Consider the following 112,526-nt stretch of genomic DNA (forward strand, 5'->3'; position numbering starts at 1 on the left):
GAAAGCGTGTGTGCGTCTTGCCCGGACGCGATCCTGATGGACATCAGCATGGACGACATGGATGGCTGGCACACCGCCAGACAGGTGCGAGAAGCCGGCTTTGTCGATGTGCCCATCGTCATCGTGTCGGCCAATGTGTTCGAGAACCGGCCGGAGAACCTCGCCGCGTCGCGGTGCCAGGCCTTCGTGGGCAAGCCGGTGATCGAGTCGGAGTTGCTCGACACGCTCAGCGAGTTGCTGCACATCGAGTGGGTGACCGAACTGTCGGCTTTGCCCGTGCCACTGGGTTCCTTCAACCGTCAGGTGTGGTCGGCCACGGGGGCATCCAGTCCGTCGACGATGCCGGTCGATTTGCCTGAAGAAGCGGTTGACGAACTGTGTCGGCTGGCGGCGATCGGGCATGCCAAAGGCCTGCGACAGGCCTTGCTGAAATGGGCCGGCAGCCATCCCGAGCCGGCCATGTTCTGGGCGCAACTGGGTGCCCTGGCCGAACAATTTGAATTCGATGTGCTGCAGTCGCGCTTGCGGCCGCAACCCTTCAAGGATGAACATGATGAACAACAACCTGCCTGAGTCGTCCCAAGGGACGGTGCTGGTGGTCGATGACGCCCTCGATACCTTGCGCATGCTGTGCGATGCGCTGGCCGATGAGGGCTATGTGGTGCTGGTCGCACGCGATGGCGAAGAGGCCTTGAAGCGACTGGAGCGCACGCAACCCGATGCCATCTTGCTGGACGCCGTGATGCCGGGCCTGAGCGGCTTCGAGACCTGTCGGCGCATCAAGGCACAGGTTGCCTCGTCCAGCATCCCGGTGATCTTCATGACCGGGCTGTCGGAGACCTCGGACATCGTGGCCGGGTTCGAGGCGGGGGGGGTCGACTATGTGGTCAAGCCGGTTCGCATTGAAGAGGTGCTGGCTCGGCTGGCAACGCATGTGCGCAATGCCCGAGTCACGCGGCTGGCCAGCAGGGCGGTCGATGTCGGTGGCATGGGGGTGCTGCTGCTCGATGCCTCTCAGCACATCGCATGGCGCTCGCCGCAGGCCGAGCGCTGGCTGCGGGCCTGTTATCCCGATCTCGACGGTGGTGCACCATCGACCTGGCTGCATGACCTGGCAGGCGATGCCTCAGGGCAGGAGTTGCGTGTGGCCGGGCACCCTGGTCTGGTGGCACGCAGCCTGGGCGCCACGGGGCCCAACGAGATCATGGTGCTGCTTTATCAGAAGGCCGAGGTGGGCGCACCGACTGACGCACCGCTGGCAACCGAATCCCAACCCAGTGCGGCGCTCAGCCGGCTGGAGGTGGCTTCCCTGACGCCGCGGGAAACCGAGGTGCTGTCCTGGCTGGCCAAGGGCAAGACCAATCGGGATATCGCCGACATCCTGGGCATGAGTCCGCGCACGGTCAACAAGCACCTCGAACACATCTTCGAGAAGCTCGGCGTGGAGACCCGTACTGCCGCTGCGGCCTTGGCTTCGCGCGCCATTGCGGCATGACAAGCCGCGTGCATTTCTCGCAAACCCTGTGAGCGGCTGCATACACGTCTACCGATGAATGGAGTAACCTCCAAAGGTGTCCGGATTTCTGCCAACCGGTTACCTTGGGGGTATGCACATGCGCTCATTGCGTCCGGCAGAGCAACACGCTGGCTGGGTTCCGTATCGTCGCTTCAGTGAACTGATCTTCGTGTCGGTGGCGGGGCACTACACCTTTGCCCTGTTCTACGGTGTGGTGCTGGGCCAGTGGCCCATCGCCCTGGCCCTGGGTGGTCCGGCCACCTTGGTGCTGGCGCTGTTTCCACTGGTCAAATCCCAGTTCAAGCCCTGGCTGGTCATGCTGACCAGTCATCTGGTGCTGCTGCTCAATTTCGGTGGGCTGGTGCTGTCTGTTTGCTGGATGGGCCTGGCGCCGCAGTCCACCGTGTGGTGGCTGGTCTGGTGGCCGATGTTCGTTGCGCACTTGCTGGGCGTGCGAGATGGGCTGGCCTGGATTGTCCTGTCGGTGGGGGCGGCGTTCTTCCTGTGGGGCAACCACCAGCACCAGTGGGTCGCGCCCATCATGGCGCCGGATGACAACCCGATTTTCCTGATGCAACTGGGCTTCTTGCTGATTGGTGCCGGTTTTGGCGTGGTGGTGCGGCGTGCCTACGATGTCTATGAGGACAGCATTGCTGTCCATCGGCAGACCATCGACCGGCAGACCCAGGCACTGGAGGAGCGGGCACGGTCTCTGGAAGACATGCTGGGGGCTGTGCAGCAAGCCAACCTTGAGCGCACACGCCTGTTCGCCCAGATCAGCCATGAAGTACGGACACCGCTCAATGGTCTGCTGGGTTTTGCGCAGTTGCTGGGCCTGTCGACGCTGGACGAGGGGCAGAAGCAGCACGTCACGCAGATCAGGCACTGCGGCGACACCATGCTGCAGATCGTCAATGATGTGCTGGATTTTTCGCGGCTCGAAACCCAGATCAGCGCCTTGCATACCGAAGCGTTCGATGCCGGCGCGCTGTGCAACGAGGTGGTGGACATGCTGTCACCGGTGGCTGATCAATGCCAGGTTCAGGTTCGCAAGGATGTGCCTGCTCAGCCCTTGATGGTGGTGGGCGATGTGCTGCGCATCAAGCAGGTCCTGCTTAACTTGCTGGGCAATGCCATCAAGTTTTCCCCTGGTGGGGCGGTACGGATCCACTGCAGTCTGCGCTCGGGCGAATCGGGCATGCCCTTCCTCTATGTCGAGCTGCAGGATTCGGGGATCGGCATTCCGGCTGAGTCGTTGCCGATGCTGTTTCAACCTTTCAGCAAGGCCAGTGACCAGACAATTCGCCAGTACGGAGGCTCGGGATTGGGTCTGGCCATCTGCAAGCGCCTCATTGACATGATGCAGGGGCGTATCGGTGTGGAGAGCACGCCGGGGCAGGGCAGCCGTTTCTGGTTCGAGGTGCCGCAGCCATTGCTGCCGGTGGATCAGCCGCCCCAAACCACCTGAGGTGCACCACGGCGGTGGCAGACCTTGCCATCACGGCCCACATCCAACTGGCCTTCAACCATCCAGCGCACCGCCTGCGGGTAGATGCGGTGTTCCTGCGTCAGCACGCGCGCCGACAGGCTGTCTTCGGTGTCGGTGGGGAGCACTGGCACGGCGGCCTGCGCGACGATGGGGCCGTGGTCCAGCTCTGGTGTCACGAAGTGCACGGTGGCACCCGCCAGCTTGCAGCCAGCGTCAATGGCCTGCTGGTGTGTGTGCAGGCCCGGGAAGGCTGGCAGCAGCGAGGGGTGGATGTTGAGCATGCGGCCATCGAAGTGGCGCACAAACCCCTCGGTGAGGATGCGCATGAAGCCGGCCAGCACCACCACGTCCGGGGTAAAACTGTCGATCACCCGGGCGAGTTCGGCATCAAAGGCTTCGCGGCTGTCAAAGGCCTTGTGGTCGACCACCGCGGTGGCAATGCCGTGGCTGGCTGCAAATTGCAGGCCGCCGGCAGAGGCCTTGTTGCTGATCACGGCCGCAATGCGCGCGGGCCAGCCTTCCTGCTGACAGGCGTTGACGATGGCTTCCATATTGGAGCCGCGACCGGAGATCAGAATGACGATGTTCTTCATGCAGGCGAGAGTGTAGTGGTAGCCGGCCAGAGAGATCGCCCAGGCGGCTGCATGGCGGGCCCCCGGCACCTACAATTGCCCCCTTCACGCTGTTTTTTCCGTTTTTTGCGCTTTCCACAAGCGAGCTCCTCATGACCCAACGTGTTCTCACCGGCATCACCACCACCGGCACACCCCACCTTGGCAACTACGTCGGTGCCATTCGGCCCGCCATCGCGGCCAGCCGTGAACCAGGGGTCGAGAGCTTCTTCTTTCTGGCCGACTACCACGCGCTCATCAAGTGCGATGACCCCGCACGCATTGCCCGTTCGCGCCTCGAAATCGCGGCCACCTGGCTGGCTGCCGGCCTGGACACCAACCGTGTCACCTTCTATCGCCAGAGCGACATCCCGGAAATCACCGAGCTCAACTGGCTGCTGACCTGCGTGACGGCCAAGGGCCAGATGAACCGTGCTCATGCCTACAAGGCCTCGGTGGACGCCAATGTCGCCAAGGAAGAGGACCCTGATGCTGGCATCACCATGGGGCTGTACTGCTACCCCATCCTGATGGCGGCCGACATCCTGATGTTCAATGCGCACCGCGTGCCGGTGGGGCGTGACCAGGTTCAGCACATCGAGATGGCCCGCGACGTGGCCATGCGCTTCAACCACCTCTATGGTCAGGGCAAGGAGCTGTTTGTGCTGCCTGAGGTCGAGATCGAGGAAAGCGTGGCGACGTTGCCCGGCCTGGATGGCCGCAAGATGTCCAAGAGCTACGACAACACGGTGCCCCTGTTTGAAGGTGGCAGCAAGGCGCTGAAAGAGGCGATTGCGCGCATCGTGACCGATTCGAAGTTGCCGGGTGAGCCGAAAGACCCGGACAGCGCCCATTTGGTGACCATCCACGATGCCTTTGCCGATGCGGCGACCCGTGACGCCTTCCGTGCGGATCTACGTGGCGGGCTGGGCTGGGGTGAGGCCAAGCAGCGCGTGGTGCAGCTCATCGAGGCCCATGTGGGGCCCATGCGCGAGCGCTATGCCGACTTGATTGCCCACCCGGAGCGCATCGAAGAGGTGTTGCAGGCTGGGGCAGCCAAGGCGCGTGCCACGGCCACGCCCTTCCTGTCCGAGCTGCGTCAGGCCGTGGGTTTGCGTCAAATGGTGGCGGTGGCCCAGGCACAACCGGGCAAGGCAGCCGTGCGGTCTGATGTGCCGGTGTTCAAGCAATACCGCGAGGCCGATGGCCAGTTCTACTTCAAGCTGACCTCCGCGGGTGGCGACCTGCTGCTGCAAAGCCAGGCGTTCGCCGAAGGCCGGGAGGCCGGCAGCTGGGTCAAGCGTTTCAAGACCGAAGGCGCTCAGGCCTTGGCTGGGGCACCTGTCAGCCTGGCCGATGGTGTGGATGCAGCCACGGTGGAAGCCGCGCTGGCTGCCCTGGTGGCAGCCCAGGAGTGAGTGCCGACATGGCGGGGATCCACATCACCGACATCGAGTCGGCCATCAACTGGTGGCGCGAGCGCAGTGTAGGTGTCGAACAGGGTCTGCCGCCTGAACTGGATGCGCTGGCGCGCGTGTATGCCCTGATGGTGTACTACCGCGAAACCCTGTGCGACGAGGACTCCATGCCTGCTGCGGCACATCAGGCGTGGCTGACCTGGTATGCGACCACGCCAGACACCCCCTGCATCGCGATCTGCTCAACCAGTCAGGGCGACGACATCTGCAAGGGCTGTGGCCGCAGCTTTGACGAGGTGCAACTCTGGCCCGAGATGTCGCCTGCGGAAAAGCGTGCCACCTGGCGACGCATCACGCTGGATGCCAGTTCGTGGCGATTCAACCGTTACGCCGAGCGGGCTGTGGAGGGGGCGTCCCCTTCCGACGGCGCCGCCGAACTCACTTCACCACCGGCGGAATCGGTTTCAGCGGCCCGGTGAATTTCTCGGTGGCGGGCTTGCCTGCCAGTGGCGCGAAATCGATCCACTCTTCGGGCACCGCACAGTCAGGCAGGCTGTCGAGCAGGTGGCGGATCAGGGTGAGGCGCCCGGCGCGCTGGTCATTGAAGTCCACCAGGGTCCAGGGGGCGAATTTCGTGTGGGTGGCGGCCAGCATGGCGTCTCGGGCCTTGCCGTAGTCCTTGTATTTTTCACGCGCCATCAGGTCGACGGGCGACAGCTTCCAGCGCTTGAGCGGGTCGTCGCGTCGCTCGGCAAAGCGCTGCTCCTGCTCGGCCTGGTCCACGGTGAGCCAGTACTTGAACAGCAGCACGCCATCGTCCACCAGCAATTTTTCAAAGACGGGGGCCTGTTTCAGGAAGCGCTGGTATTCGTCTTCGCTGCAAAAGCCCATCACCTTCTCGACGCCGGCCCGGTTGTACCAACTGCGGTCGAACAGCGCCATGCGGCCCGCCGCAGGCAAGTGCGGCACGTAACGCTGGAAATACCACTGGCCGTGTTCGTCGTCAGAGGGCTTGGGCAGCGCCACCACCTGGTACTGGCGCGGGTTGAGGCTCTCGGTCAGGGCATTGATCACCCCGGTCTTGCCAGCCGTGTCACGGCCTTCGAAGAGAATCAGCAAGCGCTTGCCCGTGTGCTGCAGCCAGCGGGCCACCCGGTTGAGTTCCATCTGCATCGGAGCGAGCAATTCCTCGTAGTCTTTCTTGCTCAAACGCTTGTCGTTTTTCTTGCCATTCGACATGGGTGGTGTTTTTATGATTGATTCAGGCTTCAACCATATACCCGAAGGCGTGCGCTGCCTAGTCGGCTCGATAGAATTAGCGTATGAATGCGCCTACTGCCGACTCGACCCTGAACAAACCGACCAACTTCCTGCGCGGCATCATTGACCGCGACTTGGAGCAGGGCACCTATGCCAGCCGCCAATGGGCCGGCTCGCCGGGTGATGCTGCCCATCAGGAAACGGGGCAGCCCGACCCCGCCAAGATCCGTACCCGTTTCCCGCCCGAACCGAATGGCTACCTGCACGTGGGGCACGCCAAGAGCATCTGCCTGAATTTCGGGCTGGCCCGTGACTACGGTGGCGTTTGCCACATGCGTTTCGACGACACCAACCCTGAAAAGGAAGAGCAGGAGTACGTCGACTCCATTCTGGATGCCGTCAAGTGGCTGGGCTTCGGCTGGGAGTCGAACTTCAACGGCCAGGCGCAGACCCATCTGTATTACGCCAGCAACTATTTCGATTTCATGTACCGCGCTGCCGAGTACCTGATCGAAGCAGGCCTGGCCTATGTCGACGAGCAGACCCCGGAAGAGATGCGTGCCAACCGTGGTGACTTCACCACCCCCGGCAAGGACAGCCCCTTCCGCAGCCGCACGCCGGCCGAGAACCTGGCCCGTTTCCGTGAAATGCGTGATGGCCAGCATGCCGACGGCGCCATGGTCCTGCGCGCCAGGATCGACATGGCCAGCCCCAATATCAACATGCGGGACCCGGCCATCTACCGCATCAAGCGGGCCACCCACCACAACACGGGCGACAAGTGGTGCATCTACCCGATGTACACCTTCGCCCACCCGATCGAAGACGCACTGGAGCAGGTCACCCACTCCATCTGCACCCTCGAGTTCGAAGACCAGCGCCCGTTCTATGACTGGCTGCTGGAGCGTCTGGCCGAAGGCGGTCTGATCAATCAGCCGGTGCCGCGCCAGTACGAATTTGCGCGTCTGAACCTCACCTATGTGATCACGTCCAAGCGCAAGCTCAAGCAACTGGTTGACGAGAAGGTGGTGGAAGGCTGGGATGACCCACGCATGCCGACCATCGTGGGCCTGCGCCGTCGCGGCTACACCCCGCAAGCCATCCAGCTGTTCTGCGAGCGCATCGGCGTGAGCAAGGCCGACAGCTGGATCGACTACAGCACGCTGGACATCGCCTTGCGTGATGACCTGGAAAGCAAGGCCCATCGCGGCATGGTTGTGCTCGATCCGGTCAAGCTGACGCTGAGCAACTGGGACGAGGTCATGGGGGCCGGCCATCAGGAGCCGTGCAGCCTGCCCGCCTTGCCGCACCCGCCGGAAGGTGTCGAGTCGCCGGTTCGTCATTTCAAGCTGGGCAAGGAAGTCTGGATCGAACGCGAAGACTTCGAGGAAGTGCCGCCCAAGGGCTACAAGCGCCTCTTCCCTGGCAACAAGGTGCGCCTCAAGGGCGGCTATGTGATCGAGTGCACGGGCTGCGTCAAGGATGCCGATGGCAAGGTGGTCGAAGTGCTGGCCACCGTGGTGCCGGACACCAAGAGTGGCACACCCGGTGCCGATTCGGTGAAGGTCAAGGCGGCCATCACCTGGGTGGGCGTTGCCGATGGTGTGGCCGCCGAGGTGCGTCTGTACGACCGGCTGTTCTCCGATCCGCATCCTGATGCCGGTGGCAAGGACTTCAAGGCCAGCCTGAACCCGGACAGCAAGAAGGTCGTGACGGCTTACGTGGAGCCTTCGCTGGCCCAGGCGCAGCCTGATCAGAAGTTCCAGTTCGAGCGTTTTGGCTACTTCGTGGCCGACTGCAAGGACCATCAGGCCGGCAAACCCGTGTTCAACAAGATCACGGGCCTGAAGGACAGCTGGGCCAAGTAAGCCCCGCGTTTGAAACAGGCTGTAAAAGATGCTCTGGCGTCACAGTCGGCCTGCCTGAATTTGCGAGGATGACGGCATGAAAAACGTCATCCACACATTCGGGAGGGGGGCGCTGCTGGGCGCCCTGGTGTTCAAACTGTCTGCCGCGCTGGCCGCTGCGCCGTGGCCGGGCAATGTGCCAGGTGGTCAGGATCATCCGTTGATCCAGCGTTTCACGGGTTCGGTGCTGGTCGGCTATCAGGCCCAGTCGTGGGGCCAGGCGGGCGTGCCGCTGTCCGTGCAGGAGGTGCGTGACAGCGGGCCGCGTCGCCTCAAGGACCAGCAGTCGGTCGAGGGCAAGGTCACGCGTCTGGTCTATCTGTCACCTCAGGGCAAGGCGCCGCTGGAGGTGTTTCGCAATTACGAGCAGGCCCTGGCTGCCGCCGGTCTGAGCCGCCAGTTCAGCTGCGACAAGAATTGCAGCAACCTGTATTTCGCCTGGCGTGCGCAGGGTGACATGAAAGACCTGGCCACCGTTTTGAAGTGGGCGCCGGGTGGCATTCCCAGTGCCAGCAGTTCGTCCTCCTATAACCTGGTTGACCCGCTGAGCGCCGATGGCCGGATGCTGGTGGGGACCTTGCCGAATGCCGGGGGTTCCCCTGTGTCGGTGCTGGTCTATACCTCTACGGCGGTCAATGACGACACGCGCGCAGCCGCCACCTATATTCAGATTGTCGAGCCGAAGGCCATGCAGACCGGGCAGGTGACGGTCAACGCCAAGGCCCTGGGTGAAGGGCTGCAGGCCAAAGGGCGTATCGCGCTGTACGGGCTGTATTTCGATACGGGCAAGGCCGATGTGAAGCCCGAATCACGCGCGCAACTGGTGGAGATGGCCAACTTGCTCAAGGCCCAGCCTGGCCTCAAGGTGTACGTCGTCGGCCATACCGATAACCAGGGCCAGCCTGACAGCAACATGACCCTGTCTCTGCAGCGCGCACAGGCCGTGGTGTCCGAGCTGACATCGGGCTACAAGGTGGATGGCCGTCGCCTGCAGGCCCGTGGTGTGGGCAGCCTGGCGCCACTGGCAGCCAACACATCCGAAGAGGGGCGGGCACAAAACCGCCGCGTCGAGTTGGTGGTGCAGTGAACGTGGCGGGGGCGCTGGTCGGGCTCAGCCCAGTCGGTCGAGCCGCAGGCGATCGCGCTCATCGGTAAGGCGCCAACTGGCGGCCAGCGTGGCCCCGATGGCGCCCAGACCGGCACCACCCGCAATGAGCAACAGCACCAGGATCTGGTACTTGGCCGCCTCGATGGCCGGCATGCCAGCCAGGATCTGGCCGCTCATCATGCCCGGCAGGGTGATGATGCCGGCTGCCGACATCTGGTTGACGATCGGAATCATGCCGCTGCGCAGGGCCCTCAGCAGAGTTGGGCGCAGCGCCTCATGGCGTGTGGCCCCCAGTGTCAGCCGGGCTTCGATGGCAGAACGGTCTCTTTGCACGCTGTTTTGAAAGGTGTTGAGGCTCAGGCTCACGCCGTTCATCACCCCGCCCAGGATGATGCCCAGCAAGGGGATGAGCACCCGCGCATCCAGCCAGCTTGATGGGCGCAGGGCAATCAGGGCCAAGGTGGTGGCCAGCAGGGTGGCGGCCATGGTGGCGCCGGTGCTCAGCCCCATGCCCCACCACCCGGCCAGGCGATGGTCCTGCCGGGACAGGATCTCGTGGCTGGCTGCTGCAAACATCAGCAGCACCACACCGCCCACCAGCCAGCCCGACTGCAGGGTCAGCACGGTCTTGAGCAACAGGCCCACCAGCAGCAGTTGCACGACCGTGCGGCTTGCCGCGATCAGCAGTGTGCGTGCCAGGCCCAGTTGCAGCCACAGTGACAGCCCGGCGTTGAGCACAACCAGGGAGGCCACCAGCACCAGATCCCCCGCGCGCAGCGTAGCTTCGTTCATGTACTCAGCTCCTGCAGGCAGCCGTCCTGCATCCTGAAGCGCCGATGCGCCAGCCGCATGGCCTGCTCGGGGCTGTGGGTGACCATCAGGATGGACATGCCTTGGGCGAGTTGTTCCTGCAACAGGGCTTCGACCTTCAGGACGCTGTCAGGGTCAAGCCCGGAGGTGGGCTCGTCCAGCAACAGCACCCGCACGCCGGGCCGCAGCGCACGCAGCAGCGCCATGCGCTGACGTTCACCGGTCGACAGACGGGCGACTGGCCAGTCGGCAGCGGCGGCAGCCAGCCCGACTCGCGGCAACAGCGTGGCGAGGTCTTGCTCTGGCAGGAAGTGGGGGCGCACCATGTCATCCCACCAGCCTGACTCGGCTGGTACGTAGGTGACTTGCTTGCGCCATTGCGGGGCGGGCATGGAGGCGCACGATTGCCCATCCAGCAAGGCTTCACCTTCATGCGGGTCGAGGTCGGCCAGGGCGCGTAGCAACACGCTCTTGCCACAACCGGAGTGGCCGCTCAAGGCCACGCATTCGCCATCGTGCAGATCGAGGTCTATGGGGTGCAGGTGCAGGCGGTGCAGGCGGCGCAGGGTCAGCATGGGGTGGGCAGGACGAGACAGGCAGATCTTAGTGCCCGACCCGCTCAGAGATTGAGGTTGCCCAACCAACTGGCTGGGGGATGCCAGGTGGCCACCCACTCGGGGATCTTGTCAGCCGGCATCGGGCGGGCGATGCCGTAACCCTGGCCGAGTTCACAGCCCAGCCCCAGCAGGGCCAGTCCGTGCGCCTCGGTTTCGACCCCTTCGGCAATCACCTCGCGGCGGAAGGCCGCCGACAAACTCAGGATGCCCTTGAGGATGGCGAGGTCGTCAGGGTCGTCGCGCATGTCGCGCACGAAGCTTTGATCGATCTTGAGGATGCTGATGGGCAGGCGCTTCAGGTAAGTCAGTGATGAGTAGCCTGTGCCGAAATCATCCAGCGCAAAACGCACACCCATGCCCTGGCATGCCGCCATGACTTCCGTGGCATGCGAGAGGTCATCCAGCGCGCTGGTCTCCAGCACTTCCAACTCCAGCGAGCGTGGGCTCAGTTCGGGGTGGCGTGCCAGATGGGCACTCAGGCCATCCAGGAAATCGGCTTGCTGCAACTGGCGGGCGCTGAGGTTCACACTGACAGGCAGAACCAGCCCCTTGGCTTTCCAGCGGCTCATCTGGTCCAGGGCTTCGGCAATCACCCAGTCACCGAGTTCGATGGACAGGGCGTTGTCTTCGATGATGGGCAGGAACTGCCCCGGCGGCAACAGGCCATTTTCAGGGTGCTGCCAGCGAATCAGGGCCTCTGCACCGATGACCCTGCCGGTGCGCATGTTCACCTTGGGCTGGTAGTGCAGCACAAATTGCCGCTCCAGCAGGGCTTGTCGGATGTGCTCGATGCTGGCGTGGTGCCCGCGCAGATTGCGGTCCTGCTCGGGGTCGAACAGGTGGAATCGGTTCTTGCCCGCCAGCTTGGCCTGGTACATGGCCTGGTCAGCCTGGCGCAGCAACTGGTCGGCATCCACCTCTTCGCCCTGCGGGTAGAGGGTGAGCCCGACACTGGCCGACACCTGATGCGGGCGGCCTTCGATGTCGACCGGGGTGGCAGCAGCGGCCAGCAGGCGCGACAGGATGGGCAGGCAATGATCGATTTCATCGACGTCCAGCAGCACGGCCACGAACTCGTCGCCACCCAGTCGGGCCAGGGTGTCACCCTCGCGCAGCGCCGATTTCATGCGGTGAGACAGGGCTGACAGCAGTTGGTCGCCGGCCTCGTGGCCGTAGCTGTCATTGATGGCCTTGAAGCCGTCCAGATCCAGATAGGCGACCGCGAGTTTCTGGTGGCGACGCCGGGTCTGGCTCATGGCCTGATGCAGGCGGTCGGCCAGCAGCACCCGGTTGGGCAAGCCGGTCAGGGCGTCAAAGTGGGCAATGTGTTCAAGTCGGCGCTCGTGTTCCTTGATGGACGTGATGTCGGAGAACAGGCCGACATACTGCGTGACCTGCCCGAACTCGTCCTTGACCGCGCTGATCGTCAGCAGCTCAGCGTATTCCAGCCCATCCTTGCGGCGGTTCCAGATTTCGCCAGACCAGTAGCCTTGCTGATTCAAGGTGGCCCACAAGCCCTGGTAGAACGATGCATCCTGCCGGCCGGACTTGAGGATGCTGGGGCGTTTGCCGACCACCTCGTCTCGGGTGTAGCCGGTGATGCGGAAGAAGGCCTCGTTGACGTCGGTGATCAGGCCATGGTGGTCGGTGATCATGATGCCTTCACGGGCATGGCTGAACACATCGGCAGCCTGCCTCAGGCGGGCTTCGTCACGGGCATGTACCAGGGCGATGTTGGCGAGGCTGGTGCATTGATCGATGAGCTTGAGGTCTTCGGCGGTGGGGCGGTGAGGATGGTCGTGGTAGATGCCAAAGGTGCCCATCACCATGCCGGTGTTGTCGACGATGGCCTGCGACCAGCATGACCCCAGGTTGGCCTTGGCCGCGAGGTCGCGGAAGTTGGCCCAATAGGGGTGGTTCATGATGTCTTCGACGATCACCAGGTGACCGGTGGCGGCAGCTGTGCCGCAAGAGCCGATGCCTTCTGCAATCGTCAGGCCATTGATGGCCTCGTTGTAGAAGTCTGGCAGGCTGGGGGCCGCGCCTTTGATGAGGTGGCGGCCATCGGTGTCCACCAGCAGGATGCTGGCCCGGATGGTGGGGTCGATCGCTTCGACCCCGCGCACCAGCGACTCCAGAATCGCCTTGATGGGCTGGCCTTCGGCCAGTTGTTCCAGTGCCTGGCCTCTGAACTGCTCGAATTGTTCAACGCGCTTGCGCTGGGTGATGTCGGCATCGGTGCCGATCATGCGCAGGGGTTCGCCATTGCGCCCGCGTGCCACCACCATGCCTCGGCTGAGAATCCAGCGCAGGCTGCCGTCCGTGCGGTTCACGCGGTATTCATGGTGGTAGCTGGGCGTCTGCCCCTTGAGGCAAGACTGGACCATCAACTCCACCCCAGCCCGGTCCTCCGGATGCACGTGCTCCAGCCAGGAACGATATGTGTTGGGACGCTTGTCGTCGCGTGGGTAACCCAGGATTTCCTTGGTTCGAGCCGACCACGAGGCATCGCCACTCTGGATGTTCCAGTCCCAGACGCCATCTCCCGAGCCTTCAATGGCGAATTTCCAGCGGAACTCGCTTTCCTTCAAGGCCGTTTCACGCTGTCCCAATTGGTCGATCAGGTGGTTGAACGACTCGATCATCATGCCGATTTCATCTCGGCGCACAACGGGGATAGGCGGCGGCAAGGCCGCCGCGCGGGTGACCTGGCTGATGGTGGCCGTGGCTTCCTCAAGCGGTTCAAACAGCTGGCGCAGACGCCACCACATCACACCGCCGGCGATGAGTGTCAACACGATGGCGGCTAGGCGGGCACGCTGCTGCGCTGCCTTGACAGGCGCAAATGCCTCGGCCGTGGGCAAGGTGACCACGGCGTGCCAGCCGCTGGTGCCGGGGATCGCCCGGGCCGAGACCAGCAACTCGACACCGTGCGAGTTCACCAGCACATCGGAGCCTTCATAGCCCTTTTCAAATCGGTCGATCTTGGGGTTGGTGCCTCGAGGGGGCAGTAATTCGGTGACGCGTTTACGATCCGTGGCGGCGATGATCTGCCGGGTGGCGCCATCGGTGATGACGTAGCCGCCGGTCTGGCCGTAGTGCTTGTCTACGACCTTGCTCAGGAAGTTGGGCTGATCCAGCCGGGTGACGGCAGCCAGCACGGCGATCAGGCGGCCATTCGCTGCACGAATGGGCACGGCGATCGACATGATCGGGGCGTTCAGATCGGTACTGAAGCGCGTGGCCGTGACGATCGCAGTGCGAGACTCCAGAACCCGTGCCATGTCCAGCGCTGACAGCGCGGGCAGGGCCGGCTGCTGAGGGACCGAAGTGAAGGTGGAAAGCAGTGCGTTTCCGCTTGGGGACAGCAGTTGGTAGCCCGAGTTGAACAGTGCTTGCCAGGCCGGCTGGGCTTGCAGGAAGGCAGCGAGATCGGTCTCGGCCACCTCGCTGGCTTTGGCGGCCGTGCGGTCCAGCGCATCCTTGCGCTCGGCTACCTGCTGTTGAACCTGTTCCGTGATGAGGGTGGCCGCTGAAAACTGCTGCTGCCCCAACTGACGAGCCATGTCGTCATGGATGGTGTCCGACACAAAGACGGTGAGCGACCAGACACCAGTCAAGAAAATGACCAGTGTCAGCAGGGTGACCCTTGTTGAGAGCAGGGGCCACTGGAAGGGGGGTCGCTTCATGCGCAGGCGTGGTCCGGATCAGTACGGCAGGGTTGGCTGGTCAGGGGCACCCACCTCAATCGGCTGGTGGCACCTTGACGGTGGTCTTGCCGCCCGGCTTGCGAGGACGCCGGGTTCCCGTTCCAGTTTTCCGCTTTGTGGCAACGGTGCCATTCGGGTTTTCCTCGGTAGGTGCGGCTGCCATTGCGGAATTTGGCTCGTTCTGGGGCGCAGCCTTGCTGTCCGCTTCGAGGGCGGGGCTCGCCGACTCGGCGGTGTTGGCTGGTTCAGTGCGTGTGCCCTTGCCACGGCGGCGCGGTGCCGCCTTGCGGGCCGGGCGTTTGCCTGTTTCCTTGGAGGCAGGGGGCGTGGCGCCCGTTTCCGTGGTCTGGAGCACAGGGGGGGTGTCTGCCGTGTCGACCGCTGGGGCCGACAACACGGGTGTGTACACCGGCTCTGCTGCCATGGGCTCGATGGGTTCATGCGGTACGGCCACGACAGAGGTCATGGGCCCACTGCCACGTGTCACGAAAGCCCCCGATTTTTCATCACGACCAAAGTCGAGCAAACCGCGGCTCTGGGCATCTTCCAGCAGGTTGCCGAAGGTGCGGTAGCCGTAGTAGTTTTCGTTGAAACCTGGGTTGCGGCGTTTGATGGCTTCCTTCAGCACGGATGCCCAGATGCGGCCGCCTTCGTCGCGGTCGGTGACCAGCGCCTCGTAGGTTTCCACGGCCATCTCGACAGCCTTGGTACGACGCGTTTCCATTTCAGCCTTGCGACGCGCCTCTTCTTCGGGCGTGCGGCGGGGCTGGTTCTGGTCACCACGGTTGTCGCGACGCTGGCGCTGGCTTTCGCGCACCAGGTCGTCATAGAAGATGAATTCGTCGCAGTTGGCAATCAGCAGGTCCGAGGTCGACTGTTTCACGCCCACGCCAATCACATACTTGGCGTTTTCGCGCAGCTTCGAGACCAGCGGGGAGAAGTCGGAGTCACCCGAGATGATGACGAAGGTGTTGACGTGGCTCTTGGTGTAGCAAAGGTCCAGCGCATCCACCACCAGGCGGATGTCGGCAGAGTTCTTGCCAGACTGGCGCACATGCGGGATCTCGATCAGCTCGAAGTTGGCCTCGTGCATGGCCGACTTGAAGCCCTTGTAGCGTTCCCAGTCGCAATAGGCTTTCTTGACGACGATGCTGCCCTTGAGCAGCAGGCGCTCCAGAACGCGTTTGATGTCGAATTTGTCGTAGTTGGCATCACGCACGCCCAGTGCGACGTTTTCGAAGTCGCAAAACAGGGCCATGCTGATGTGGTCAGGGGAGGAAGCCAATCGGTGCTCCAGAACGGTTCAGTATCGGATCGTGCCATTGCACGGTCCATGTCAAGCGGTGGTGATCACCAGTCTTTTCGGGTTTGTTTGCCTTTTCGGGGGCCGTCTCGCTCGGCTTTGAGGGCACGGCGCTCAGCCTCCAGCACTTTGGCACGCGCCAGCCAGGCTGCAAATTCTTCCGGGGTCTCCAGGGTGATGCGGCCCAGCGCCGCACTGCGGAAGTCATTGATGATGATCTCGGCCGCCTTGGCCATGTTCACCCGGCCACCGCTCATCATGGCACCACGCTTGCGGCCGATGTCTTCAAGCAGCAACTCGTCATGACGTGTCGGGATGGCGTCCACATCGTCCAGGCGGTACCGGTCTGCCAGCAGGTGAGCATAGCTGCGCTTGAGGCTCTCGATCAGCTCCAGCGCCACCTCCTCGTCGTCATAGGCATTGCGCCCCACTGCGCCACTGGCTGCCAGGTGGTAGCCACCTTTTTCAACAATGATTTTGGGCCACAGCATGCCGGGCGTGTCGAAGAGGTAGAAATCGTCGGCCAGGTTGATGCGCTGCTCGATGCGGGTGACACCGGCCTCGTCGCCGGTCTTGGCCGCCTTGCGCCCGACCAGGGTGTTCATCAGGGTGGACTTGCCGACATTGGGAATGCCGCAGATCAGCACACGCAGAGGCTTGTCCATGCCGCCGCGGTTGGGGGCGAGGGCCCGGCAGGCCTGGATGAGGCGCTGTGCCGGTGCCTTCTCGCCGGCATCCAGTGCCAGGGCGCGGGTCGACGGCTGCGCGTTGTACCAGGCCAGCCAGGCATCGGTGCGGTTGGGGTCGGCCAGATCCTGCTTGTTGAGGATCTTCAGCCGGGCACGGTGACCGGTCAGCTGCGACAGCAAGGGGTTCGAGCTGGACCCGGGCAGCCGCGCATCGAGCATCTCGATGACGACGTCGGTGTCCTTGATGCGGTCGATGATGGCTTTTTTGGTCACATTCATGTGACCGGGGAACCATTGAATGGCCATCGAAGGGTGCTTTCTTATTGTCTAGATGATGTCTGGCATGAGGGCGTCGGTGGGCTGATGGGCCCAGACTGCCTGCGTCAGCCAGGCTTCCATGATGCGCGAATCGGTCACGGTGCGCAGCACCTGATAGGCCTCTTCTGCCTCAGGATAGGTGCGGCGCAGGTAATTCAGCCATTGTTTCATGCGTCCGGCCCTCGCGCGAGGCTCGATGTGCGTGATGATGAGACTCCAGAAATGCTGCATCAGCGGCAGCAGGTCCTGCCAGGTGGGCGTGCGCACCTGGGCGCCGCTGTCGGCCAGGATGGCCAGTGCCAGACCGGGGTCGGACACCATGCCGCGTCCCAGCATCAGGTCATCACAGCCCGACTGCTCACGGCAGCGCCGTGCGTCTTCCACCGTCCAGATCTCGCCGTTGGCGATCACCGGCAGTGACACCACCGCCTTGATGTCGGCGATGCGGTCCCAATAGGCCGGGGGGCGATAGCCATGGGCTTTGGTACGAGCGTGGACGACCAGTTCACAGGCGCCTGCAGCCTCGATGGCCTGGGCGCACGCTTCCGCGCGACGGTCGTCGTGCAGCCCCAGCCGCATCTTGGCGGACACGGGCACGTCAGTCGGAACCGCCTGGCGCACCGCCGAGACGATCTGGTAGATCAGTTCGGGCTCTTCGAGCAGGGCCGCACCACCACCGTGGCGGTTCACCACGCGAGCCGGGCAGCCGAAGTTCAGGTCGATGCCAGCGGGGCCCAGCGATGCCAGGCGAGCCGCGTTGTCGGCCAGGCAGACCGGGTCCGAGCCCATCAGCTGGGCGCGCACCGGCACGCCCGCGGAGGTGCGACCACCATGGGCGAGCTCAGGCACGATGCGGCGGAACGCCCGCTCAGGCAACAGGGTGCCGGTGACGCGGATGAATTCCGATACGCATCGATCAATGCCACCGACGCGGGTGAGCACGTCGCGCAGCGCGAAATCGAGGAGGCCCTCCATGGGGGCCAGCAGGATGGTCATGTCGAGGAATGCCGTTTGGCGGGCGCTAGTGTACGGATCTTCCCGGTTCTGTGCCGCAAAGCCGTTATCCTGCGCGCATGTTGATCGAAATGGGTTCTTCGATGCCGATGGGCCTGGCGGTGGCGCTGGGGTGTGGTCTGCTGATCGGTGTGGAGCGCGAGCGCCGCAAGGGCATGGGCCAGAACCGGGCGTTTGCCGGCATGCGGACCTTCACCCTCGCTGCACTGACCGGCGCACTGGCGCAGTTGTCGGGCTATGGGTGGCTGGTCGCCTTGGGCGGGCTGCTGGTGTTGTTGCTGGCGCTCTTGTCCTATTGGCGTGACAAGTCTGACGATCCGGGCGTCACCACCGAAATGGCCCTGTTCGTGACTTATGTCCTTGGGGTGGTGTCCACGGAACACCCGGGTGTGGCGAGTGCGATGGGGGTGGTCATCACCTTTTTGCTGGCGGCCCGGGCCTCGCTGCATCGGTTTTCCACCGAGTTGCTGACCGAAGAAGAGCTGCGCAGCGCCCTCGTGCTGGCGGGCGCCGTGCTGGTGGTGCTGCCTTTGATTCCCGACCAGCCCCTGCCGATGCTGTCACAGGTCAATCCACGTGATCTGTGGCGTCTCACGGTGACCCTGATGGCCTTGCAGATGCTGGGGCACGTGGGTTTGCGCGTGGTGGGCCCCAAGGCTGGGCTGGTCTTGTCCGGGCTGGTTTCAGGCTTCATATCGAGCACGGCCACCATCGCGGCCATGGGTGCCAAGGCGCGTGAAGAGCCTGGTATGCGCGAACCTTATGTGGCAGCAGCCCTGGCGTCCAATGTCGCAACGGTCTTGCTGATGGCGCTGGTGGCTGCCAGTGCGTCGGTGGCGCTGCTGTCGGCGCTGGTGTTGCCTCTGGGGGCTGCGGGCTTGACGGCCCTGGTGGCTGTTGGCGTGAGTTGGCGCAAGGGTGCGCAGGCAGGCGGGCCACTTCAACCATCTGGCAAGGTGTTCAAGCTGGGCCAGACCTTGATGTTTGCGGCGATGTTGACTGGCATTGCCGCCGCAGTCGGGTGGTTGACGCGGCTGGCGCCCGGAGCCGGGGCCCTGGCGGTGGCTTTGGCTGGTTTTGGCGATGCCCATGCTGCGGGTGGTGCCGTGTTCGCCCTGTTTGCCGCTGGCAAGCTGGGGAGCAGCCAGACGGCCTTGTGGATGTTGCTGGCCATGACCACCAACAGCATCAGCAAAGTGGCGGGCGCCATGGTGGCAGGGGGCTTTGCCTATGCCTGGCGGGTGGCGCTGGGGCTCCTGGCCATGATGGGGGCTGGCTGGCTGGCCTGGTTGGTTCAGCCCTGGTGAACGCGGGTGTGCGCTTTGCCAAAAAGTTACGCTCAATCTGTGGCGCTGTGTGCCGATAGAGACGTGCAGGCTACTCAGATTCACTGCCTCTGAATGTTGACCACCATGACGGCGATCCTTTCCGAACCTACCGCTTCTCCGGCGCGCACGACCGCCATCCAGCAGGAGATTGATCAGGCCCGACGCAGCGGTCCGCTGCAGCACATCGTCATCCCGCCTTGTCCCGAACTGCTGGCTCGCCTGCGTGAGGCGATGAACCAGGCAGAACCTGATCTCAACGAAGTCGCGCACATCGCCTCCAGCGACGTGGCCATGTCAGCGACCTTGTTGCGTGCTGCCAATGGGGCGCTCTACGCCAGCGGGCAACCGGCGCAGAGCATCGGCGCGGCCATGAACCGCCTGGGGCTGGAAGAAACCGCGTCGATCATGACGGGTTTCCTGGCGCAGAACGCCATCCGGGTCAACAGCCCCCATTTGCAACGTTTCTGGGAACGCTCCACCAAGCGTGCGGTGGCCATGACCTATATCGCCCGCCACTTGCCGGGCATGTCACCTGACCTGGCCTACACCTATGGTCTGTTTTGCCATGTGGGCCTGCCGGTCATGATGCAGAGTGTGCGGGGTTACGCTGGGACCCTGGTGGAGGCCCGGGCCCGCATCGACCGCTCGTTCATTGCCACGGAAAATGCCAACCACCGCACGGATCATGCCGTCGTGGGGGCATTGGTGGCGCGAGTCTGGAAGCTGGCGCCCGCCTTGATGGCCGCCATCCGGCTGCACCATGATCTCGATGCCCTGGGTGACAGCTTCACCGAGCCAGAAATCCACACGCTCGTGGCGGCAGGTCTGGTGGCAGAGCACCTGGCGTGCGTGCATGAAGGTCTGCCGCCAGACAGCGACTGGACCCGTTACGCAGGCAAGGCCCTCGATTGGCTGCACATCAGTGAAGCCGATGTGCAACTGTGGTCGGAAGAACTGATCGACGCATTCAATGCGTGCTGATGGCCCCCAGCGCTTCGTGCAGGGCCACGAAATCGAGCGTCAGCTTGTGGCGAGGGTCCAGGTGCACCATGGGCTTGGCCTGCTGGTGTGACTCCTTCACCTTCACGGATGCGCTGAGGTAGGGTTGCAGCACCGGCAAACCTTCGTCAATCAACTCCTGAACCAGCTTTTGCGGCAGGCTTGCACGCGGCTGGAACTGGTTGACCACGATGCCGGACACTTTCAGTTCCTCGTTGTGGTCGGCCTGGATTTCCTGCACGTTCTCGAGCAGGTTGTAGAGCGCCCGGCGCGAAAAGTCGTCGCAGTCAAACGGAATCAGACAGCCTTGTGCCGCGATCAGGGCCGAGCGCGTGTAGAAGTTCAGGGCCGGTGGCGTGTCGATGTAGATGCGGTCATATTGCTCTGACAACTCTTCCAGTGCGTCTCGCAGCTTGTAGATCTTGTAGCGCGACTCCAGCTTGCCGTGCAATTCGTCCAGATCAGGGTGCGAAGGCATCAGGTGGAGGTTCTCCCAGGGGGTGTCCACCACATATTCTTCAGCCCCTTTGGGACGCGCACTGAACTTCAAGGTCTGGTCGAAGAAGGCGGCCGCGCTCACCTCGGCATCGTCCTGGGTGCCGCCCAGCAGGTAGTGGGTGGAGTTGCCCTGAGGGTCGAGGTCGATGACCAGGGTGCGCAGCCCCTGCTGGGCGCTGATGGCGGCAAGGTTGCAGGTGATGGTGGATTTGCCCACGCCACCCTTCTGGTTGAACACAACGTAGCGCATGGTTGAACCGCTTTCGGGGTTTGTTCGACTGCAGCAAGCATACGTCGGTTGTGCGACAAGTCACACCGCAGGAATGGGTGGAGCGATGTCTTCGCGCATCACTGCGCGCCAGAAGTCCATGCGACGCAGTGGGCATTGTTTCTTTACAGACGACGAGCATCTACGATGCGAAAATACGTAACAAATTGCGTATCGCCGCGACCATTGCTCGGCACGCACAAAATAGGGGATGTGTCATGGATGGCACGGCAGAAACGGCGCCGCGAGCGCCTGGCTATGGCCAGATCAATACGCAAATCATGGACGATCCGGGCAAGACTGGGCCCGATGTCCGTGAGTTGGGCAGCAAGGTCTCTGACACCCTGCGCGAGTGGTTTGTGGTGTGCCGCCCGTCCGAGGCGCTGAAACTGCAACTGGAGCTGGGGCAACCGCCCTACATGCTCCTGCATGACCTGGGCTCTGGCCGCTCCAGAACCTTTCTGGCCTCGCTGTCCTTGCAGACCGGCTGGCCGCTGCAGCAATTGTGTGTGCGTCGCCAGGGGTTTGGTGACACGCTGGCCACCCTGTACTTCATCGACTGCCCGGCCACCCCGTCAACGGTCCGGATCTATGCATCCGAGGTCGAGGCCGATGCGCCAGAGCGCGTGGCGATCCGCCGCCAGCTTGCAGCGTTCGCTGCGGTCAATGTGTTGTATGCCGAGCATCAGGTGGCTCAAACCGCGGCTTTGGGCGTCAGTTGCCTGAAGGATGACCTGCTGGCTGCGCACCGGCCCGGCGGCATGCACTTGCTGATCCTGCCGCAAACGCGTGACCCCTCGCTGCGTCAGGATCTGGCTGCACTCGAGTCGTCTCCTGGCTTGAAGGTTGAGGTGTCACCGGCGACCAACTCGGTGCCGTCAACCTGGGCGCTGTTGTCCACCTACTGGAACCGCCATGCTCAGCAGGGGCTTGGGCAGTCCCGTCCAGTGATCCGCCAGATCCGCATCGGTGATGCGCAGGTGTCTACCCGTGGTGCGGCCACGCCGCAGTTGACCGAAGCAGCGCGTCCGTCTGCGGTGTCGCACCAGCCCTTGTCGATTGACGACTATGTGCGATTGGCTCAGACACAGACCGGTGCGACCGCCGTTTGCATTTTCAACCTGACAAACAAGGCGCTGGAGGCACAGACCACAGGCAGCCCTGGTGCCGAGATGGTCCAGCAAGGCTATGCGCTGCTGGCCGCCGTGGGGCGCCTGGGCGATGGGCTGAGCCTGGGCCGCGCGGTGCGCGAAACCTGCGTCATCCTGGGTGATGTGCAGGTGGTGATTCGCCCGGCGCGCATCCGCAATGGCTGTGTGCTGATGCTGATGATGCCGCGCACGGTCGAGCCAGCTGAATGGCGCAAGACGCTGGACCAGCTGGATCGCCAGGCGATTGCCCAGCGTACCTCGCGCAGGAACTGAGCGCCCGGCTCAGCGGCCCTTTTTGCGGGGGGCGAAGCCAGACCCTGCCGTCTTGCGCGCAGCCGGCTTGCCGCCGTGTTCCCGTGGTGGCAGCCCGGTGTGCTGGGTCAGCACGCGGCCCTTGGTGACCGGGGACGTCTTCACGCCAGACGTGGTCGAGTTCTTGCGTCGAGCCGATTGGTAAGCCCCATCGGTGACCGGCTGGTAAGACGGCACCAGATGGTGCTTGCCATTGCCGATCAGGTCGGCGCGCCCCATGTCCTTGAGAGCATCGCGCAGCAGGGGCCAGTTGTTGGGGTCGTGGTAGCGCAGGAAGGCCTTGTGCAAACGGCGACGGCGCTCACCGCGCACGATGTCGACCTTTTCGCCCTTGCCTTCGATCCGGCTGATGCCCTTGAGGGTGTTCAGGCCCGAGTGGTACATCGCCGTGGCCGTGGCCATGGGGCTGGGGTAGAAGGTTTGCACCTGATCTGCCCGGAAGCCATTGCGCTTGAGCCACAGCGCCAGGTTCATCATGTCTTCGTCGGAGGTGCCCGGGTGTGCCGCAATGAAGTAGGGGATCAGGTACTGCTTCTTGCCTGCTTCTTCGCTGAACTTCTCGAACAGGGCCTTGAAGCGGTCGTAGGTCCCGATACCGGGCTTCATCATCTTCGACAGCGGGCCTTGCTCGGTGTGCTCCGGGGCAATCTTCAGGTAGCCGCCCACGTGGTGGGTCACCAGTTCGCGGATGTACTCCGGCGAACGCACGGCCAGGTCATAGCGCAGGCCTGAACCGATCAGGATCTTCTTGACGCCTCGCAGCGCACGTGCACGCCGGTACATGTGGATCAGCGGCGTGTGGTCGGTATGCAGGTTCGAGCAGATGTCGGGGTAGACACAGCTGGGCTTGCGGCAGGCGGCCTCGATCTCGGGCGACTTGCAACCCAGACGGTACATGTTGGCCGTGGGGCCGCCCAGATCGGAGATCACACCCGTGAAGCCCTTGACCTTGTCGCGGATCTCTTCAATCTCGTGGATGACCGAGTCTTCCGAGCGGCTCTGGATGATGCGGCCTTCGTGTTCGGTGATCGAGCAGAAGGTGCAGCCACCGAAGCAGCCGCGCATGATGTTCACGCTGAAGCGGATCATCTCCCACGCCGGGATCTTGGTGGCGCCGTCATGGCTGCCTTGCTTGTCGGCGTAGCTGGGGTGCGGGCTGCGGGCGTAGGGCAGGTCGAAGACGTAGTCCATCTCCGCCATCGTCAGGGGGATGGGCGGCGGGTTGATCCAGACATCGCGGTGCGCATGCGCCTGCACCAGCGCCCGGGCGTTGCCGGGGTTGGTCTCCAGGTGCAGCACACGGTTGGCGTGGGCATAGAGCACCGGGTCGCTCTTGACCTGTTCGTATGCGGGCAGCCGGATGACGGTGCGCTCACGCGGCGGCAAGCTCATCTTGCCTCGCAGGGGCGTGGCTGCCAGCGGCTTGGCAAAGTGGATCGGCTTGACCTCGGCGCCGAGCGCGACGGCCTTGTCCTGCCCCTTGACGGGATCAAAGGCCCCGGACTCTTCCAGCGCACAACTTTCCCCCATGGCCGCAGCCTGCTGACCTGTGGTCAGGTAGGGGTTGATGTGCTGGTCGATGCGGCCTGGTTGGTCAACCTCGGTCGAGTCCAGCTCGAACCAGCCTTCAGCCGACGGGTCGTTGGAGCGCCGCATGAAGGCGGTGCCCCGGACATCCGTGATCTGCTCGATGGGCTCGCGCGCGGCCAGACGGTGGGCGACTTCCACAATGGCGCGCTCGGCGTTGCCATACAGCAGCAAGTCGGCCTTGGCATCGGCCAGGATGGAGCGGCGGACCTTGTCCTGCCAGTAGTCATAGTGCGCAATGCGGCGCAGCGAGGCTTCGATGCCGCCCATGATGAGGGGCACGTCCGGATAGGCTTCCTTGCAGCGCTGTGCATAGACCAGAGAGGCCCGGTCAGGGCGCTTGCCGCCTTCACCGCCAGGGGTGTAGGCATCGTCACTGCGAATTTTTCGATCAGCCGTGTAGCGGTTGATCATCGAGTCCATGTTGCCGGCAGCCACCCCGTAGAAGAGATTGGGCTTGCCCAGGGCCTTGAAGGGCTCGGCGCTTTGCCAGTCCGGCTGGGCGATGATGCCCACGCGGAAGCCCTGAGCCTCGAGCACCCGACCGATGACCGCCATGCCAAAGCTGGGGTGATCCACATAGGCGTCGCCCGTCACGATGATGATGTCGCAGCTGTCCCAGCCGAGCGAGTCCATCTCTGCCCGGCTCATGGGCAGGAAAGGCGCTGTCCCGAAGCGTTTCGCCCAGTAGGGGCGGTAGGCAGTCAGGGCTTTCGGGGCGCGATGGGGGGCGGGTGCAGTTTTGGTGACGGACATGGTGGGGGCGGGTCTAACCCCGTATTGTCGCTGGTGCGGGCCATTTCGCGTGGGGCAGAGCCCTTGGCTGGTGTGCGGGTTTTGGCAAGGCCGTGGGGCGCTTGAGCCCCTTGCTCGGGCATTGCGGCCGCTGCAGCACGCCAGGCTGGGGTGTTTTTATGATGAAGCCCATCTTGTTTGCGGGAGCCCCGACATGCAGCGCACCATGGTTCTGGTCCAGATTGCCGAGGAATGTGCCCATGACATCACCGTGCTGTTGGCGCCGCTGCAAAGCGAGGACGAGCTGTTCATGAGTCAGAACACGCTGGAGGCGATCATGGCGCGTTTGCGCATGCTCTCCTTCACGCTGGGGCAATTGGGCAGACCCTGGACCGATGTGGTTCGGGAAATCGACTGGGCCGCCTGGCAGCAGCTCCACGTTGCACTGTCGAGTTCATCGGAGCCGGATCACGACATGCTCTGGTTTGCCGTCAGCAGTCTGGTTCCGGCTACGACCACCTTGCTGCGTCGTGGTCGGCACAGGCATCCGGGTTTGTTCATGCTGTCCTGATCTGGCTCGGTGCTACAGTCGCCCGCGTTGGCTGTCGATACATGCGACAGGATATGACCGCTGGGCATGACGACTTCTTCCGAAACCCCTGTTGCCGTTGCGCTGAATGACAGGCTCCCATGGCCTTTGCTGGGGGCGCTGACGGCTTTGCTGGTGGTCTGCTCCTTGGTGCCTGACTGGCTGTTTGGTGCACACACGGGCAGTGTGTTTCCGCTCACGCTGCACACCGTGACCGAGTTTGTGGCCATCGTGGCTGCCTTCCTGGTTTTCTTCATTGCCTGGCATGCCTGGGTGCCTGGGCAGCCCGGCACCATCACCCTCATTGGCTGTGGTTTCCTGGCTGTCGGGCTGGTCGACTTCGGACACACCTTGTCCTACAAGGGCATGCCGGATTTCATCACACCGGCAGATCCGGAAAAGGCCATCCGCTTCTGGCTGGCTGCGCGCTACATCTCGGTGCTGACGCTCATGCTGGCAGCCTGGCGGCCCGTGTTGCCCTTGCGCTCCGAGCGAGCCCGCTGGGGCATGCTGGTGGTGGCCATCGTGCTGTCGGTGCTGACCTATGTGGTGCAGTTGTACTTTCCCCATGCCTGGCCTGCCTTGTTTGTCGAGGGCAAAGGGCTGACCCCCTTCAAGGTGGGGGCTGAAGCTGGGGTGGTGGCTCTGGCTGCGCTGGCGGCCTGGGGCTTTTATCGGTCAAGAGGCTCGCAGGAACTGTTCAGCGCCACGCAATTGTGTGCGGCGTCGCTCATCACGATCCTGTCTGAAATCTGCCTGATGCAGTACGCCAGCGTGCACGACGTCTACATGCTGCTGGGCCACGTCTACAAGATCATCGCCTACTTCTATATCTACAGGGCGGTTTTCGTGACCAGCGTGAGCACGCCCTACCAGCGTCTGCATCAGGAAATCCAGGAGCGCGTTCAGGCTGAGGCCCGCATCGAGTTTCTGGCCTATCACGATGCCCTGACCCAGCTTCCCAACCGGGACCTGACACGTGACCGCATGGTGCAGGCCATTGCCCATGCGCGTCGCTACAAACGCCTGACGGCATTGGTGTTCATTGATCTGGACAACTTCAAGTCGGTCAATGACACCCTGGGGCATGCGGCAGGGGATGTGCTGCTGAAGACCGTGGCCAACCGCCTGCGCGAGCAGGTGCGCGAGGTCGACACGGTGGGCCGACAAGGCGGTGACGAGTTCCTGTTGGTGCTCAAGGACGTCCATGACGCCGAAGGCGTCTCGGCTGTGGTGGGCAAGCTGGTGGAAGCCTTGCAGCAACCTATCCATGTCGAAGGGCATGAACTGGTGACCACCGCATCGATCGGGATCGCGATGTTCCCCCACGATGGCGAGGATTTCGACGCGCTGCTGCAGAAGGCGGACACTGCGATGTACCGGGCGAAGTCGGAAGGGCGCAACACCTACCGTTTCTTTGATGAGCGCATGAATGCGGAGGCCCTGGATCGCCTCCATATCCGCAATGGCTTGCGCAAGGCGCTCGACTGCGGGCAATTCGTGCTGCACTACCAGCCGCAGATCGACCTGCGCAGTGGGCGACTCCTGGGTGTCGAAGCCCTGGTGCGCTGGCAGCATCCGGAATGGGGCATGGTGGCACCGTCGCAGTTCATCCCGATCGCCGAGGAATGCGGCTTGATCGTGCCGCTCGGCCAATGGGTGGTGAAGGAGGCCTGTCTGCAGGCCGCCCGCTGGCACGCATCAGGCTGGAGCGACCTGACCATGGCCGTGAACCTGTCTGCCGTGCAGTTTCAGCGTGGCGATGTGGAAGAAACCATCCAGGCCGCGCTATCGGCCAGCGGCCTGCCGGCATGGGCGCTGGAGCTGGAGTTGACCGAGTCGGTGTTGATGTCGGACCCTGACGCGGTGCAGGGGCGCTTGCATGCGCTCACCGCCATGGGTGTGCAACTGGCGATTGACGACTTCGGGACGGGTTATTCCAGCCTGTCTTATCTGAAGCGGTTTGCCGTCAACAAGCTGAAGATCGACCAGAGCTTCGTGCGCGAACTCGCGCGCAACCAGGAAGACATGGCCATCGTGCGGGCCATCATCCAGATCGCGACCAGCCTGGGGCTGGAGACCATCGCGGAAGGGGTGGAGACCGAGCAGGCAGCCAGTCTGCTGCGTGAGTTGGGTTGCGAGCAGGCACAAGGCTACTGGATCGCTCGTCCGATGACAGCCGAAGCGTTCACGCCGTGGCGGCAGGCTTATAGCCCTGCAAATGAAACAGGCGCGGTCCCTGCGTGAGAGACCGCGCCTGCTGTAGAGAGCTCAGACCGAGGGATCAGGCCTTCTTGGCGTAGCCAGAGCACCAGCCCTTGCCCGACACCAGCTTGCCGCCCAGCAGCGGGCAGGCAGCGAAAGCATCACCGGCCTTGCCTTGGAAGAAGTTGCAGTTGCCGCAGTTGCTGCCAGCCTTGTAGGTGGGGAACTTCTTGGCGTCAACCTTGGTGGCGTCCAGCTTGTAGCCCAGACCCACGGCTGCGGGTTCGGTTTCCGTGGCCTTGTCGGCAGCGTGGGCAGCACGGCCCATCATGCTCAGCGCGGCAGCGGCGGGAACAACGGTCATCATGAATTGACGGCGAGAGGTCATGTGTATTTCTCCAGTTTCTGGCAAAGATACCCAGGGGGGTAGGCAGCGGTTATTGTCGTTACCAGCAGCGGTCTTGGCGATATCAAAAACGTCACAAATGCGGCGCTTTTGCGTTTCGTCAACAAATGGGGTGCGAGTGATTCTCGTTACGCTGCTTCACCCAGAAAACCACCGCTTTGGCGGGCCCACAGGCGGGCATACAAACCGCCTTTGGCCAGCAGGGTGGCGTGGTCGCCTTCTTCCACAATGCGTCCTTCATCGAGCACGATGAGGCGGTCCATCGCAGCGATGGTGGACAGGCGGTGGGCAATGGCCACCACCGTTTTGCCTTCCATCAACCTGTAAAGGCTGGCCTGGATGGCCGCTTCGACTTCCGAGTCAAGTGCGCTGGTCGCTTCGTCCAGCAGGAGGATGGGCGCGTCCTTGAGCATGACGCGGGCGATGGCAATGCGCTGGCGCTGGCCGCCTGACAGCTTCACGCCACGCTCGCCCACGTGGGCGTCATAGGCCGTGCGCCCCTTGGGGTCGGACAGGGTCTGGATGAATTCATCGGCTTCGGCCCGCTGTGCGGCTGCCAGCATGTCTGCATCGCTGGCGTCGGGGCGGCCATACAGGATGTTGTCCCGCACCGAGCGGTGCAGCAGCGAAGTGTCCTGCGTGACCATGCCGATCTGCTGGCGCAGGCTGTCCTGCGTCACACCGCTGATGTCCTGCCCATCGATGAAGACGCGGCCATGCTCGATGTCATGGAAGCGCAGCAGCAGGTTGACGATGGTCGATTTGCCGGCGCCGGAGCGTCCGACCAGGCCGATCTTCTCGCCGGCGCGGATGTGCAGGTTCAGGTGCTGGATGATCTCGCGGTCGCTGTCGTAGCCAAAGCTCACGTTGTCGAAGCGGATGTCGCCGCGGCGCACGGTCAGGGCGTGGGCATCGGGGCGGTCCTGCACCTTGGGCGGCCGCGCCAGGGTGTTGAGCCCATCCTGCACGGTGCCGATCTGCTCGAACAGGTTGGCCATTTCCCACATCATCCAGTGCGAGATGCCGTTGAGGCGCAAGGCCATGGCGGTGGCAGCGGCGACCGCGCCGATACCCACTTGCCCCTGGGTCCACAGCCACAGGCACAAGCCCGCCGTGGCGAGAATCAGCAGCATGCTCAGGGTGTGGTTGATGATCTCGAAGCCGCTGACCAGTCGCATCTGCCGGTGCACCGTCTGCATGAAGTCCTGCATGGCAGAGCGAGCGTAGCCGGCCTCGCGCTGGCCATGCGAAAAGAGCTTGACGGTGGCGATGTTCGTGTAGGCGTCCGTGATGCGCCCGGTCATCAGCGAGCGCGCATCCGCCTGCGCCTTCGCAGACCGACTCAGCCGCGGCACGAAATAGGCCACCGACAGGCCATAGAGCAGCAGCCAGCCCAGGAAGGGCAGCATCAACCAGAGGTCGAAGTGCCCGACCACGGCGGTCATGGTGACGAAATAGATGGTGGCAAACACCAGGATGTCTCCCACGATGAAGCAGGTGTCGCGCACCGCCAGGGCGGTCTGCATGACTTTGGTGGCCACACGGCCGGCGAACTCGTCCTGGAAAAAGGACATGCTTTGGCCGAGCATCAGCCTGTGGAACTGCCAGCGCAACTTCATCGGGAAGTTGCCCGCCAGGGCCTGGTGCTTGATGAAGGTCTGCAGCGCCACGGCCAGCGGGCTGGCCAGCAAGACGCCCGCCAACAGCAGCAACTTGCCACGCGAGGCGGTCCACAGGTCGGCAGGTGCAACGTGGCTGAGCCAGTCGACCACATTGCCCAGCATGCTGAACAACAGGGCTTCGAAGGCGCCAATGAGGGCCGTCAGCAGGGTCATGCCGAACAGATAGGGGCGCAAGCCTGCCGTGCCTGCCCAGACGAAGGGCAGGAAACCGGTGGGGGGAATCCGGGGGGACTGGTCCGGATAGGGGTTGACCAGACGCTCAAACCAGCTCAGCACAAAAGGGCTCCGCGAGACGACAAAGCGCCAAGGGTAACGCTTTCGGCGGGGCCTGGTGGTTGACAGGCTATTTGGCGCAAGCGGCAGGCTGCCCGGCAGGGGGCTGCGTTGCGGCGGCTGTGGGTGCCGCGGGCGGGGCGCTGGCACGGCCCGCTTCGGCGACATAGTTGAGCAGTTGCCGAGCTTGCTCGTTGCCAATCGTGGCCTCTGCCAGCAGGAAACCACCCACTTCCCCGATGCCCACGACCAGATCGGCCCCGGCGGCTTCGAGGTAGAGCCGCTGATTGGGGTCGAGCAATTCCGTGATGAGGCGGGCTCGCGGGTTGACCCGGCGCGCCAGCAGGCAGTTCACCGCTGTCAAGGCATCGGCATTCTGCTTTTCGGCGTAATTGGCGAGCACCACGATGGTGGCAGCCTGGTCCAGTGCGGCACGGTCGATGGCGTCCCCACGTGCCGGATACGGCGACCGGGTGAACAGCACGGTGGGGTCCTCTACCGGCTTGTGGTCCATGTCGGCCATGATGAGGATGGGCACATGCTGCATGTCCGCTTCACGACGCAAGGTCTGGATGATCTGCGGGCCTTTGAGGTTCCAGCCGATGATGACGATGTGTTGATGGAGTTTGTGCATTTTCAGCCCCATGTCTTCGCGAACCTTGCGTTCGATGAGCACCGCGGCAGCCAGTGCGCACAGCAGTGCCGTGAGCAGCTTGGACACGATCAGGGCGAAGCCCATGACCATGCGCCCGCCCAGTGTGACCGGCGCCACGGCCGAGTCCCCGGATGTCGTCATCGTGACGAGCAGGGCATAGACCGTGCCGGTGAAGGTGTGGATGCGTTGGCTGTGGCCGATCTCGAACAGATAGACCAGGGCGGCGCAGCCGACCCAGACCGCCAGGAAGATGAGCGTGAGCTCGACGATGAATCGATAGCGTGCCACCGCCATCAATCTCAGGAAGCGGGCCGTCCAGAGAGATCGAGGGTTGGCGATCATGGGGCCTCCTGTTGTGGTGCCTGAAGGGCGTTACTTCAGGCTGAGGATGTCCTCTGGACCGAACAGCGCCCCCCAACTCTGGTCTGGTGCCGCACCGATGATCAGGTGACCGCCGGTACGTGTGGTCTGGCACCGGTAGGGTCTGGCGAGGGCGTGGCCTTGCGTGTCACTGAGCACGACGACGTCGGGCGTATGGGGGTCACGGTGGCGCTGCACGACCATGGCTTGTTCGCCTGTGCACAGCTCAACCAGACAGCCGGGTGGATAGAGCCCCAGCTCGCGGATGATGGTGGCGCCGAAGTAGCCGGCGCTGCGCTGGCGGAAGATCTCGGCGGCAGCGCGGGGTGTGGGCATGCGGGCCCGTCCTGCGCGAGGGCTCATCTTGGCGCCGAACACATCGCAGGTCCGGATCGCGTCGGCCAGGGGGTGCACTTCGGTCAGGCCTTGCGGGTAGCCCTTGCCGTCTGGGCGCTCATGGTGTTGCGCCACCGCGATCAGCCATTCTTCGTCGGTCACCCCCAGGTCATGCAGCATCTTCCAGCTGCCCAGTGGGTGGGCATCAATGGCCACCTTTTGCTCAGGTGTCAACGGCCCGGCCTGCTGTGCGAGTTCAACCTGCAAGGCCGTGATGGAGATGTTCATGGTCAGGCCCGCCTTGATGGCGCTGATGTTGCGCGCATCCCCCCAGTCCTTGCGCAGGCCGATCAAGGCCAGCAGCATGCCCGTGTGCATGGCGTGCATGACCCCGTAGCGGTTCATCTTCTCCGGCGTGGTGTGCACCATGTGGAAGATCGCGACATCGGGGTCGCGGGCCGTCAGGCTGAGCAAGGTGGCCGCGCAGGTCGCGATGTCGGTGATGAAGGTGGGGCAGCGGTAGGGTTCCAGCAGCAAGGTCGCCAGATTGGCTTCCAGCGTCTGCCACTGTTGCCAGTGCTCGACGGCGGGTGGCGGCATCTCGCAAGGGCTTTCCGAGGGGGAGTCAAACGCGGGAGACAGTTGGAGCGCCTGCATGATGGATCGTCCTTGGCCGTGGCAACAGAGTCGACTTCACCTTACGCCGCGTCCGGAATTCGGTGTTCAGGGCTTCACCCAGGGTCCATCACACTGGTGTGAACGATCTCACGCAAGCCAGGGGGCTGAATTGCTGCACATCTGTGCACATAATCTGACCTTCGGCTGTTCCTGTTTTTTCAGCCCTGATTTCGCCACCAGACTTGCCATGTTCAAACGGATTCTTGATGTACTGAAGGCCACCGCTGTTTCCCTGTTGCTGGTGGTGACCACCACCATCGGCTTCTCATCGATGATGCCGTTCGCACTGTTGAAACTGGTGCTCCCATTCCGGATCGTACGCATGGTGTTCGACCCGATCATCGCCGGCATCGGGCATTGGTGGAACAGCTGCAATTTCTGGTGGATGGCTGCGGTCGGGCACACGCGCTGGGACGTACAGGGTGCCGATGGCTTCAAGAAACGCGGTTGGTATCTGGTGTCCTGCAATCACCAGAGCTGGGTTGACATCCTGGTTCTGCAGAAGGTGTTCAGCGGACGCATCCCCTTCCTGAAGTTCTTCATCAAGTACGAGCTGATTTTTGTGCCCCTGGTCGGCCTGGCCTGGTGGGCGCTGGATTTCCCGTTCATGAAGCGCAAGGGTGGTTCCAGTGCGCAAAAAGATCTGGAGACGGCCCGCCAGGCTTGCGAGAAGTTCCGGGTGATCCCGACGTCGGTGATCAGTTTTGCCGAAGGCACCCGCTTCACGCAGGCCAAGCATGACCAGCAGCGCTCGCCTTTCCGTCACCTGCTCAAGCCCAAGGCGGGCGGCATCGGCATGGCGCTGGCCACCATGGGCGACATGTTCGATGCGGTGGTCGACGTCACCGTGATCTACCCCAAGGGGGTGCCGACATTCACCGATCTGATGACCGGCCACATTCCCGAAATCGTGGTGCGGGTGCACGAGGTGAAGATTCCCGAGCATCTGCTGCCCAAGGATGGCTCGGCGGCCGAACGCGGCGCCGTGCAGGAGTGGTTGAATGAGCTGTGGGCCCGCAAGGACGTCGAGATCGACGCCCTCAACGCGGAGTTCAAGAAGCAGGCTTGATGTTCTGAAGGGGCTTGCGCAGGCGATCAAACTCGGCCGGGGCCACGTACTGCAGTAACTCTTTGCCCTTGTGGTCGATTGTGACGCTCAGGCCCTTGTCGGGGTACAGCCAGTACTCCAGATTGGTTTGTCCGCTCAGCTTCTGCGCCGGGGCACCGAAGCGGGCCTCGATGGTGGCCGCATCCAGATGTGCTGAAGGGATGAAGCCCACGGCAATGATGGGTGCCTGAAGGGCCATCACCTGGTCCGCAGTGCTCAGCACATACTTGCGTGTGGTGCTTTCCATGAATTCAGCTTTCACGGCGTGTTCGCGAAAGAGCTGGATCTGGGCATCGGTGGCGTGCGCGGTGAGGACCAGGCGACCTGTGATGAGTCCGATGGAGGCGCTTTCGACATAGGCTTCCAGGGTGCCCGTTTCACCCGGAGCCGCGATTACGGCCATTTGAAAGTCGGATGACCAGCGGTGCTGGGCATCCGCCAGGGTGCTGGGCTTCACCTCAGTGGCCCCAGATGCGGGGGCGGCAGCCATGGTTGCCAAGGTCAGGCCCAGCACCTGGCTGCTCCCACCGGGCAGGGCTTTCACTTCCCAGGGCATCTGCTGTGCGGGCTGCGCTGTGCCCGTGGTGAAAGCATCACGCCCCATCACGATGGCTGCAGAAATGACCAGTGCCCCGAGCACCATGGCGGCTATCAAGCCAGCTTTTTTCAATCCAGTCATGGGTGTCTTACATCGCTTGAAACTTCACAGGCAGGTGGCCCTGCGGGGGAGATTGTGGCATCCCCCTGCCACACCTCCTCCGTTCGGACCGCAGTCGTTTTACGCCCCGAAACATCCTTGTGTTGAACTTCCGGGCGAGGCCGGAGTCTCACTGCTTCACCTGGAGGGCAAGCGATGCGAGTGAAACGTTGCTGGATGACAGGGTGCATGGCCCTGGTGCTGCTGGTGGCTGGCCGCGGGGCCGATGCTACTGAGCGAGAAGAGGGCGCACGGGAACCTGATGACTGGGTGACCCTGTCGAGCCCACTCTCTGCCGAGGAAACCGTGCGTCGTTTGCGGCGTGCCGCAGAGCGGCGCGGGCTGGCGGTGGTGGCCGAGGTCAAACCTGCGGCCACCGACACCAAGGCCGCCGTGCTGGTTCTGGGCACGGAAGACGGGCACACGCCCATGCTTCAGGAGGTTCAGGCACCGTTGCCTGAGCTCCCACTTCAACTGGTGGTCGAGGCGGCTGAAGACGGTTCCAGTCGGGTCAGTTACCGACGTTCGCGGGCGTGGCTTCGTAACGAGGGGCTGCCTGAGGAGTGGCGCGCGCGTCTGGCGCGCCTGCCTCAGGTGGTCGCGACCTTGCGGTCAAGACAATCAGGCGTCAATGGCCTGAGTTGATCCAGCCTGCTTGCGCAGTTCGTATTTCTGGATCTTGCCCGTCGAGGTCTTGGGCAGTTCGCCGAAGACGATCGCGCGCGGAACCTTGAAGCCGGCCAGGTGCTCCTTGCAGTGGGCGACGATGTCTTCCACCGTGACGGATGCACCGGGGCGCAACTCGATGAAGGCGCAGGGCGTTTCGCCCCACTTGGGGTCGGGCTTGGCGACCACCGCAGCAGCCATCACGGCGGGGTGGCGGTAGAGTACGTCTTCCACCTCGATGGACGAGATGTTCTCGCCACCGGAAATGATGATGTCCTTGCTGCGGTCCTTGATCTTCACGTAGCCATCGGGGTACATGACGGCCAGGTCACCGGTGTGAAACCACCCGCCATGGAAGGCTTCTGCCGTGGCCTTGGGGTTCTTCAGGTAACCCTTCATGGTGGTGTTGCCGCGGAACATGATTTCGCCCATGGTTTCGCCATCACGCGGCACCGGCTTCATGGTCAGCGGGTCGAGCACATCCACATTGCGGGTCAGGTGGTAATTCACCCCCTGGCGGGCATTGAGTCGGGCGCGCTCACCCACGGGCAGGTCCTGCCACTCGTCGTGCTTGACGCACACCGTGGCGGGGCCGTACACCTCGGTCAGGCCGTACACATGGGTCAGGTCGATGCCCATCACTTCCATGCCTTCGATCATGGCGGCGGGTGGTGCAGCGCCTGCGACCAGGGCTTTCACGGTGTGGGTCAGGCCCTTCTTCATGTCGTCCGGTGCACTCAGCATGGCGTTGTGCACGATCGGAGCAGCGCAGTAGTGCGTGACGCCATGGTCGCGGATCGCTTCGAAGATGGCTTTCGGGTCAACACGGCGCAGACACACGTTGACAGCAGCGCGCGCGGCGACCGTCCAGGGGAAGCACCAGCCATTGCAGTGGAACATCGGCAATGTCCACAGGTAGACAGCGTGCTTGGCCATGTCCCACTCGAGGATGTTCGAGATGGCGTTCAGGGCTGCGCCGCGGTGGTGGTAGACCACGCCTTTGGGGTTGCCAGTGGTGCCCGAGGTGTAGTTCAGGCTGATTGCCTGCCACTCTTCGGCCGGGAAGGGCCACACAAAGTGGGCATTGCCCTGGGCGAGGAAGGCTTCATAGCTCATGCTGCCCACGGGTTGGCTCTTGCCGGTGTACAGGCTGTCTTCGGTGTCGATGATCAGCAGCGGGGCCTTGCTTTCGCGCAGGGCCAGTGCCTTGGCGATCACGCCGCTGAATTCGGGGTCAACAATCAGTGCCTTGGCCTCGCCGTGGTCCAGCATGAAGGCAATGGCTTCCGGGTCGAGGCGGGTATTGAGGGTGTTGAGCACCGCGCCCGTCATCGGGATGCCGAAGTGGGCCTCCACCATCGGGGGCGTGTTGGGCAGCATCACGGCCACGGTGTCGCCCAGGCCGATGCCGTGCTGGCTCAGCGCGCTGGCGAGCTGGCGGCAGCGCTTGTAGGTTTCAGCCCAGGTCTGGCGGAATTCGCCATGGATGATGGCCAGCCTGTCCGGGTAGACAGCGGCTGTGCGCTCGATGAAAGAGAGCGGGGTGAGGGGAGCAAAGTTGGCGTCGTTGCGCGGAAGGTCTTGTTCGTAGATGTTCGACATGCTTTGGGTCTCCGGACAGCCTTCCATTTTTCCCCTGGGGTTCGGGTTTTGCCTATTGGGCTAATCCCTAGGTTTTTCGGTCACAACTGAGATGCGTACGTTGTCGACCGTCACGACCTGCCCGGCGCGGATCTTGGCCGTCTTGCGTGACTCGGGTTGACCGTCGACCTGCACCATGCCTTCGCTGACCATGGTCTTGGCGCGTCCACCACTGTCGGCGAGGCCGGTGGCCTTGAGCAGGCTGTCGAGGGGGATGAACTCCCCGCGGAGTTCAAATTCGAGTTGTTTCATATTGAATGCAATCCAGATGACCTAGGGTAGATGCGGACGTCCAGGCCACCTGCTTGTTTGTAAGGTCAAGGCACAATCGCCCTATTGTGAGAATTTCTGTTTCCAGATGGCAGAATTCGCGCCCGCCCACCATTGTCCCGCCAGAGTGCGGGCCTTCCACGGACTTGACGGAGAACAGGCATGAACCGACCTTTGATGCAAGTGGTCGATCCCCAGATCGGGGAATCGGATCCCGCCGCGATTCGCCAGGTTTTTGACGCCCAGTTGGCCACGGCACTGAAGTGGCGTGAGTCGACCGCGGCAGAGCGCATTGAGCGCCTGAAGAAGCTGCGCGAAGCCATGCTGGCGCGTCGCGATGATTTCTACGCGGCCTTTGAAAAAGACTACCGCAAGCCCTCTGCCGAGGTGGATGCCACCGAGCTGATGCCCGTGCTCGACGAAATCCGTCATGCCATTGGCAACCTCAAGAAGTGGATGAAGCCGACCCGTGTGTGGCCCACCATGGGTACGGTGGGGACGCGCGCCTGGATCCAGTACCAGCCGCGCGGGCGCAGTCTCATCGTGGCACCTTGGAATTTCCCGCTCAACCTGTGTTTCGGCCCGATGGTGTCGGCGCTGGCGGCCGGCTGCACGGTCATCCTCAAGCCGTCCGAGATGACCCCTTCGGTGAGCACGGTGATGGCCGAGGTTATCGCCGATACCTTTGCACCGGACGAGGTCGCCTTGTTCGAGGGGGCCTTGAAGACGTCACAGGTGCTGCTCGACCTGCCGTTTGACCACATCTTCTTCACCGGTTCGCCTGCCGTCGGCAAGATCGTGATGACGGCGGCTGCCCGTCACCTGACCAGTGTGACCCTCGAGTTGGGCGGCAAGTCGCCGGTCATCGTGGACCAGACGGCCGATGTGCGTCTGGCAGCAGAGACCCTGATGTGGGGCAAGCTGGTCAACAGTGGCCAGATCTGTGTCGCGCCCGACCACGTGTATGTGCACCGTGCCGTCAAGGAGCAATTCGTGCAGGCATGCCGCGAGGTGGTGGCCGAACGCTACGGCCAGACCCCCGATGCGCAACGCGCCAGCCGTGACTTCACCCGCATCATCAACCAGCGCCATACCCAGCGCATTGCCGGCCTGTTGCAAGACGCCAAGGACCGTGGGGCCCGTGTGCTGATGGGCGGGGATGTCGATGCCGCGAGTTGCTATATCGCCCCGACCTTGATCGACCGGGTGCCTGCGGAAGCCAGCATCATGAGCGAGGAAATCTTCGGCCCGGTGCTGCCGGTGATCGAGTTCGACGACCTCACGACGGTGATCCGCAGCATCAATGCCGACCACAAGCCGCTGGCCCTCTACATCTGGAGCAGGGACTCGGCCAACACACAGCGCATCCTGACCGAAACAAGCTCGGGTGGCGTGGCCATCAACCACTGCCTGTTGCACTATGCGCACGGCAACCTGCCGTTTGGTGGGGTCAACAATTCCGGCATCGGCAATGCCCACGGCCACTTTGGTTTCAAGACCTTCTCGCACGAGCGTGGGGTGCTGAAGTCCGGCCCGGTGATGATGGCCCGCATGTTCTTCCCGCCCTACACGGAAGCGCGCAAGAAGATCATCCGCATGGTCGCAGACAGCCTGCGTCTGCCATCCTTGTTCTGAACCGGGGTGAGCCTGGCCGATAATCCGGTCTGGCTCGTCCGAAACCGGCCCGCCGCCTGCTACCCCGGTAGCCATGTGGCGGGCTTTTTGCATGTGCGTGCGACGTGGATATCTTCATTCAACAACTGATCAATGGTCTGGTGCTGGGCAGCATGTATGCCCTGGTGGCGCTGGGCTACACGATGGTCTACGGCATCATCAACCTCATCAACTTCGCGCACGGCGAGGTGCTCATGGTGGGGGCCCTGGTGAGCTGGAGCGTGGTCACCTCGCTGGAATCGACCGGCTGGCCTGGCTGGGTCATCTTGCTGATCGGCCTGCTGGCGGCCATCGTCGCCTGCATGGTGCTCAATTTCGTGATCGAGAAGCTCGCCTACCGGCCTTTGCGCAACGCGCCCCGGCTGGCACCGCTGATCACGGCCATGGGCATGTCGCTGCTGTTGCAGACGCTGGCCATGATCATCTGGAAGCCTGATTACAAGCCATTCCCTATTCTGTTGCCCGATGACCCGATCGAGTTCATGGGCGCCACCACCAATCTGGTGCAGATCCTGATCCTGGTGGTGTCGGCTGCCACGCTTTGTGGCTTGATGGCCCTCATCCATGGCACCCGGTTGGGCCGAGCCATGCGGGCCACGGCAGAAAACCCCAAGGTAGCCCAACTGATGGGGGTGCGCCCCGACCGTGTGATCTCTGCCACGTTTGTCATCGGTGCTGCGCTGGCAGCGCTGGCTGGCGTCATGTGGGCGGCCAATTACGGGTCGGTGCAGCACACCATGGGCTTCCTGCCCGGTCTGAAGGCCTTCACCGCCGCCGTGTTCGGGGGCATCGGCAACCTGCCCGGCGCCATGCTGGGCGGCATCCTGCTGGGGGTCATCGAAGCACTGGGGGCCGGCTACATTGGTGATCTGACCGGCGGGGTGCTGGGCAGCAACTACCAGGACATCTTTGCCTTTGCCGTGCTGATTCTGGTGCTGACCTTGCGTCCGCAAGGTCTGCTGGGCGAGCGCGTGGCAGACCGCGCCTGACCGGAGCCTCGACATGCTGATTCTCAACAAGAACAACAAATGGGGCGCCGCTACCGTTGTGCTGCCCCTGCTGCTGGTGCTGCCGCTGGTGCTGCAAAGCCAGGGCCAGGCCTGGGTGCGCATCCTCGATGTGTCGCTGATCTACATCCTGCTGGCACTGGGGCTCAACATCGTGGTGGGTTTCGCTGGCCTGCTGGACCTGGGCTATGTCGCCTTCTATGCGGTCGGTGCCTATCTGTTTGCCCTGCTGGCCTCGCCGCATCTCACCGACAACCTGCCGGCCGTGGCTGCGCTGTTTCCCAATGGCTTGCACTGGCCGGTGTGGGTGGCGATTCCGCTGGGGGCTGCGCTGGCCGGGGTGGTTGGTGTGCTGCTGGGTGCGCCCACGCTGAAACTGCGCGGTGACTACCTGGCCATCGTGACCCTGGGCTTTGGTGAAATCATCCGCGTGTTCATGAACAACCTGGATGCCCCGGTCAACATCACCAACGGCCCCAAGGGCATCGGCAGCATCGATCCCTTCCGTGTGTTCGGCATCAACCTGGGCGAGCGGCTGCACGTAGGGGGCATGACCATCGAGCCAGTGACCCTGCACTACTACCTGTTCCTGCTGATCGTCGCGCTGGCCATCGTGGTGTGTCTGCGCCTGCAGAACTCGCGTCTGGGGCGAGCCTGGATGGCCATCCGCGAAGACGAAATTGCTGCCAAAGCCATGGGGCTCAATACGCGCAACCTGAAGCTGCTGGCTTTCGGGCTGGGCGCCATGTTCGGCGGCGTGGGCGGGGTGCTGTTTGCCTCGTTCCAGGGCTTCGTGTCGCCAGAGTCGTTCTCCTTGCAGGAGTCGGTGATGATCGTCGCCATGGTCGTGCTCGGCGGGCTGGGCCACATCCCGGGCGTCATCCTGGGGGCGTTCCTGCTGGCAGCGCTGCCCGAGGTCTTGCGCTATGTGGCGAGCCCCTTGCAAGCCATGACAGATGGCCGGCTGGATGCGGCCATCCTGCGTCAGTTGCTCATCGCGCTGGCGATGATCGGCATCATGCTGGCGCGGCCTCGTGGCTTGTGGCCCTCGCCGCGCCATGAGGATCAGCTGGCTGCAGCCGCATCCGACAAGGAGGCCGCATGAGCACCGCTTTGCTGCAAGTGAGTGGGGTGTCCAAGCGCTTCGGCGGGGTGCAGGCGCTCTCTGACGTGGGGCTGACCATCCCTGAAGGCCAGATCCATGGGCTGATCGGCCCCAATGGCGCCGGCAAGACGACTTTCTTCAACATGATCACCGGCCTGGTGCCCTCCGACGGAGGCCGCTTCGAGCTGGATGGCCAGGCCTACAAGCCCACCGCGGTCCATGAGGTGGCCAAGGCGGGTATTGCGCGGACCTTCCAGAACATCCGCCTGTTTGCCGACATGTCGGTACTCGACAACGTGCGGGTTGGCCGGCATGTGCGCACCCGCGTGGGCTGGTGGCAGGCGGTGTTGCGCACCCCCGCCTTTGTGCGCGAAGAGCACCAGATCACCCGTGATGCCCGCGCGCTTCTGGCCTTTGTGGGGCTGGAGCACAAGGCTCAGCACCCGGCCCGTACCCTGAGCTATGGTGACCAGCGTCGGCTGGAAATTGCCCGCGCGCTGGCGACCGAGCCGCGACTGCTGGCGCTGGACGAGCCAGCCGCCGGCATGAATGCCACCGAGAAGCTGCAGTTGCGCGAATTGATCGAGCGCATCCGCGCCCAGGGGCGCGCCGTGCTGCTGATCGAGCACGACGTCAAGCTGGTGATGGGGCTGTGTGACCATGTGACCGTGCTGGATCAGGGCAGGCTGATTGCATCGGGCTCGCCTGCTCAGGTGCAGCGTGATCCGGCTGTGATCGCGGCTTATCTGGGTACGGCCCACCAGCCGACTGCAGCGTGAAGAGGACGAGATGAGCACCGTGGATGTTTCAGTGTCGATGTCGGTGAGCATCGAGGTGGACGAGCTGACCGAACCGCAGCTGTCCGTGCGCCAGTTGCATGTCGCCTATGGCGGCATCCAGGCGGTCAAGAATCTGAACCTGGACCTGTATGCCGGCGAGCTGGTCAGCCTCATTGGCGCCAACGGCGCTGGCAAGACCACCACCTTGAAGGCCATATGCGGCCTGTTGGCGCCACAGTCTGGCGAGGTCCGCTTCAATGGGCATCCCATTGCCGGACAAGGCCCGTGGGCCCTGGTTGAGCAGGGGCTGGTGATGGTGCCGGAAGGCCGCGGCATTTTCGCCCGCATGTCGATCGACGAGAACCTGCGCATGGGCTGCTACCTGCGCAAGGACAAGGATATCGAGTCCGACATCGACACCGTTTACCGGCGTTTCCCGCGTCTGAAGGAGCGGCATCGCCAGTTGGCGGGGACCTTGTCGGGCGGGGAGCAGCAACTGCTGGCCATGGGGCGAGCCCTGCTGGCCAAGCCCAGGCTGCTGCTGCTCGACGAGCCCACCATGGGTTTGGCGCCCATCATGGTCGACCAGATTTTCGAGGTGGTGCGTGAGGTCTCGTCGATGGGGGTGACGGTGCTGCTGGTTGAGCAGAATGCCCTCCGCGCACTGGAGATGGCCGACCGCGCCTATGTGCTTGATTCGGGTGAACTGGTGCTGTCCGGGCCCGCCAAGGAGCTGCTGGACAACCCACAGGTGCAGGCGGCCTACCTGGGCGCCTGACCTGAGGGCAGGGCGGCGTTCACAACGCCGCGATGATCTTCTCGGCCAGGGTCTTCAGATGGGCCGTGTCAGCCATGTGGGTGGCGTGCGGCTTGCGCAGGTCAGCCAGCGAGCCGGGGATCACGTGGATGTGAAAGTGCGGCACGGTCTGGCCTGCACCCGGGCCATTGAGCTGCATCAGCACCACGCCGTCGGCGCCCAGGCCCTTCTTCTGGGCATTGCCAATCTTGCGCACGGTGGCCATGCAGGCTGCTGCAGCGGCGTCCGACAGCTCGAACAGCGTGACGGCCGGCTCCTTCGGGATCACCAGGGCGTGGCCTTCGGTCTGCGGCATGATGTCCATGAAGGCCAGCGTGTGCTCGTCTTCATGCAGCTTGATGCAGGGAATTTCGCCGCGCAGGATCTTGGCAAAGATGTTCTGAGGGTCGTAAGACGACATGAACGGGGCTCCTTGTGAGGGTGAAAGGCGTCAGGCGCTGTGCTTGTCGGCTTCGCTGGTGAAAGCGTCGGCATAGAAGCATTCGGTGGGCAGGCCAGCCTGGGCGGTGAATTCGCGCTGGGCCACCTGCACCATGACCGGTGCGCCACAGGCGTAGACCTCATGTCCAGCCAGGCTTGGCAGGTCGTCCAGCACCGCCTGGTGAACGAAGCCAGTGCGGCCGCTCCACAGGTCTTCAGGTTTGGCTTCTGACAGCACGGGCACATAGCGCAGCCAGGGCAGGCGTGCTACGGCCTGTTCGACCCAGTCGTTCAGGTACAGGTCCGCCTTGCTGCGGCAGCCCCAGTACAGCACGGTCGGGCGGGTGATGCCCTGGTGTTCCATGTGCTCGATGATGGCCTTGATCGGTGCGAAGCCTGTACCCGATGCCAGCAGCACGATGGGCTTGTCGCTGTCTTCACGCAGGAAGAAGGAGCCGTAAGGCCCTTCCACGCGCAGGATTTCCTTTTCTTTCATTTCACCGAAGACGTGATCGGTGAATTTGCCACCCGGCATGTGGCGCAGGTGCAGCTCGATGCCGTCACTGAGCGTGTGCGGCGCGTTCGCCATCGAGTAGCTGCGGCGGCTGCCATCCTTGAGGATGAACTCGATGTACTGGCCGGCACGGAAGCCGAAGCTGTGCGTGGCCGGCAATTGCAGGCGCATCACGATCACGTCGGGTGCCACGCGGGTGAGGCTGGTCACGCGGGTGGGCATCTTGACGATGGGGAAGTTGCCCTCGGACACCACCTGGCGGGATTCCAGCACCAGATCGGTTTGTGGGGTGGCGCAGCAGGTCAGGACCCAGCCGGCCGCCTCTTCTTCGGGGCTCAAGGCCTTGGTCTGGTGGGCACCGTGGATGACGCGGCCCTCGATCAGTTTGCATTTGCAGGAACCGCAGGCGCCGTCCTTGCAACCGTAAGGCAGGCCGACGCCCGCATCGATGGCGGCGCCGAGCACGGTCTGGTCGCGCTGCATGGTGAACTGGCGGCCGCTGGGTTCGATGGTGACGGAAAAGCTCATGAACAATCTCGACAGGGGTGACAATCGCGGCGTTATTGTCCCTCACCGCACCGCTTTCCCTCCAGCCTGATGAGCAACTTCAGCATGCTTCGCCCCGCTCGCTTTCGCCGCACCCGCATTTTGATCATTGGCTGCGGTGATGTCGGGCAGCGTCTGGCCCGCCTGGTGACACCTCACACACGTGTGCTGGCGCTGACCTCCAGCCCCGAGCGCCAGGTATCGCTGCGGGCGCAGGGGCTCGTGCCTTTGCTGGGCAATCTGGATGACCCCCGTACCCTGGGGCGACTGGCCGGGCTGGCGCAACGTGTGGTGCACCTGGCGCCGCCGCCCAGCACCGGCGACCGTGACCCGCGCACCGTCAACCTGTTGCGAGCCCTCGCCCGCAGAGGGCAGGTGCGGGCGCTGGTCTATGGCAGTACCACCGGGGTGTATGGCGACGCGCAAGGTCAATGGGTGGACGAAACCCGCGCGCTGGCGCCGCAGACGGATCGGGCCCGCCGGCGTGTGGCAGCTGAACAGGCCGTTCGACAGTGGGGTGGTGGTGCCCGTGGCTGCGTGTTGCGCATCCCCGGCATCTATGCCCTGGACCGAGAGGGGGGCGACCCGCGTGACCGCGTGCGACGAGGGGCCCCTGTGCTGCAAGCGGCTGACGATGTCTACACCAACCACATCCACGCAGATGACCTGGCCCGGGCCTGTCTGGCAGCGCTGTGGCGTGGTCGCCCCGGCCGCGTCGTGCAGGTCTGTGACGACCAGACCTTGCCGATGGGTGATTACTTCGATCTGGTCGCTGATCTGGCGGGTCTGGATCACCCCCCACGGCTCAGCAGGGCAGAAGCGCGCCAGCAACTGTCGCCCATGCAGATGTCGTTTCTGAGCGAGTCACGCCGTTTGCGCAACCAGCGCCTGAAGACCGAGTTGCGCCTGCAACTGCGCTACCCCACGGTGCGCGAGGCCTTTGCTGCTCAGGCCTGAGGGGCGGCTGTCTTGTCTTTGAATGTGCATTGAGCGGCTACGCTGCATTCCCAGCAACGGGGTTTGCGTGCCTGGCAGATGTAGCGTCCATGCAGGATCAGCCAGTGGTGAGCATGCTGCATATAGGGCGCAGGGATGCGCTTGAGCAGCTTGAGTTCAACCTCCAGCGGGGTCTTGCCGGTGGCCAGCCCGGTGCGGTTGCCCAGTCGGAAGATGTGGGTGTCGACCGCCATGGTGGGTTGACCAAAAGCGACGTTGAGCACCACGTTGGCCGTCTTGCGACCTACGCCTGGCAGCTTTTCCAGCGCTTCACGGGTCTGGGGTACCTGGCTGCCGTGCTCGTCGATCAGGATGCGGCAGGTCTCCAGCAGGTGCTTGGCCTTGCTTTTGTACAGCCCGATGGTCTTGATGTAGTCGCACAGCCCGTCCATGCCCAGCGCCAGGATGGCCTCGGGCGTATGGGCGACAGGAAACAGCTTGCGCGTGGCCTTGTTGACACCTACATCGGTGGCTTGTGCGGACAACAGGACCGCCGTGAGCAGCTCGAACGGCGTGCTGTACTCCAGCTCGGTTTCCGGGTGGGGGTTGGCCGCCTGCAAGGTGGCAAAGAAGGTCTCGATGTCGGCCGTCTTCATCGGCTTGCTGCTGGCTGTCATGTGGGTTTTCCTGCTGATCGACCGAGATGGTAATGCGGCTGGGCGCCGCACTTCGCTCACATCAGCACGACGGCGTCAGGCAATTCATTGACATCGAGCTCATGCTGATGGGCCGGGAAGTGCTGTCTCAACAGGGCATCGACCTCCGCAATCGCACCACGCATGCCTTGCTCGAACGCACCTTGTGCCAGCTGGGTTCCCAAGGTGTCGGCCATGGCCTGCCATTGGGCCTTGCTGACGTGTTCGCTGAGGCCGCGGTCGGCGATGATCTCGATGCGGCGGTCCGCCAGCAGCAGATAGATCAGCACGCCATTGTTCTGTGCGGTGTCCCAGACCCGCAGGCGGCTGAACACCTCGATCGCGCGTTGGCGAGCGGACATGCCTCGCCAGAGCAGGGGCAGGGGAAGGCTTGCTTCCACGCACAGACGCAATTCGCCACGGTGGTGTATTTCGCTCTGCCGTACGGCCTCTTCCAGCCTTTTCAAGCCTGAGGGCGTCAAGGCGCGGCGCGCATCACCGGCGTCAAGCCAGAGGTGTCGGAGGGTTCGTCGCCACGTCTGCATGGTGATATGCCTGCCTTACCAGTTGCCGGAGGCGCCACCGCCCCCGAAGTCACCGCCACCGCCGGAGGAAAAACCGCCGCCTCCGCCGCCGCCCCATCCACCGGACGAACCACCGCCCCAGCCTCCACCACCCCAGCTGCCGCCACCACCACTGCTGGCGAACACCAGGGACAACAAGGAGCCGAAGATCCACCAGCCGAGGGCCAGCAGGATGCTGCCCGACAGCAGCATGGCCAGCCCGCCCATGGCGACACCGGTCACCAGAGCCACCAACTTGGTGCTCATCATGCGGGCCAGAAAGCCACTGATGAAGGCACAGGCCACCAGCTCGAACACCATCAGCGGCCCGAACAGCACCCCGCCGGACGGGGGCGCATCCGGACTGGCGGCAGGTTCTGGCAGGTTTTCCCCGCCAATGCGGGCGTCCAGCTGGTCGATGGCCTTGTCCAGGCCGCCGGCAAAGTCGCCTGCCTTGAAGGACGGGGTGATGGCCTGATCGATGATGCGCTTGGCAGCCAGGTCGGGCACGGCCCCTTCCAGGGCCTTGGCCACCTCGATGCGAACCCGGCGGTCCTGCTTGGCGACGACCAGCAGCAAGCCGTCCCCCACATCCTTGCGCCCAATCTTCCAGGTGTCACCCACGCGCTGCGCGTAGGCGGCTATGTCTTCCGGTTGGGTTGTGGGGACCAGCAGGATCACCAGTTGGCTGCCCCGCTTTTTTTCCAGTGCGGCCAGCTTGCCTTCCAGTGCCTGGGTTTGGTCGGCACTCAGTGTGCCGGTCTGGTCGATGACATGGGCCGTGAGTGCCGGCACGGGCAGCACGCCACCCGTGTCGTCTGCACGCGCCCATCCCACCATGACGAGACACCAAGTCAGGGCCATGGCCATGCCCATCAGGTAGCCCCGCCAGCCAGAGCGCCAGTTGGTCGGGCGCATCAGCAGTGCAGACACGTCAGCTTATTTCTTGTTGAAATCGACCGTGGGCGGGGTGGAGATCTGGGCCTCGTTCTGCACCGTGAAGTTGGGCTTGACCTCGTAGCTGAACACCTTGGCAGTCAGGTTGCTCGGGAAGCTGCGGACCAGCACGTTGTAGTCCTGCACCGACTTGATATAGCGGTTGCGGGCCACCGTGATGCGGTTTTCAGTGCCTTCCAGTTGCACGCGCAGGTCCTGGAAGCCCTGATTGGCTTTCAGGTTGGGGTAGTTTTCACTGACCACCATCAGCCGCGACAGTGCGCCCGAGAGCTCACCTTGCGCCTGCTGGAACTTGTTGAAGGCTTCCGGGTTGTTGATCAGCTCGGGGGTGGCCTGGATGCTGGTGGCCTTGGAGCGGGCCTCGATCACCTTGGTCAGGGTGTCCTGTTCAAAGCTGGCCTCGCCCTTGACGGTGGCGACGATATTGGGGATCAGGTCAGCGCGGCGCTGATACTGGTTCAGCACCTCGGACCAGGAAGACTTGGTCTGTTCGTCCAGACGCTGGAAGTCGTTGTAGCCACAGCCGGACAGGGATGCGACCACCACCGCCGCAGCGATGGCCTTGCTCAGGCGAGAAAAGCGAGTAGATGAAGAGACGGGCATGCGAGATCCTCTGACGTTTGTTCCTTGTGAACACACGCAGCATAAATGAGGATCATGTCGCCTGGTCTCAAGAGGCGTGATGCAAATCAGGCAGCAGCCAGATTGGGCGGCAGATCGTGGCAGGACAGCACCTGGTGTGCGCGCGACTGCGGATAGCGCTCTCGGACAATGCGCACGGCCCCTTTGGGCGTATCGGCGAGCACCTTCAGAACACGCTTGACCGCCTGCTGGGAGGGGTTGAGGACGACCATCGCTGACACCTCGAAGAGGTGCAGGGCCGGTTCAATCGCAAGGTTCATCAGGGCACGCATGACAGTCTCCACTTTCTCTGGCGGGTAGTGCGCCCGCTCTTGATGCAATCATGCATTTTGCGGGCCATGCGTGACACCGGAATGACCCTCAAATAGGGGAAAACGAGGGTAATTGGGCCTATGGCGTTTGACAAGGATCAGCCTGGTGGCTGTCGCCGCGCACGGGCGCGAGCCAAGGCCGCCTCGATGGTGGCGCGCTTGCGGTCCAGCACGGCCGGATCGGTCAGGCGCGACTCATCTTCCAGGTGCGCCAGCTTGTGTTCGCCTTTGGCCAGTAGCCGTTCGGCATTGTCTTTGGCCGCTTGCACCAGTCGCACCTTGTGGAAGGCGTAGCGGCTCCTGGCCTGATCGGCCTGCTGGGGGCTCCAGGCGGCCCAGCCGGTGGCCGTCGCTGGGCTGGTCGTCGCAGGCTCCATGCTGATGCAGTCCACAGGGCAGGCGGGCACGCAGAGCTCGCAGCCCGTGCACAGGGGCTCGATCACGGTGTGCATGTGTTTGGGTGAGCCGACGATGCAATCGACCGGGCAGGCCTTGATGCACAGCGTGCAGCCTATGCACCAGCTCTCGTCGATCACGGCCACCGTCAGGGGGCCTTCTTCGCCGTAGTACGGGTCGAGCGGAGCATAGGCGAGGCCGGTGGCCTGTGCGAGGCGGCGCACGCCCTCATCCCCACCGGGGGGGCACTGGTTGATGCCGGCTTCGCCGCGGGCAATCGCCTCGGCATAGCCAGCACAGTCAGGGTAGCCGCAGCGCGTGCATTGCGTCTGCGGCAGCAGGTCATTGATCAGATTGGCGTCCAGCATCACGGGCGCCAGTCTACATGCCCCGGCTTATTCGGCAGCGGGCGTGCTGACCTTGGCTCGGCTGCGCGGGGCTGTTTTGCTGGCAGCCTTGCTCGCCACCTTGGCGGCCGGTTCAACCGATGCTGGTGCCGGTGCTGGAGCCTGAGCCTGCGTGGTACCTGGCTTGTTGTGGGCGTAGATGAAGGCCTTCACCTGCGGATAGGCCAGGTCGCGCCAGCGTCGGCCAGCGAAGATGCCGTAGTGCCCTGCGCCCGGCACGGTGTAGTGCTGGCTGTGGGCCTTCGGGATGCTGCTGCACAGGTCGTGTGCAGCCTCGGTCTGGCCGGCACCGGAGATGTCGTCCAGCTCACCCTCCACGGTCAGGAGCGCCGTGGTCTTGATGTCTTGCGGACGAACGAATTCGGGCTTGCCTTGCGGGTTGCGGACCTGCCAGGTGCCGTTGACCAGGGCGAAGTCCTGGAACACCGTCTTGATGGTGTCGAGGTAGTACTCGGCCGGCATGTCGAGCACCGCGTTGTATTCGTCGTAGAACTGGCGGTGGGCTTCGGCGCTGTCGCCGTCACCACGGACCAGGTCCAGGAAGTAGTCGTAGTGCGAGGTGGCGTGGCGGTCCGGGTTCATGGCCACAAAGCCGGTGTGCTGCAGGAAGCCCGGGTACACACGGCGGGTGGCACCGGGGTAGTTGGGCGGCACGCGGTAGATCACATTGTTTTCAAACCACTCGAACGACTTGTTCATCGCCAGGTTGTTCACGGCAGTGGGTGACTTGCGGGCATCAATCGGGCCGCCCATCATCGTCATGGACAGCGGCGTCTGTTCGCCCCGACTGGCCATCAGCGAGATGGCGGCCAGCACCGGCACCGTGGGTTGGCACACCGAGATCACGTGCACATTGGGGCCGACCGCGCGGATGAATTCCTGAACATAGTTCACGTAATCATCAAGGTGGAAGGCGCCTTCTTCCATGGGCACCATGCGGGCGTCGACCCAGTCGGTGATGTAAACCTTGTGGTCCTGCAGCAGGGTACGCACGGTATCGCGCAGCAGGGTGGAGTGGTGGCCGGAAAGCGGCGCCACCACCAGCACCGACGGTTGCTCGCGCATCTTGGAGAGCAACTCGGCGTTGTCGGTGAAACGCTTGAAGCGCAGCAGGCGGCAGAAGGGCTTGTGCACGACCACCTGCTCCTGGATCACGACATCGGTGCCCTGCACGTTGACGTGGTTGATCTCGAATTCGGGCTTTTCGTATTCCTTGGTCAGCCGGTGCAGCAGATCGTAGCCAGCCGACATGCGTTGCGCCTGCGGGATGTGCGCCATGGGCGACAGCGGGTTGCTGAACAGCTTGGCGGTGGCACTGGCGAATTCGGAGAAGGGGCTCAACCAGGCGCGGTTGGTCTCATAGATCTGATAGAGCATCGGGTGACCTCAGTTTGCAGTGTTGTGTGATCCCTGCTTGGGCTTGGCGCGGCACCTTGTGGGTGGCGTTGTGCGCTGCAGCATAAGCCGTTTTAGACCATTTTGGCACTGGTGTCCACCCTGTGGTCATGACAACAACCGGGCGCAAATGGCCCAATACGCCGTGAACAATTTAACGAATCGGGTTTGTTTCAGGCAAAGAAAAAGGGCTCCGAAGAGCCCTTGTCGGTTCGCCTGTAGCGCGCCGGTGTTTACATCACAGCCTTGATGGCAGCAGCCACGGCCTTGATGTTCTTGGTGTTGAGCGCAGCCACGCAGATACGGCCGGAGTCGACACCATAGATGCCGAATTCCGAGCGCAGACGCTGCATCTGGGCAGCATTCAGGCCGGAATAGCTGAACATGCCCTTCTGACGGGTGATGTAGCTCAGGTCGCCTTGCACGCCGGCAGCGGTCAGCTCGTTGACCAGGGCCTTGCGCATGTCCTTGATGCGCACGCGCATTTCGGTCAGCTCGTCTTCCCACATCTTGCGCAGCTCGGGGTTGGTCAGCACGGATGCGACCACGGTGGCGCCATGGGTGGGCGGGTTGGAATAGTTGGTGCGGATCACGCGCTTGAGCTGGCTCAGCACGCGTGCGGCTTCTTCCTTCGACTCGCTGACGATGCTCAGTGCACCGACGCGCTCGCCGTACAGCGAGAAGCTCTTGGAGAAGCTGGTGGACACGAAGAAGTTCAGGCCGGCATCCAGGAACTTGCCGATCACCTTGCCGTCTTCGGCAATGCCTTCACCAAAGCCTTGGTAGGCCATGTCCAGGAAGGCCACCAGGTTGCGCGCCTTCACGGCGGCAATCACCTGTTCCCATTCGGCATCGCTCAGGTCGTAGCCGGTCGGGTTGTGGCAGCAGGCGTGCAGCACGATCACGGTGCCTTCTTCGGCAGCGTTCAGGGCAGCCAGCATGCCTTCGAAGTTGATGCCGCGCTTGGCTTCATCGTAGTAGGGGTAGGTGCCCACGGTGAAACCGGCGGTTTCGAAGATGGCGCGGTGGTTTTCCCAGCTGGGGTTCGAGATCAGAGCCTGCTTCTTGCCGCTGACGTTGTGCAGGAAGTCGGCACCCAGCTTCAGGCCGCCCGTGCCACCAATGGCTTGGGCGGTGACGATGCGGCCTTCGGTCACGGCAGCGTGGTCGGCGCCGAACACCAGGGCTTGCACAGCCTTGTCATAAGCGGCAATGCCCTCGATGGGCAGGTAGCCACGGGCCTTGAGCGAGGCAGCAATCTGCTGTTCGGCAGCAGCCACGCACTTGAGAAGCGGCAGTTTGCCGTCATCATTGGTGTAGACGCCCACACCCAGGTTCACCTTGTTGGGGTTGGTGTCGGCATTGAATTGTTCGTTGAGGCCCAGGATGGGATCACGGGGGGCCATTTCAACGGAAGCAAACAGCGAGGCCATGGCAAGCAGTCTCCGGTCGGTTGGGATAAGCTGAAAATCAGTAACCGCTCGACACCAGGCCGGTCTTGACTGGCTTTGGCAGGCTTGTGGCCTGCGGGCACAGTGTCGGGCAAACCCTTTATTTTATCGATGTACGTCGTCCATGTCTGAATTGATTGATGTTTCTTCTGCTTCGGCGGCCCCGGCAGAGGGAGAAAACAGCGCGCCAGACGGGCAATTCGTGAGTTTTCCCGATTCGCCGTTCCAGCTGTTTCAACCCTACCCGCCAGCGGGGGATCAGCCAACGGCCATTGCGCAGCTGGTTGAGGGCGTGGATGACGGCCTGTCTTACCAGACCCTGCTGGGGGTGACCGGGTCGGGCAAAACCTTCACGATGGCCAATGTCATTGCGCGGGTAGGGCGGCCAGCCATCATCTTTGCGCCCAACAAGACGCTGGCGGCGCAGCTCTATGCCGAGTTCCGCGAGTTCTTCCCCAAGAACGCGGTGGAGTACTTCGTCAGCTACTACGACTACTACCAGCCGGAAGCCTATGTGCCGCAGCGCGACTTGTTCATCGAGAAGGACAGCGCGATCAACGAGGCCATCGAGCAGATGCGTTTGTCGGCCACCAAGAGCATCCTGGAGCGACGCGATGTGGTGATCGTGGCCACGGTGTCGGCCATCTACGGCATCGGCAAGCCCGAGGACTACACCCAGATGCGGTTCATTGTCCGCACGGGGGACAAACTGGGCCAGCGCGACGCCATTGCCCAGCTGATCCGCATGCAGTACAGCCGCAATGACATGGACTTCTCCCGCGGGACCTTCCGTGTGCGGGGCGACACCATCGATGTCTTCCCGGCGGAACACTCCGAGTTGGCGTTGCGCATTGAGTTGTTCGACGACGAGATCGAGTCCTTGTCGTTGCTCGACCCCCTGACTGGCAAGATCCGTCAGAAGATTCCGCGCTTCGTGGTCTACCCCTCAAGCCACTACGTCACGCCGCGCGAGCAGGTGCTCAAGGCCATCGAGGGCATCAAGGACGAGTTGCGTACACGCCTCGATGAGCTCGTCAAATCCGGCAAGCTGGTGGAAGCCCAGCGGCTGGAGCAGCGCACCCGCTTCGATCTGGAAATGCTCCAGGAGGTGGGGCATTGCAAGGGCATCGAAAACTACACCCGGCATCTGTCGGGCGCCAAGCCGGGTGACCCGCCCCCTACGCTGGTCGATTACATGCCGGCCGATTCACTGATGTTCCTTGACGAGAGTCACGTCATGATCGGTCAGCTGGGCGGCATGTACAACGGTGACCGCTCCCGCAAGACCACCCTGGTGGAATACGGCTTCCGCCTGCCTTCCGCGCTGGACAACCGCCCGCTGAAGTTCGAGGAGTTCGAGCGCAAGATGCGTCAGGTGGTGTTCGTCTCGGCCACGCCGGCGGCTTATGAGCAGGAGCATGCTGGCCAGGTGGTCGAGCAGGTGGTGCGTCCCACCGGGCTGCTTGACCCCATTGTCGAAGTGCGTCCGGCCACCCATCAGGTGGACGACGTGCTGCAGGAGATCCGCATCCGTGTCGAGCAGAACGAGCGGGTGCTGATCACGACGCTGACCAAGCGCATGGCCGAGCAGCTGACCGACTACCTGACGGACAACGGGGTGAAGGTGCGCTATCTGCACTCCGACATCGACACGGTCGAGCGCGTCGAGATCTTGCGCGATCTGCGCCTGGGGACGTTCGATGTGCTGGTGGGCATCAACCTGCTGCGTGAAGGGTTGGACATCCCTGAGGTGTCTCTGGTGGCCATCCTGGATGCCGACAAGGAAGGCTTCCTGCGCGCCGAGCGCAGCTTGATCCAGACCATCGGGCGGGCGGCGCGCAACCAGAACGGCAAGGCCATCCTGTACGCAGACAAGATCACCGAGTCCATGCGCAAGGCCATTGGTGAAACCGAGCGCCGGCGCGCCAAGCAGATCGCCTATAACGAAGTACATGGCATCACGCCGCGCACCGTGAACAAGAAGGTCAAGGAACTGATCGACGGTGTCATGTCGAACGCTGCCAAGGACGATCTGCGTGCCGCAGAGGCCTTGTCGAATTCGGTGGCCGATGCCGAAGCACTCAGCGAAAAGGATCTGGGCAAGCGCATCAAGGCGCTCGAAAAGCAGATGCTCGAACACGCGCGCAACCTCGAGTTCGAACAGGCTGCGCGCTTGCGCGACCAACTGGCTCTGCTCAAGGAGCAGGCTTTCGGGGCATCGGGCGAAGACCACCTGGTGAGCTGAGGCGGGGTTGTTTCTGATGTCCCTGTTGAAACGGATCTGGCCTGTGAAAACCTCGGTGACGCTGGATGAGTCGGTGCCCAAGCAACGTGTGCTGCTGGTCTGCCTGGGCAACATCTGCCGTTCGCCCACAGCAGAAGCCGTGTTGCGCCACAAGCTGGTTCAGGCCGGCTTGGCGGCGTGGGTGGAGGTCGACTCTGCCGGCACCTATGGCGGCCATGCCGGCTGCCCGCCTGACGAGCGCGCCCAGCGCCACGCCCTGCGGCGCGGCTACCGCATGGATCATTTGCGGGCGCGGCAGGTCAGGGCGCGGGACTTCCGAGACTTCGATCTCATTCTGGCCATGGATTCAGACAACGTCGAACGTCTGCGCGAACTGTGTCCGGATGCCGCGCTGAGGGCCAAGTTGCACAAGCTCACCGACTTCCTGCCCGCTGATTCCCCGTTCGCCGGGGTGGCCGCCGTACCAGACCCGTATTACGGCGGGCCGGACGGATTCGAGCGCGTGCTCGACCTCGTGGAAGCCGCTTGTGATGGGGTGGTCCACTATTTGCATCAAAGGCTCAGCCAGCCGACCAAGGGTTCCCCCTCGGTCTAAGTTGACTGAATTGCTCGGTTACCGTATAATCGAGTCATTCACTCGGAAAAGCGAGCGTCTCCTGGTACCCCGGAGACCCCGGGGTAGCCCATTCATGGTCTATCCAGGTCACGAAGGAACGCTCGTCATTCGGTCTACTGGAGTTGAGCCATGCGATTGACCACCAAAGGGCGTTTTGCCGTTACCGCCATGATTGACCTGGCCCTGCGCGAGCACACCGGCCCGGTTGCCCTTGCTGCCATCAGCCAGCGTCAGCAGATTTCGCTGTCCTATCTGGAGCAGTTGTTCGGCAAGCTGCGTCGCCACGAGCTGGTTGAAAGCACCCGTGGCCCCGGCGGCGGTTACTCGCTGGGCCGCAAGGCCGAAGACATCACCGTCGCCGACATCATCGTCGCGGTGGACGAGCCCATTGATGCCACTGGTTGTGGCGGCAAGGAAAACTGCATGGGGGATGACGGCGCACGCTGCATGACCCATGACCTGTGGACCAGCCTGAACAACAAGATGATCGAATATCTTGATTCGATCAGCCTGCGCAAGCTGGTCGATGACCAACTGGCCAAGGGCGTGTCGGTTGAGGCGCAACCGGTCAAGCGGGCGATTTCCACCCAGCCGGTGGTGAAACCCATCAAGATCACGGCGCCTAATTCCGTGTTCGCATTGGGTTCAACCATGGTGGCGAAGTGAGTCGTCGCGTCAGCAGACGATAATCCCCCCGCATTTTTGTCGTTTTTGTTGTCAGTCCGACAGGGCTGGCGCCAGCCTGAGTCCCCCAAAATGGACATGACCCCCCATCTCCCGATCTACATGGACTACGGTGCGACCACGCCTGTGGACCCCCGTGTGGTCGATGCCATGATTCCCTGGTTGCGCGAACACTTCGGCAACCCCGCTTCGCGTACCCATGCCTACGGCTGGGAAGCTGAAGAAGCCGTTGAGAACGCCCGCAAGCAGGTCGCTGACCTGATCGGCGCCGATCCGCGAGAAATCGTCTGGACGTCCGGTGCCACCGAGTCGAACAACCTGGCCCTGAAGGGCGCTGCGCAGTTCTACAAGACCCGCGGCAAGCACATCATCACGGTCAAGACCGAGCACAAGGCTGTGCTCGACACCGTGCGTGAGCTGGAGCGTCAGGGTTTCGAGGCCACCTATCTGGATGTGCAGGAAAACGGCCTGCTGGATCTGGATGCGCTCAAGGCGGCCATCCGTCCGGACACCATCCTGATCTCGGTCATGCTGGTGAACAACGAAATCGGCGTCGTGCAGGACATCCCGACCATCGGCGCACTGTGCCGTGAGAAGGGCATCATCTTCCACGTGGACGCCGCACAGGCCACCGGCAAGGTCGCCATCAACCTGGCTGAGCTGCCGGTTGACCTGATGAGCCTGGCTTCGCACAAGATCTATGGCCCCAAGGGCATCGGCGCGCTGTATGTGCGCCGCAAGCCGCGTATCCGCATCGAGGCACAAATGCACGGTGGCGGCCACGAGCGCGGCATGCGTTCGGGCACCTTGCCTACCCACCAGATCGTGGGCATGGGTGAGGCTTACCGCATTGCCAAGGAAGAGATGCAATCGGAAAACGAGCGCATCCGTGCCCTGCAGCAGCGCCTGCTGAAGGGGCTGGAAGGCATCGAGCAGATCTTCGTCAATGGTGACCTGACCCGTCGGGTTCCCCACAACCTCAACATTTCCTTCAACTTTGTCGAAGGCGAATCGTTGATCATGGGCATCAAGGGCATCGCGGTGTCGTCTGGCTCAGCCTGTACCTCGGCCAGCCTGGAGCCCAGCTACGTGCTGCGTGCACTGGGTCGCAGCGACGAACTGGCCCACAGCTCTCTGCGCATGACCATCGGCCGCTTCACCACCGAAGAAGAAATCGATTTCGCCGTCGCGACCCTGAAGGAGCGCGTCGCCAAGCTGCGCGAACTGTCGCCCCTGTGGGACATGTACAAGGACGGCATCGATATCAGCACCATCCAGTGGGCTGCGCATTGAGCGCCTGAGCGCCGCACCCCACTTCGCCCCAGGAGACAGACATGGCATACAGCGACAAGGTCATTGACCACTACGAAAACCCCCGCAACGTGGGCTCTTTCGAAAAGAGCGACGAATCGGTCGGCACCGGCATGGTGGGTGCCCCGGCCTGCGGTGACGTGATGAAGCTGCAGATCAAGGTCAACCCCGACACCGGCGTGATCGAAGATGCGCGCTTCAAGACCTATGGCTGCGGTTCGGCCATCGCGTCGAGCTCGCTCGTGACCGAGTGGGTGCGCGGCAAGACGCTGGACGAAGCACTGTCGATCAAGAACACGCAGATCGCCGAAGAGCTGGCCTTGCCCCCGGTCAAGATCCACTGCTCGATCCTGGCGGAAGATGCCATCAAGGCAGCCGTCAACGATTACAAGACCAAACATGCAGACTGAACAAGTCACCGAAAGCGGATCCTGCACACGCGGTCCTGGTGAAACCGCATTGCCCGACATCGATGCCGGGCAGCTGGCAGGCATGTCGGTCAAGTTGACCGAGGCAGCGGCGCGCCACATCACCCGCTTCCTGAGCCGTCGAGGCAAGGGCGTGGGGGTGCGTCTGGGCGTGAAGACGACCGGCTGTTCTGGCCTGGCCTACAAGCTGGAATTCGCCGACGAGGTGGCGGCCGATGACGTCATCTTCGAAGACCAGGGTGTGAAGATCCTGGTTGACCCGAAGAGCCTGCCTTACATCGACGGAACCGAACTCGACTTCGTGCGCGAAGGCCTCAACGAAGGCTTCAAGTTCAACAACCCGAACGAGCGTGACCGCTGTGGGTGTGGTGAGTCGTTCCGCGTCTGACGCCCTTCATGACACCACGACCGGGCATGGGCCTTGCGGTCATGCCAACCCCACCGTGTGGTGGGGTTTTGCTTTCTGACGGGACTGCCATGAACCTGGATGCCGACGATTTCACCCTCCTGGGTCTGCCAAAGACCTTCACGCTCGACCGCGCCCAGCTCGACACACAGTGGAAGACCCTGCAGGCGCAAGTCCACCCTGACCGGTTTGCGGCCGAAGGTGCTGCTGCCCAGCGTGTGGCCATGCAGTGGGCGGTGCGGGTCAACGAAGCCCATCAACGCCTGAAGGATCCGCTCAAGCGGGCAGCTTATCTGTGTGAGCTGTCTGGCGTGCCGGTCCAGGCCGAGAACAACACTGCCATGCCGGGCGACTTCCTCATGCAGCAGATGATGTGGCGCGAGGCCCTGGAAGAGGCGGGCAGCCTGAAAGACGTCGAGGCACTCGCCTCAGAAGTCCACACTCAGCGCAAGGCTCGGCTGGCCCGGGTCACCGATTTGCTGGACGTGCAGCACAATGCTGCCCTTGCAGCGCAGGAAGTGCGTGCCCTGATGTTCATCGAGCGTTTGGGTGACGAAATCGACCAGCGCATCGAACAATACGAAGACGGCCTGTGAGCCGAGGGCAGGGTGCCTGCCCGACCTGTTGAACCCCATGGCCCTGTTATCCATCTCCGAACCTGGTCAGTCCCCTGATCCCCATCAGCGCCGCATCGCGGTGGGTATCGACCTGGGCACGACCCACTCGCTGGTTGCCGCTGTGCGCAGTGGCTCGTCCGAATGCCTGCCCGATGCCCAGGGCCGTGTGATCCTGCCCTCGGCTGTGCGCTACATGGTTGACGCCCAGGGCAAGACCCGCCGTGCCATCGGTTTCGACGCACTGGCCAGCCAGGCGGAAGACCCGCTCAACACGGTGGTGTCCGTCAAGCGGTTCATGGGCCGCTCGCTGGCCGACCTGGGAGACGTCAACCGCTTGCCCTACCAATTTGTGGACCAGCCGGGCATGGTCGGTCTGCAGACCGTCGCCGGCGTCAAGTCGCCGGTCGAGGTGTCTGCCGAGATCTTGGCCACCTTGCGCCAACGCGCAGAAGACACGTTCAACGATGACCTGTTCGGTGCCGTGATCACCGTGCCGGCCTACTTTGACGATGCCCAGCGCCAGGCCACCAAGGACGCGGCCCAGATGGCCGGCCTCAACGTGCTGCGCCTGCTCAACGAGCCCACCGCCGCGGCCATCGCCTATGGTCTCGACAACGGTGCCGAAGGCCTCTATGCCATCTATGACCTGGGCGGCGGCACGTTCGACATTTCCTTGCTGCAATTGAGCCGTGGGGTGTTCGAAGTGGTGGCCACCGGGGGCGATTCGGCCCTGGGCGGCGATGACGTCGACCACGTGCTGGCCGATGCAGCCCTGTCGGATGCCAAGCTCGAAGCGGTCACCCCGCAAGACAAGCGGGCCGTGCTGGTGGCCGCCCGTGCTGCCAAGGAGCGGCTGTCCACTGATGGCGCCACGCATCTCTCGTGCGCCCTGTCGGGCGGCATGCTGTCCGTGCGCATCACCCGTGAGCGCCTGCAACAACTGGCTCAGCCCCTGATCGACAAGACCCTGAGCGCCGTGCGCCGCGTGCTGCGCGATGCCAAGGTCAAGCCCGACGAAGTGCAGGGCGTGGTCATGGTCGGCGGCTCCACCCGCATGCCGGCTGTGCGCGATGCCGTCGGTGCGTTTTTTGGCAAGGCACCGCTGACCGACCTCAACCCCGATGAGGTGGTGGCCATTGGCGCCGGCATCCAGGCCAACCAGCTGGCAGGCAACAACGACAAGGGCGAGCACCTGCTGCTCGACGTCCTGCCGCTGTCGCTCGGCATTGAAACCATGGGTGGTCTGGTGGAGCGCATCATTCCGCGCAACACCCCCATTCCCTGCGCGCTGGCACAAGACTTCACCACCTTCAAGGATGGTCAGACCGCCTTGGCCGTGCACGTGGTGCAAGGCGAACGCGAGCAGGTGGAGTTCTGCCGCTCGCTGGCCCGGTTCGAGTTGCGTGGCATTCCGCCCATGGCGGCCGGTGCAGCCCGCATCCGCGTCACCTTCCAGGTCGATGCCGATGGCCTGCTGAGCGTCACCGCGCGTGAGCAGGCATCCGGGGTGCAGGCATCGGTCGTGGTCAAGCCCAGCTACGGCTTGAGCGACGACCAGGTCGCCCACATGCTGCGCGAAGGCTTCACCACGGCAGCCGCTGACATGAAGGACCGCGCACTGCGCGAAGCCCGTGTCGAGGCTGAGCGACTCATCGAAGCCACCCGTACCGCCCTGGCGGCCGATGGCGATTTGTTGACGCCCGAGCAGCGTGCAGAAATCGATGCCCTGATGGCCCAGATCGGCCAGCGCTGTGACCGCGGCGACCTGGTGTCGCTTGAAGCCGCCACCAAGGCGCTGGCGCAAGGCACCGAGGCGTTTGCTGCCGAGCGCATGAACCGCGGTATCCGCCAGGCTCTGGCCGGACGCCAGATTGACCAAATCTGACCGACACTACGCCTTAACCATGCCTGTCATCAAGATCCTCCCTCACGCCACCTTGTGCCCACAGGGCGCCGAGATCACGGCGGCACCCGGCACCTCCATCTGCGAGGCCTTGCTCGAGCACCACATCGAAATCGAGCACGCCTGCGACATGAGTTGCGCCTGCACCACCTGCCACGTCATCGTGCGCGAGGGCTTCAACTCCCTCAACGCGCAGGACGAAACCGAGGAAGATCTGCTGGACCGTGCCTGGGGTCTGGAGCCCAACTCGCGCCTGAGCTGTCAGGCCATCGTGGCGGGCACCGACCTGACCATCGAGATCCCGAAGTACACCATCAACCACGCGCGCGAGAACCACTGATCGTGACCCGTCAGATCTTCCTCGACACCGAAACCACCGGCCTGAACCCCGAGACCGGGGATCGCATTGTTGAAATCGGTTGCGTGGAGATGGTGAACCGCCGCCTGACCGGCAGGCACCTGCACTTCTACATCAACCCCGAGCGCCCGAACAACGAAGAGGCGGTGCGGGTGCACGGCCTGACAGACGAGTTCCTGTCGGACAAGCCGGTGTTTGGCGCCCTGATCGATCAGATCATCGACTACTGCCGCGATGCCGAGGTGATCATCCACAACGCGGCGTTCGACATCGGTTTTCTGAATGCCGAGTTCAAACGACTTGGCCGCGGCTTGTTCACCGACTGCATCTGGGGCGTCGTCGACAGCCTCGAGATGGCGCGCGAGATGTTCCCTGGCAAGTCCAACTCGCTGGACTCGCTGTGCAAACGCCTGGAAGTTGACAACAGCCACCGTACGCTGCACGGCGCCTTGATGGATGCCGAGTTGCTGGCCGAGGTCTACATCAACATGACGCGGGGCCAGGATGCCCTGCTGATGGATGCGGATGGGGCCGATGGCGCAGATGGTGGCAATGTGGCCGAGGCTGCAGCCATGGACTTCAGTGCCTTCAAGTTGCCGGTGCTGGGCCCCACGGAAGAAGAGGCAGCGGCCTTCGACGCAGCGTTGTCAGATCTCGACAAAGCAAGCGGCGGAAAAACTTTGTGGAAATCTTTGGAAGTTGTGTTATAGTCATGGTCTTCGCTGATCGCGACGAACAAAACGAAGCAGATCAGCAAGCCGAACAAGTTTCGGGTGGTTAGCTCAGCGGTAGAGCACTGCCTTCACACGGCAGGGGTCACAAGTTCGATCCTTGTACCACCCACCAGATCAAAGCCTCTTGCTCTGCAAGAGGCTTTTTTCTTTGGTCCCTCATAAACCTATGGTGGCACCACAGGTAACGCCAGGTTACTGTTACCACCCCTTGTGGGGTTCTGGCTGATGTGCCTCTGTTGCTAGAGTCTCTGCCAAACAGACCAGAGTATCCTCCGCAGCCGTACGTCAAGTACGAGCAGTTCATCGAGAGCTACAAGGGCTTTGGTGGGGATTTGAAATGAAGAGAGCGCTGATTGGGGTCATGGCGGCTTCACCCTTGCTGGCATTGGCATCGGATGCCCCGGTTCGAATCCACGAGGGGCAGTTCTTTGTGGCCGCGCGTAAGGTGCTGCTGAAGGATCGCTGGCGTCCCATCCCCATGCATACCGACGGCGGCTATCAATACGAGGGTGTTGAAAAGCACCTGATCAAGCGCGGTTTCAATGAGGTTGACAGCTGCTCGATCGACTCGTCCCGCTGCATCATGTTCTACAAAATGGGTGCCCGTTGCTTGCGTCTGGACACCATCGGCGAACAGGTCGCCACCATGAAGGTCGTGCAGTGGTCGGATGAGTGTCCGGACGCACCACCACCGAAGGCTGAATGAACGCTTGGCTGACCGAGATGACAAATGCACGTGCGGCGCGACGTCAAGTACGGTGTGTTTCAGATCCACCCCACTGGTCAGATGATGGGCGCTAAGCTGGCAGCCTTCCTCGTGAGCTTTATCTTGTCTGGCACGGCCGCTGCGTCGGGCGTGCGCTTCGCAATCGTTCAGTTGGATGGTGCGGGCCATGGCGTCTTGATCACAGATGCACCCCTTGTGAAAGGCTCCGTCGTAGACATTCAGTATCCGGCAGCCAAGCATGGCGCGGCATGTTGCAAGCGGCTTTCATCAGCCGACTTCAGCGCGGCATCTGTCGAAGGCTTGTTGGTCACTGACGAGGTGGGCGGCGCCCAACCCCTTGTTTACCGCGTTCGTGTTCCCAAGTTGTGGTCTGAAGCCCCCTTCATCGGCGTTGCGGCTGTCGGGACGCGGATGAGGACGCGAAGCGCAGGAACCCAATTGGAATCACGTGATCAGGGCGGTCGGCCGCGTCGGGCTGGTATCTGTACAAGCCAAGAGGGGGTTCACTTGCAGGAGAAGGTCGGATCGACCGAGCGCACGCATCTCTACATGTCGTTGGGTTATGAGGTCGAGAAGCTGACATGCCGGTGACGAACTCGTCTAACGGCAACCGGTGGACTGGCCAATCGATGAAGTATTTCATCGCTTTGCTGATGGCGCCTGTGTTGGCCCAGGCTGCCGCCACATTCGATGGCTATGAAGCGTTCTATGCCTCCCTGCCTGATACCGTTTTCCATGGTGAGGGTAGTTGCGCTTAACGGTGCAGCCAGTCTGAGGCGCTGTCCCACGCGCCGTGCTGCAGCGAGTGATCTTTGTTGGCCGTCATGGTGAATTCCCCGACCGACTCCGGTTGACCGCTTCTCTGAAACTTACGGTCACCCGCATGGTCGGGCCTAGCCGCAGCCTTTGGCCGATTCGAGCCGACTAGACGCCCAGACTTGCCACCGCAAAGCTGTCCTCCAGGGTCTCGCCTCAGCCGGAGCTTTTGGGCTCGGGGCAACCGCCTGCTGATGGCCGGGAACGGTTCTCGGCCGCACTGGCTGGGCGCACAATGCCGGTTGGACGTCTAGGACCTCTTCGTGCAGGGAGCCTCCATACTCCACACGACGCCTCGTTTTAGCCTCGATAATGCGACAGCGCCAAGTCTCGGCGGCCTTCAGGAGCCTTACATGTCAAAGCCGTACAAGCGTCCCGACCCGCTAGCGCAGAAGCACGCTCACAGCGACGCAGGTCGTGCGGAAAAGGACCCTGCTCGCCTTGGCCGCGACACACGTGGGTGGGTCACCGTCAACAAGCGCTCAGGTAAGGAGTTCGAAGCCCGACGCAACCTTCCATCCGGCCCGCTGGGCGGCTCAGGCCGCAAAACGAATATCTCGCGATCCTCCTAGGCTGCCGAGAGACTGCCATCGGCCCTCGGCCGGCGGTAGCAATCGATGCAAACCGGTCCCTCGCACAATCTGTGCGATGTCTGAGGGCAGGGTGCGGACATTGATCAGCGATAAGCCCCGCTTGTTCGAGTTGCCTACCTTTCATCATGGATAAATTCTTGCTGCAGCAGCAGGTGCTGGAACGGCTCGCCGAAGACCTGCTGCAAACCGAGCAGGCAGCGCGGGTGGCCCATGAAACGGCGACTCACGAAGAAAACATCGCCGAAAACAAATACGACACACTGGGCCTCGAAGCAGCCTACCTGGCCACCGGCCAGGCTCGGCGCGCTGAAGCCATCCGCCAGGCGATGGCCAATTGGCGCCAATTCCGCCCGCGCCCCTATGACGCCAGCAAAGGCATACAGCTCGGTGCGCTGGTCTGCCTGATCGATTCCGAAGACAAGCAGCAACAGTTTTTTCTCGGCCCGGATGGGGGCAGCATGAAGTTGCTCGTAGGCGCACAACTCGTTCAGGTCATCAGCAGCGAAGCCCCTTTGGGCAGGGCCATGCTGGGCAAATGCGAGGGCGATGAGGTGTCGATACAGGTCGCGCCAGTCGGGCAGCAATTTGAGGTGCTGTGGGTGCATTGATCAGCGGCACCTCTTCACCGCCCGCCTCAGTCTCGAGCAAGCCGCTCAACGATCCGGTCCGCCATCTCGGCAGACACAAAATGGCCCGCTCCTTCAAACAGGTCCAGCGTCACCTCAGCACCCAGTGACGACAGTTGTTGCGCGCCCTGCTGAGCGTGAACCACGGCGATCACCGGGTCGGCCGTGCCGTGAATCAGGTGAAAACGCACCGGTGCCGGTGCCGACGATGGCAGCTCGGCAAAGCGGCCGCCTATGGCCACCACGGTCTGGGCCAGATCGGGCGAGCGGCTGCACGCTTCCAGCGATAGGATGGCGCCTTGCGAGAAACCGATCAGCGTGGTTTGGGCTGCCGTCAGGCCGGTTTGAGTCTGCCAGTGGCGAATTTGCTCGGCCATCACAGGCAGGGCCTCGGCCACGCGAGCGGGCCGGTTGGCCTCGGTGACACCGGCCACAGAGAACCACTGGCGGCCTCGCCCCATGTCGCAGGGGTAGGGGGCTTGCAGGCTGACCACGCAGGCTTGCGCTTGGCTGTGGGCCACATGGCGCCCCAGGGGTACGAGGGTGGAGGCATCGGCGCCCACCCCATGCAGCAGCACGATGAGTTGTTGGGGGGCAGCGCTGGGCGTCTGTATGACGATGTCGGCAGTCATGGCAATGAAATGGTGAACGCAGGGCTGCAGTTCACCATGTTTGGCCAAGCTTGTCTGGTCGCCTGTGCAAACCCCTTCAGCCCTGATCGGTTTGCGCGGAGGCCGGGGCAGCGGTTTGAGCCTGGAGCGATCGTGCCAGGGACACGGCACCGTCGACACTCAACTCACTCAAGCGCGTGTCGGGCAGTGCCGCGATCTCGGCGCGCTGCAAGACCGTGTGGGTGGGGGCTTTCAGGCGCGTGAGGATCAGGCACAGGCCCCGTTTGTCCATGTCCCGAGCAAGGTCGCGCAAGGCCTCGACGCTGGTGCCGTCCAGGTCCGGGCACTCTTCCAGGCTCAGGATCAGGGTGTGCAGGCCAGGGGTATGGCGCACCATCTGCCGCACATCATGCAGCACGTGTTCGACGTTGGCGAAAAACAAGGGGGTTTCAGGTCGCAGGATCAGGATGCCGTTTTCTGACTTGGCATCCGGGTGCAGCCGAATGCCGACGAAGTCATGGCCATCGCCCAGCCTTCCCAGCTCCGATACCTGGGCATTGGTCAAGCGGCTCAGGGTCACCAGCAGGCTGATGCCGATGGCGGCCAGCAGCCCGTCCAGCACGCCCAGCACGATCACGCCAACGATGGTGCCGATCACCACCTTGCGGTCGCGGTGCAGCTTGAAATAGGGCCTGAATACTTCTGGGTTGAGCGAATGGCTCACGGCGTGGATCACGATGGCGCTGAGCACGGGCCGAGGCAGCCAGGCCAGGTCGTTGAGCAAGAGCGACACGATCAGCAGCACCACGGCACCCGCCACCCAGCTGGCCCACTTGCTGCGCGCCCCGGCTGCTTCATTGGCGGCTGTCGCCGAATAGCCTGCTCCCACGGGCAGGCCTTGCAGCAGCCCGGAGACCACGTTGGCCGTTCCCAGTGCCATCAGGTCCTGATTGGGTTTGATGGCATCGCCGTGCCGCAGGGCGAAATTGCGGATCGATCCATAAGACTCCGCATAGAGGATCAGCACCATGGCGAAGGCCAGTTCGGCCAGCCGCAACCATTGGTCCTGGCTGATGGTCGGCAGGCTGGGCCAGACCCAGCTGAACCCGATCGGGCCGACCAGGTCAATGCCCCGCCCGGGCAGGTCGACCAGGTGGGCCAGCAACATGCCCAGCGCGATCACCACCAGGGCGCCCGGCACCTGCTTGAGCGGTTTGAGCAGAAACAGCAGGCTCAGCGCGATGGCGCCGAGCAGCAGGCCTTGCAGGTTCCACTGTGGGGCCAGTTGAATCAGCTCCGGCACGAAATGCAGCATGTCCGTGTGTGTCGGGCTGACCCCCATGACGTGCGGTAGCTGACGCAACATGATGATGAGCGACAAGCCAAAGGCGAAGCCTTGCAGCACGGGTTTGGACACAAAGGCCGAGATGCGCCCCATGCGCGCCAGCGAGGCCAGCCAGAAGAACAGGCCGGTGAGCAGCACCAGGCCAGCGGCCAGCGCCACGCGGTTGCCCATCTGGCCGCCCGACATCGACAGCGTGGTGGCGGCCAGCACGGCAGCAGACGACGAGGTGGCCGAGACCACCGCAAAGCGACTGCTGCCCAGCAGACCGTAGCAGACAAGGCCCGACAGCAGGGCCATGATGCCCGCCTGTGGGGTCAGGTTGGCAATGGTGGCATAGGCCACGGCTTCCGGGATCAGCAGCCCGGCGATGGACAGGCCAGCCAGGACATCGGGTCTGGATGGCACATAACGGCGACTCATGCCGGCACTATAGCGAGGCTTGACCCCTCTCAAGCACCAAATAGCGGGGTGCGTGCCACGACCCAGACAGATACTTCGCGTGCGCCGGCAGCCCTCAGGCTGCGGCTGGCCTCGTCCAGGGTGGCGCCTGTGGTCAGCACATCGTCGACGATGGCCACGTGGCGCCCGATCACCCAGCGTCGTGCCGCTTCGGGCACCGCGAACACGCCTCGGATGTGTTCCCGTCGGGCATCGGCGTCCAGGGCCATCATGCGCGGGGTGTCCCACTGCCTGACCAGCGCGTCATGTCGCATCGTCAGGCCGGTTGCCGCCGAGATCGAACCGGCCAGCAAGGCCGCCTGGTTGTAGCCCCGTTCGCGCAGGCGAGCCGTTGACAGTGGCACCGGCAGCAGCAGGCTGGGGCGCCGACGTGCAGCCTGAGCCGGGAACTGGGTGATCAGCAGGTCGGCCAGGATGCGCGCCAGCGCCGTGTCATCTTTGAACTTGAGTCGGGCAATCAGCTCTTTCCAGGGCGAGACATAGTCCACTGCGGCCAGGGCCCGGTCGAACAGCGGTGGGTAGTCATTGCAGACGTCGCACGGGGCGTCGTCTGTCACGCTGGGCAGGGCGCAACGTGGGCAGCGCAAGGTGCGCGGCGCCATCAGGGCCACGCATGGGGCACACAGCGCGCGGTCTTGCCATGATCGACAGATCAGGCATTGCCGCCCCTGCATGGCAAGGCGAGCGGGCAGCAAGGTTGATGGCCATGACCAGGGCAGGCTGAGCATCAACTCAATATACTGAGCGCCTTGCTCCGACACCATCGCTCTGCAGAGGGTGTCATTCGTCTGCGCCCCATGTCCGATACCGCTCCCGACACCATCCCCGCCGTTGCGCCTCAAGCCGAAGCCGTGCAATACCAGTTGCGCCGCCTGGCGCATCAGAGCGAGGTCGCCTGGTTGAACCAGGAGGTGGCACGTCGCCTGGGGTCCAAGCTGGAGATGATCAAGCTCGTTCCCTCAGACTGGGTGCATTGGAATGCCTGGCTGGGTGGGGGCGAGGAGGTGGTGCGTGCCCGCTATCCCGAGGCCCGGCGCTGGGTGGTGGAGCCGACCGCGACACTGACGCAACGCAGCATCGAGCGTGAGCGCCAGGCTGCGCCGCGCGCATGGTGGGCCCCGTGGCGCCGCAACGAACAACCGGTCGTCGAAAGCGGTGCCCCGATGCCCCCGGCATGGCCGGCCTCGGGTGCCAACATGCTGTGGGCCAACATGACCTTGCATGGCGCCACCGATCTGCCGGGCATGCTGGGGCAGTGGAGCCGTCTGCTGGCGGTTGATGGCTTCCTCATGTGTTCAGGCCTGGGCCCTGACACGGCACGCGAATTGCGCGCACTCTATGCCGAGCTGGGCTGGCCCTTGCCCACGGTCGATTTCATCGACATGCATGACCTGGGCGATGCCCTTGTGGCCGTCGGTTTTGCCGACCCGGTCATGGACATGGAGCGCCTGACCCTGACCTGGGCCACGGCCGAAGAACTGCTGGCCGAGTTGCGGACCTGGGGAGGCAATGTCGCGTGGGGTCGTTTCCAGGGGCTGCGCACGCCCCGCTGGAAGCGCCGCCTGCTTGAGGCCTTGTCAACCCATTTGCGCCGAGAGGATGGCCGCCTGGGCTTGACCATCGAACTGGTCTACGGGCATGCCATCAAACCGGTTCCGCGCGTCAAGGTGGAGGCCGAAGCGCGCGTATCGGTCGATGACATGCGCCAGATGATTCGCCAGGGTGGCAAGCCAGGGCCTCGCTAGAATGCGCGCCATGCTGTTGAAGAGGACTCAAGCCATGCACGTTTCCCGATTTGCCCATGGGCTGATGGCGGGTGTCATGACACTGGCATGCGCCGCCCTGTTGTCCGGCTGTGACCGCCCCGGTTCCGGCCCAGCCGGTGCCCCCAAGGCTTCATATACCGCGATGGACATCTCGGGTGCCGGCTATGCCCACGAGTTGAAGCTGCCCGATGTCGATGGACACCTGCGCAGCCTCGAAGAGTTCAAGGGCAAGGTCGTGTTCGTTTTCTTCGGCTTCACCCAATGCCCGGATGTCTGCCCGACCACGATGGCGACACTGGCCGAGGTGCGTCGGCGCCTGGGTGCCGATGGTGCCCGTTTGCAGGGCATTTTCGTGACGGTGGACCCGGATCGCGATACGCCTGAGGTGCTCAAGGCCTACGTGCACTCACTGGATGAGACTTTCCTGGGCTTGCGTGGCGATGCCACACAGACGCGCGACACCGCTGCCGAGTTCAAGGTCTACTACCAGAAGGTGCCGACCCAGGATGGCAAGAGCTATACCATGGACCACACGGCGGGGGCCTACATCTTCGATACGCAGGGCCGCATCCGCCTGTTTTCCCGTTATGGCGAGTCGCCAGATGCCCTGACCAAGGACATCCGACAACTGCTGGCGGAAGATCCCGTCAAGCGTTGAGCAGGATGCTCTGACGGCCGACCCAGCTCTCGCCGGGCGCCAGCGTCTTCGGGGCATTGATGCGCGCGGCTTCCACGCACAGCATGTGTTCCCAGTCTTCGTCGGGCATGTCGGCCAGGGCGGCACACTTGTCCGGACCCGGGTTCCAGATCACGGCATCGGGCAGGTTGTCCGAGCCGATGTCCAGCACACGCGAACCATCGCGCAGGCGCAAGTCGCCAACCTGGGCGTAAATGCGGTCGATTTCGCCTGCGAAACGCTTTTCCGGGTTGTCTTCCAGCCCTTCCTGGCCATGCACGTTGTCCTGGAAGTGGCGGCCCATCAGGCCCTCCAGCCGGACATGTTGCAGCGACCGCAGGCCCAGGTAGGTGTGCAGTGCGGCAGCAAAGGGCCACACCGTCTTGCCGGTGTTCTCGACGTAGAGTTCGAGATCGAGTTGGTGGCCGCTGACCGCCACGGTCAGCTCCATCTGAAATTGATGAGGCCAGATGGCTCGGGTCTGCTCGTTGTCGCGCAGCACCATCGTCACCTGGGCGTGTTCACGACCGGTGCGCACGCTTTCGACTTCCCAGTTCTGCAGGCGGGCGAACCCATGGCGAGGCAGGCTGCGGTCAGGGCCACGCTGCTCAAACTGAGGAAAGATCACCGGAATGCCGCCCCGCACGGCCTGGCCCTCGCCATAGCGGGCATCTGCTGACAGATAGAGCTGTTCGCCGCCACTGGCAGGGATCCACGACACCACCTGACCGCCATGCAGCAGCACAGTGGCCTGGGCCCCTTCGGGGGACTGGATGCGGACGGCCGGCTGGCCTTGGAAATCGATCAAGGGGTCACTCATGAAACAAAAAGGGGGTCATCGGCCTGCGATGGAGGCCGTTGCAATCAACTCTTCCAGCAGGGCCATCGATACATGGCCGGGCAGGGCGTAGGGGTCGAGCACCGGGCGCTCGGAATACTTCAGCAGGATGGAGGGGTTCAGCCGGCTGATGTTCACATGGCCCATGGTCCAGGAGGCGAAGCGGCGTTCGTCGATTTCCTGGTAGCTCAGCAAGGTCACATCCTGGTGACGGGGGTCATTGGCAATGCGGGCATACAGGCGGTTGATCGTTTCGCGGCCGCCCTCCAGCACCTGCATGAACACCTTGTCGGAATGGCACAGCAAACCCGTGATGCCCAGTGGCGGGTTGGCCTTGCGCGAAGCCTGCAGGATGGCATCCAGTGTCTCGTCGTTCAGGGCCACAGCCGGGCGGCTGACATAAAGCAGTCTGACAAGCATGTTGACCTCAAGCCTTGCGTTGATTGAGCAGCGACAGGAACTCACGGCGCAGGTTGGCATCCTTCAGGAAGGAGCCGCGCATGACACTGTTGATCATTTTCGAGTCCATGTCCTTGACGCCGCGCCACTGCATGCAGAAATGATCGGCCTCCATCACCACGGCCAGCCCATCGGGGTTCATTCGCGACTGCAGCAGATCAGCCACCTGGGTGACGGCCTCTTCCTGGATCTGTGGTCGGCTCATGATCCAGTCGACCAGACGGGCGTATTTCGACAGGCCGATCAGGTTGGAGTGCTCGTTGGGCATCACGCCAATCCAGACCTTGCCGATGATGGGGCACAGGTGATGCGAGCAGGCGCTGCGTACCGTGATCGGGCCCACGATCATCAGCTCGTTGAGGCGCTCGACATTGGGGAACTCGGTGACGGCCGGCGCAGGCTGGTAACGGCCCTTGTAGACCTCGGTGAGGAACATCTTGGCAACCCGGCGCGCAGTGTCTTGCGTGTTGTGGTCACTGGCGGTGTCGATCACCAGGCTGGACAGCACCTCGGCCATCTTGCCTTGTACCTCGTCGAGCAGCAGCGCCAACTCGCCGGGCTCGATGAAGTCCGCGATGTTGTCGTTGGCATGGAAACGGCGCTGTGCGGCCTTGATGCGCTCCCGGATTCGGACGGAGACAGGTGTGCCTTCATCGACAGAGGCGTCGGTGGCAACAGCAGAAGAAGGGGAGTTGGTCATGGCTCGCTCTCGGGTCAAAGCGCGTCGGTACGGCACAAAGGAAGGGGCCCGATGCTATCAAGCCTGAACCAGATGTGCCGTATCGTGTGGAAGCGGCCCCTATTGTGACGGGGTTTGCCCGCTTCTGCCTGGTTCCTTCCGGCCGCCCGTGTGGGCCAGCATGGCTTCCAGCAGTGCCACATCCTGATCCCGGCTGCGCGAAGCAGTTTGACGAGACGAGGCTGGGGTCTTGCTCCTGGCCGACTCGTTCTTTCGCTCACTGTCGGCTGACTTGCGTGGGCTTGCAGCCTTGGCCGTCACGAGCGTGGGTGATGTGGATGTGGCCGTTGCCGCCGTCGCAGGCTCGGGCTGGGCTGGTGGCGTCTGGGCTGCTGTGGTGGTCTCAATGCGGGCGGCCCCGTGTGGCTCTGCCGCCGCCATGTGGGTGGGCGCTTGGGGTGGGGTGGTCGCCACGGGCTGTGCGGTGCTTGCCTTGCGCATCGGCGCAGGCTGACTGCTTTGCACGACCATCGCAAAGCCGGTGACCAGACCGCCGATGCCAAGCAGCAGCAGGCCCCACAAGGCACCTTGCATCCAGCGACTGGTTCGGCGCTTCCCCCTTAAGTGGGAAGTCCGTCGGGACGGGGGGGAAGGAGGACGCCGAGAGGACTCCAGCGTCGATAGAATCCGCACGCCTTGCAGCGTGGATGGCGGCACCGAATCGTCATCCGAGCCAGCAAACAGGCTGGGACGATCAAGTGGGCCGTGGCGTTCGTGACCGCGCACAAATGGGCGGGTCGATTGCAGACCGGATGCGTCACTCACATCAACTCCCTGGATATGTTTTGTTTATTGAGGCGCGATTCTACGGAGACCGCGCACAGAACAGGAGAGGGGCGCACCAGGTGATTGCAAACATTCGTTACCAATGGGGGATCTGAGATGCTGACCTGGCTGGTCTGGTTGGGCTTCATGCTGGGGTGTGCTGCCGTGGCCGGCCTGATGTTCCCGCAGTGGTGGCCCAGCCCGCGTGGGTTGCTTTCGCCGGCCTGGTCGCATCGCGGCCTTTGGCTGGGCGGGGCCTTGCTGGTCGTCACGCTGCCAGCGGTTTCTTTGTGGTGGTGGTCTCAGTCAGGCGGCACCCGCATGCTTGATGCCTATGAAGACGGCCCGGCACCAGGCAACGAGCACGTGGCCGGTCTGCTGCAGGGCGAACAACTGGTGCCGCCGCCCCCCTTGCCGCCGGAGGTGTTTGTCACTGCCGAAGTGGAGATGGTGCGCCCGATGCTGTCGACAGCCGATCGCCGCTGGGAGCAGATGGATGCCGAGTTTGTGCAGCGTCTGCTCAAGGTCTTTCAGATCATGAAGGAGCAGCACGGCTACCAGATGGCCTTGCTGGAAGGCTATCGCAGCCCTGAGCGCCAGACCTTGCTGGCCGCCCAGGGGCCGCAGGTCACGAATGCGGGTGCCTGGCAGAGCTACCACCAGTACGGTCTTGCGGCCGATTGCGCCTTTTTCAAGGACGGCCATTTGGTGATCTCCGAAAAGGACCCCTGGGCCATGCGTGGCTATGAGCTCTATGGCCAGGTGGCCGAGTCAGTCGGGCTGACCTGGGGGGGGCGCTGGCGCATGATGGACTTCGGGCACGTGGAACTGCGTCGCCGTCACACCCGGTAACAGGGTTCGCTCCAACGGGGGGGCTGTGATTTTCCCCGCCAAACGTAGACTCCCCGGCAAGGCCTGCCTCGATGCCGGCCAGCTAACAAGCAGGGAGTCTGACAACATGGGCCGGCCGTTCATTGTCTTGGGAGACAGCACCAGCCACGGGGGCAAAGTGGTGGGTGCATCCGGGGTCACCGATACCGGCGGGCGGCGCATTGCCCGTGTGGGCGATCAGGTCACCTGCCCCAAGCGCAGCCATGGCACCACGGTCATCGTCACGGGTGACCCCACCATGCTGATCGACGGTCAACCAGCTGCCCGGCACGGCGATAAATGCGCCTGTGGTGCCACCTTGATTGCCTCTCAGGCAGTCAGTACGGCGGCCTGATCCATGCGGCCGTGGTGGAAAGCAGGGGGGCTGGCCCTCCTGGTGGTTGCACTTGTCTGGTTGGTGTCGGCCTGGCGCTGGCAGAGCAGCGGGCGCGATGTCGGTGGCACCGAGTTGCTGCTGCAACTGGTGGTGCTGCCGCTGGTGCTCACCGGGGTTCTGCTGGTGTCTCTTCGCGTGGCGCGTGCCATGCGCATGGCGCCTGATATCAGCGCGGCTGGGGCCCCCGCATCCTCGTTGCCGTCAGGGGCTTTGCAGGCCGATCACTTGCAGCCAGATGCCGAGCGAACTTGTTCCGCGGTGGTGGCCTCGGTGGCAGTTGAATTGCCCGTTCCAGGCGAGGCGGCTCAAGCGGTGAGCACCATGCTGGAGGGGGTTCTCCGACCGGGACCGGATGCCGAGCTCAGTGACTTCGACGGGCTGCCCATCTTCTGCGCTCGGATCAATGAGCTGGATGTGGAGACAGCGCTGCCCCCCTCCTTGCGAGACGAGGCCCCCGTGCATGTTCAGCGCAGCTGGGCCTTGCTGGACAAGGTCTTGACGCATGAGCTGATGGCCTTGAGTGACGCCTTGGTACCCCTGGCCGATGCCGACATGGCCGAGGCCTCGCTGCCCAGCAGCATGCCCACCATGAAGGCCCACTTGTCAGGCGTGGCGCATCCGGCTGCCGTGCAGGCCACGCAGGCCATTCGGCGGCCGCATGTGTTGCTGCTGTGCGCTGTACCAGCCCAGTGGAATACGACCTGGCAGGACGCACTCCATGCGTGGTTGAAGATGCGCACGCGAGACCTGCTGCCCGAGGTCGGTGAGATGGATTTGCAGATTCAGCTCTTGCCTGCCGAGGCTGCCCATGAGCTGTGGAGCGCGGTAGATGGTCTCCTGCTGCAATGGGTTCGCGAGCCCAAGTGCGGCCGCCGTGCGGCGGTGCTGGTCGTGGCAGACAGCGCGATTGACGCTGAGGTGGTCGAGCGCTGGCAAGGGCGGGGAGAGCTGTTCACATCGGCGCACCAGGTGGGGCGTATCCCGGGCGAGGCCGGTGTAGGCCTGTTGTTGTTGCATGAGCAGTGGCCGGGCTTGTCTGCGCAGACGCCACTGGCACGACTGCATCGGCCGGTCAGGCAGATCCGCGACAAGTCGGCCGATGCCTTGGGGCGCATTGGCCATGTCGCCTTGTTGCAGGCCATGACGCAGGCTGTGCAGATCACGGGTCACCAGGCAGAGAGCCTGAATCTGGTTGTCAGTGACGGCGATCACCGCGCCAGCCGTACCAGTGAAGTCTTCGAGGCTGTGCTGGCGCTGTTTCCCGATCTTGATCCCATGCAGGGTGTGGCACGCGCGGGGGACTCGTGTGGCGACCCTGGCCTGGCTGCAGCCTGGCTGCCCCTGGCATTGGCGGCAGGGGCACTGCCCCATCGTTCACCTGACGGGCTGACCCTGGCGGTGCAAGTGCAGCCTTCCCATCACCGTGCTGCCGTGGCGCTCGCGCCCTGGCGTGCACCCGCCATGTCATCCGGCGTGCCTACCTGAATCCCGAGACAAGCACTATGCAGAGAATCTGGCAGTTTTTTCTTGACCCGCGCGTGATCACCATCCTGGGCATGGCGGCGCTGGCAGCCTTCCTGTTCATCGGGGCCGATACCCTGAAGCTGGGCATGATCTGGGCGGGCGCCGTGCTGGTGCTGGTACTCCTGGTCTGGGGAGGCTTCTGGTTGGTGCGCCGCATCCGTGCACGCCGTGCGGCCGACCAACTGCAGCAAGCGATGGACGATGAGGCCGAGAAGGCCGTCCGTGCAGCACCCCAGGACAAGCGCGACGAGGTACAGGCTGTGCGTGAGCGCATGGCCGAGGCAGTCAAGCTCATCAAGTCTTCGCGGCTTGGCGAGACCTCCGGATCAGCCGCCCTGTACGAATTGCCCTGGTATGCCGTCATCGGCAACCCGGCTGCGGGCAAGAGCTCGGCTGTCGTCAAGTCGGGTCTGAAATTTCCCTTTGCGGAGAACACCGACAACATCATTCAGGGCATTGGTGGCACACGCCATTGCGACTGGTTTTTCACCACGGAAGGCATCCTGCTCGATACCGCAGGCCGCTACGCTGTTCATGAAGAAGATCGCAACGAGTGGCTGGGCTTTCTCGGACTGCTGAAGAAGTACCGTCCTCGCGCGCCCATCAATGGCGTCATCATCGCGGCCAGCGTGGCCGAGTTGGGGGGCAACAAGCCGGAGGTGGGTATCGCCCTGGCACGCAAGCTCAGGCAGCGGGTTCAGGAGCTCACCGAACGGCTGGAGGTGTTCGCACCGGTGTATGTGGTGTTCACCAAGGCTGATCTGATTTCCGGTTTCGTGGAGTTCTTCGAAGACCGCGACCGTGATGAGCGAGACAAGGTCTGGGGGGCCACCTTGCCCTATGACCCCGATGGCAGGCAGGACCCCATCGATGCGTTTGATCGCCATTTCGACACCCTCTATGACGGCTTGAAGGAAGCCTCTGTGGCGCGCATGTCCTTGCATCGCGGTGAGCAGTTGCCACCGGGGGTGCTGACGTTCCCGCTCGAGTTCGCTGCGCTCAAGCCTGCACTGCGAACTTTCCTGACCACCCTGTTTGAAGAAAACCCATATCAGTTCCGCCCCATCTTCCGTGGCTTCTACTTCACCAGTGCGGTTCAGGAAGGGCAGTCGACCGGCAAGGCCAGTGCCCGGGTGGCAGAGCAGTTTGGCCTGCAGTGGCAGCCCGGGCAGGGCGCCGCTGCGGTGTATTCGCAAAGTGGCTTTTTCCTCAAGGAGCTGTTTTCCCGCGTCATCTTTGCCGATCGTCAGCTGGTGCAGCAGTACACCAGCCGCCGCAAGATGCAATGGCGGTTGGCAGGCTTTGCCGGTGGGGTGCTGCTGGTTGGCGCGCTGCTCAGCGCCTGGACATGGTCTTTCATCGGCAACCGGCAACTGGTCGCCAATGTCGAAGCTGATCTGATCAAGGCCGAGCGTGTGCAGGACAAGCGGGTCGATCTGCAGTCGCGACTGGAGGCACTGGAAATCATCCAGGATCGACTGGAGCAGATGCAGCACTATCGCCAGACCCATCCCTGGTCATTGGGCATGGGGCTCTATCAAGGTGAGGCGCTTGAAGCCAGACTGCGCGAAGAGTACTTCGCTGGCTTGCAGGCGGTCATGCTCAAGCCGGTCGAGCAGGCCATGGCAGCCTACCTCTCTGACGTCAATGCGCATGCGGCAGAGTTGCGTCCACTGCAACGCCTGAGCGATGAGGCTCCCGCCGTGGCTGCCGCTGCGCCGGCCTCTGCTGCCTCCGGGGCAGTTGCTGCATCGGAAGGCGTCGGCAAGGCGGGTGAAGCCGCACCCTCTGCCTATAGCCAGGCGTCTGCCACCAATGTCACCGAGGCCTACAACGCGCTCAAGGGCTACCTGATGCTGGGTGATCGGGCGCGGCTGGAGTCCGGCCACATGAGCGACCAGCTCACGCGCTTTTGGCGCCAGTGGCTCGAGTCAAACCGCGGCACGATGCCGCGCGCGCAGATGATTGACAAGGCTGAGCGCTTGATGGCTTTCGCCCTGGCGCAGATGGCCGATCCGGCCTTCCCTCAACTGGAGCTGAACCTGGGCCTGCTCGACCAGACCCGAGAAAACCTGCGTCGCGTCATCAAGGGCATGCCTGCGCGCGAGCGCGTGTATGCCGAGGTCAAGGCGCGCGCCGCCACCCGTTTCGCTCCGGTGACCGTGGCTCGGCTGGTGGACGAGGCTGACCGCCCGATCGTGGCAGGCAGCCATGCCATCTCTGGCGCCTTCACCCGCGAGGCCTGGGATCAGTACGTCAAGGATGCATTCAAGCAGGCGGCCAATCAGGAGCTGCAATCGACCGACTGGGTTTTGAAAACCGCCGCAAGCGATGACCTCACGCTGGAGGGCAGCCCCGAGCAGATCCAGAAGGCGCTGACCCAGATGTACAAGACCGAATATGCGCGCGAGTGGCAAAAGTTCATGCAGGGCATCACGGTGCAGGACTTCGGCAGCTTCGACAAGGCGGTGCAGCACATGAACCGCTTGGGTGATCCTGCGGCCTCTCCGCTGGGCAGGCTCATCCAGGCGCTGTATGACCAGACATCGTGGGACAACCCATCTCTGCTCAATGAAAAACTGGCGCAAGGGCGACAGGGTTTCATCCAGTGGTTCAAGCAATCCATTTTGCGCATGGCGCCCAGTCGGGTGACGGTCGACGTCAATGTCACCACACCGACCAGCGAGATTCCGCTGGGCCCGATCGGTCGCGAATTCGTGGGCCTGAGCCGCATCATGATGAGCCGTGATGGTGGGGCCACCCTGATGCGTACCTATCTGGATGCCTTGTCGAAGGTGCGTACCCGCTTCAACCAGATGAAGAACCAGGGTGACGCCGGGCCTGCGGCGCGTCAACTGATGGCACAAACCCTGGAAGGGCAGGGCGAGCTGGCTGAAGCCTTGCGGCTGGTGGATGAGCAGATGCTCAATGGCATGCCCGAAAGCTCACGTGCGGCTTTGCGCCCTGTGCTGGTGAGGCCCTTGATGCAGGCATTCAGTGTGGTGGTGCGTCCGACGGAAGCCGAACTCAACCGGGTCTGGATGGCCCAGGTCTACCAGCCCTATCAGCAGTCGCTGGCGGCGAAGTACCCGTTTGACCGCCAGTCCAGGGTGGAGGCCAGCCCGACTGAAATTGCCAAGGTGTTCGGGTCGGAGGGGGCCGTGGCCAAGTACGTGGAGCAATCTCTCGGCGCGCTCGTTGTTCGCCGAGGCGATGCGCTGACTCCGCGTACCTGGGCGGACATGGGTGTGCGCCTGTTGCCCGAGTTCTCTGCGGGCCTGGCCTCCTGGGTGGCGCCGATGAGCGGACAAGGCCCTGGGGCGGCTTCCGCCGGGGCGCAGACCCCGGGTGGTGGGGCGCCGCCGCAAACCGAGTTCGAGATGCTGCCGCTGCCAGTACCAGGCTTGGTCGAGTACACGGTGGAGATTGACGGGCAGCAGATGCGTTATCGCAATGGCGTGGCGCGATGGGTGCGGATGGCCTGGCCTGGATCGGGTACTCCGGGGGCGCGGGTGTCGGGTGTGACGCACGACGGTCGAACGATCGAGTTCTTCAGCGAGCCAGGTCGCTTCGGTCTGGAGAAGCTGATCAATGCGGCACAGCGTCATCGCATCGACAACGGCGGCTTCGAGCTGCGCTGGGCCCAGGGTGCCCAGGCGGTGTCCGTGCAGTTGAAGATCATCTCGAATGCCGCGGCCACGGTGGCGGTGAGCCCGCCTGCAGCCGGCGGGGCTGGTCAGACACCCGTGTCTCACCCGGGGGCCTTGCCTGCCATGGTGGCTGGCGGTGGGGACGAGGTCAGTGTTGCCCAGGCCCCCGCAGGAGTGCAACCATGAGTCATGCACTGGTAACCCATGACGTGCTGTACTTCGGCAAGCTGCCTTCACGCGGCGACTTTGTGCGCAGCCAGCGGCATGGGGCCGTGGTCGACAGCCTCGATCAATGGCAAACGCGGATGATGGAGCGTCTGGCCATGGATCCGCGCTGGAAGCTGGTCTATGACACGGCGCCTCCTACCTATTTCGCGCTCATGGGGGTGCAGAGCAAGGTCGCGCTGGCCGGACATTGGCTGGCCAGCCAGGATGCGTCCGGGCGGCGCTTTCCCTTTCTCACGGCGACTGCCTTTGATGTCACCGAACCGGTGGAGTTCATGCGCCATAGTCCCTTAGCGCTGTCGCGTGTCTGGGGGCGACTTGAGCAGATTGCCAAGGTGTCCCACGCCGCCACCGACATGAGCGTGGCCCAGATCAGCTTGCGCGCAGGTGTCGAGCTGGATCCACGCATCAGTGTGCCCCGCATGGAGCTGCTGGACTTTCTCGAAACGCATTCGGTGGCCAGCCTGGAGCAGATGCTGGCCAGCCATGGAGGGCGCGTATCTGTTCGGCAGGTGATGCTGGCAATGGGGCTGCTGCTGCAGCCTGTCATGGGCCAAGGGGCATCCCGCCTGCAAAAGGGCTTGCGCTTGCCCTTGGTGAACGAACCTGGACTGAGGGCTTGCCTGGCGTCGTTCTGGTTGTCGCTGGTGCTGGGCTTTTTCCGGCAGATCCCGGTCGAGCTCTGTGTGCTGGTGAATCAGCTTGACGGCATGCACAGGCTCTACATCGGCTTTCAGGGCGCGTCGGCGTCCTCGCTGTGTGCTGCCATCGATACCGAAGCGATGTGCCGTGACACGGTCGATGTGACCGATGCCGAGTGGGTTGAGTCTTGCGCAGCTGAAGACTACGGCTTGCGCAAGCTGTCGAACTACCTGCGTGATCCAGGCCTGTCGCTGGCGCAAGCCCTGCGCACGTTCGAAGAAGTATTTCTGGGGGTGTGAATGAAACGGCAATCTTGTTTCATGGTGCTGGGGGCAGGCTTGGTGGCCTGGCTGGTGGCTGGTGCGGGTTCATGTGCATGGGCGCAGTCTGGCGCCCAGGTGTTGGGGCCCCAGCAGGTGGTGATCAATGGGGTGGTGCCCGACGAGGCCACGCGGGCCCAGGTGGTCGCCCGTTTGCGCGAGATCTATGGTGCTGATCGCGTGGTGGACCAGCTCACGCTGGGACCTGTGGTCGCGCCGCCTCAATGGTCGCAGCACCTGCAGAAGGTGCTGGCACCATCGCTCAAGCAGGTGTCACGTGGTCAGTTGAAGGTGGAGGGCAATACCATCGACCTCACTGGTGACGTCAGCAACGAGGCCACGCGTCAGCAAATCACCAGTGACATGGCGTCGGCGCTCAACCCGACCTACACGGTGCGCAATGGGCTGCGCGTGGCCGCACAGGAGCAGGCTTTGCTGGACAAGACGCTGGCGAACCGCATCGTGGAGTTCGAGCCGGGCAGCGCCGTGCTCCGTCCTCAAGGGCTGGGCTTGCTGGACGACATGTCACGTACGCTGGCGGCCATGAAGGACAAGCGGGTGTTGATCACAGGACACACCGATGCACAGGGTGGCCGGGCATCGAACATCGCCTTGTCTCAGGCGCGTGCCGATGCGGTTCGAAGCTATCTGGTATCCAAAGGCTTTGCTGCTGATCACATCAGCACGGTGGGGGCCGGTCCCGACCGGCCTGTGGCCAGCAATGCGAGCGACGAGGGGCGTGCCCGCAATCGGCGCATCGAGTTCCAGATCGTTCAGTAAGTGGTAGAGGCGTCTGTCTGGGCTACCTGGGTGCCCAGAAGCTCATCGAGGTGTGTCAGTGCACCCTGGTCCTTGATGACCTGGCGCAGCCATTCATGCAGAGGCATGTCGCCCCACTTGACTGCCTTTTCTGCCAGGTAGGCCACCGGGCTGTGGGGCTCTGTACGTCGGAAGAAGGCAGCCACCTCGCGCAGTTGCTGAAGCGCCTGCGCGCGGCTGTCGATGGGGCCGCGGTGCGCTGGGTGATGTACCGTGAGCAGTGCGGCGTGGGCGGGCTCTGCTGCACCTGATGGCAGCACCATGGGCACGGCGGCTTCAGGCAGCCCCCCGGTTTCCTTGATCAGGCGACGGACCTCGTGGCTGACGAGATCCAGTGCATCTTTGACCGCCACAAATGAGGGGCCATCCTGCCCCAGTTGGGCGTCAATCAGGTCTTGCCAGCTGCGCAACTGCTGCTGGATCTCGTCCAGCGCAGCCACCGTTGCAGACAGATGGTTTGCCGGCGTGTCCTTGAGCGCCCGCATGAACTGATCGAGGGACGGGCCGGTGGCGATGGTTTGTGAAGCGTCTGCCGCGAGCGGTGCTGGCTGCTTGCCCAGTTGCCAGTCGCGCAGGCTGTAGCGGGGACCCTGGCGGCTTTGTACCCAGGGCAGGGTGGGCATCAGTTGCGCCAACCGATGCAGCAGCCAGGTCACGTTGCCGATGCGTTGCTCCATGTCGCCATCATCAGGCTGAGGGTGGAGCCCGTCCCAGTAGCTCGCACACAGGGCCTGGCAGATCTGCAGCCCTCGGGCCATGCCGACAAAGCTGTCGGTGTGGCACCAGGCCTCGGTGAGCCACTGCGCCAGACGCAGGTCTTTGCTGCGCGTGCCCAGCAGGAGTTGGCAGCGTTCTGCTACGCCCGGCCAGTCAGCCACTTTCAGCGCGGTGACCCACTCGCCTTGGGCGAGCGTGGGGTCGTCTTCTCGCCGCATGTCGGCAATCTGGTCAAAGTCGGTCGAAAACGACAGATCTTCGCCGCAAGGGTGGTCGCCTGACAGCGGCGCCAGCAAGACATCGAGGTTCATGAAAGCCCTGAAAAATGTTGGTGCGGGCATACGATGTGCCCTGGATCATAGGGAGAATCTTCCCATGAAGTGGCCGCTTCACTCACGCACAAAAGACCCCTCCGAGGAGGGTGTCAAAAGGTGAGTGATTTCAAATGATATTGATTCGCAATTGCGTCAAATGGTAGACTGTGACCATGTTGTCAACGACCACCATCTCTCCCGGCCTGTTTGCTGATTCAGCCCCCAGTGATCTGACGCGTGGGCAACGCTGGGTTGGTGTGGTGCTTGTGGTGGCGCTGCATGTGCTGGCGGGGTTGGAAGTCGTCCGCTTGGGCCGGGGTGCTGGTGCACCGTCTGAGCCGGCGCCCCTGATGGTGAGCATGATCACCGAGGCCGCCACGCCTCAGGCGCCCGAACCATCGCCTGTGCCGCCACAACCCGTGGCGCAGCCCAAGCCGCAGCCGGTTCAGCATCAGAAAGCGCCGCCCGTGCTGGCCAGCCAGCAGGCTGCCAAGCCCAGCGACCATCAGGTACCTGTGGCCGCACCTGAGCCGAAGCCGGAAGCCAAACCTGCCACGACCGCTGCTGCGACTGCCGAAGCGCCAGCGGCCGCAACCACTGCGGCCACGACTGGTCCCGCCGCTGCTGCACCCGCTTCGCAGCAACCCCGGACCCTGCCGTCGTCTGCCGTGCAGTATCTGATTCCTCCACAGCCGGTTTTCCCCCCGGTCTCACGCGATCTGGGTGAGTCTGGCGCGGTCGAGATGCTGGTGCTGGTGGATGAAACCGGTCATACCAAGGACATCCAGCTGGTGAAGTCGTCTGGTTATGGGCGATTGGACCGGGCCGCCATGTCGGCCATGCGGGCCGCCCGTTTCAAGCCGTATCTCGAAAACGGTGTCGCACGCAGTGCCTGGGCACCTGCCCGTATCAGTTTCAATTTGAATGAGCGTTGATCATGAGTGAAGTAACGTCAGCCGCAACGGCGCCGGTGGTGCCGGCCGCGACCACCGCCACCACGGTGGATACCACTGCTGCCCCGCAACTGGGTTTCAGCCATTTCATTTCCCAGACCGACTCCGTTGGCCAGGGGCTGTTCATCATCCTGGTGCTGATGTCGTTGGTCTCCTGGGCGCTGATCCTGACCAAGGGCGTGGGCATGGTGTTGCGTCAGCGTCGCAGCAAGGCCTTTCTGGACTTCTTCTGGAATGCCACTTCTCTGGAAGCGGTTCAGCATGAAATCGCCACCCATGGGGTGAATGAACCCTTCGCACACCTGACTTCGCACGCGATGCATGCGCAGGCCCACCATGCCCGCTATGGCGCGGCCAAGCTGGAAGAAGCCGGCACAGCCCAGGACTTCCTGACCCGCACCATCAAGAAGGTGCTGGACGAAGAAACAATGAGCCTGGAAAACGGTCTGGCGGTACTGGCTACCATCGGCGCGACGGCACCGTTTGTGGGCCTGTTCGGTACCGTGTGGGGGGTTTATCACGCCCTGCTGGCGATTGGCGCCACTGGTGCAGGCACCCTCGACAAGGTGGCCGGCCCTGTGGGCGAGGCCCTGATCATGACGGGTGTGGGTCTGGCTGTGGCCATTCCAGCCGTGATGGGTTACAACTGGCTGACCCGCAGCAACCGGGTCTGGTCTGCCCGACTGGACGCCTTCGCTTTCGAGCTGTTTACTTTCCTGTCGACAGGTCAGACCCTGAAAACCAGTGTCGATCACGACGAGCCGGTGACCAAGGCTGCGGCCCTGCGTACCGTCAAGCCGGCGTCCAACGCCTGAGGGGGCTGATATGGCATTCGCCAGTTTCGACAACAAGAACGGGGGCGCTCCGCTGTCCGAGATCAACATGGTGCCGCTCATCGATGTGATGCTGGTGCTGCTGGTGATCTTCATCGTGACGGCGCCGCTGCTGAGCCACTCGGTGAAGCTGGAGTTGCCCAAGGCCAGTGCGACCGTGGAGACAACCAAGGCCGAGAAGATCGAGTTTTCGATTGATGCCGATGGCGTGCGTTACTGGAATGGTCAGGCCATGACCCGCGAAGAAGCGGCGCAGCATTTTGCTGCCGAAGGCGCGAAGGCCAATCAGCCGGAGATTCACCTCCGTGCTGACCAGGCCGTGGCCTACAAGGCTGTGGCCGAGACCTTGGCTGATGCGTCGAAAGCCGGGTTGACCAAGATTGGTTTTGTGACGCAGCCCGAGGCGGGCAAACAGTAAGCGTAAGCGCAAGACCGATCGCGATTGGGTCTACGATCTGGGCCCATGAGCGCACACATCCCTGCTACAGAAGCTGAACATGCCGGCGTGCCGCCTCAGGCGCTCGCCGGCATTCGTGTCATTGAACTGGGTCAGTTGATCGCCGGTCCCTTTGCCGGCAAGACGCTGGCAGATTTTGGCGCCGAAGTCATCAAGGTCGAGCCGCCGGCAGCCGAAGGCAGTGCAGGGGGCGACCCGCTTCGGCAGTGGCGCATGCTGCACAACGGCACCAGCGTGTGGTGGCAGGTGCAAAGCCGCAACAAGCGCAGTGTGGTGCTCGACCTGCGTACGCAGGAGGGCCGTGAAACGGTGCGGCGCCTCATCGATGAGGCCGATGTCGTCATCGAGAACTTCAAGCCGGGCACGATGGAAAAGTGGGGCCTGGGCTATGAGCAACTGAGTCAGACCAATCCGGGGCTGATCATGCTGCGCATCAGCGGCTATGGTCAGAGTGGGCCGTATCGAGAGCGTCCCGGTTTTGCTGTTGTGGCCGAGGCCATGGGGGGCATGCGTTACCTCAATGGTGAGCCTGGCAGAGCACCTGTGCGAGCGGGTGTCAGCCTGGGCGACACCCTGGCTGCCCTGCATGGGGTGATCGGTGTCTTGCTGGCGCTGCAGGCCAGACACCAGAGCGTCCGTGCCGATGCGCCCAAGGGCCGGGGCCAGGTGGTGGATGTGGCGCTCTACGAGGCGGTGTTCAACTGCATGGAAAGCCTGTTGCCGGAGTTCAGCGCATTCGGGGCGGTGCGTCAGCCTGCAGGTTCGGCGCTGCCCGGTATCGCTCCCAGCAATGCCTACCCCTGCGCCGATGGCATGGTGGTGATCGGCGGCAATGGAGACTCGATTTTCAAGCGCTTGATGGTGGCAATTGGGCGAGACGATCTCGCGCAAGATACTGAGCTCGCCAGCAATCCTGGACGTGTGCGGCGGGTGGCAGAGATCGATGCAGCCATCGCCAGCTGGACTGAGCTTCGACGGGTCGAGGACGTGCTCGATGTGCTCAATACGGTCAGTGTGCCGGTCGGGCGCATCTACACCGCGAGGGATATCGCTGAAGACCCGCACTATCTCGCCCGAGAGATGATCGTGCCAGTGACGACTGCAGATGGGCTGACGGTGTCGGTGCCAGGCATCGTCCCGAAGCTGTCAGCGACACCGGGCTGGATCAGCCGCCGAGGCCCGACCTTGGGCGAGGATACCGAAGTGGTACTGGGCAGCCTGCGCACGCCGCAGTCAGATTGAATCTTGCCTTTACAGTTGGGGCGTACAAAACAAGGGTGTCATCTTGAGCGACTTCAAGCAGGACAGCGCCGGTCTGCAGCCGGCCGCAGGGGGGCAGTTTCAGCTGTTGGGGCAACGGCGCTTTGCGCCATTTTTCTGGACCCAGTTTCTGGGGGCCGCCAACGACAACCTCTTCAAGTTTGCGCTGACGGTGCTGGTGACCTATCACCTGCATCTTGCCTGGCTCGCGCCCAAAATGGCCGGCCTGGTGATCGGGGCCTTGTTCATCCTGCCTTTCGTGTTGCTGTCTGCAACCGCTGGGCAGTGGGCAGACAAGCACGACAAGGGCAGCCTGATGCGTGCCATCAAGTTGCTGGAAGTGGCCATCATGCTGACCGCTGGTGTCGGCTTCTGGTTCCAGTGGGTGCCGCTCTTGCTGGCCTGCGTGTTGTTGATGGGGCTGCATTCGACCCTGTTTGGCCCTGTGAAATATGCCTATCTGCCGCAGCACCTGAGTGAGCGTGAGTTGACGGGTGGCAATGGCATGGTCGAAATGGGGACCTTTGTGGCCATCTTGCTGGGCAATGTGGGCGGGGGGCTGTTGATGGGCATTCCCGAAACCGGTGCCCAATGGGTAGCCGGGGCCTGTTTGGCTATGGCCCTGCTGGGCTGGGGCGTGTCGCAACGGATTCCGGCTTCGCCGCCATCGGACCCTGGGCTTCGGCTGAACTGGAATCCCGTCACGGAGACCTGGCGCAACCTGCGGTTGGCGTGGGACTACCCGAGCGTGTTCCGCTCCTTGCTGGGGATCTCGTGGATGTGGTTCTTCGGGGCTGTGTTCCTGTCTCAGTTTCCGGCGTTTGCGCACGATGTGCTGGGCGGTAACGAGCAGGTGGCGTCGCTTCTTCTGGTGGTGTTTTCCGTCGGCATTGCGGTGGGCTCGCTGTTGTGCGAAACGCTCTCGCACCGTCATGTGGAAATCGGCCTGGTGCCCATCGGTGCGGTGGGCATGACGGTCTTCGCGTTTGACCTCTTTCTGGCCACCCGAGGCATGAGCGCCGGAGCCACCTTGCTGACCGTCGGGGAGTTTGTCCGCCAGTCGGCCCATTGGCGGGTGATGGCAGACCTCGCCTTGCTGGCTTTCAGTGCCGGCTTGTACAGCGTGCCCATGTATGCCTTGATCCAGTTGCGGGCACGACCCAGTCACCGGGCGCGCATCATTGCGGCCAACAACATCCTGAATGCGCTGTTCATGATCGTGAGCAGCCTGGTGGCCGGCGCATTGCTCGGGGCGGGTTACTCCATCTCGCAGGTATTCGGTGTCACGGCCGTACTCAATGTGGTGGTGGTCGGCTATGTGTTCTGGCTCATGCCCGAGTACATCTTGCGGCTGGTGATGCTGGTCATCACGCGTGTGGTGTACCGCTTGCGCGTGCGGGGCGATGAGCACCTGCCAACCGATGGCGCGGCCATTCTGGTGTGCAACCACGTGAGCTTTGTGGATGCGGTGATCCTGGGGGTGCTGAGCCCGCGTCCCATGATCTTCCTGATGGACCACCGCATTTTCAAGACGCCAGGCATCGGCTGGTTCTTCCGCATGGTCAAGGCCATTCCCATTGCGCCGCAGAAGGAAGACCCCGAAGCCTATGAGCGGGCTTTCGATCGTGCGCGCCAGGTGCTGGCCGAGGGCGAGTTGCTGTGCCTGTTTCCGGAAGGCGCCATCACCCGTGATGGCCAGTTGCAAACCTTCAAGGGCGGGATCATGAAGATCCTCGAGTCGCAACCGGTTCCCGTCATTCCGTCGGCCTTGCACAACCTCTGGGGGTCCACCTTCTCCCGCATCGAGGGGGCAGCGATGTCGCGCCCCTTGCGTCGGGGTTTGTTCAATCGTGTGGGCTTGGTGGTGGGGGAGGCCATTCCTCCCGAGCAAGTGACGCCGGAGGCGTTGCAGGCCCGCGTTCAGGCCTTGCTCGACGAGCCGATGCCCTGACCGCCCCCCGCCCCGGGTGCACAATCCGGGGCTTCTGTTTGAGCGGTCTCCGCTGAGTGGCGCTTTTCCATGGGAAACCTTCTGTCTCGTGATGCGTTGGCGCGCATCGTCCCGTTTGTCCTGTTCATGGTCTTGCTGGTGGTGCGTGGGCATTGGCCAGCCGAAGGGCTGTGGGGTGTGGATGCCCGCTGGATCTATGGTGTGTCCGTGCTGGTCGTCGGGGGCAGCCTGGTCTGGTTCTGGCGTGACTATGCAGAGTTGCGGCGCCACGCCTGGCCAAACTGGCTGGATCTGATCCTGTCCGTGCTGGTTGGGGTCGGGGTGTTCTGGTTGTGGATCAACCTCAATGATCGCTGGATGATGCTGGGTGAGCCCGCGGCGTCATTTGTGCCGGTGGACGGCGAGGGTCGCATTGAATGGGGGCTGGTGGCCGTGCGATGGGCGGGTGCAGCGCTGCTGGTGCCGGTCATGGAAGAGCTGTTCTGGCGCTCTTTCCTGATGCGCTGGATTGACAAGCCTTCTTTTGAACAGGTCGACCCGCGTCTGGTGTCGCTCAAGGCCATGGGCTTGTCGACGCTGGTGTTCACGCTGGCCCATACCCAGTGGCTGGCCGCGATCCTGGCCGGGCTGGCTTATGCCTGGCTGTATCGCCGCTCCGGCTCCTTGTGGAGCGCGGTGATCGCTCACGGCGTCACCAATGGTCTGCTGGGCGCCTGGGTGCTGGTCACCGGCTACTGGCAGTTCTGGTGAGTGAGTTCAAAAGCGTGCGCGCAGCCATTGGTGCAGGGAACGCCATTGCTGGTGGATGTGGCTGCGCAAACGCTGCCATTGCTGCCAGGCAGCCGAGGCCTTGACGGCATCGATCACGCGGGTCTTCCAGTCCATCCAGCGCTGAAACCAGCGGGCGAACCAGGGTAGTTGCATCAGCGTGTCGCGGGTGAGCATGAACAGGCGGGCGGTCAGCGCGGTGCCACCTACCTTGGCCGCCAGGATGATCAGCAGGCCAATGATGGCGTGGCCCTGGCCGATCCAGTAGAGCGCGGCCAGCTTGATGGGCAGCAGGCTCAGTACCGGGATGGCGAAGAGGCCCAGCGCGGCATAAGGTGGCAGATGGCGGATGCGGGACTCGATCCAGCGCAGCCCGGGCAAGCGCCCCATGAGGGCAAGCAGCCGCGCCAGGGGCTCCCAACCCCATTCTTCGAAGATCAGCAGCAGGCCGATCAGGCCCACCCAGATTGCACGCAGGATGCGAACAGGCCAGGACCTGACTGACTGCTTCATGGTCAGGAGATGCTCAGATGCCGCGAGCGCGATCGGCCGCAAACTGCTGCTGGAAGGCGGCGAAGCGCCCTTCGTCCAGCGCTGCACGGATTTCCTTCATCAGGTTCAGGTAATAGTGCAGGTTGTGGATGGTGGTCAGCATGGGGCCCAGCATCTCGCCGCAGCGGTCGAGGTGGTGCAGATAGGCCCGGCTGAAGTGCTGGCACGTGTGACAGGTGCAGGTTTCGTCGATGGGGCGCTCATCGGCCTTGTAGCGGCTGTTGCGCAGGCGCAGATCACCAAAGCGGGTGAACAGGTGGCCGTTGCGGGCATTGCGGGTGGGCATCACGCAGTCGAACATGTCGACACCGGTGGCTACACCAGCGACCAGGTCTTCCGGTGTGCCGACGCCCATCAGGTAGCGAGGCTTGTTTGTCGGCAGCTTGGGCGAGATGAAGTTCATCACCCGCATCATTTCGTCTTTGGGCTCACCCACGCTGACGCCGCCAATCGCATAGCCGGGGAAGTCGAGCTCGGTCAGGCCTGCCAGCGATTCTTCGCGCAGGTGCTCGAACATGCCGCCTTGCACGATGCCGAACAGCGCATTGGGGTTGTCCAGGCGCTTGAACTCGGCAATGCAGCGCTTGGCCCAGCGCAGGCTCAACTCCATCGAGTAGCGGGCTTCCTTCTCGGTGGTGATGTGGCCGCTCGACTTGTCACCCTTCCAGTAAGGCGTGCACTCGTCGAACTGCATCACGATGTCCGAGTTGAGGATGGTCTGGATCTGCATGCTCACCTCGGGGGTGAGGAACAGCTTGTCGCCGTTGACAGGTGATGAGAAACGCACGCCTTCTTCACTGATCTTGCGCATCTCGCCCAGGGACCAGACCTGGAAGCCGCCCGAGTCGGTCAGGATGGGCTTGTTCCAGCTTTCGAAGCGGTGCAGACCACCGAACTGCTTCATGATGTCCAGGCCCGGACGCATCCAGAGGTGGAAGGTGTTGCCCAGGATGATCTGTGCGCCCATCTCTTCCAGCGAGCGTGGCATGACACCCTTGACGGTGCCATAGGTACCCACGGGCATGAAGATGGGGGTCTCGACCACACCGTGGTTGAGCGTCAGTCGGCCACGTCGGGCGAGGCCTTCGGTCTTGAGCAGTTCGAAATTCAGCATGGGGCGTATTGTCGCGCCACCCGGGGCATCCTGCCGATCACACGGCTTTCGCTTCGTGCAAAACCAGCAGTTGTTCGAGCAACTGTTCGCTTCTGAAGGGTTTGGGCAGGGTCGCAAAGCCCGAGGTGCTCATCCTGGCCAGCTGGTTGGGGTCTGTCTCGCCAGAGATGATGAGTGGCAGCAGGCAGAATTTGGTGCCGATCAGATAGGTCTGAACTGTCTGGGCCAGGGTCAAGCCATTGATGCCAGGCAACCTGAAGTCGGTGACCAGGATGTCCGGGTGCTGCTCCGGCTGGTTGGGTGACAGCAGCTTGGGGAGGTCATCCAGCAAGGCCTCGCCATCGGGCCAGACGCGGGTATGGGCGCCCCAGCTCTGCAGCATTGCATCCAGGGCATTGCGCAGCATCACATCGTCTTCCACCAGCCACACACTGCGGCCTTCCATCGGGCGCAGCACCGAGGCGGGTGCCTGGCTTCGCGTGGGCTTGATGCGGTGAACTGGCAGCTCGATCGAGAAGCAGGAGCCCTTGCCCGGTTTGGAGCGGACCCGAATCTGTTCTCCCAGTACGTCAGCCGTGCGTCGCACAATGGCCAGGCCCAGTCCGATGCCCTTGTTGCGCTCGCGCGCTGCGTTGCCGACCTGGTAAAACTCGTCGAAGATGCGGTCAAGCTGATCGGGCGCGATGCCGATACCGGTATCCCACACCTCGATGCGCACGCGTTGCTTGCGGCAACGGCGCACCGCCACCAATACCCCGCCACGCTCGGTGTAACGGATGGCATTGGCGACGAGGTTGCGGATGATGCCGTGGATGAGGATGGGGTCGGTGTGGACCATCAGGTCATCCCCATCGAAGCGGGGCAGGCGGAAGCGCAGACTCAGGCCCTTGGCATCGGCTGCACTTTGTTCGTGCACCCGCACAGCCTGGAAGACATCATGGAGGTAGACCGGTTGCAGGTTGGCCTGGACCGAACCGGCGTCCAGTCGGGAAATGTCGAGCAGGCCGACCAGCAGTGACTCCATGGAGGCCACGGCCTCATGCAGCATGCCGGCAATGCGGTGCACCTCGGCCGGGGCCTCCTGCTTGCGCAGCAGGCTCACCAGCAAGCCGATGGCCGCGGTCGGTTGGCGCAGATCGTGGCTGGCTGCAGCCAGGAAGCGCGTCTTGGCCTGGTTGGCCGATTCGAGCGCGCGTGTCCGTTCGACGACCCGTTCTTCCAGGTGGGCATTCATGCGCTCGGCCAGACTCATGGTGGCAATGAACTTGCGCATGAGCGTGAGCGCATAGCCGGAAAACAGAAGGGGCGTGCAGTAGGGCGTCCAGCCCTGGGCTGTGACGTCCAGCATCGGCGTCATGAACAGGTAGTCATGGCCAACCGAGATGGCCGCAGCAATCGGGCCGGCGGTCATGGCAATGGCTTCGAGCAGATGGCGCTGCAAGGCTGCTTCGACGACCTTCAGCACCACCAGACAGCTGCAGATCAGCATGACGGGGTAGGCCACGGTGGTCAGAACCTGGAAGTGCGGGGTGTCCAGCAGGGCAAGACCCAGAATCGGTACGCCAATGCCCAGCAGGCGGACGGGCCAGATGAGGCGTCTGACGGAGGCATTGGCATAGGTCAGGCCAAACGCGGTCAGGAAGTAGGTGGCCAGGGCATGGGTGGCAAACAGCATCCAGGTCACCAGGGAGTGGGGCCATGCCACGGTGTCCAGGAAGTAGAAGGCATTGCGCACGCACATGACCAGCATGAGGCAACCAAAGTAGACAAAGACCTTGTCACCCGGGCGGGCGCGCCATGCGAGCAGGATGAAGATGGCCATGCCGGCCACGCTGAGGTTCAGGATGCGAGGCAAGTCGACAGTCAGCGTCTGCCATTCGAGAAAGGCCGGTCGAACCTGGTCCAGTGGCCCGATGACCAGGGGGGAGATGCCCACCTTCTGGAACGGATTCATGCGTACGTCGATCCACACCTCGTTGTCGCCGCCACGCAGGATTTCTGCTGGAATCTCGATCAGGTGGGGCAGCGATGCCATGCTGGTGATGGCGTCACCTTGCATGTCGTGGGTTTGAACGGTCATGCCGTTGACCACCACGCGGTGATTGCCGGGCAGACGGTCAATGCGCAAGCCAAGGGGCTCGTCGGGGGTGCGTTTCAGGATGACCTGAGCGCGGTAGCAGGCCACGCCTGGCGTACTCATGCCATGGAGCGCCCAATCATCGGGAAGCTGGACCGACTGTGCCGCTTGTCCCTCCCGGCAAAGCCCGGGTGCCACCTGGACCTCGCGGATGGTCTGCGTTGATTGCGCCCACAGGGGCGCGGCCAGCATCAACAGCAGGGCGGCGAACCAGCCCTGCAGGAGCGTGGCGGCCCGATGACGCAGGCCGCCGCAGTGTCGGTTAGTAAAGCTTCCCATGATTCTTTCTTGTTATGGTCTTGGTAGCGCCTGTGGCGCACGCGCTATCGCTGCAGCAGCATGGCGTCTCCGTAGCTGAAGAATCGATAGTGTTGTGCAATGGCGTGTTGGTACAAGGTGCGGATGTGCTCATAGCCCGCGAAGGCGCTGACCAGCATCATCAGGGTGCTCTTGGGCAAATGGAAGTTGGTGATCAGCAGGTCCACCACCTTGAATTCGAATCCGGGGGTGATGAAGATGTCGGTATCCCGGCTGCCAGCCGCCAGAATCTGCCCAGCTTGTCGGTGCAGCGCAGCTGATTCGAGTGCGCGCAGGGTGGTGGTGCCCACCGAAATCACCCGACCGCCACGGGCCTTGGTGGCCTCGATGGCGGCGACGGTTGCCGCGCTGACCTCGAACCATTCGCTGTGCATCTTGTGCTCGGTCAGGTTTTCGGTTCTCACCGGCTGGAAGGTGCCTGCACCCACATGCAAGGTGACGGCTGCGGAGCTGATGCCTTTGTCCTTCAGTCGCGCCAGCAGGGCCTCGTCGAAGTGCAGTGCCGCGGTCGGCGCAGCGACGGCACCCGGCCGTTCGGCGAAGACGGTCTGGTAGCGGCGCACATCGTCGTCGGTGTCACTGTGTGTGATGTAAGGCGGCAGGGGGACATGGCCATGCTGGTCGAGCAGAACCAGCGGGTCGGCGGGCAAGCGCAGGTGAAACAGGCCACCATCAGGGCCATCGCGTCCCAGGACCTCGGCGTCAAAGGCGTTGGCGAAGCGCACGGTGCTGCCAGGCTTGGGCGACTTGCTGGAGCGCATGTGGGCCCACACCTCGTTATGGGGCAGGATGCGCTCGATCAGTGCTTCAACGGAGCCGCCTGTGCTTTTCTGGCCGTACAGGCGGGCCTTGATGACGCGGGTGTTGTTGAAAACCAGCAGATCGCCGGTTTGAAGCAGGTCGGGGAGTTCGCGAAATACGCGGTCAACTGGAGGGAGGCTGCGGCCGTCCAGCAGGCGGGAGAGGCTGCGCTCGGCGGCAGGTTGCTGGGCGATGAGTTCAGGCGGCAGTTCGAAGTCGAAGTCGCTCAGTGTGTGGTTCGTTGTTGTTGGATTGGTCATGCCATTGAGGGGCGGACGGGCCCCGTGCCAAGGAAAGGCTGCATTGTCGCGTTTCTGTTGAATGTATCCTTGTTTCAAGGTGCAACCGGACGGCACCCACGTGAGGGGGGATGAAGTCCCTTGGTCGGGCTTTCCCTGGGCTGCACAATGTCGCGCATACTGTGCTTTTATCCATGTCCGTGTCTGATCGTTCCGCCACCTCATCGACCGCGTCCAAACAGTCCGCTCCGGCCAAGGCCATGGAGCGACTGGGCTTGGTGCGTGACATCGATCTGGCGCTGCATCTGCCGCTGCGCTATGAGGATGAGACCCGTCTGACGAGAGTGCGAGATGCGCGCGACGGCGACACGGTGCAGGTAGAGGGCGTGGTCTGCGATAACCGCGTGGAAGCGCGGTCGCGCAGGCAGTTGCTGGTGAAAATCGACGATGGCAGTGGCGAGCTGCTGTTGCGCTTTCTGAATTTCTATCCCAGCCAGCAAAAGAGCTGGGGCCGTGGTGTGCGACTCAGGGTGCGTGGCGAGGTGCGCCATGGCTTTTTCGGGCGAGAGATGGTGCACCCGACCGTGAAGGTGGTGAGCGACACCACCCCGTTGGCCGAGGCCCTGACGCCGGTGTACCCCACCAGTGCCGGCTTGCCTCAGGCATATTTGCGTAAGGCGGTGGCGGCCGGACTGTCACGAGCGCCTTTGCAGGAAATTCTGCCGCCTGCGTTGTTGCCGAAGGGCATGCCCAGCCTGCGCGAGGCTTTGCGGTTCTTGCATCACCCAAGCCCCGAGGTGTCGATCGAGACGCTGGAAGACCACAGCCACCCTGCCTGGATGCGCCTCAAGTTTGAAGAGTTGCTGGCGCAGCAGGTGTCGCAGATGCAGGCGCGCCGCGAGCGGGCGCATTTGCGGGCACCAGCACTGCTGGACAAACCGGGGGGCTTGCGCCAGCGCCTGCTGGAGGTGTTGCCGTTCGGTTTGACCGCGGCTCAGCACCGGGTATGCGACGAAATTGCCCAGGATCTGCAACGGCCCCAGCCCATGCATCGCTTGTTGCAGGGTGATGTCGGTTCGGGCAAGACCGTGGTGGCGGCCTTGTCCGCAGCCATTGCCATGGATGCCGGCTGGCAGTGTGCACTGATGGCGCCGACCGAGATCCTCGCCGAGCAGCACTTCCGCAAGCTGGTTGGCTGGCTGGAGCCGCTGGGCGTGAAGGTGGCCTGGCTCACGGGCAGTCTCAAGGCCAAGGCCAAGCGCGCGCAGATCGAGGCGGTGGCTTCAGGTGAAGCCCAGTTGGTGGTGGGCACCCACGCCGTCATTCAGGACCAGGTGGAATTCGCCAGATTGGGCCTGGCCTTGATTGACGAGCAACACCGCTTTGGTGTGGCCCAGCGCCTGCAATTGCGCCGCAAGCTGGAGAGCAGCGAGCTGGAGCCCCACCTGCTGATGATGAGCGCGACCCCCATTCCGCGCACGCTGGCCATGACCTATCTGGCTGATCTGGAGGTCAGCACCATCGACGAGTTGCCCCCAGGTCGCACGCCGATCGTCACCCGGGTGTTTGCCGACAGCCGACGTGATGAGGTGGTCGAGCGCATCCGGGATGAGGTGGCCAAGGGGGCGCAGGTCTACTGGGTCTGCCCGCTGATCGATGAAACCGAAGACAGCGACCAGGCCGCCGATGAGGCTGCTGGCCGGGCGAGCAACAAACGGCCACCGCTCGACCTCAGCAATGTGACGCAGACCCATCAGGAGTTGAGTGAGGCGCTACCTGGTTACGGTGTCGGTTTGCTGCATGGACGTTTGCCGGCTGCCGAGAAGGCCGAGGTGATGGCGCGGTTTTCTGCGGGTGAGTTGTCCGTGCTGGTGGCCACCACGGTGATCGAGGTGGGGGTGGACGTGCCCAATGCCAGCCTGATGGTGATCGAGCACGCAGAACGTTTCGGGCTCAGCCAGTTGCATCAGCTGCGTGGCCGTGTTGGTCGAGGCGCGGTGGCCAGTGTGTGTGTGCTGCTGTATGCCTCGCCGTTGTCGGACTCGGGCAAGCAGCGCCTCAAGGCCATGGCCGAGACCAACGATGGCTTCGAGATCGCACGGCGGGATCTCGATATACGGGGCCCTGGGGAATTCATGGGGTCTCGGCAATCCGGCGCGGCCTTGTTGCGGTTTGCCGATCTGTCGGAAGACCAGGGGTTGGTGGCCCGAGCCCGAAAGGCCGCCGAGCAGTTGCTGGAGGCCGACCCAGGCGTGGCCCAGAAGCAGGTTGAACGCTGGTTGGGCAACAAGGCTGAATACCTCAAGGCCTGAGGGGCTATCAAATGTCAGACAATCAAGGCCATGACGCTGACTGAACTTCGCTATATCGTTGCCGTGGCCCGCGAGCGCCATTTCGGGCGCGCGGCTGAGGCGTGCTTCGTGTCGCAGCCGACCTTGTCGGTGGCGGTCCGAAAACTCGAGGACGAGCTTGATGTGAAGCTCTTCGAGCGTGGCAGCACCGAGGTGACAGTGACGCCCTTGGGCGAAGAGATCGTGCGGCAGGCGCAGTCGGTGCTGGAGCAGGCGCAGGCCATCAAGGAAATTGCCAAGCGGGGCAAGGACCCGCTGGCAGGGCCCTTGCGGCTTGGCGTGATCTACACCATCGGGCCCTATCTGCTGCCTGACTTGGTGCGCAATGCCATCACGCTGACACCGCAAATGCCGCTGATCCTGCAGGAAAACTTCACGGTGAAGCTGCTGGAGATGTTGCGCGCGGGTGAGCTGGACTGCGCCATTCTGGCTGAGCCCTTCGTCGAAGCAGGGCTGGCCGTGGCACCCCTGTATGACGAGCCTTTTCTGGTGGCCGTGCCCAAATCGCATGAACTGGCCAGCCACAAGGAAATCTGTGCCGAGGAACTCAAGCGGGAAACGATGCTGCTGTTGGGTGCGGGGCACTGCTTCCGTGACCAGGTGCTGGATGTCTGCCCCGAGTTCGCCCGGTTCTCCAGCGATGCGGAAGGCATTCGCCGCAGCTTTGAAGGCTCTTCGCTGGAAACCATCAAGTACATGGTGGCTGCGGGCATGGGGGTGACGGTCGTGCCGCAGTTGTCGGTGCCCGCCGAGCCCCATCCGCATGTGGCGTTCGTGCCTTTCAAGCCACCGGTGCCTTCGCGGCGCGTGGTGCTGGCCTGGCGTCGCAGTTTCACGCGCTACGAGGCCATTGCTGCCTTGCGCAATGCCGTGATGGCGTGTGCGCTGGACGGCGTCGCCCGCGTCAACAGCTGAGCGTCAGGCCTCACCTGCCGCGTCGGGTGGGGCGTCTGTTGTTGGTGTCGGACTGGCCGGCTCAAAGCAGTCGACCACGGTGAAGTACAGCGACGCGTAAAAGGCCGATGCCAGCCAGAGCCCACCGATGGCCATCAGGATGTTGGACAGGATCGGCTCAGGGGAGGCCATTCTGAACAATTCGCCCGCCAAGCCCAGTGCGGCGACAGCGGCTGTCCAGCTCAGGCCATACAGGATGAAGGCGCCGATGTTGTGCCAGCAGGCCATGGCGCTGAAGAACAGGGACTTGAGCAAGGGAACCCGCGCCCAGAACACCAGGGCAGGGGTGTGCCAGAACAGCAGCGAAACAGGCATGGTCAGTGCCAGGCGCCACAGCAGATCGGTCTGAACAGCAGGGGCATTGAGCGCTTCAGACAGGTCCTTGGCTGACTCGAATGCGTCGGCCAGTACTTCCGGACCAGGGCCCAGCAGGTCAGCCAGCATCTTGATGAGCAGCACGCTCAGCAAGTAGGCACCCCCAAGGGGCATCCACACCTTGGTGATGTCTTCCTGCGCGCGCAATGGTTCGATCAGCACCGAAGGGGTGACCCGTTGACCTTCGATGGCACGTCGGCTGGCCAGCATGAATGCCATCCAGATGACTGGCATGACGGCGATGACCACGAACGGCCCCAGAACGGGCAGCCCCAGCGTCACCATGGCCGCGCAGGCAACCATGCCCAGCAGGCCGATGAAGCCCATGGGCTGCCTGGCGCAGGCACGCAAACCATGACCCATCCAGGTCAGCCCCATGCGTGCGGGGACAGAGCGCAGCTTCATGTCATTTCAGCCTTGGCTCGGGCGGATGAAAGACCAGGGCTGGCTGCGACGCAGCTTCAGCACCCGCTCGAAATGCCGCGGGTCGTGTGGTTGCAGCATGGCAGCGTCACGAGGCAGATGGAAGTCCCACAGGCGTGATGTCCAGAAGCGCAGAGCGGCAGAACGGAGCAGCACCGGCATGAGGGCCAGTTCATCGTCTGTCAGACGGCGCTCGGCATCGTACGCGGCGACAAAGGCCTGGGCGCGCGCGTCATCCAGCTCGCCGGTGGGCAGGTCGATACACCAGTCATTCAGGCAGACGGCGATATCGAACAGGAAGGTGTCGCAGCCGGCGAAATAGAAGTCGAAGAAACCCGCCAGGGTCGGGCCATCGAACATCACGTTGTCGCGGAACAAGTCAGCGTGGATGGGGCCCCGCGGCAGGCCTTGATAGGCCGCCGTTTCGGCCAGTGCATTCTGGTCGACCAGCTCGGCCTCGATCATGGCGCGTTGTTCTGCGTCCAGGAAGGGTACGACCACCGGAACCGTCTCGTTCCACCAGGGCAGGCTGCGCAGATTGGGCTGCTGGGCGGTATAGCTTTGCCCAGCCACATGCATGCGTGCCAGCATGGCACCAACCTGGGCGCAATGTGGCACTTGGGGGGCCAGCTGGTTGCGTCCCTTGAGGCGGGTGACCACTGCAGCCGGCTTGCCCTTGAGTTGGTGGAGGATGGTGCCGCTCGCATCGGCCTGAGGCGCGGGAACCGGGATGCCCCGTTCAGCCAGGTGGCGCATCAGGTTCAGATAGAAGGGTAACTGCTCGAAGCTCAGGCGTTCGAACAGCGTCAGGACGTAGTCACCGCGGTCGGTGCTGACGAAGTAGTTGGTGTTTTCGATCCCGGAAGCACAGCCTTCAATGGAGCGCAGGGAACCCAGCCCGAGGGAAGACAGCAGGGGGGAGGCATCAGCAGGAGTGACTTCAGTGAAAACAGCCATGGAGAAGTTCGGACAGGAGGGTATTCAAGCAGGGGGGTTTTGAGCGTAAACCCTTGTCGCTCAGGGTATCTCGAGATGGTGATTGTAGAAGGCCCTGTGGCAGACTCCACACACGCCAAATCGAAACCCGTTAAATTGCACGGGTTAACCATTAGTTGCCGAAGAGGAGTCGGTTCAACACCATGAGTATCCATGCCCTGCGTTCCGTGTCGTTTCAACGTCTGTCGTTTGTCGCCGCAGCGGTCACCGCGCTGATGGGAACCATGCCGGCTTCGGCTCAGAGCTCGGACAAATCCGTCTACGTTGGCGTGTCCTATGGTCTGGGCTTGCCCGTGCCCAACAACTGCCGTGGGGCCGTGGCCTGTGACCGTGCCACGGACGCGTCCAAGCTGTTCGTTGGCTACAAGACCACGCCGAACTGGGCTTACGAGGTGACTTACTTCTATTTCGGCAAGCAGGCCAGGGCGTTTGGTCCAGGGGTCGCTGATTCCGCCATCTTGACTGAGAGCAACCGTTCCTGGGGGGCTGGTCTGGGCATCAGCCTGGAGGCTGAGCTGTTTGGCACGTTCACCAACCACCTGCGCGCGGGCCTGGGCTACTTTGAAACCAATGCCCGGGGCGAGTTGGGTGATGGCTCTGCGTTCAAGGATCAAAGCAGCCGGGTGATGCCGTACATCGGTGCGGGTTTGTCGTTCCCCATCATGCCGGGTTTCCGCCTGCATTCCGGTCTGGACATCTTCTTCAACAAGAAGTCCCCCAATCGCACCAATATGTTGGTGACGTTTGGTGGCACGGCTGAATTCTGAGTCACAGGTTTCCTTCTGATTGATGGCCGGCGCAAGCCGGCCTTTTTCATTCCAGGTCAGCCCTGTTGGACAATCGGTGCATGAACAGTCCCGCATCATCTTCTTCGCTGCCCACGCTTTTGCTGGTGGATGGTTCCAGCTACCTGTACCGCGCCTATCACGCCATGGCCGATCTGCGTGGGCCCCAGGGTGAGCCTACCGGTGCCATGCACGGCATGGTCAACATGCTCAGGCGCCTGCTCAAGGATGTGCAGGCAGAACATGCGGTGTGCGTGTTTGATGCCAAGGGACCCACCTTCCGTGACGAGTGGTACCCGCAGTACAAGGCCCATCGACCCTCCATGCCAGAGGATCTTGCCGCGCAGATTGCACCCATTCACGAAGTGGTGCGTCTGCTTGGCTGGCCCATTTTGGAAGTGCCGGGCATCGAAGCCGATGACGCCATTGGCACGCTCGCTCGTGTCGGTGCGCTGTCGGGCCACCGGGTGGTGGTCTCCACGGGCGACAAGGACCTGGCGCAGTTGGTGACCTCGCAGGTCAACCTGGTCAACACCATGACCAACGAGTGGCTGGATGAGGCCGGTGTGGTGGCCAAGTTCGGTGTGCCCCCCAACCGCATCATTGATTACCTGACCTTGATCGGGGACACCGTCGACAACGTGCCGGGTGTCGAGAAGGTGGGCCCCAAGACGGCGGTGAAGTGGTTGACCGAGTTCGGGTCGCTGGATGCCATCGTCGCCGCAGCAGGCACCATCAAAGGGGTGGCTGGCGAGAATCTGCGCAAGGCACTGGATTGGTTGCCCATGGGGCGCCAGCTGATCACAGTCAAGACCGATTGCGATCTGAGTGCCCACGTGCCGGGCTGGCCTGCGCTGGAGGCCCTGGCATTGCGTGATCTGGATCGCGCGGGTTTGAAGGACTTTGCGGTTCGCCATGGTTTCAAGACCTTGGCGCGCGAGATGGAGCAATCGGCGCCATCGGGTGCCGTTGCCGGTGGGGTTGCGGGCGCGACGGCCGATCTGTTCGGCTCCGACGACGGACAGCTCGCCGTGACCAGGGCGCCGATCGAGACCCGCTACGAAACCGTGCTGGATGAGGCCAGCTTGTTGCGCTGGATCGAGCGCATCGAGTCGGCCCCCATCACCTCGTTTGATACCGAAACCGATTCGCTGGACCCGATGCGGGCGCGCCTGGTTGGCTTGTCGCTGTCGACGCAGGTGGGCGAGGGGGCGTATGTGCCGCTGGCCCATGCCGGGGTGGATGCGCCCGCTCAGTTGCCTCTTGAGGGGGTGCTGGCGCGTCTGCGGCCATGGCTGGAGTCGCCCACGCATCTCAAGGTTGGGCAGAACATCAAGTACGACATCCATGTGCTCGCCAACCATGGCATTGCCGTGCAAGGCTATGCACACGACACCATGCTGCAAAGCTATGTGCTGGAGGCCCACCGCCCGCATAGTCTGGAAAGCTTGGCGCAACGCCACCTGGACCGCAAGGGGCTGAGCTACGAGGACGTGGCCGGCAAAGGGGCGCAACAGATTCCTTTTGCTCAGGTGAGCGTCGAGAAGGCCTCGCAATATGCCTGCGAGGACAGCGATCTGACCTTGCATGTGCACGATACCCTGTGGGCGCAATTGCAGGCAGAGCCGGCGCTGAAGGATGTCTACGAGCGCATGGAAGTGCCTGTGGCCAAGCTGCTGCAGCGCATCGAGCGCCATGGTGTGCTGATCGACAAGGACAAGCTCAACCAGCAGAGCCACGAGCTGGCGCAGCGCCTGATGGCACTGGAGGCGCGTGCGCACGAACTGGCTGGGCAACCCTTCAACCTGGGTTCGCCCAAGCAGATTGGTGAAATCCTGTTTGGCAAGCAAGGGCTGCCGGTGATCAAGAAGACGGCTTCTGGCGCACCTTCGACCGATGAGGAAGTGCTGGAAAAGCTGGCAGAAGACTACCCGTTGCCAGCCTGCATCCTGGAGCATCGTGGGCTGGCCAAGCTGAAATCGACCTACACCGACAAGCTGCCCTTGATGATCCACCCGGAGACCGGCCGGGTGCACACCAACTACGCGCAAGCGGTGGCCGTGACCGGGCGTCTGGCCAGCAACGACCCCAACCTGCAGAACATCCCGGTGCGGACCCAGGAAGGGCGGCGCATTCGAGAGGCCTTCATTGCGCCACCGGGCCATGTCATCGTGTCGGCCGACTACTCGCAGATCGAGTTGCGCATCATGGCGCACCTGTCAGAGGATGAGAACCTGCTGCGCGCGTTTGCTGAAGGACTGGACGTGCACCGTGCGACGGCCTCCGAGATTTTTGGCGTGCCGCCCGGTGTGGTCGACAGTGAGCAGCGCCGTTATGCCAAGGTCATCAACTTTGGTCTGATCTACGGCATGAGTGCGTTCGGGCTGGCTTCCAACCTGGGTATCGAGCGCAGTGCGGCGACCGCCTATATCGACCGGTATTTCCAGCGTTACCCGGGCGTCAAGCGGTATATGGATGACACCCGTGCGGCCGCGAAGGCACAAGGGTATGTGGAGACCGTTTTCGGTCGACGCCTGTGGCTGCCCGAGATCAACAGCCCGAATGGCCCGCGCCGCGGCGGAGCAGAGCGCGCGGCCATCAACGCCCCCATGCAGGGGACGGCGGCCGATCTCATCAAGCTGGCCATGGTTGCTGTGCAGGCGGCGCTGGACGCGCACAACAAGGCCAGTCGCATCGTCATGCAGGTGCACGATGAACTGGTGCTGGAGGTGCCCGAAGGCGAGTTGGACTGGGTCAAGACCGAGGTGCCGGCCCTGATGGCTTCGGTCGCAGCGCTGAAGGTGCCCTTGGTGGCCGAAGTGGGTGCCGGCCCGAACTGGGAGGCAGCGCATTGAACAAGGGCTTGCCGGGGCTGTACATGTGTCACCGAATTGTCATCATGGCGTCACGTTCATTTTTTAAACTCGTTATGCCGCATCTATTGGCCTGAAATGCCGTGGTGTGTTGTTGTTCGGGAAGTCACAGTCAGGAAGTCATGAATTCGCCAGCCAATAAAGACAAGGGAGCCCCGCGCGTGAGTTTGCTTAGCCGTGAACATGCCATCCTGGAGTTCAATCGCCGGGTGCTGGCTCAAGCGCAACGCGAGGACGTGCCCCTGCTGGAGCGGCTGCGTTACATCTGCATCGTGTCGTCCAACATCGACGAGTTCTTTGAGGTGCGTTATGCCGACGTGCTGGAAGCGTCTCGCATGGCCGGCACCGGGATCGACCCGGCCTACCTGGCAGATGTGTCAGACGCCACCCATGCCCTGGTTCAAGAGCAGTACCGCATCTTCAACGAGGTGGTCGGGCCGCAACTGAAGAACGCCAGCATCGACATCCTCAACCACGATGACCGCAACCCCTTGCAGCGCGAGTGGGTGGCCGATTTCTTCAAACGGCAGGTGCGGCCGCTGCTGGTGCCCATTGGGCTGGACCCGTCGCACCCTTTCCCGCAGGTGGCCAACAAGACCCTCAACTTCATCGTGAAGCTCGGCGGTCGGGATGCTTTTGGCCGAGATGGCGCGATCGCCATCGTGCGCATTCCGCGTGTCCTGCCGCGGGTGATTCGCCTGCCTGATCACATCTCTGGTGGGCGGCAGTGCTTTGTCCTGTTGTCCAGCGTGATCCGCGCCCACCTGCATGAGTTGTTTGCCGGACGTGACCTGCTGACCTTCTCGCAATTCCGCGTGACACGTGACTCGGACATCGATGTCGACGAAGACGATGTGACCGATTTGCGCCAGGCGCTGCGTTCGAAAATGAGCACCCGGCAGTTCGGTCAGGCCATCCGCCTGGAAGTGGTCAACAGTTGCCCGCGAGACTTGTCCGACTTCCTGCTTGAACAATTTGGCTTGCCTGAGCAGGCGCTTTACAAGGCCAATGGCCCGGTGAATCTGGTCCGGCTGACCCAGTTGATTGACCAGTGCAAGGGCGATCATCTGCGGTTCCCGCATTACCAGCCGGGCTGGCCGGCAACCTTGCCGCGCCAGGGCGGCATTTTTGATCGCCTGCAGGACGGGGATGTGATGCTGCATCACCCTTACGAGTCTTTTGGTTCGGTGATCGAGTTCCTGCGCGAAGCGGTCTACGACCCGGACGTGCTGGCGATCAAGCAGACCATTTACCGCACGGGTAGCGAGTCTGAATTGATGGACCTCCTGCTGGAGGCCGTGCGCCGAGGCAAGGAAGTGCTTGCCGTGGTGGAGTTGAAAGCCCGTTTCGACGAAGAAGCCAACATCAACTGGGCTGAGCGGCTCGAAGCCCTGGGGGCGCAGGTGGTGTACGGCATCGTGGGTCTCAAGACCCACGCGAAGATGATGCTGGTGACGCGCCGCGAGGGTGCGCGACTGCGCCGCTATGCCCACCTGTCTACGGGCAATTACAACCCCAAGACGGCCAAGCTCTATACCGACATCGGGTACCTGACGGCGAACGCCGAGCTGACATCGGATGCCGACCTGGTGTTCCAGCAACTGTCCAGCCTGTCGCAACCACGTTCGCCGCGTCAGCTCATGCTGTCGCCGTTTTCGATGCAGCGTCAGTTCATCCGCATGATGGGCCGTGTGGCCGACGCAGCGCGTGCGGGTTTGCCGGCGCGCATTGTCGTCAAGGTCAATGCACTGACCGACGAGCCCTTGATCCGCGCCCTGATCGACGCCGCGGCAGCAGGTGCGCGCATTGATCTGATCGTGCGGGGCGCCTGTGTGCTGCCCCCTGGTATCGAAGGCTTGACCGACCGCATCCGGGTCCGCTCCGTGGTGGGGCGCATGCTCGAGCACACGCGCGTCATCTACCTTCGCTGGGGCCATGAAGACCATGAAGAGGTGGTGTACCTGTCGAGTGCCGACTGGATGAACCGCAACATGACGCGCCGCATCGAAGTGGCCTGGCCGGTGCGCGACCCCGTCTTGCGCCAGCGTGTCATCGACGAGTGCCTGGTGCCCTATCTGCTGGATGGCTGTGATGCATGGGAGCAGCGTGCCGACGGTTGCTACGAGCGTGTGGGAACCGATGGCCCCAGTGCCCAGCGTGCACTCATGGAGCGATACCGTGACAAGGAGCCGGACTGATGGACCTGATCCTCTGGCGCCACGCCCAGGCGCATCCATTGACTGACCCGGCTGGAGACGATCTGGAGCGGGCCTTGACACCCAAGGGTGAACGGCAGGCCGAACGGATGGCTGCCTGGCTGAACCAGCGCATGGCAGACACCACCCGCGTGCTGGTGAGCCCGGCGCGCCGTACCCAGCAGACGGCCAAGGCGCTGGACAGGGCTTTCAAGACCGTGCCCGCGCTGGCCCCTGATGCCTCTGTGGATGAGTTGCTCGAAGCGGCCCGCTGGCCGGATGCCAAGGACCCGGTTCTCATCGTCGGGCACCAGCCCACTCTGGGGATGGTCGCGGCGCGGCTGCTGGCTGGGCATGATCTGCCTTGGACCATTCGCAAGGGGGCCGTGTGGTGGCTGCGTGGGCGCGAGCGAGACGGCGTCATGCAGATCACCTTGCAGGCCGTACAGGCGGCCGATTTCCTCTGACACAGGGAAGTGGCTCTGTCCCGATACATAATCGGGCCACATGAAAACAGAAACCGAGCGTCCTGCGTGTGACTACCAGATGGCCATCCGGGTCTACTGGGAAGATACCGATGCTGGTGGGGTGGTGTTCTACGCCAACTACCTGAAGTTTTTCGAACGTGTCCGCACCGACTGGTTGCGCGATCTGGGCCTGTCTCAGGAAACCTTGCGCAAGCTGGGCAAGGGCATGTTCGTGGTCAGTGACCTGCAGATGCGCTATCTGCGTTCGGCCCGACTCGATGATCAGATCGTCGTCACCACGTTGTTGGTGGAACAGGGCCGCGTCAGCCTGGTGCTCAAGCAGCAGGCCTGGCGACAAGATGAACTTCTGGCCGAAGGTCAGGTCCGTATCGGGTGGGTGTGCCCAGCCGAGCCGGGCGCCAACACCGCGACCGGTGCGTTCAAGCCGGGCCGCATTCCTGAAGATATCCTCAAGCTGCTGCCGGTGAGGCAGTCCTGATCCGTCACAATCACGGGTTGAAGGTAGACAGACTCATGAATCAAGACTTGTCCATCATCGAATTGGTCAGGCATGCCAGTGTGGTGGTGCAGATCGTGCTGGCTTTGCTGCTCGGTGTGTCGCTCGCCAGCTGGAGCGTCATCTTTGGCAAGGCCATCGGCCTCAAGCGCGTCAAGGGCGACAACGACGAGTTCGACCGGGAGTTCTGGGCCGGCCGCACGCTGCAGGAGCTTTACCAGGATGCGACCCGCGGAGATGGGCCGCTGTCGCCACAGGAGCGGATCTTTGCCGCCGGCATGCGTGAGTTCCTGAAGATGCGTGAACGCCGTGTGGTGGATGCCGCCAGCTTGCTGGATGGCTCGCGCCGCGCGATGCGGGCCAGTTACCAGCGTGAAATGGATGTCATTGAGGCCCGGCTTGATTTCCTGGGCTCGGTTGGCTCGGTGTCGCCTTATATCGGCCTGTTTGGCACCGTGTGGGGCATCATGCACGCCTTCACCGGTTTGTCGAACATGCAGCAGGTGACCCTGGCCACCGTGGCGCCGGGTATCGCTGAGGCGCTGGTGGCGACAGCCATTGGCCTCTTTGCGGCCATCCCGGCCGTGCTGGCGTACAACCGCTTCTCCCGAGACATTGACCGCATCGCGATCCAGCTGGAGTCCTTCATGGAGGAGTTCTCCAACATCCTGGCGCGCAATGTGCAGCCGGCCGCCCCCGTCGAGGCAGGGCGCGCCGCACCCGCCGGGCGCTGAATCATGGCCGAGCTCAATGCACGTGCTGGCGGGCGCCGGCGCCGCATCAAGAACGAAATCAACATGGTGCCGTTCATCGACGTCATGTTGGTGTTGCTCATCATCTTCATGGTCAGTGCGCCCTTGATGCCGACCGGCGTGGTGGATCTGCCCAGCGTCGGGAAGGCTCGCCAGGCTCCGGACAAGGTCATCGAGGTCGTGGTCGATGAGGGTGACAAGGTCACTTTGCGGATTGACCATCAAGATAGCGGCAAGCTGTCGGTGTCCGACATGGCGGCCCGCGTGAAGGCCGCACAGGACGCGACGCCGGAAGGCCCGAATGCGGCGCCGGTCATCATCAGTGCCCGCAAGGACGTGCGTTACGAGGAGGTCGTCAAGGTGATGGACACCCTGCAGCGTGCCGGCGTGGTTCGGGTTGGCCTGACGGTCAAGACCACTGGAGTCTGAACCCGTGGACGGCGCGGCGTTTCGACCCCATTCAGCTGATGGCCTGGGCAAGGGGGCTGCGCTCGCCGCGCTGGCCCACGTGCTGCTGGTCGCGGCCCTGGCCCTGGGGGTCAGCTGGCGTACCCGCAGCCAGGATGTGCTGGAGGCCGAAGTCTGGTCGGAGATTCCGCAAACGGCGGCTGAACAGGCTGCACCACCTCCTGCTCCTACACCGCCACCAGAGCCGACGCCGCCTGAGCCACCCGCCAAGACCGAGCCGGTGGTCGAGCCCAAGCCTGAACCGAAGGTGGAGCCCAAGGTCGAGCCGGAACGCCATGCGGACATCGTCACCAAGGTTCCCCCCAAGGTGAAACCCAAGCCCGAGCCCAAGCCAGAACCCAAGCCGAAGCCGGAACCGAAACCCGAGCCCAAGGTCAAGCCGAAGCCAGAACCCAAGCCGGAGCCGAAGGTTCAGAGCAAGGCAGAGCCGAAACCGAAGTCCCAGCCGGTGGCGGACAAGAAGTCGACTGACAAGCCGGCTGAGAAATCTGCAACCCAGCCGACCTTGAGCAACGCCCAACTGGAAGCGCAACGCAAGGCCAATCTGCAACGCATGATGAATGCACTCGGAACAGGCACATCCAGTACAGCAGGGCATGGGTCCAGTTCTGCCGGTACGGCGCCGCGGTCAGCTGGTCCATCGTCGGGCTATGGGGCCAGGTTGCGCGCACGCATCATCCCCAACATCGTGTTCACGGAAGTGATCAACGGGAACCCCACGGTGTTTGTCGAGATCCGTTGTGCACCTGATGGGCGCATCCTGTCGAGGCGCTTGCTGGACCCGAGCAACAACCCCGCATGGGATGCGGCGGTGCTGCGTGCCATCGACAAGACCGAATCCCTGCCCATGGATGAAAACGGACGTCTGCCGGACACGGTGTTTCAGATTGGCATCAGTCCCCGTGACCGGTGAGTGGGTCTGAGTGTCAAATGGTGTGAAATAAGGCCTCATTTACCCGTTTCATTGCCTGCGTCGATTTCATAGCATGGCAATCATTCACGCCTGCAGTCTGGCCGTGTACCTAGGAGTGCCATGTCCGAGTCCCCTTTGCCACCATTGAACTGGGATGGCCCTTTGTCGGAGCCAGGCAACGGTGCGCCTGAGACGGCCGCAACGCCACCGATGCCGACATTGATGCTGCCTGGCGATGTCGAAGACGAGACCGAGTCGGTCGGCTTCTGTTGGCCAACACCGCCGTTTGCGATCTACCCGGCTGCCAGCCAGCAAATCGAGCATGAGCCTTGCGAGATCGAGGGGCTCAACGGTCGGATCATGAAGGGCCGGCTGAGCTTCTTCGTGCCGGAAGAAGAGGTGGCGCACATCCAGGTGCCACCGTCGCGCACGACGATGGCGCTGCGCTTCAACCAGTTTCGCAGCCTGCATCTGACGCGGGTCTTCAAGCCTAAAGCGGCCACGCTGGACGAGGCGGACCCGCATGCGCACATGCTGACGCATCGGGCCTGTGTGTCCTACCGGGTGACGTTCACGTCTGGCGAGGTCAAGGAAGGGCTGACCATGGGTCATGCCGAGACAGACATCGGCCTGTTCCTGTTTCCGCCGGTTGATGACGCCGGGGATGTGACGCGGCTCTTCGTGCCGCGCGAGGCCTTGGGCCATTTCGAGGTGGGTGCCAAGATCGGCGAAGTGCTGGTGCACAGCCATGCGGTCACCCAGGAGGCGGTGGAGCAGGCGGTCGAGGTGCAGGCCCAGATGCGCAACCAGAAGCTGGGCGACATCCTGCTGACGCAGCATGTGGTGACACCAGATCAGCTGATGGATGCCATCCGCCAGCAGAGCAAGATGCCGATGGTGCGCATTGGCGAAGCCCTGATGGCCCTGGGGCTGATCACCCAGACGCAGCTGACGGATGCACTTGAGCGGCAAACACATGACCGCAGCGTGCCCTTGGGTGAGTTGCTGGTGCAGATGGGGCTGGTGACCCGCCATGACCTGCAGACTGCGCTGGCCCGCAAGATGGGCTACCCCCTGGTTGATCTGGACAAGTTTCCCATAGAGGCCGATGCCTTGCGCAAGGTGGCCTTCGGCATCGCCCACCGGCTGATGGTGGTGCCCTTGCTGCTGCGCGATGGGGCGCTGATTGTCGCGGTGGAAGACCCGAGCAAGCGCTTGACCTTGTCCGAGCTGGAGTTCATCACCCAGTGCAAGATCGTGCCTGTGCTGGCCATGCACACCCAGTTGGAGTGGGCGCTCAAGGATGCCTACGCCAAGATTGGTGCCGACGTCACCACAGATCCCTATGGTCGCAACAACGCCTTGTCTGGCGAGTTCGATCTGGAGTTGCAGTCGTCCGATCAGCTCATGGAGAGCCTGGAGCGGGAGCGTCAGGAACCCTTGCAGGAGGATGAGCCGGCCATTGAGCAGAGCGACAACTCGCTGGTCAGGCTGATCAACACCATGATCATCGAGGCGCACAACCAGGGCGTCTCCGACATCCACATTGAAAGCTATCCGGGGCGGGAAAAGGTCCGGGTTCGCTTCCGCAAAGACGGTGTCCTCACGCCTTACCTGGAGTTGCCGCACAACTACCGCAGCGCCATGATCGCGCGGATCAAGATCATGTGCGATCTCGACATCTCTGAGCGCCGCAAGCCTCAGGATGGCAAGATCAACTTCGCACGTTTCGTGCCGCAACACAAGATCGAATTGCGGGTGGCGACCATCCCCACCAACAACGGGATGGAAGATGTGGTGATGCGGATCCTGGCTTCGGCCAAGCCTTTGCCACTGGACAAGATTGGTCTGAGCCCGTCGAATCTGGATCGTCTGAAGGAGGCCATGGAGCGTCCATACGGACTGGTGCTGTGCGTGGGGCCAACAGGTTCCGGCAAGACCACGACCCTGCATTCGGCGCTGAGCTTCATCAATGTGCCGGAGCGCAAGATCTGGACAGCGGAAGACCCGGTTGAAATCACCCAGCCGGGCTTGCGCCAGGTGCAGGTCACCCCCAAGATCGACTGGACGTTTGCCAAGGCTCTGCGGGCTTTCCTGCGGGCCGACCCGGATGTGATCATGGTCGGTGAAATGCGCGATCAGGAAACGGCGAGCATGGGGGTCGAAGCCTCCTTGACTGGTCACCTGGTGCTGTCGACCCTGCACACCAACAGCGCGCCTGAAACCGTGACCCGCTTGCTGGACATGGGGATGGATCCGTTCAACTTTGCAGACTCCTTGCTGGTGGTGCTGGCGCAGCGTCTGGTGCGACGTCTTTGCAATGAGTGCAAGGTGGCCGAACCCGCTTCCGAGGACGAGGTCGAGTTGATGTTGCGGGACTATCTGCAGGTGGTTCCCAAGGGCGTGCCAGCCTTCGAGCCGGCCGCGGTCCTGGCTGAGTGGAAGCGGCGCTTTGGTCGAGATGGCCAGCTCATGAAGTTCCACAGTGCCGGCTGCCCCAAGTGCAACCAGACCGGCTACAAGGGCCGTGCGGGGGTGCATGAACTGATGACCATGAGCCGGGAATTGCGTCGGCTGATTCAGACCGGTGGGCGGGCTGAGGAAATTCAGCAGCAGGCCATGCGGGAAGGCATGCATACCTTGCGTCAGGATGGCCTCGAGAAGGTGCTGGCAGGGATCACCTCTATGGAGGAAGTGCGTGCCACAAGCAACACTTGACGCGTCTAATTTGGATGACTTGCACGCACTTCATAAAAAAGGTGCAAGATAGGCCCAAGGGAACAGCAAAGATAAGGGGTCCAATCCTGTCAAGTCAGGCTCTGGTCTGATAGCTGTTTCAACGATCTTTGGTGTTATGGCGATGCTTGTGTGGTCGCGCCGGGTCACCAGACGTTTTGCCGGCGGATCCCCCAGCATTGATGGCTTGTGTCGATGGTTCTGGAGGTCTGCATGGACGTGATCAGCAACTTCGCCGCGCGCTACGAGCGCACCCGTGAGGAAGAGTACTCGCTGGAGGAATACCTCGAGATCTGCAAACGGGACAAGACAGCCTTTGCCACCGCCGCCGAGCGCATGCTGCTGGCGATCGGTGAGCCCCAGATGATCGACACGCGCAATGACCCGCGGCTGTCGCGCATCTTCACCAACAAGATCATCAAGATCTACCCCGCCTTCGAAGAGTTCTATGGCATGGAAGATGCCATTGAGCAGGTCGTCAGCTATTTTCGCCATGCCGCGCAAGGGCTGGAAGAAAAGAAGCAGATTCTCTACCTGCTGGGCCCGGTGGGCGGGGGCAAATCGTCGATTGCCGAGCGGCTCAAGCAACTGGCCGAAAAGGTGCCTTTTTATGCCATCAAGGGCTCGCCGGTGAACGAGTCCCCGCTGGGTTTGTTCGACCCCAGCGAAGATGGCCCTATCCTCGAAAAGGAATACGGCATTCCACGCCGTTACCTGCAGCGCATCCTCAGCCCCTGGGCCGTGAAGCGGCTAGAGGAGTTCGGTGGGGACATCCGCCAGTTCAAGGTCGTCAAGCGCTACCCGAGCATCTTGAAGCAAGTGGGCATTGCCAAGACCGAACCGGGTGATGAGAACAACCAGGACATCAGCTCGCTGGTGGGCAAGGTCGACATCCGCAAGCTGGAAACCTATGCCCAGGACGACCCCGATGCCTACAGCTATTCGGGCGGCTTGTGCCTGGCCAATCAGGGGTTGCTCGAGTTCGTGGAAATGTTCAAGGCACCCATCAAGGTGCTGCACCCCTTGCTGACGGCCACCCAGGAAGGCAACTTCAAGGGCACGGAAGGCTTCGGGGCCATTCCGTTTGATGGGGTGGTGCTGGCCCACTCGAACGAAAGCGAGTGGAAGGCCTTCCGCAACAACAAGAACAACGAGGCCTTCCTCGATCGGATCTACATCGTCAAGGTGCCGTACTGCCTGCGCGTGAGCGAAGAGGTCAAGATCTACGAGAAGCTGGTGCGTGGCTCGTCGCTGTCGGCGGCCCCCTGCGCTCCAGGCACGCTGAAGATGATGAGCCAGTTCGCCATCCTCACGCGCCTGAAGGAGCCTGAGAACAGCAGCATCTACAGCAAGATGCAGGTGTACGACGGCGAGAACCTGAAGGACACCGACCCCAAGGCCAAGTCGATCCAGGAGTACCGTGACTACGCGGGTGTAGACGAAGGCATGAGTGGTGTGTCCACGCGCTTCGCCTTCAAGATCATCTCGAAGGTGTTCAACTTTGATGCGGCTGAGGTGGCGGCCAACCCGGTGCACCTGATGTACGTGCTGGAACAGCAGATCGAGCGCGAGCAGTTCCCGGCCGAGACCGAGCAGAAGTACATCGCCTACATCAAGGAGATGCTGGCGCCGCGCTATGCCGAGTTCATTGGCAAGGAGATCCAGACGGCCTATCTGGAAAGCTATTCCGAGTACGGTCAGAACATCTTCGATCGCTACGTGACCTACGCCGATTACTGGATTCAGGATCAGGAGTATCGGGATACCGACACGGGCGAGATTTTCGATCGCGCGGCACTGAATGCCGAACTGGAGAAGATCGAAAAGCCGGCCGGCATCGCCAACCCGAAGGACTTCCGCAACGAGATCGTCAATTTCGTGCTGCGTGCACGTGCCAACAACGGCGGCAAGAACCCGCTGTGGACCAGCTATCAGAAGCTGCGCACGGTGATCGAGAAGAAGATGTTCAGCAACACGGAAGAGTTGTTGCCGGTCATCAGTTTCAACGCGAAGGCCAGCGCCGACGAGGTCAAGAAGCACGAAGACTTCGTCAACCGCATGGTCGAAAAGGGTTACACCGCCAAGCAGGTGCGCCTGCTGTGCGAGTGGTACCTCCGCGTGCGCAAGTCATCCTGACGGTGGGGCTGCGGCCCCGCTGACAGGACGCCCAGGACGTGCAGAAACGGACATCCGATGCGTCAACACATCATCGACAGACGGCTGGCAGGCAAGAACAAGTCGATCGGCAACCGGGAGCGCTTTCTGCGGCGCTACAGAGAGCAGGTCCGCAAGGCGGTGCAGCGTGCCATCAATGGCCGCAGCATCACTGACATCGAAAAGGGCGAAGACATCACCATCCCGAAGCGGGATTTGTCACAGCCTGTGTTCCACCATGGCGATGGGGGCACACGCGATGTGGTGCACCCGGGCAACCGCGAGTATGTGCAAGGTGACCGCATCGACAAGCCGCAAGGTGGTGGGCAGGGTGGTGGCGGGAGTCAGGCCAGTGACAGCGGCGAGGGAGAGGATGACTTTGTCTTCACCCTGAGCAAGGAAGAGTTCATGCAGGTCTTTTTCGAAGACCTGGCCTTGCCGAATCTGGTCCGCACGGCGCTGGCCGAGATTCCGGAATGGAAGAGCCACCGGGCTGGTTTCTCCAGTGATGGCACGCCCAACAACCTGCACGTGGTGCGCTCGATGCGTGGTGCCCTGGGACGCCGCATTGCCTTGGGTGCATCCAGCCGCCGCGAGATCCGTGAACTGGAAGAGCGGCTGGCCGCGTTGCGTCGAGAGGAAGAGGCGGGCGACGATGCGCTCACCCACGACCATGCGGTCGAAATCGAGCAGATTGAAGCGCGGCTGGCGCATTTGTACGGGCGGGTCAAAGGCATTCCCTATTTGGACCCGATCGACCTGCGCTACCGCAGTCGGGTGAGGGTGCCGGTGCCCACCACCAAGGCCGTGATGTTTTGCGTGATGGATGTGTCGGGTTCGATGGATGAGCAGCGCAAGGAACTGTCCAAGCGATTCTTCATCCTGCTCTACCTGTTCCTGACGCGGCACTACGACAAGATTGAGCTGGTCTTCATTCGCCATCACACCCAGGCGCAGGAGGTCAACGAGAACGACTTCTTCCATGCGACGGAAACCGGGGGCACGGTGGTGTCGAGCGCCCTGGTGCTGCTCGACGAGATCATCCAGGCCCGCTACCCGACCCATGAGTGGAACCTGTATGTGGCGCAGGCCAGTGACGGGGACAACTGGCACCATGATTCGCCCCGGTGCCGGGAAATCCTGGAGGACAAGATCCTGCCGATGGTGCGCTACTTTGCCTATGTGCAGGTGGCGCAGCCTGAGCAGAATCTGTGGGACGAGTACATGGCGCTGTCGGAGACGCATGCGAACTTTGCCATGCGCAAGGTGCTCGACCCGTCGGAGATCTACCCGGTGTTCCGTGAACTCTTCAAGAAGGAAGGGGTGGACGCATGATCGACAAGCCCTTGCCCGGACCGTCGGACTGGTCGTTCGAGCTGATCGAGCAGTACCACGACATCATCCGCATGACGGCGGAGAGTTTTGAGCTGGACACCTATCCGAACCAGCTGGAGATCATCACCGCCGAGCAGATGATGGACGCCTATGCCAGTGTGGGCATGCCGGTGAACTACCGGCACTGGTCGTACGGCAAGGAGTTCATCGCCACGGAGAAGAACTACCGGCGCGGCTTCATGGGCCTGGCCTATGAGATCGTCATCAACTCCAACCCCTGCATCAGCTACCTGATGGAGGAAAACACCATGGCCATGCAGGCCCTGGTGATCGCCCATGCGGCTTATGGCCACAACAGTTTTTTCAAGGGCAACTACCTGTTTCGCATGTGGACGGATGCATCGTCCATCATCGACTACCTGGTCTATGCGAAGAACTATGTGGCGCGTTGTGAGGAGCGCTACGGGGTCGATGCAGTCGAGGAAATGCTCGACAGCTGTCATGCCCTGATGAACCATGGGGTGGATCGCTACCGCCGGCCGGGCAAGCTGTCGCTCGACAAGGAGTTGGCTCGCAGAGAGGAGCGTGAAGCCTATCTGCAGCAGCAGGTCAACGACCTGTGGCGCACTTTGCCACGGCGAGCTGACCGTGTGACCGAGGATGAGTCGGTGAGGCGATTCCCGTCGGAGCCGCAGGAGAACCTGCTGTATTTCATCGAAAAGAATGCCCCGTTGCTGGAGCCCTGGCAGCGCGAGATCGTGCGCATCGTGCGCAAGGTGGCGCAGTATTTCTATCCGCAGCGGCAGACCCAGGTGATGAA

At 63.0% G+C, this 112,526-nt stretch carries 103 protein-coding genes and 1 tRNA gene (2 of these 104 cut by a window edge); 63 read left to right on the forward strand and 41 right to left on the reverse strand.

The genetic code is table 11. The annotated features are described in order from the left end of the window. From ACE3PH_RS05260 to ACE3PH_RS05270, 3 genes are all read left to right on the forward strand, one after another. On the forward strand, positions 1-573 hold the 3' end of the coding sequence (locus ACE3PH_RS05260) for an ATP-binding protein (RefSeq protein WP_374316947.1). Its footprint begins 2,904 nt before the window's first position; 573 of the gene's 3,477 nt are visible here — the last part of the coding sequence; its start codon lies off the left edge, out of view; it ends in the stop codon at positions 571-573. Then, on the forward strand, positions 551-1,495 hold the full coding sequence (locus ACE3PH_RS05265) for a response regulator (protein ID WP_374316948.1): 945 nt from the start codon (positions 551-553) through the stop codon (positions 1,493-1,495). Before ACE3PH_RS05260 ends, ACE3PH_RS05265 begins: the two co-directional genes overlap by 23 nt. Before the next feature lie 118 nt (positions 1,496-1,613). After that, a complete protein-coding gene (locus tag ACE3PH_RS05270) occupies positions 1,614-2,984 on the forward strand; it encodes a sensor histidine kinase (protein WP_374316949.1) in 1,371 nt (456 codons plus the stop codon). Here ACE3PH_RS05270 and purN read toward each other — a convergent pair. Then, positions 2,963-3,598 carry a phosphoribosylglycinamide formyltransferase gene (gene purN / locus ACE3PH_RS05275; protein WP_374316950.1) on the reverse strand — a complete coding sequence of 212 codons (636 nt, stop codon included), beginning with the start codon at positions 3,596-3,598 and terminating at the stop codon, positions 2,963-2,965. The two genes, ACE3PH_RS05270 and purN, sit on opposite strands and share 22 nt — an antisense overlap. A 131-nt stretch (positions 3,599-3,729) precedes the next feature. Here purN and ACE3PH_RS05280 point away from each other — a divergent pair, with 131 nt between their 5' ends. After that, complete coding sequence (locus ACE3PH_RS05280) at positions 3,730-5,034, forward strand: tryptophan--tRNA ligase (RefSeq protein ID WP_374316951.1); 1,305 nt, start codon at positions 3,730-3,732, stop codon at positions 5,032-5,034. A gap of 8 nt (positions 5,035-5,042) precedes the next feature. Further along, positions 5,043-5,513 carry a DUF3717 domain-containing protein gene (locus tag ACE3PH_RS05285; protein ID WP_374316952.1) on the forward strand — a complete coding sequence of 157 codons (471 nt, stop codon included), beginning with the start codon at positions 5,043-5,045 and terminating at the stop codon, positions 5,511-5,513. Here the strand turns inward: ACE3PH_RS05285 and ppk2 are convergent. Next, complete coding sequence (ppk2, locus tag ACE3PH_RS05290) at positions 5,473-6,273, reverse strand: polyphosphate kinase 2 (RefSeq protein ID WP_374316953.1); 801 nt, start codon at positions 6,271-6,273, stop codon at positions 5,473-5,475. The genes ACE3PH_RS05285 and ppk2 overlap by 41 nt on opposite strands. 83 nt (positions 6,274-6,356) lie before the next feature. Between ppk2 and ACE3PH_RS05295 the strand changes: the two genes are divergently transcribed. Together ACE3PH_RS05295 and ACE3PH_RS05300 are read left to right on the forward strand one after the other, a co-directional pair. Then, positions 6,357-8,162, forward strand: coding sequence for a glutamine--tRNA ligase/YqeY domain fusion protein (locus ACE3PH_RS05295; protein ID WP_374316954.1), 1,806 nt, complete (start codon positions 6,357-6,359; stop codon positions 8,160-8,162). Positions 8,163-8,238: 76 nt separating this feature from the next. Then, the gene (locus ACE3PH_RS05300; RefSeq protein WP_374316955.1) at positions 8,239-9,288 is read left to right on the forward strand and encodes an OmpA family protein; all 1,050 of its coding nucleotides are present in this window, start codon (positions 8,239-8,241) and stop codon (positions 9,286-9,288) included. A 24-nt stretch (positions 9,289-9,312) separates the two neighbouring features. On the opposite strand, the gene ACE3PH_RS05305 is transcribed toward ACE3PH_RS05300, so the two are convergent. From ACE3PH_RS05305 to ACE3PH_RS05330, 6 genes are all read right to left on the reverse strand, one after another. Then, on the reverse strand, positions 9,313-10,101 hold the full coding sequence (locus tag ACE3PH_RS05305) for an ABC transporter permease (RefSeq protein WP_374316956.1): 789 nt from the start codon (positions 10,099-10,101) through the stop codon (positions 9,313-9,315). Continuing rightward, positions 10,098-10,694: an ATP-binding cassette domain-containing protein gene (locus ACE3PH_RS05310; protein WP_374316957.1), complete on the reverse strand. Its 597-nt coding sequence runs from the start codon at positions 10,692-10,694 to the stop codon at positions 10,098-10,100. The genes ACE3PH_RS05305 and ACE3PH_RS05310 overlap by 4 nt, the downstream gene beginning before the upstream one ends. A 44-nt stretch (positions 10,695-10,738) precedes the next feature. Then, a complete protein-coding gene (locus ACE3PH_RS05315) occupies positions 10,739-14,425 on the reverse strand; it encodes an EAL domain-containing protein (RefSeq protein WP_374316958.1) in 3,687 nt (1,228 codons plus the stop codon). A 55-nt stretch (positions 14,426-14,480) separates the two neighbouring features. After that, on the reverse strand, positions 14,481-15,731 hold the full coding sequence (locus ACE3PH_RS05320) for an NYN domain-containing protein (RefSeq protein WP_374316959.1): 1,251 nt from the start codon (positions 15,729-15,731) through the stop codon (positions 14,481-14,483). A 65-nt stretch (positions 15,732-15,796) separates the two neighbouring features. Next, a complete protein-coding gene (gene ylqF, locus ACE3PH_RS05325; RefSeq protein WP_374316960.1) occupies positions 15,797-16,744 on the reverse strand; it encodes a ribosome biogenesis GTPase YlqF in 948 nt (315 codons plus the stop codon). A 21-nt stretch (positions 16,745-16,765) separates the two neighbouring features. Continuing rightward, positions 16,766-17,752 (reverse strand): tRNA dihydrouridine synthase, encoded by a 987-nt coding sequence (locus ACE3PH_RS05330; protein WP_374316961.1) that lies wholly within the window; start codon positions 17,750-17,752, stop codon positions 16,766-16,768. Positions 17,753-17,829: 77 nt separating this feature from the next. On the opposite strand from ACE3PH_RS05330, the gene ACE3PH_RS05335 reads away from it, so the two are divergent. Beyond that, complete coding sequence (locus ACE3PH_RS05335) at positions 17,830-19,077, forward strand: MgtC/SapB family protein (protein ID WP_374316962.1); 1,248 nt, start codon at positions 17,830-17,832, stop codon at positions 19,075-19,077. A 105-nt stretch (positions 19,078-19,182) separates the two neighbouring features. Further along, complete coding sequence (locus ACE3PH_RS05340; RefSeq protein WP_374316963.1) at positions 19,183-20,079, forward strand: HDOD domain-containing protein; 897 nt, start codon at positions 19,183-19,185, stop codon at positions 20,077-20,079. Here the strand turns inward: ACE3PH_RS05340 and ACE3PH_RS05345 are convergent. After that, entirely contained in the window at positions 20,066-20,845 is a 780-nt protein-coding gene (locus tag ACE3PH_RS05345; protein ID WP_374316964.1) for a ParA family protein, read from the reverse strand. The genes ACE3PH_RS05340 and ACE3PH_RS05345 overlap by 14 nt on opposite strands. A 236-nt stretch (positions 20,846-21,081) precedes the next feature. Between ACE3PH_RS05345 and ACE3PH_RS05350 the strand changes: the two genes are divergently transcribed. Next, the gene (locus tag ACE3PH_RS05350; RefSeq protein WP_374316965.1) at positions 21,082-22,287 is read left to right on the forward strand and encodes a hypothetical protein; all 1,206 of its coding nucleotides are present in this window, start codon (positions 21,082-21,084) and stop codon (positions 22,285-22,287) included. A gap of 9 nt (positions 22,288-22,296) precedes the next feature. Here ACE3PH_RS05350 and ACE3PH_RS05355 read toward each other — a convergent pair whose 3' ends face one another. Beyond that, positions 22,297-24,669: a YgiQ family radical SAM protein gene (locus ACE3PH_RS05355; protein WP_374316966.1), complete on the reverse strand. Its 2,373-nt coding sequence runs from the start codon at positions 24,667-24,669 to the stop codon at positions 22,297-22,299. Between the two features lie 193 nt (positions 24,670-24,862). Between ACE3PH_RS05355 and ACE3PH_RS05360 the strand changes: the two genes are divergently transcribed. Together ACE3PH_RS05360 and ACE3PH_RS05365 are read left to right on the forward strand one after the other, a co-directional pair. Next, positions 24,863-25,219 (forward strand): hypothetical protein, encoded by a 357-nt coding sequence (locus ACE3PH_RS05360; protein WP_374316967.1) that lies wholly within the window; start codon positions 24,863-24,865, stop codon positions 25,217-25,219. Between the two features lie 66 nt (positions 25,220-25,285). Further along, positions 25,286-27,484, forward strand: a complete 2,199-nt coding sequence (locus tag ACE3PH_RS05365) for an EAL domain-containing protein (protein WP_374316968.1) — start codon at positions 25,286-25,288, stop codon at positions 27,482-27,484. A gap of 37 nt (positions 27,485-27,521) precedes the next feature. Here ACE3PH_RS05365 and ACE3PH_RS05370 read toward each other — a convergent pair whose 3' ends face one another. From ACE3PH_RS05370 to ACE3PH_RS05385, 4 genes are all read right to left on the reverse strand, one after another. Continuing rightward, a complete protein-coding gene (locus ACE3PH_RS05370; protein ID WP_374316969.1) occupies positions 27,522-27,830 on the reverse strand; it encodes a high-potential iron-sulfur protein in 309 nt (102 codons plus the stop codon). Between the two features lie 146 nt (positions 27,831-27,976). Continuing rightward, positions 27,977-29,806, reverse strand: coding sequence for an ABC transporter ATP-binding protein (locus tag ACE3PH_RS05375; RefSeq protein WP_374316970.1), 1,830 nt, complete (start codon positions 29,804-29,806; stop codon positions 27,977-27,979). A gap of 67 nt (positions 29,807-29,873) precedes the next feature. Next, positions 29,874-30,800 carry an NAD-binding protein gene (locus ACE3PH_RS05380; protein ID WP_374316971.1) on the reverse strand — a complete coding sequence of 309 codons (927 nt, stop codon included), beginning with the start codon at positions 30,798-30,800 and terminating at the stop codon, positions 29,874-29,876. A 30-nt stretch (positions 30,801-30,830) separates the two neighbouring features. Beyond that, on the reverse strand, positions 30,831-31,811 hold the full coding sequence (locus ACE3PH_RS05385) for an HD-GYP domain-containing protein (RefSeq protein ID WP_374316972.1): 981 nt from the start codon (positions 31,809-31,811) through the stop codon (positions 30,831-30,833). Positions 31,812-32,019: 208 nt separating this feature from the next. Here ACE3PH_RS05385 and ACE3PH_RS05390 point away from each other — a divergent pair, with 208 nt between their 5' ends. Beyond that, positions 32,020-32,901 carry an acyltransferase gene (locus ACE3PH_RS05390; protein ID WP_374316973.1) on the forward strand — a complete coding sequence of 294 codons (882 nt, stop codon included), beginning with the start codon at positions 32,020-32,022 and terminating at the stop codon, positions 32,899-32,901. Here the strand turns inward: ACE3PH_RS05390 and ACE3PH_RS05395 are convergent. Continuing rightward, positions 32,885-33,619 carry a hypothetical protein gene (locus tag ACE3PH_RS05395; protein ID WP_374316974.1) on the reverse strand — a complete coding sequence of 245 codons (735 nt, stop codon included), beginning with the start codon at positions 33,617-33,619 and terminating at the stop codon, positions 32,885-32,887. The two genes, ACE3PH_RS05390 and ACE3PH_RS05395, sit on opposite strands and share 17 nt — an antisense overlap. Before the next feature lie 207 nt (positions 33,620-33,826). On the opposite strand from ACE3PH_RS05395, the gene ACE3PH_RS05400 reads away from it, so the two are divergent. Further along, on the forward strand, positions 33,827-34,282 hold the full coding sequence (locus ACE3PH_RS05400; protein ID WP_374316975.1) for a hypothetical protein: 456 nt from the start codon (positions 33,827-33,829) through the stop codon (positions 34,280-34,282). On the opposite strand, the gene ACE3PH_RS05405 is transcribed toward ACE3PH_RS05400, so the two are convergent. Further along, entirely contained in the window at positions 34,259-35,905 is a 1,647-nt protein-coding gene (locus ACE3PH_RS05405) for an acyl-CoA synthetase (protein ID WP_374316976.1), read from the reverse strand. The genes ACE3PH_RS05400 and ACE3PH_RS05405 overlap by 24 nt on opposite strands. 60 nt (positions 35,906-35,965) lie before the next feature. Next, on the reverse strand, positions 35,966-36,196 hold the full coding sequence (locus ACE3PH_RS05410; RefSeq protein ID WP_374316977.1) for an RNA-binding S4 domain-containing protein: 231 nt from the start codon (positions 36,194-36,196) through the stop codon (positions 35,966-35,968). Between the two features lie 180 nt (positions 36,197-36,376). On the opposite strand from ACE3PH_RS05410, the gene ACE3PH_RS05415 reads away from it, so the two are divergent. The 5 genes from ACE3PH_RS05415 (at position 36,377) to ACE3PH_RS05435 (ending at position 41,557) form a co-directional block, all read left to right on the forward strand. Next, positions 36,377-37,849 carry an aldehyde dehydrogenase family protein gene (locus ACE3PH_RS05415; RefSeq protein WP_374316978.1) on the forward strand — a complete coding sequence of 491 codons (1,473 nt, stop codon included), beginning with the start codon at positions 36,377-36,379 and terminating at the stop codon, positions 37,847-37,849. 104 nt (positions 37,850-37,953) lie between these two features. Continuing rightward, the gene (locus ACE3PH_RS05420) at positions 37,954-38,877 is read left to right on the forward strand and encodes a branched-chain amino acid ABC transporter permease (RefSeq protein WP_374316979.1); all 924 of its coding nucleotides are present in this window, start codon (positions 37,954-37,956) and stop codon (positions 38,875-38,877) included. Between the two features lie 13 nt (positions 38,878-38,890). Next, positions 38,891-40,000, forward strand: a complete 1,110-nt coding sequence (locus ACE3PH_RS05425) for a branched-chain amino acid ABC transporter permease (protein ID WP_374316980.1) — start codon at positions 38,891-38,893, stop codon at positions 39,998-40,000. Continuing rightward, entirely contained in the window at positions 39,997-40,779 is a 783-nt protein-coding gene (locus tag ACE3PH_RS05430) for an ABC transporter ATP-binding protein (protein WP_374316981.1), read from the forward strand. The genes ACE3PH_RS05425 and ACE3PH_RS05430 overlap by 4 nt, the downstream gene beginning before the upstream one ends. 37 nt (positions 40,780-40,816) lie before the next feature. Beyond that, positions 40,817-41,557, forward strand: a complete 741-nt coding sequence (locus tag ACE3PH_RS05435; RefSeq protein WP_374317274.1) for an ABC transporter ATP-binding protein — start codon at positions 40,817-40,819, stop codon at positions 41,555-41,557. A gap of 19 nt (positions 41,558-41,576) precedes the next feature. On the opposite strand, the gene ACE3PH_RS05440 is transcribed toward ACE3PH_RS05435, so the two are convergent. Continuing rightward, complete coding sequence (locus ACE3PH_RS05440; protein WP_374316982.1) at positions 41,577-41,996, reverse strand: HIT family protein; 420 nt, start codon at positions 41,994-41,996, stop codon at positions 41,577-41,579. A gap of 30 nt (positions 41,997-42,026) precedes the next feature. Next, positions 42,027-43,058: a CDP-6-deoxy-delta-3,4-glucoseen reductase gene (locus ACE3PH_RS05445; RefSeq protein ID WP_374316983.1), complete on the reverse strand. Its 1,032-nt coding sequence runs from the start codon at positions 43,056-43,058 to the stop codon at positions 42,027-42,029. Between the two features lie 84 nt (positions 43,059-43,142). On the opposite strand from ACE3PH_RS05445, the gene ACE3PH_RS05450 reads away from it, so the two are divergent. Continuing rightward, complete coding sequence (locus ACE3PH_RS05450) at positions 43,143-44,033, forward strand: SDR family oxidoreductase (protein WP_374316984.1); 891 nt, start codon at positions 43,143-43,145, stop codon at positions 44,031-44,033. On the opposite strand, the gene nth is transcribed toward ACE3PH_RS05450, so the two are convergent. From nth to ACE3PH_RS05490, 8 genes are all read right to left on the reverse strand, one after another. Continuing rightward, positions 44,024-44,668, reverse strand: a complete 645-nt coding sequence (nth, locus tag ACE3PH_RS05455; RefSeq protein WP_374317275.1) for an endonuclease III — start codon at positions 44,666-44,668, stop codon at positions 44,024-44,026. The genes ACE3PH_RS05450 and nth overlap by 10 nt on opposite strands. 77 nt (positions 44,669-44,745) lie before the next feature. Then, on the reverse strand, positions 44,746-45,252 hold the full coding sequence (locus ACE3PH_RS05460) for a TPM domain-containing protein (protein WP_374316985.1): 507 nt from the start codon (positions 45,250-45,252) through the stop codon (positions 44,746-44,748). A gap of 15 nt (positions 45,253-45,267) precedes the next feature. After that, on the reverse strand, positions 45,268-46,110 hold the full coding sequence (locus tag ACE3PH_RS05465; protein ID WP_374317276.1) for a YgcG family protein: 843 nt from the start codon (positions 46,108-46,110) through the stop codon (positions 45,268-45,270). Positions 46,111-46,209: 99 nt separating this feature from the next. After that, on the reverse strand, positions 46,210-46,830 hold the full coding sequence (locus ACE3PH_RS05470) for a LemA family protein (protein ID WP_374316986.1): 621 nt from the start codon (positions 46,828-46,830) through the stop codon (positions 46,210-46,212). A gap of 86 nt (positions 46,831-46,916) precedes the next feature. Next, complete coding sequence (locus ACE3PH_RS05475; protein ID WP_374316987.1) at positions 46,917-47,141, reverse strand: hypothetical protein; 225 nt, start codon at positions 47,139-47,141, stop codon at positions 46,917-46,919. A gap of 137 nt (positions 47,142-47,278) precedes the next feature. Then, complete coding sequence (gene rsxB / locus ACE3PH_RS05480; protein WP_374316988.1) at positions 47,279-47,944, reverse strand: electron transport complex subunit RsxB; 666 nt, start codon at positions 47,942-47,944, stop codon at positions 47,279-47,281. A gap of 27 nt (positions 47,945-47,971) precedes the next feature. After that, positions 47,972-49,360, reverse strand: a complete 1,389-nt coding sequence (locus ACE3PH_RS05485) for a polyhydroxyalkanoate depolymerase (RefSeq protein WP_374316989.1) — start codon at positions 49,358-49,360, stop codon at positions 47,972-47,974. Positions 49,361-49,611: 251 nt separating this feature from the next. Further along, positions 49,612-50,811 carry an amino acid aminotransferase gene (locus ACE3PH_RS05490; RefSeq protein ID WP_374316990.1) on the reverse strand — a complete coding sequence of 400 codons (1,200 nt, stop codon included), beginning with the start codon at positions 50,809-50,811 and terminating at the stop codon, positions 49,612-49,614. 142 nt (positions 50,812-50,953) lie between these two features. Between ACE3PH_RS05490 and uvrB the strand changes: the two genes are divergently transcribed. The 15 genes from uvrB (at position 50,954) to ACE3PH_RS05565 (ending at position 62,875) form a co-directional block, all read left to right on the forward strand. Further along, on the forward strand, positions 50,954-53,074 hold the full coding sequence (uvrB, locus tag ACE3PH_RS05495; protein ID WP_374316991.1) for an excinuclease ABC subunit UvrB: 2,121 nt from the start codon (positions 50,954-50,956) through the stop codon (positions 53,072-53,074). Positions 53,075-53,090: 16 nt separating this feature from the next. Next, a complete protein-coding gene (locus ACE3PH_RS05500; RefSeq protein WP_374316992.1) occupies positions 53,091-53,669 on the forward strand; it encodes a low molecular weight protein-tyrosine-phosphatase in 579 nt (192 codons plus the stop codon). Positions 53,670-53,819: 150 nt separating this feature from the next. After that, positions 53,820-54,356 carry a Fe-S cluster assembly transcriptional regulator IscR gene (iscR, locus tag ACE3PH_RS05505; protein WP_374316993.1) on the forward strand — a complete coding sequence of 179 codons (537 nt, stop codon included), beginning with the start codon at positions 53,820-53,822 and terminating at the stop codon, positions 54,354-54,356. Positions 54,357-54,446: 90 nt separating this feature from the next. Continuing rightward, positions 54,447-55,667 carry an IscS subfamily cysteine desulfurase gene (locus tag ACE3PH_RS05510; protein ID WP_374316994.1) on the forward strand — a complete coding sequence of 407 codons (1,221 nt, stop codon included), beginning with the start codon at positions 54,447-54,449 and terminating at the stop codon, positions 55,665-55,667. A 41-nt stretch (positions 55,668-55,708) separates the two neighbouring features. Further along, on the forward strand, positions 55,709-56,095 hold the full coding sequence (gene iscU, locus ACE3PH_RS05515) for a Fe-S cluster assembly scaffold IscU (RefSeq protein ID WP_374316995.1): 387 nt from the start codon (positions 55,709-55,711) through the stop codon (positions 56,093-56,095). Positions 56,096-56,177: 82 nt separating this feature from the next. Continuing rightward, entirely contained in the window at positions 56,178-56,501 is a 324-nt protein-coding gene (iscA, locus tag ACE3PH_RS05520; RefSeq protein ID WP_374317277.1) for an iron-sulfur cluster assembly protein IscA, read from the forward strand. Between the two features lie 89 nt (positions 56,502-56,590). After that, a complete protein-coding gene (gene hscB, locus ACE3PH_RS05525) occupies positions 56,591-57,115 on the forward strand; it encodes a Fe-S protein assembly co-chaperone HscB (protein ID WP_374316996.1) in 525 nt (174 codons plus the stop codon). A gap of 37 nt (positions 57,116-57,152) precedes the next feature. Beyond that, positions 57,153-59,021 (forward strand): Fe-S protein assembly chaperone HscA, encoded by a 1,869-nt coding sequence (hscA, locus tag ACE3PH_RS05530; RefSeq protein WP_374316997.1) that lies wholly within the window; start codon positions 57,153-57,155, stop codon positions 59,019-59,021. Between the two features lie 19 nt (positions 59,022-59,040). Next, positions 59,041-59,379, forward strand: coding sequence for an ISC system 2Fe-2S type ferredoxin (gene fdx / locus ACE3PH_RS05535; protein ID WP_374316998.1), 339 nt, complete (start codon positions 59,041-59,043; stop codon positions 59,377-59,379). A gap of 2 nt (positions 59,380-59,381) precedes the next feature. Next, positions 59,382-60,107 carry a DNA polymerase III subunit epsilon gene (gene dnaQ / locus ACE3PH_RS05540; RefSeq protein WP_374316999.1) on the forward strand — a complete coding sequence of 242 codons (726 nt, stop codon included), beginning with the start codon at positions 59,382-59,384 and terminating at the stop codon, positions 60,105-60,107. A gap of 61 nt (positions 60,108-60,168) precedes the next feature. Further along, positions 60,169-60,243 (forward strand) — tRNA-Val (locus tag ACE3PH_RS05545). 249 nt (positions 60,244-60,492) lie between these two features. Then, positions 60,493-60,837 carry a hypothetical protein gene (locus tag ACE3PH_RS05550; protein WP_374317000.1) on the forward strand — a complete coding sequence of 115 codons (345 nt, stop codon included), beginning with the start codon at positions 60,493-60,495 and terminating at the stop codon, positions 60,835-60,837. A 30-nt stretch (positions 60,838-60,867) separates the two neighbouring features. After that, complete coding sequence (locus ACE3PH_RS05555; protein WP_374317001.1) at positions 60,868-61,449, forward strand: hypothetical protein; 582 nt, start codon at positions 60,868-60,870, stop codon at positions 61,447-61,449. Positions 61,450-61,487: 38 nt separating this feature from the next. Further along, a complete protein-coding gene (locus tag ACE3PH_RS05560; protein WP_374317002.1) occupies positions 61,488-61,616 on the forward strand; it encodes a hypothetical protein in 129 nt (42 codons plus the stop codon). A 776-nt stretch (positions 61,617-62,392) separates the two neighbouring features. Then, positions 62,393-62,875 (forward strand): GreA/GreB family elongation factor, encoded by a 483-nt coding sequence (locus ACE3PH_RS05565; protein WP_374317003.1) that lies wholly within the window; start codon positions 62,393-62,395, stop codon positions 62,873-62,875. Between the two features lie 26 nt (positions 62,876-62,901). Here the strand turns inward: ACE3PH_RS05565 and ypfH are convergent, their stop codons facing one another. The 3 genes from ypfH to ACE3PH_RS05580 all read right to left on the reverse strand — a co-directional run bounded on the left by ypfH (position 62,902) and on the right by ACE3PH_RS05580 (position 66,036). Further along, positions 62,902-63,525 (reverse strand): esterase, encoded by a 624-nt coding sequence (gene ypfH / locus ACE3PH_RS05570; RefSeq protein ID WP_374317004.1) that lies wholly within the window; start codon positions 63,523-63,525, stop codon positions 62,902-62,904. Between the two features lie 76 nt (positions 63,526-63,601). Beyond that, positions 63,602-65,269: a SulP family inorganic anion transporter gene (locus ACE3PH_RS05575; protein WP_374317005.1), complete on the reverse strand. Its 1,668-nt coding sequence runs from the start codon at positions 65,267-65,269 to the stop codon at positions 63,602-63,604. 29 nt (positions 65,270-65,298) lie between these two features. After that, positions 65,299-66,036 carry a phosphoribosyltransferase family protein gene (locus tag ACE3PH_RS05580; RefSeq protein ID WP_374317006.1) on the reverse strand — a complete coding sequence of 246 codons (738 nt, stop codon included), beginning with the start codon at positions 66,034-66,036 and terminating at the stop codon, positions 65,299-65,301. A 69-nt stretch (positions 66,037-66,105) separates the two neighbouring features. On the opposite strand from ACE3PH_RS05580, the gene ACE3PH_RS05585 reads away from it, so the two are divergent. Then, complete coding sequence (locus ACE3PH_RS05585) at positions 66,106-67,053, forward strand: biotin synthase (protein WP_374317007.1); 948 nt, start codon at positions 66,106-66,108, stop codon at positions 67,051-67,053. A 34-nt stretch (positions 67,054-67,087) separates the two neighbouring features. Next, the gene (locus ACE3PH_RS05590) at positions 67,088-67,732 is read left to right on the forward strand and encodes an SCO family protein (protein WP_374317008.1); all 645 of its coding nucleotides are present in this window, start codon (positions 67,088-67,090) and stop codon (positions 67,730-67,732) included. Here ACE3PH_RS05590 and ACE3PH_RS05595 read toward each other — a convergent pair. The 4 genes from ACE3PH_RS05595 to ACE3PH_RS05610 form a co-directional block, all read right to left on the reverse strand. Continuing rightward, a complete protein-coding gene (locus ACE3PH_RS05595; protein WP_374317009.1) occupies positions 67,722-68,570 on the reverse strand; it encodes a D-hexose-6-phosphate mutarotase in 849 nt (282 codons plus the stop codon). The two genes, ACE3PH_RS05590 and ACE3PH_RS05595, sit on opposite strands and share 11 nt — an antisense overlap. Before the next feature lie 15 nt (positions 68,571-68,585). Then, positions 68,586-69,008, reverse strand: coding sequence for a BLUF domain-containing protein (locus tag ACE3PH_RS05600; protein WP_374317010.1), 423 nt, complete (start codon positions 69,006-69,008; stop codon positions 68,586-68,588). 7 nt (positions 69,009-69,015) lie between these two features. Then, positions 69,016-69,747, reverse strand: coding sequence for a GTP cyclohydrolase I (gene folE / locus ACE3PH_RS05605; protein WP_374317011.1), 732 nt, complete (start codon positions 69,745-69,747; stop codon positions 69,016-69,018). A gap of 99 nt (positions 69,748-69,846) precedes the next feature. Next, a complete protein-coding gene (locus tag ACE3PH_RS05610) occupies positions 69,847-70,320 on the reverse strand; it encodes a hypothetical protein (protein WP_374317012.1) in 474 nt (157 codons plus the stop codon). Positions 70,321-70,668: 348 nt separating this feature from the next. Here ACE3PH_RS05610 and ACE3PH_RS05615 point away from each other — a divergent pair, with 348 nt between their 5' ends. The 6 genes from ACE3PH_RS05615 (at position 70,669) to ACE3PH_RS05640 (ending at position 78,959) form a co-directional block, all read left to right on the forward strand. Continuing rightward, positions 70,669-71,403, forward strand: a complete 735-nt coding sequence (locus ACE3PH_RS05615; protein WP_374317013.1) for a M15 family metallopeptidase — start codon at positions 70,669-70,671, stop codon at positions 71,401-71,403. Positions 71,404-71,509: 106 nt separating this feature from the next. After that, positions 71,510-71,776, forward strand: a complete 267-nt coding sequence (locus tag ACE3PH_RS05620) for a PAAR domain-containing protein (protein ID WP_374317014.1) — start codon at positions 71,510-71,512, stop codon at positions 71,774-71,776. Between the two features lie 3 nt (positions 71,777-71,779). Further along, positions 71,780-73,303, forward strand: coding sequence for a hypothetical protein (locus ACE3PH_RS05625; RefSeq protein WP_374317015.1), 1,524 nt, complete (start codon positions 71,780-71,782; stop codon positions 73,301-73,303). Positions 73,304-73,356: 53 nt separating this feature from the next. Next, a complete protein-coding gene (tssM, locus tag ACE3PH_RS05630; protein WP_374317016.1) occupies positions 73,357-77,178 on the forward strand; it encodes a type VI secretion system membrane subunit TssM in 3,822 nt (1,273 codons plus the stop codon). Continuing rightward, positions 77,175-78,158: a type VI secretion system-associated protein TagF gene (gene tagF, locus ACE3PH_RS05635; protein ID WP_374317017.1), complete on the forward strand. Its 984-nt coding sequence runs from the start codon at positions 77,175-77,177 to the stop codon at positions 78,156-78,158. The genes tssM and tagF overlap by 4 nt, the downstream gene beginning before the upstream one ends. Next, on the forward strand, positions 78,159-78,959 hold the full coding sequence (locus tag ACE3PH_RS05640; protein ID WP_374317018.1) for an OmpA family protein: 801 nt from the start codon (positions 78,159-78,161) through the stop codon (positions 78,957-78,959). Here the strand turns inward: ACE3PH_RS05640 and tssA are convergent. Beyond that, on the reverse strand, positions 78,953-80,026 hold the full coding sequence (gene tssA / locus ACE3PH_RS05645) for a type VI secretion system protein TssA (RefSeq protein WP_374317019.1): 1,074 nt from the start codon (positions 80,024-80,026) through the stop codon (positions 78,953-78,955). The genes ACE3PH_RS05640 and tssA overlap by 7 nt on opposite strands. 176 nt (positions 80,027-80,202) lie before the next feature. Between tssA and ACE3PH_RS05650 the strand changes: the two genes are divergently transcribed. From ACE3PH_RS05650 to ACE3PH_RS05675, 6 genes are all read left to right on the forward strand, one after another. After that, positions 80,203-80,964: an energy transducer TonB gene (locus ACE3PH_RS05650; protein WP_374317020.1), complete on the forward strand. Its 762-nt coding sequence runs from the start codon at positions 80,203-80,205 to the stop codon at positions 80,962-80,964. Between the two features lie 2 nt (positions 80,965-80,966). After that, entirely contained in the window at positions 80,967-81,797 is an 831-nt protein-coding gene (locus ACE3PH_RS05655; RefSeq protein WP_374317021.1) for a MotA/TolQ/ExbB proton channel family protein, read from the forward strand. Between the two features lie 10 nt (positions 81,798-81,807). Then, positions 81,808-82,233, forward strand: a complete 426-nt coding sequence (locus ACE3PH_RS05660; protein WP_374317022.1) for an ExbD/TolR family protein — start codon at positions 81,808-81,810, stop codon at positions 82,231-82,233. Between the two features lie 45 nt (positions 82,234-82,278). Further along, positions 82,279-83,514: a CaiB/BaiF CoA transferase family protein gene (locus ACE3PH_RS05665; RefSeq protein ID WP_374317023.1), complete on the forward strand. Its 1,236-nt coding sequence runs from the start codon at positions 82,279-82,281 to the stop codon at positions 83,512-83,514. A gap of 43 nt (positions 83,515-83,557) precedes the next feature. After that, positions 83,558-85,483, forward strand: a complete 1,926-nt coding sequence (locus ACE3PH_RS05670) for an MFS transporter (RefSeq protein WP_374317024.1) — start codon at positions 83,558-83,560, stop codon at positions 85,481-85,483. A 69-nt stretch (positions 85,484-85,552) separates the two neighbouring features. Further along, on the forward strand, positions 85,553-86,233 hold the full coding sequence (locus ACE3PH_RS05675) for a CAAX prenyl protease-related protein (protein WP_374317025.1): 681 nt from the start codon (positions 85,553-85,555) through the stop codon (positions 86,231-86,233). A gap of 6 nt (positions 86,234-86,239) precedes the next feature. Here the strand turns inward: ACE3PH_RS05675 and ACE3PH_RS05680 are convergent, their stop codons facing one another. Genes ACE3PH_RS05680 through queA form a run of 4 tightly spaced genes read right to left on the reverse strand, consistent with a single transcriptional unit; the run spans position 86,240 to position 91,433 of the window. Next, the gene (locus ACE3PH_RS05680) at positions 86,240-86,764 is read right to left on the reverse strand and encodes a hypothetical protein (RefSeq protein ID WP_374317026.1); all 525 of its coding nucleotides are present in this window, start codon (positions 86,762-86,764) and stop codon (positions 86,240-86,242) included. A 13-nt stretch (positions 86,765-86,777) separates the two neighbouring features. Then, positions 86,778-87,917, reverse strand: coding sequence for a tRNA guanosine(34) transglycosylase Tgt (tgt, locus tag ACE3PH_RS05685; protein WP_374317027.1), 1,140 nt, complete (start codon positions 87,915-87,917; stop codon positions 86,778-86,780). 37 nt (positions 87,918-87,954) lie between these two features. Next, the gene (locus tag ACE3PH_RS05690; protein WP_374317028.1) at positions 87,955-90,333 is read right to left on the reverse strand and encodes an ATP-binding protein; all 2,379 of its coding nucleotides are present in this window, start codon (positions 90,331-90,333) and stop codon (positions 87,955-87,957) included. 44 nt (positions 90,334-90,377) lie between these two features. Then, on the reverse strand, positions 90,378-91,433 hold the full coding sequence (gene queA / locus ACE3PH_RS05695) for a tRNA preQ1(34) S-adenosylmethionine ribosyltransferase-isomerase QueA (protein WP_374317029.1): 1,056 nt from the start codon (positions 91,431-91,433) through the stop codon (positions 90,378-90,380). A gap of 173 nt (positions 91,434-91,606) precedes the next feature. Here queA and recG point away from each other — a divergent pair, with 173 nt between their 5' ends. Together recG and ACE3PH_RS05705 are read left to right on the forward strand one after the other, a co-directional pair. Beyond that, a complete protein-coding gene (gene recG / locus ACE3PH_RS05700) occupies positions 91,607-93,724 on the forward strand; it encodes an ATP-dependent DNA helicase RecG (protein WP_374317030.1) in 2,118 nt (705 codons plus the stop codon). Between the two features lie 30 nt (positions 93,725-93,754). Next, positions 93,755-94,678, forward strand: coding sequence for a LysR substrate-binding domain-containing protein (locus ACE3PH_RS05705; RefSeq protein ID WP_374317031.1), 924 nt, complete (start codon positions 93,755-93,757; stop codon positions 94,676-94,678). Between the two features lie 3 nt (positions 94,679-94,681). Here ACE3PH_RS05705 and ACE3PH_RS05710 read toward each other — a convergent pair whose 3' ends face one another. Both ACE3PH_RS05710 and ACE3PH_RS05715 read right to left on the reverse strand, forming a co-directional pair. Then, complete coding sequence (locus tag ACE3PH_RS05710; RefSeq protein WP_374317032.1) at positions 94,682-95,497, reverse strand: BPSS1780 family membrane protein; 816 nt, start codon at positions 95,495-95,497, stop codon at positions 94,682-94,684. A gap of 6 nt (positions 95,498-95,503) precedes the next feature. Then, complete coding sequence (locus tag ACE3PH_RS05715; RefSeq protein WP_374317033.1) at positions 95,504-96,472, reverse strand: homoserine kinase; 969 nt, start codon at positions 96,470-96,472, stop codon at positions 95,504-95,506. Between the two features lie 182 nt (positions 96,473-96,654). Here ACE3PH_RS05715 and ACE3PH_RS05720 point away from each other — a divergent pair, with 182 nt between their 5' ends. From ACE3PH_RS05720 to ACE3PH_RS05775, 12 genes are all read left to right on the forward strand, one after another. Beyond that, a complete protein-coding gene (locus tag ACE3PH_RS05720) occupies positions 96,655-97,278 on the forward strand; it encodes a hypothetical protein (RefSeq protein WP_374317034.1) in 624 nt (207 codons plus the stop codon). 80 nt (positions 97,279-97,358) lie between these two features. Then, positions 97,359-100,151 (forward strand): DNA polymerase I, encoded by a 2,793-nt coding sequence (polA, locus tag ACE3PH_RS05725; protein WP_374317035.1) that lies wholly within the window; start codon positions 97,359-97,361, stop codon positions 100,149-100,151. A gap of 140 nt (positions 100,152-100,291) precedes the next feature. Next, the gene (gene ppk1, locus ACE3PH_RS05730; RefSeq protein ID WP_374317036.1) at positions 100,292-102,367 is read left to right on the forward strand and encodes a polyphosphate kinase 1; all 2,076 of its coding nucleotides are present in this window, start codon (positions 100,292-100,294) and stop codon (positions 102,365-102,367) included. Beyond that, positions 102,367-102,831, forward strand: coding sequence for a histidine phosphatase family protein (locus ACE3PH_RS05735; protein WP_374317037.1), 465 nt, complete (start codon positions 102,367-102,369; stop codon positions 102,829-102,831). Before ppk1 ends, ACE3PH_RS05735 begins: the two co-directional genes overlap by 1 nt. Before the next feature lie 40 nt (positions 102,832-102,871). Next, entirely contained in the window at positions 102,872-103,330 is a 459-nt protein-coding gene (locus tag ACE3PH_RS05740) for a YbgC/FadM family acyl-CoA thioesterase (RefSeq protein ID WP_374317038.1), read from the forward strand. A gap of 35 nt (positions 103,331-103,365) precedes the next feature. Continuing rightward, positions 103,366-104,082, forward strand: a complete 717-nt coding sequence (gene tolQ, locus ACE3PH_RS05745; RefSeq protein ID WP_374317039.1) for a protein TolQ — start codon at positions 103,366-103,368, stop codon at positions 104,080-104,082. Between the two features lie 3 nt (positions 104,083-104,085). Further along, complete coding sequence (locus ACE3PH_RS05750) at positions 104,086-104,529, forward strand: biopolymer transporter ExbD (protein ID WP_374317040.1); 444 nt, start codon at positions 104,086-104,088, stop codon at positions 104,527-104,529. Between the two features lie 4 nt (positions 104,530-104,533). After that, on the forward strand, positions 104,534-105,481 hold the full coding sequence (locus ACE3PH_RS05755; protein ID WP_374317041.1) for an energy transducer TonB: 948 nt from the start codon (positions 104,534-104,536) through the stop codon (positions 105,479-105,481). Positions 105,482-105,601: 120 nt separating this feature from the next. Next, positions 105,602-108,199, forward strand: a complete 2,598-nt coding sequence (locus tag ACE3PH_RS05760) for an ATPase, T2SS/T4P/T4SS family (protein ID WP_374317042.1) — start codon at positions 105,602-105,604, stop codon at positions 108,197-108,199. 231 nt (positions 108,200-108,430) lie between these two features. Then, positions 108,431-110,353: a PrkA family serine protein kinase gene (locus ACE3PH_RS05765; RefSeq protein WP_374317043.1), complete on the forward strand. Its 1,923-nt coding sequence runs from the start codon at positions 108,431-108,433 to the stop codon at positions 110,351-110,353. 57 nt (positions 110,354-110,410) lie between these two features. Continuing rightward, positions 110,411-111,706, forward strand: a complete 1,296-nt coding sequence (locus tag ACE3PH_RS05770) for a YeaH/YhbH family protein (protein ID WP_374317044.1) — start codon at positions 110,411-110,413, stop codon at positions 111,704-111,706. Then, positions 111,703-112,526 carry the 5' portion of a SpoVR family protein gene (locus tag ACE3PH_RS05775; protein WP_374317045.1) on the forward strand. 712 nt of this gene lie beyond the right edge of the window, so 824 of the gene's 1,536 nt are visible here — the first part of the coding sequence; the start codon lies at positions 111,703-111,705; its stop codon lies off the right edge, out of view. Before ACE3PH_RS05770 ends, ACE3PH_RS05775 begins: the two co-directional genes overlap by 4 nt.

Origin of the sequence: Aquabacterium sp., assembly GCF_041909175.1 — a bacterium.
GTDB lineage: Bacteria > Pseudomonadota > Gammaproteobacteria > Burkholderiales > Burkholderiaceae_C > Aquabacterium.

Bases quoted from the DNA above. Each gene is read 5' to 3' on its own strand.
- ACE3PH_RS05265 (WP_374316948.1), top strand. From the start codon at position 551: ATGATGAACAACAACCTGCCTGAGTCGTCCCAAGGGACGGTGCTGGTG.
- ACE3PH_RS05270 (WP_374316949.1), top strand. From the start codon at position 1,614: ATGCGCTCATTGCGTCCGGCAGAGCAACACGCTGGCTGGGTTCCGTAT.
- purN (WP_374316950.1), bottom strand. From the start codon at position 3,598: ATGAAGAACATCGTCATTCTGATCTCCGGTCGCGGCTCCAATATGGAA.
- ACE3PH_RS05280 (WP_374316951.1), top strand. From the start codon at position 3,730: ATGACCCAACGTGTTCTCACCGGCATCACCACCACCGGCACACCCCAC.
- ACE3PH_RS05285 (WP_374316952.1), top strand. From the start codon at position 5,043: ATGGCGGGGATCCACATCACCGACATCGAGTCGGCCATCAACTGGTGG.
- ppk2 (WP_374316953.1), bottom strand. From the start codon at position 6,273: ATGTCGAATGGCAAGAAAAACGACAAGCGTTTGAGCAAGAAAGACTAC.
- ACE3PH_RS05295 (WP_374316954.1), top strand. From the start codon at position 6,357: ATGAATGCGCCTACTGCCGACTCGACCCTGAACAAACCGACCAACTTC.
- ACE3PH_RS05300 (WP_374316955.1), top strand. From the start codon at position 8,239: ATGAAAAACGTCATCCACACATTCGGGAGGGGGGCGCTGCTGGGCGCC.
- ACE3PH_RS05305 (WP_374316956.1), bottom strand. From the start codon at position 10,101: ATGAACGAAGCTACGCTGCGCGCGGGGGATCTGGTGCTGGTGGCCTCC.
- ACE3PH_RS05310 (WP_374316957.1), bottom strand. From the start codon at position 10,694: ATGCTGACCCTGCGCCGCCTGCACCGCCTGCACCTGCACCCCATAGAC.
- ACE3PH_RS05315 (WP_374316958.1), bottom strand. From the start codon at position 14,425: ATGAAGCGACCCCCCTTCCAGTGGCCCCTGCTCTCAACAAGGGTCACC.
- ylqF (WP_374316960.1), bottom strand. From the start codon at position 16,744: ATGGCCATTCAATGGTTCCCCGGTCACATGAATGTGACCAAAAAAGCC.
- ACE3PH_RS05330 (WP_374316961.1), bottom strand. From the start codon at position 17,752: ATGACCATCCTGCTGGCCCCCATGGAGGGCCTCCTCGATTTCGCGCTG.
- ACE3PH_RS05335 (WP_374316962.1), top strand. From the start codon at position 17,830: ATGTTGATCGAAATGGGTTCTTCGATGCCGATGGGCCTGGCGGTGGCG.
- ACE3PH_RS05340 (WP_374316963.1), top strand. From the start codon at position 19,183: ATGACGGCGATCCTTTCCGAACCTACCGCTTCTCCGGCGCGCACGACC.
- ACE3PH_RS05345 (WP_374316964.1), bottom strand. From the start codon at position 20,845: ATGCGCTACGTTGTGTTCAACCAGAAGGGTGGCGTGGGCAAATCCACC.
- ACE3PH_RS05350 (WP_374316965.1), top strand. From the start codon at position 21,082: ATGGATGGCACGGCAGAAACGGCGCCGCGAGCGCCTGGCTATGGCCAG.
- ACE3PH_RS05355 (WP_374316966.1), bottom strand. From the start codon at position 24,669: ATGTCCGTCACCAAAACTGCACCCGCCCCCCATCGCGCCCCGAAAGCC.
- ACE3PH_RS05360 (WP_374316967.1), top strand. From the start codon at position 24,863: ATGCAGCGCACCATGGTTCTGGTCCAGATTGCCGAGGAATGTGCCCAT.
- ACE3PH_RS05365 (WP_374316968.1), top strand. From the start codon at position 25,286: ATGACGACTTCTTCCGAAACCCCTGTTGCCGTTGCGCTGAATGACAGG.
- ACE3PH_RS05370 (WP_374316969.1), bottom strand. From the start codon at position 27,830: ATGACCTCTCGCCGTCAATTCATGATGACCGTTGTTCCCGCCGCTGCC.
- ACE3PH_RS05380 (WP_374316971.1), bottom strand. From the start codon at position 30,800: ATGATCGCCAACCCTCGATCTCTCTGGACGGCCCGCTTCCTGAGATTG.
- ACE3PH_RS05385 (WP_374316972.1), bottom strand. From the start codon at position 31,811: ATGCAGGCGCTCCAACTGTCTCCCGCGTTTGACTCCCCCTCGGAAAGC.
- ACE3PH_RS05390 (WP_374316973.1), top strand. From the start codon at position 32,020: ATGTTCAAACGGATTCTTGATGTACTGAAGGCCACCGCTGTTTCCCTG.
- ACE3PH_RS05395 (WP_374316974.1), bottom strand. From the start codon at position 33,619: ATGACTGGATTGAAAAAAGCTGGCTTGATAGCCGCCATGGTGCTCGGG.
- ACE3PH_RS05400 (WP_374316975.1), top strand. From the start codon at position 33,827: ATGGCCCTGGTGCTGCTGGTGGCTGGCCGCGGGGCCGATGCTACTGAG.
- ACE3PH_RS05405 (WP_374316976.1), bottom strand. From the start codon at position 35,905: ATGTCGAACATCTACGAACAAGACCTTCCGCGCAACGACGCCAACTTT.
- ACE3PH_RS05410 (WP_374316977.1), bottom strand. From the start codon at position 36,196: ATGAAACAACTCGAATTTGAACTCCGCGGGGAGTTCATCCCCCTCGAC.
- ACE3PH_RS05415 (WP_374316978.1), top strand. From the start codon at position 36,377: ATGAACCGACCTTTGATGCAAGTGGTCGATCCCCAGATCGGGGAATCG.
- ACE3PH_RS05425 (WP_374316980.1), top strand. From the start codon at position 38,891: ATGCTGATTCTCAACAAGAACAACAAATGGGGCGCCGCTACCGTTGTG.
- ACE3PH_RS05430 (WP_374316981.1), top strand. From the start codon at position 39,997: ATGAGCACCGCTTTGCTGCAAGTGAGTGGGGTGTCCAAGCGCTTCGGC.
- ACE3PH_RS05435 (WP_374317274.1), top strand. From the start codon at position 40,817: ATGTCGGTGAGCATCGAGGTGGACGAGCTGACCGAACCGCAGCTGTCC.
- ACE3PH_RS05440 (WP_374316982.1), bottom strand. From the start codon at position 41,996: ATGTCGTCTTACGACCCTCAGAACATCTTTGCCAAGATCCTGCGCGGC.
- ACE3PH_RS05445 (WP_374316983.1), bottom strand. From the start codon at position 43,058: ATGAGCTTTTCCGTCACCATCGAACCCAGCGGCCGCCAGTTCACCATG.
- ACE3PH_RS05450 (WP_374316984.1), top strand. From the start codon at position 43,143: ATGCTTCGCCCCGCTCGCTTTCGCCGCACCCGCATTTTGATCATTGGC.
- nth (WP_374317275.1), bottom strand. From the start codon at position 44,668: ATGAAGACGGCCGACATCGAGACCTTCTTTGCCACCTTGCAGGCGGCC.
- ACE3PH_RS05460 (WP_374316985.1), bottom strand. From the start codon at position 45,252: ATGCAGACGTGGCGACGAACCCTCCGACACCTCTGGCTTGACGCCGGT.
- ACE3PH_RS05465 (WP_374317276.1), bottom strand. From the start codon at position 46,110: ATGGTGGGATGGGCGCGTGCAGACGACACGGGTGGCGTGCTGCCCGTG.
- ACE3PH_RS05470 (WP_374316986.1), bottom strand. From the start codon at position 46,830: ATGCCCGTCTCTTCATCTACTCGCTTTTCTCGCCTGAGCAAGGCCATC.
- ACE3PH_RS05475 (WP_374316987.1), bottom strand. From the start codon at position 47,141: ATGCGTGCCCTGATGAACCTTGCGATTGAACCGGCCCTGCACCTCTTC.
- rsxB (WP_374316988.1), bottom strand. From the start codon at position 47,944: ATGCTGGACGCCAATCTGATCAATGACCTGCTGCCGCAGACGCAATGC.
- ACE3PH_RS05485 (WP_374316989.1), bottom strand. From the start codon at position 49,360: ATGCTCTATCAGATCTATGAGACCAACCGCGCCTGGTTGAGCCCCTTC.
- ACE3PH_RS05490 (WP_374316990.1), bottom strand. From the start codon at position 50,811: ATGGCCTCGCTGTTTGCTTCCGTTGAAATGGCCCCCCGTGATCCCATC.
- uvrB (WP_374316991.1), top strand. From the start codon at position 50,954: ATGTCTGAATTGATTGATGTTTCTTCTGCTTCGGCGGCCCCGGCAGAG.
- ACE3PH_RS05500 (WP_374316992.1), top strand. From the start codon at position 53,091: ATGTCCCTGTTGAAACGGATCTGGCCTGTGAAAACCTCGGTGACGCTG.
- iscR (WP_374316993.1), top strand. From the start codon at position 53,820: ATGCGATTGACCACCAAAGGGCGTTTTGCCGTTACCGCCATGATTGAC.
- ACE3PH_RS05510 (WP_374316994.1), top strand. From the start codon at position 54,447: ATGGACATGACCCCCCATCTCCCGATCTACATGGACTACGGTGCGACC.
- iscU (WP_374316995.1), top strand. From the start codon at position 55,709: ATGGCATACAGCGACAAGGTCATTGACCACTACGAAAACCCCCGCAAC.
- iscA (WP_374317277.1), top strand. From the start codon at position 56,178: ATGTCGGTCAAGTTGACCGAGGCAGCGGCGCGCCACATCACCCGCTTC.
- hscB (WP_374316996.1), top strand. From the start codon at position 56,591: ATGAACCTGGATGCCGACGATTTCACCCTCCTGGGTCTGCCAAAGACC.
- hscA (WP_374316997.1), top strand. From the start codon at position 57,153: ATGGCCCTGTTATCCATCTCCGAACCTGGTCAGTCCCCTGATCCCCAT.
- fdx (WP_374316998.1), top strand. From the start codon at position 59,041: ATGCCTGTCATCAAGATCCTCCCTCACGCCACCTTGTGCCCACAGGGC.
- ACE3PH_RS05550 (WP_374317000.1), top strand. From the start codon at position 60,493: ATGGCGGCTTCACCCTTGCTGGCATTGGCATCGGATGCCCCGGTTCGA.
- ACE3PH_RS05560 (WP_374317002.1), top strand. From the start codon at position 61,488: ATGAAGTATTTCATCGCTTTGCTGATGGCGCCTGTGTTGGCCCAGGCT.
- ACE3PH_RS05565 (WP_374317003.1), top strand. From the start codon at position 62,393: ATGGATAAATTCTTGCTGCAGCAGCAGGTGCTGGAACGGCTCGCCGAA.
- ypfH (WP_374317004.1), bottom strand. From the start codon at position 63,525: ATGACTGCCGACATCGTCATACAGACGCCCAGCGCTGCCCCCCAACAA.
- ACE3PH_RS05575 (WP_374317005.1), bottom strand. From the start codon at position 65,269: ATGAGTCGCCGTTATGTGCCATCCAGACCCGATGTCCTGGCTGGCCTG.
- ACE3PH_RS05580 (WP_374317006.1), bottom strand. From the start codon at position 66,036: ATGCTCAGCCTGCCCTGGTCATGGCCATCAACCTTGCTGCCCGCTCGC.
- ACE3PH_RS05585 (WP_374317007.1), top strand. From the start codon at position 66,106: ATGTCCGATACCGCTCCCGACACCATCCCCGCCGTTGCGCCTCAAGCC.
- ACE3PH_RS05590 (WP_374317008.1), top strand. From the start codon at position 67,088: ATGCACGTTTCCCGATTTGCCCATGGGCTGATGGCGGGTGTCATGACA.
- ACE3PH_RS05595 (WP_374317009.1), bottom strand. From the start codon at position 68,570: ATGAGTGACCCCTTGATCGATTTCCAAGGCCAGCCGGCCGTCCGCATC.
- ACE3PH_RS05600 (WP_374317010.1), bottom strand. From the start codon at position 69,008: ATGCTTGTCAGACTGCTTTATGTCAGCCGCCCGGCTGTGGCCCTGAAC.
- folE (WP_374317011.1), bottom strand. From the start codon at position 69,747: ATGACCAACTCCCCTTCTTCTGCTGTTGCCACCGACGCCTCTGTCGAT.
- ACE3PH_RS05610 (WP_374317012.1), bottom strand. From the start codon at position 70,320: ATGCAAGGTGCCTTGTGGGGCCTGCTGCTGCTTGGCATCGGCGGTCTG.
- ACE3PH_RS05615 (WP_374317013.1), top strand. From the start codon at position 70,669: ATGCTGACCTGGCTGGTCTGGTTGGGCTTCATGCTGGGGTGTGCTGCC.
- ACE3PH_RS05620 (WP_374317014.1), top strand. From the start codon at position 71,510: ATGGGCCGGCCGTTCATTGTCTTGGGAGACAGCACCAGCCACGGGGGC.
- ACE3PH_RS05625 (WP_374317015.1), top strand. From the start codon at position 71,780: ATGCGGCCGTGGTGGAAAGCAGGGGGGCTGGCCCTCCTGGTGGTTGCA.
- tagF (WP_374317017.1), top strand. From the start codon at position 77,175: ATGAGTCATGCACTGGTAACCCATGACGTGCTGTACTTCGGCAAGCTG.
- ACE3PH_RS05640 (WP_374317018.1), top strand. From the start codon at position 78,159: ATGAAACGGCAATCTTGTTTCATGGTGCTGGGGGCAGGCTTGGTGGCC.
- tssA (WP_374317019.1), bottom strand. From the start codon at position 80,026: ATGAACCTCGATGTCTTGCTGGCGCCGCTGTCAGGCGACCACCCTTGC.
- ACE3PH_RS05650 (WP_374317020.1), top strand. From the start codon at position 80,203: ATGTTGTCAACGACCACCATCTCTCCCGGCCTGTTTGCTGATTCAGCC.
- ACE3PH_RS05655 (WP_374317021.1), top strand. From the start codon at position 80,967: ATGAGTGAAGTAACGTCAGCCGCAACGGCGCCGGTGGTGCCGGCCGCG.
- ACE3PH_RS05660 (WP_374317022.1), top strand. From the start codon at position 81,808: ATGGCATTCGCCAGTTTCGACAACAAGAACGGGGGCGCTCCGCTGTCC.
- ACE3PH_RS05665 (WP_374317023.1), top strand. From the start codon at position 82,279: ATGAGCGCACACATCCCTGCTACAGAAGCTGAACATGCCGGCGTGCCG.
- ACE3PH_RS05675 (WP_374317025.1), top strand. From the start codon at position 85,553: ATGGGAAACCTTCTGTCTCGTGATGCGTTGGCGCGCATCGTCCCGTTT.
- ACE3PH_RS05680 (WP_374317026.1), bottom strand. From the start codon at position 86,764: ATGAAGCAGTCAGTCAGGTCCTGGCCTGTTCGCATCCTGCGTGCAATC.
- tgt (WP_374317027.1), bottom strand. From the start codon at position 87,917: ATGCTGAATTTCGAACTGCTCAAGACCGAAGGCCTCGCCCGACGTGGC.
- ACE3PH_RS05690 (WP_374317028.1), bottom strand. From the start codon at position 90,333: ATGGGAAGCTTTACTAACCGACACTGCGGCGGCCTGCGTCATCGGGCC.
- queA (WP_374317029.1), bottom strand. From the start codon at position 91,433: ATGACCAATCCAACAACAACGAACCACACACTGAGCGACTTCGACTTC.
- recG (WP_374317030.1), top strand. From the start codon at position 91,607: ATGTCCGTGTCTGATCGTTCCGCCACCTCATCGACCGCGTCCAAACAG.
- ACE3PH_RS05705 (WP_374317031.1), top strand. From the start codon at position 93,755: ATGACGCTGACTGAACTTCGCTATATCGTTGCCGTGGCCCGCGAGCGC.
- ACE3PH_RS05710 (WP_374317032.1), bottom strand. From the start codon at position 95,497: ATGAAGCTGCGCTCTGTCCCCGCACGCATGGGGCTGACCTGGATGGGT.
- ACE3PH_RS05715 (WP_374317033.1), bottom strand. From the start codon at position 96,472: ATGGCTGTTTTCACTGAAGTCACTCCTGCTGATGCCTCCCCCCTGCTG.
- ACE3PH_RS05720 (WP_374317034.1), top strand. From the start codon at position 96,655: ATGAGTATCCATGCCCTGCGTTCCGTGTCGTTTCAACGTCTGTCGTTT.
- polA (WP_374317035.1), top strand. From the start codon at position 97,359: ATGAACAGTCCCGCATCATCTTCTTCGCTGCCCACGCTTTTGCTGGTG.
- ppk1 (WP_374317036.1), top strand. From the start codon at position 100,292: ATGAATTCGCCAGCCAATAAAGACAAGGGAGCCCCGCGCGTGAGTTTG.
- ACE3PH_RS05735 (WP_374317037.1), top strand. From the start codon at position 102,367: ATGGACCTGATCCTCTGGCGCCACGCCCAGGCGCATCCATTGACTGAC.
- ACE3PH_RS05740 (WP_374317038.1), top strand. From the start codon at position 102,872: ATGAAAACAGAAACCGAGCGTCCTGCGTGTGACTACCAGATGGCCATC.
- tolQ (WP_374317039.1), top strand. From the start codon at position 103,366: ATGAATCAAGACTTGTCCATCATCGAATTGGTCAGGCATGCCAGTGTG.
- ACE3PH_RS05750 (WP_374317040.1), top strand. From the start codon at position 104,086: ATGGCCGAGCTCAATGCACGTGCTGGCGGGCGCCGGCGCCGCATCAAG.
- ACE3PH_RS05760 (WP_374317042.1), top strand. From the start codon at position 105,602: ATGTCCGAGTCCCCTTTGCCACCATTGAACTGGGATGGCCCTTTGTCG.
- ACE3PH_RS05765 (WP_374317043.1), top strand. From the start codon at position 108,431: ATGGACGTGATCAGCAACTTCGCCGCGCGCTACGAGCGCACCCGTGAG.
- ACE3PH_RS05770 (WP_374317044.1), top strand. From the start codon at position 110,411: ATGCGTCAACACATCATCGACAGACGGCTGGCAGGCAAGAACAAGTCG.